At 48.1% G+C, this 115343-nt stretch carries 101 protein-coding genes and 1 tRNA gene; 47 read left to right on the top strand and 55 right to left on the bottom strand.

The window, feature by feature from the left end; all coding sequences use genetic code 11:
- Positions 1-185: 185 nt before the first annotated feature.
- Positions 186-259: transfer RNA gene (locus BGO59_RS11090), tRNA-Ala, on the bottom strand.
- Positions 260-409: 150 nt separating this feature from the next.
- On the opposite strand from BGO59_RS11090, the gene BGO59_RS11095 reads away from it, so the two are divergent.
- The gene (locus BGO59_RS11095; protein WP_020595607.1) at positions 410-664 is read left to right on the top strand and encodes a GIY-YIG nuclease family protein; all 255 of its coding nucleotides are present in this window, start codon (positions 410-412) and stop codon (positions 662-664) included.
- Positions 665-787: 123 nt separating this feature from the next.
- On the opposite strand, the gene BGO59_RS11100 is transcribed toward BGO59_RS11095, so the two are convergent.
- The 3 genes from BGO59_RS11100 to BGO59_RS11110 all read right to left on the bottom strand — a co-directional run bounded on the left by BGO59_RS11100 (position 788) and on the right by BGO59_RS11110 (position 4016).
- Complete coding sequence (locus BGO59_RS11100; protein WP_293683692.1) at positions 788-1411, bottom strand: NlpC/P60 family protein; 624 nt, start codon at positions 1409-1411, stop codon at positions 788-790.
- Between the two features lie 67 nt (positions 1412-1478).
- Positions 1479-3638, bottom strand: coding sequence for a Tex family protein (locus tag BGO59_RS11105; RefSeq protein ID WP_293683693.1), 2160 nt, complete (start codon positions 3636-3638; stop codon positions 1479-1481).
- A gap of 186 nt (positions 3639-3824) precedes the next feature.
- Positions 3825-4016, bottom strand: a complete 192-nt coding sequence (locus BGO59_RS11110) for a cold-shock protein (RefSeq protein WP_020595610.1) — start codon at positions 4014-4016, stop codon at positions 3825-3827.
- 197 nt (positions 4017-4213) lie between these two features.
- On the opposite strand from BGO59_RS11110, the gene BGO59_RS11115 reads away from it, so the two are divergent.
- Positions 4214-5005 carry a M23 family metallopeptidase gene (locus tag BGO59_RS11115; RefSeq protein WP_293683792.1) on the top strand — a complete coding sequence of 264 codons (792 nt, stop codon included), beginning with the start codon at positions 4214-4216 and terminating at the stop codon, positions 5003-5005.
- 80 nt (positions 5006-5085) lie between these two features.
- Here BGO59_RS11115 and BGO59_RS11120 read toward each other — a convergent pair whose 3' ends face one another.
- From BGO59_RS11120 to BGO59_RS11135, 4 genes are all read right to left on the bottom strand, one after another.
- Complete coding sequence (locus BGO59_RS11120; protein ID WP_293683694.1) at positions 5086-6267, bottom strand: acyltransferase; 1182 nt, start codon at positions 6265-6267, stop codon at positions 5086-5088.
- A 135-nt stretch (positions 6268-6402) separates the two neighbouring features.
- Positions 6403-6612: a hypothetical protein gene (locus BGO59_RS11125; RefSeq protein WP_020595613.1), complete on the bottom strand. Its 210-nt coding sequence runs from the start codon at positions 6610-6612 to the stop codon at positions 6403-6405.
- Positions 6613-6713: 101 nt separating this feature from the next.
- Positions 6714-8180 (bottom strand): HD domain-containing protein, encoded by a 1467-nt coding sequence (locus tag BGO59_RS11130; protein ID WP_293683695.1) that lies wholly within the window; start codon positions 8178-8180, stop codon positions 6714-6716.
- 69 nt (positions 8181-8249) lie between these two features.
- On the bottom strand, positions 8250-8813 hold the full coding sequence (locus tag BGO59_RS11135) for a Sua5/YciO/YrdC/YwlC family protein (RefSeq protein ID WP_365981899.1): 564 nt from the start codon (positions 8811-8813) through the stop codon (positions 8250-8252).
- A 170-nt stretch (positions 8814-8983) separates the two neighbouring features.
- Here BGO59_RS11135 and BGO59_RS11140 point away from each other — a divergent pair, with 170 nt between their 5' ends.
- Positions 8984-10096: an AI-2E family transporter gene (locus BGO59_RS11140; protein ID WP_293683696.1), complete on the top strand. Its 1113-nt coding sequence runs from the start codon at positions 8984-8986 to the stop codon at positions 10094-10096.
- Between the two features lie 70 nt (positions 10097-10166).
- Here BGO59_RS11140 and BGO59_RS11145 read toward each other — a convergent pair whose 3' ends face one another.
- Positions 10167-11174 (bottom strand): nitrilase-related carbon-nitrogen hydrolase, encoded by a 1008-nt coding sequence (locus BGO59_RS11145; protein WP_293683697.1) that lies wholly within the window; start codon positions 11172-11174, stop codon positions 10167-10169.
- A 165-nt stretch (positions 11175-11339) separates the two neighbouring features.
- Between BGO59_RS11145 and bshB1 the strand changes: the two genes are divergently transcribed.
- Positions 11340-12059 (top strand): bacillithiol biosynthesis deacetylase BshB1, encoded by a 720-nt coding sequence (gene bshB1, locus BGO59_RS11150; RefSeq protein ID WP_293683698.1) that lies wholly within the window; start codon positions 11340-11342, stop codon positions 12057-12059.
- Between the two features lie 13 nt (positions 12060-12072).
- On the opposite strand, the gene BGO59_RS11155 is transcribed toward bshB1, so the two are convergent.
- Complete coding sequence (locus tag BGO59_RS11155) at positions 12073-15183, bottom strand: sensor histidine kinase (protein WP_293683699.1); 3111 nt, start codon at positions 15181-15183, stop codon at positions 12073-12075.
- Between the two features lie 425 nt (positions 15184-15608).
- On the opposite strand from BGO59_RS11155, the gene BGO59_RS11160 reads away from it, so the two are divergent.
- Entirely contained in the window at positions 15609-16850 is a 1242-nt protein-coding gene (locus BGO59_RS11160; protein WP_293683700.1) for a histidine kinase, read from the top strand.
- Entirely contained in the window at positions 16847-17587 is a 741-nt protein-coding gene (locus BGO59_RS11165; RefSeq protein WP_293683701.1) for a response regulator, read from the top strand. The genes BGO59_RS11160 and BGO59_RS11165 overlap by 4 nt, the downstream gene beginning before the upstream one ends.
- A 79-nt stretch (positions 17588-17666) precedes the next feature.
- Here BGO59_RS11165 and BGO59_RS11170 read toward each other — a convergent pair whose 3' ends face one another.
- The gene (locus BGO59_RS11170) at positions 17667-20159 is read right to left on the bottom strand and encodes a prolyl oligopeptidase family serine peptidase (protein ID WP_293683702.1); all 2493 of its coding nucleotides are present in this window, start codon (positions 20157-20159) and stop codon (positions 17667-17669) included.
- A 141-nt stretch (positions 20160-20300) separates the two neighbouring features.
- Positions 20301-21020: a membrane or secreted protein gene (locus BGO59_RS11175; RefSeq protein WP_293683703.1), complete on the bottom strand. Its 720-nt coding sequence runs from the start codon at positions 21018-21020 to the stop codon at positions 20301-20303.
- A 168-nt stretch (positions 21021-21188) separates the two neighbouring features.
- Between BGO59_RS11175 and BGO59_RS11180 the strand changes: the two genes are divergently transcribed.
- Positions 21189-21749: a hypothetical protein gene (locus BGO59_RS11180; protein WP_293683704.1), complete on the top strand. Its 561-nt coding sequence runs from the start codon at positions 21189-21191 to the stop codon at positions 21747-21749.
- A 258-nt stretch (positions 21750-22007) separates the two neighbouring features.
- A complete protein-coding gene (locus BGO59_RS11185; RefSeq protein ID WP_293683705.1) occupies positions 22008-24743 on the top strand; it encodes a VWA domain-containing protein in 2736 nt (911 codons plus the stop codon).
- A gap of 244 nt (positions 24744-24987) precedes the next feature.
- Here the strand turns inward: BGO59_RS11185 and BGO59_RS11190 are convergent, their stop codons facing one another.
- The 11 genes from BGO59_RS11190 to BGO59_RS11240 all read right to left on the bottom strand — a co-directional run bounded on the left by BGO59_RS11190 (position 24988) and on the right by BGO59_RS11240 (position 35879).
- Positions 24988-26292 carry an enolase C-terminal domain-like protein gene (locus BGO59_RS11190; protein WP_293683706.1) on the bottom strand — a complete coding sequence of 435 codons (1305 nt, stop codon included), beginning with the start codon at positions 26290-26292 and terminating at the stop codon, positions 24988-24990.
- 91 nt (positions 26293-26383) lie between these two features.
- The gene (locus tag BGO59_RS11195) at positions 26384-27496 is read right to left on the bottom strand and encodes a mannonate dehydratase (protein ID WP_293683707.1); all 1113 of its coding nucleotides are present in this window, start codon (positions 27494-27496) and stop codon (positions 26384-26386) included.
- Positions 27497-27523: 27 nt separating this feature from the next.
- Positions 27524-28390, bottom strand: coding sequence for a 2-hydroxy-3-oxopropionate reductase (locus BGO59_RS11200; protein WP_293683708.1), 867 nt, complete (start codon positions 28388-28390; stop codon positions 27524-27526).
- A gap of 91 nt (positions 28391-28481) precedes the next feature.
- Positions 28482-29927, bottom strand: a complete 1446-nt coding sequence (locus BGO59_RS11205) for an SLC13 family permease (protein ID WP_293683709.1) — start codon at positions 29925-29927, stop codon at positions 28482-28484.
- A 44-nt stretch (positions 29928-29971) separates the two neighbouring features.
- Positions 29972-30745, bottom strand: coding sequence for an aldolase/citrate lyase family protein (locus tag BGO59_RS11210; RefSeq protein ID WP_293683710.1), 774 nt, complete (start codon positions 30743-30745; stop codon positions 29972-29974).
- A 143-nt stretch (positions 30746-30888) separates the two neighbouring features.
- Positions 30889-31560 (bottom strand): DUF6089 family protein, encoded by a 672-nt coding sequence (locus BGO59_RS11215; RefSeq protein ID WP_293683711.1) that lies wholly within the window; start codon positions 31558-31560, stop codon positions 30889-30891.
- A gap of 4 nt (positions 31561-31564) precedes the next feature.
- The gene (locus BGO59_RS11220; protein WP_293683712.1) at positions 31565-32551 is read right to left on the bottom strand and encodes a hypothetical protein; all 987 of its coding nucleotides are present in this window, start codon (positions 32549-32551) and stop codon (positions 31565-31567) included.
- 175 nt (positions 32552-32726) lie between these two features.
- Positions 32727-33605 carry an NAD kinase gene (locus tag BGO59_RS11225; protein WP_293683794.1) on the bottom strand — a complete coding sequence of 293 codons (879 nt, stop codon included), beginning with the start codon at positions 33603-33605 and terminating at the stop codon, positions 32727-32729.
- An 80-nt stretch (positions 33606-33685) separates the two neighbouring features.
- Entirely contained in the window at positions 33686-34354 is a 669-nt protein-coding gene (locus BGO59_RS11230) for a CBS domain-containing protein (RefSeq protein WP_293683713.1), read from the bottom strand.
- Positions 34355-34489: 135 nt separating this feature from the next.
- Positions 34490-35266 (bottom strand): alpha/beta hydrolase, encoded by a 777-nt coding sequence (locus BGO59_RS11235; protein ID WP_293683714.1) that lies wholly within the window; start codon positions 35264-35266, stop codon positions 34490-34492.
- Positions 35250-35879, bottom strand: coding sequence for an aminodeoxychorismate/anthranilate synthase component II (locus BGO59_RS11240; protein WP_293683715.1), 630 nt, complete (start codon positions 35877-35879; stop codon positions 35250-35252). Before BGO59_RS11240 ends, BGO59_RS11235 begins: the two co-directional genes overlap by 17 nt.
- Before the next feature lie 220 nt (positions 35880-36099).
- On the opposite strand from BGO59_RS11240, the gene BGO59_RS11245 reads away from it, so the two are divergent.
- Positions 36100-37395, top strand: coding sequence for an NAD(P)/FAD-dependent oxidoreductase (locus BGO59_RS11245; RefSeq protein ID WP_293683716.1), 1296 nt, complete (start codon positions 36100-36102; stop codon positions 37393-37395).
- An 80-nt stretch (positions 37396-37475) separates the two neighbouring features.
- On the opposite strand, the gene BGO59_RS11250 is transcribed toward BGO59_RS11245, so the two are convergent.
- The gene (locus tag BGO59_RS11250; RefSeq protein WP_293683717.1) at positions 37476-39107 is read right to left on the bottom strand and encodes a carboxylesterase family protein; all 1632 of its coding nucleotides are present in this window, start codon (positions 39105-39107) and stop codon (positions 37476-37478) included.
- A 148-nt stretch (positions 39108-39255) separates the two neighbouring features.
- Between BGO59_RS11250 and BGO59_RS11255 the strand changes: the two genes are divergently transcribed.
- Together BGO59_RS11255 and BGO59_RS11260 are read left to right on the top strand one after the other, a co-directional pair.
- Positions 39256-39996, top strand: coding sequence for an NUDIX domain-containing protein (locus BGO59_RS11255; protein ID WP_293683795.1), 741 nt, complete (start codon positions 39256-39258; stop codon positions 39994-39996).
- Between the two features lie 68 nt (positions 39997-40064).
- Entirely contained in the window at positions 40065-40874 is an 810-nt protein-coding gene (locus BGO59_RS11260) for a hypothetical protein (protein ID WP_293683718.1), read from the top strand.
- A gap of 12 nt (positions 40875-40886) precedes the next feature.
- On the opposite strand, the gene BGO59_RS11265 is transcribed toward BGO59_RS11260, so the two are convergent.
- Both BGO59_RS11265 and BGO59_RS11270 read right to left on the bottom strand, forming a co-directional pair.
- Complete coding sequence (locus BGO59_RS11265; RefSeq protein ID WP_293683719.1) at positions 40887-42479, bottom strand: T9SS type A sorting domain-containing protein; 1593 nt, start codon at positions 42477-42479, stop codon at positions 40887-40889.
- Positions 42480-42576: 97 nt separating this feature from the next.
- Positions 42577-43518 (bottom strand): hydrogen peroxide-inducible genes activator, encoded by a 942-nt coding sequence (locus BGO59_RS11270; protein WP_293683720.1) that lies wholly within the window; start codon positions 43516-43518, stop codon positions 42577-42579.
- A gap of 163 nt (positions 43519-43681) precedes the next feature.
- Here BGO59_RS11270 and BGO59_RS11275 point away from each other — a divergent pair, with 163 nt between their 5' ends.
- From BGO59_RS11275 to BGO59_RS11290, 4 genes are all read left to right on the top strand, one after another.
- Positions 43682-44470: a hypothetical protein gene (locus tag BGO59_RS11275; RefSeq protein ID WP_293683721.1), complete on the top strand. Its 789-nt coding sequence runs from the start codon at positions 43682-43684 to the stop codon at positions 44468-44470.
- A gap of 96 nt (positions 44471-44566) precedes the next feature.
- The gene (gene hemH / locus BGO59_RS11280) at positions 44567-45628 is read left to right on the top strand and encodes a ferrochelatase (RefSeq protein WP_293683722.1); all 1062 of its coding nucleotides are present in this window, start codon (positions 44567-44569) and stop codon (positions 45626-45628) included.
- Between the two features lie 416 nt (positions 45629-46044).
- On the top strand, positions 46045-49053 hold the full coding sequence (locus BGO59_RS11285; RefSeq protein ID WP_293683723.1) for a prolyl oligopeptidase family serine peptidase: 3009 nt from the start codon (positions 46045-46047) through the stop codon (positions 49051-49053).
- Positions 49054-49167: 114 nt separating this feature from the next.
- Positions 49168-49545, top strand: a complete 378-nt coding sequence (locus tag BGO59_RS11290; RefSeq protein WP_293683724.1) for a retropepsin-like aspartic protease — start codon at positions 49168-49170, stop codon at positions 49543-49545.
- Between the two features lie 51 nt (positions 49546-49596).
- Here the strand turns inward: BGO59_RS11290 and BGO59_RS11295 are convergent, their stop codons facing one another.
- Positions 49597-49989 carry a DUF1573 domain-containing protein gene (locus BGO59_RS11295; RefSeq protein ID WP_293683725.1) on the bottom strand — a complete coding sequence of 131 codons (393 nt, stop codon included), beginning with the start codon at positions 49987-49989 and terminating at the stop codon, positions 49597-49599.
- Between the two features lie 200 nt (positions 49990-50189).
- Here BGO59_RS11295 and BGO59_RS11300 point away from each other — a divergent pair, with 200 nt between their 5' ends.
- The 3 genes from BGO59_RS11300 (at position 50190) to BGO59_RS11310 (ending at position 53402) form a co-directional block, all read left to right on the top strand.
- Positions 50190-51512, top strand: a complete 1323-nt coding sequence (locus tag BGO59_RS11300) for a HAMP domain-containing sensor histidine kinase (RefSeq protein WP_293683726.1) — start codon at positions 50190-50192, stop codon at positions 51510-51512.
- Positions 51509-52180, top strand: coding sequence for a response regulator transcription factor (locus tag BGO59_RS11305; RefSeq protein WP_293683727.1), 672 nt, complete (start codon positions 51509-51511; stop codon positions 52178-52180). The genes BGO59_RS11300 and BGO59_RS11305 overlap by 4 nt, the downstream gene beginning before the upstream one ends.
- A gap of 109 nt (positions 52181-52289) precedes the next feature.
- The gene (locus BGO59_RS11310) at positions 52290-53402 is read left to right on the top strand and encodes a hypothetical protein (RefSeq protein ID WP_293683728.1); all 1113 of its coding nucleotides are present in this window, start codon (positions 52290-52292) and stop codon (positions 53400-53402) included.
- Between the two features lie 136 nt (positions 53403-53538).
- Here the strand turns inward: BGO59_RS11310 and BGO59_RS11315 are convergent, their stop codons facing one another.
- Positions 53539-54735 carry a prolyl oligopeptidase family serine peptidase gene (locus BGO59_RS11315; protein WP_293683729.1) on the bottom strand — a complete coding sequence of 399 codons (1197 nt, stop codon included), beginning with the start codon at positions 54733-54735 and terminating at the stop codon, positions 53539-53541.
- Between the two features lie 434 nt (positions 54736-55169).
- Between BGO59_RS11315 and BGO59_RS11320 the strand changes: the two genes are divergently transcribed.
- From BGO59_RS11320 to glgX, 5 genes are all read left to right on the top strand, one after another.
- Entirely contained in the window at positions 55170-55874 is a 705-nt protein-coding gene (locus tag BGO59_RS11320; RefSeq protein WP_293683730.1) for an OmpA family protein, read from the top strand.
- Between the two features lie 41 nt (positions 55875-55915).
- Entirely contained in the window at positions 55916-56146 is a 231-nt protein-coding gene (locus tag BGO59_RS11325) for a DUF2945 domain-containing protein (protein WP_365981887.1), read from the top strand.
- An 8-nt stretch (positions 56147-56154) separates the two neighbouring features.
- Positions 56155-56499 carry a DUF3140 domain-containing protein gene (locus BGO59_RS11330; RefSeq protein WP_293683731.1) on the top strand — a complete coding sequence of 115 codons (345 nt, stop codon included), beginning with the start codon at positions 56155-56157 and terminating at the stop codon, positions 56497-56499.
- Positions 56500-56588: 89 nt separating this feature from the next.
- Positions 56589-57044: a PA2169 family four-helix-bundle protein gene (locus tag BGO59_RS11335; protein WP_293683732.1), complete on the top strand. Its 456-nt coding sequence runs from the start codon at positions 56589-56591 to the stop codon at positions 57042-57044.
- Between the two features lie 126 nt (positions 57045-57170).
- Positions 57171-59309 carry a glycogen debranching protein GlgX gene (glgX, locus tag BGO59_RS11340; RefSeq protein ID WP_293683733.1) on the top strand — a complete coding sequence of 713 codons (2139 nt, stop codon included), beginning with the start codon at positions 57171-57173 and terminating at the stop codon, positions 59307-59309.
- Between the two features lie 93 nt (positions 59310-59402).
- Here glgX and BGO59_RS11345 read toward each other — a convergent pair whose 3' ends face one another.
- The 5 genes from BGO59_RS11345 to BGO59_RS11365 all read right to left on the bottom strand — a co-directional run bounded on the left by BGO59_RS11345 (position 59403) and on the right by BGO59_RS11365 (position 63043).
- A complete protein-coding gene (locus BGO59_RS11345) occupies positions 59403-59906 on the bottom strand; it encodes a pyridoxamine 5'-phosphate oxidase family protein (protein ID WP_293683734.1) in 504 nt (167 codons plus the stop codon).
- A 104-nt stretch (positions 59907-60010) separates the two neighbouring features.
- Complete coding sequence (locus BGO59_RS11350; protein ID WP_293683735.1) at positions 60011-60427, bottom strand: four-helix bundle copper-binding protein; 417 nt, start codon at positions 60425-60427, stop codon at positions 60011-60013.
- 40 nt (positions 60428-60467) lie between these two features.
- Entirely contained in the window at positions 60468-60677 is a 210-nt protein-coding gene (locus BGO59_RS11355) for a DUF2188 domain-containing protein (RefSeq protein WP_293683736.1), read from the bottom strand.
- A 395-nt stretch (positions 60678-61072) separates the two neighbouring features.
- Positions 61073-62551, bottom strand: coding sequence for a hybrid sensor histidine kinase/response regulator (locus tag BGO59_RS11360; RefSeq protein ID WP_293683737.1), 1479 nt, complete (start codon positions 62549-62551; stop codon positions 61073-61075).
- 72 nt (positions 62552-62623) lie between these two features.
- Positions 62624-63043 carry a response regulator gene (locus BGO59_RS11365; RefSeq protein WP_293683738.1) on the bottom strand — a complete coding sequence of 140 codons (420 nt, stop codon included), beginning with the start codon at positions 63041-63043 and terminating at the stop codon, positions 62624-62626.
- 520 nt (positions 63044-63563) lie between these two features.
- Here BGO59_RS11365 and BGO59_RS11370 point away from each other — a divergent pair.
- From BGO59_RS11370 to BGO59_RS11385, 4 genes are all read left to right on the top strand, one after another.
- The gene (locus BGO59_RS11370) at positions 63564-64208 is read left to right on the top strand and encodes a porin family protein (protein ID WP_293683739.1); all 645 of its coding nucleotides are present in this window, start codon (positions 63564-63566) and stop codon (positions 64206-64208) included.
- A gap of 127 nt (positions 64209-64335) precedes the next feature.
- On the top strand, positions 64336-65433 hold the full coding sequence (locus BGO59_RS11375) for a Nif3-like dinuclear metal center hexameric protein (RefSeq protein WP_293683740.1): 1098 nt from the start codon (positions 64336-64338) through the stop codon (positions 65431-65433).
- Between the two features lie 116 nt (positions 65434-65549).
- Positions 65550-66305, top strand: a complete 756-nt coding sequence (locus tag BGO59_RS11380) for a C4-type zinc ribbon domain-containing protein (RefSeq protein ID WP_293683741.1) — start codon at positions 65550-65552, stop codon at positions 66303-66305.
- Positions 66306-66381: 76 nt separating this feature from the next.
- Entirely contained in the window at positions 66382-67839 is a 1458-nt protein-coding gene (locus BGO59_RS11385; RefSeq protein WP_293683797.1) for a lipopolysaccharide assembly protein LapB, read from the top strand.
- A 43-nt stretch (positions 67840-67882) separates the two neighbouring features.
- Here BGO59_RS11385 and pgk read toward each other — a convergent pair whose 3' ends face one another.
- The 5 genes from pgk to BGO59_RS11410 form a co-directional block, all read right to left on the bottom strand.
- Positions 67883-69070 (bottom strand): phosphoglycerate kinase, encoded by a 1188-nt coding sequence (gene pgk, locus BGO59_RS11390; RefSeq protein WP_293683742.1) that lies wholly within the window; start codon positions 69068-69070, stop codon positions 67883-67885.
- A gap of 151 nt (positions 69071-69221) precedes the next feature.
- Positions 69222-69617, bottom strand: coding sequence for a PIN domain nuclease (locus BGO59_RS11395; protein WP_293683743.1), 396 nt, complete (start codon positions 69615-69617; stop codon positions 69222-69224).
- Positions 69614-69829, bottom strand: a complete 216-nt coding sequence (locus BGO59_RS11400) for a type II toxin-antitoxin system VapB family antitoxin (protein WP_080057347.1) — start codon at positions 69827-69829, stop codon at positions 69614-69616. The genes BGO59_RS11395 and BGO59_RS11400 overlap by 4 nt, the downstream gene beginning before the upstream one ends.
- Positions 69830-69875: 46 nt before the next feature.
- Positions 69876-71063 carry a hypothetical protein gene (locus BGO59_RS11405; RefSeq protein ID WP_293683744.1) on the bottom strand — a complete coding sequence of 396 codons (1188 nt, stop codon included), beginning with the start codon at positions 71061-71063 and terminating at the stop codon, positions 69876-69878.
- Positions 71060-72022: a DUF2157 domain-containing protein gene (locus BGO59_RS11410; RefSeq protein WP_293683745.1), complete on the bottom strand. Its 963-nt coding sequence runs from the start codon at positions 72020-72022 to the stop codon at positions 71060-71062. The genes BGO59_RS11405 and BGO59_RS11410 overlap by 4 nt, the downstream gene beginning before the upstream one ends.
- A 90-nt stretch (positions 72023-72112) precedes the next feature.
- Between BGO59_RS11410 and BGO59_RS11415 the strand changes: the two genes are divergently transcribed.
- Together BGO59_RS11415 and BGO59_RS11420 are read left to right on the top strand one after the other, a co-directional pair.
- Positions 72113-73801 (top strand): VRR-NUC domain-containing protein, encoded by a 1689-nt coding sequence (locus BGO59_RS11415; RefSeq protein WP_293683746.1) that lies wholly within the window; start codon positions 72113-72115, stop codon positions 73799-73801.
- 8 nt (positions 73802-73809) lie between these two features.
- Positions 73810-75150 carry a hypothetical protein gene (locus BGO59_RS11420; protein ID WP_293683747.1) on the top strand — a complete coding sequence of 447 codons (1341 nt, stop codon included), beginning with the start codon at positions 73810-73812 and terminating at the stop codon, positions 75148-75150.
- A 22-nt stretch (positions 75151-75172) separates the two neighbouring features.
- On the opposite strand, the gene BGO59_RS11425 is transcribed toward BGO59_RS11420, so the two are convergent.
- Positions 75173-75910 (bottom strand): class I SAM-dependent methyltransferase, encoded by a 738-nt coding sequence (locus tag BGO59_RS11425; RefSeq protein WP_293683748.1) that lies wholly within the window; start codon positions 75908-75910, stop codon positions 75173-75175.
- Between the two features lie 167 nt (positions 75911-76077).
- Here BGO59_RS11425 and BGO59_RS11430 point away from each other — a divergent pair, with 167 nt between their 5' ends.
- Positions 76078-76470, top strand: a complete 393-nt coding sequence (locus BGO59_RS11430) for a c-type cytochrome (RefSeq protein ID WP_293683749.1) — start codon at positions 76078-76080, stop codon at positions 76468-76470.
- Positions 76471-76558: 88 nt separating this feature from the next.
- On the opposite strand, the gene rlmB is transcribed toward BGO59_RS11430, so the two are convergent.
- Together rlmB and BGO59_RS11440 are read right to left on the bottom strand one after the other, a co-directional pair.
- Positions 76559-77353 (bottom strand): 23S rRNA (guanosine(2251)-2'-O)-methyltransferase RlmB, encoded by a 795-nt coding sequence (gene rlmB, locus BGO59_RS11435; RefSeq protein WP_293683750.1) that lies wholly within the window; start codon positions 77351-77353, stop codon positions 76559-76561.
- 105 nt (positions 77354-77458) lie between these two features.
- The gene (locus BGO59_RS11440) at positions 77459-78898 is read right to left on the bottom strand and encodes a GWxTD domain-containing protein (RefSeq protein WP_293683751.1); all 1440 of its coding nucleotides are present in this window, start codon (positions 78896-78898) and stop codon (positions 77459-77461) included.
- 230 nt (positions 78899-79128) lie between these two features.
- On the opposite strand from BGO59_RS11440, the gene BGO59_RS11445 reads away from it, so the two are divergent.
- Both BGO59_RS11445 and BGO59_RS11450 read left to right on the top strand, forming a co-directional pair.
- The gene (locus tag BGO59_RS11445; protein WP_293683752.1) at positions 79129-79899 is read left to right on the top strand and encodes a bifunctional 2-polyprenyl-6-hydroxyphenol methylase/3-demethylubiquinol 3-O-methyltransferase UbiG; all 771 of its coding nucleotides are present in this window, start codon (positions 79129-79131) and stop codon (positions 79897-79899) included.
- 249 nt (positions 79900-80148) lie between these two features.
- Positions 80149-80988, top strand: coding sequence for a hypothetical protein (locus tag BGO59_RS11450; protein ID WP_293683753.1), 840 nt, complete (start codon positions 80149-80151; stop codon positions 80986-80988).
- 72 nt (positions 80989-81060) lie between these two features.
- On the opposite strand, the gene BGO59_RS11455 is transcribed toward BGO59_RS11450, so the two are convergent.
- Positions 81061-82401, bottom strand: a complete 1341-nt coding sequence (locus tag BGO59_RS11455) for a DUF4249 domain-containing protein (protein WP_293683754.1) — start codon at positions 82399-82401, stop codon at positions 81061-81063.
- Positions 82402-82506: 105 nt separating this feature from the next.
- A complete protein-coding gene (locus BGO59_RS11460) occupies positions 82507-83460 on the bottom strand; it encodes a threonine/serine dehydratase (RefSeq protein WP_293683755.1) in 954 nt (317 codons plus the stop codon).
- 242 nt (positions 83461-83702) lie between these two features.
- On the opposite strand from BGO59_RS11460, the gene BGO59_RS11465 reads away from it, so the two are divergent.
- Complete coding sequence (locus BGO59_RS11465; protein WP_293683756.1) at positions 83703-84596, top strand: sterol desaturase family protein; 894 nt, start codon at positions 83703-83705, stop codon at positions 84594-84596.
- Positions 84597-84693: 97 nt separating this feature from the next.
- Here BGO59_RS11465 and BGO59_RS11470 read toward each other — a convergent pair whose 3' ends face one another.
- Positions 84694-86016: a TolC family protein gene (locus BGO59_RS11470; RefSeq protein WP_293683757.1), complete on the bottom strand. Its 1323-nt coding sequence runs from the start codon at positions 86014-86016 to the stop codon at positions 84694-84696.
- Positions 86017-86236: 220 nt separating this feature from the next.
- Between BGO59_RS11470 and BGO59_RS11475 the strand changes: the two genes are divergently transcribed.
- Together BGO59_RS11475 and BGO59_RS11480 are read left to right on the top strand one after the other, a co-directional pair.
- Positions 86237-86938 carry a hypothetical protein gene (locus tag BGO59_RS11475; RefSeq protein WP_293683758.1) on the top strand — a complete coding sequence of 234 codons (702 nt, stop codon included), beginning with the start codon at positions 86237-86239 and terminating at the stop codon, positions 86936-86938.
- On the top strand, positions 86935-87678 hold the full coding sequence (locus tag BGO59_RS11480) for a potassium channel family protein (RefSeq protein ID WP_293683759.1): 744 nt from the start codon (positions 86935-86937) through the stop codon (positions 87676-87678). The genes BGO59_RS11475 and BGO59_RS11480 overlap by 4 nt, the downstream gene beginning before the upstream one ends.
- Positions 87679-87693: 15 nt before the next feature.
- Here BGO59_RS11480 and BGO59_RS11485 read toward each other — a convergent pair whose 3' ends face one another.
- Together BGO59_RS11485 and BGO59_RS11490 are read right to left on the bottom strand one after the other, a co-directional pair.
- Positions 87694-88659: a polysaccharide deacetylase gene (locus BGO59_RS11485; RefSeq protein ID WP_293683760.1), complete on the bottom strand. Its 966-nt coding sequence runs from the start codon at positions 88657-88659 to the stop codon at positions 87694-87696.
- The gene (locus BGO59_RS11490) at positions 88659-88958 is read right to left on the bottom strand and encodes a GNAT family N-acetyltransferase (RefSeq protein ID WP_293683761.1); all 300 of its coding nucleotides are present in this window, start codon (positions 88956-88958) and stop codon (positions 88659-88661) included. Before BGO59_RS11490 ends, BGO59_RS11485 begins: the two co-directional genes overlap by 1 nt.
- A gap of 174 nt (positions 88959-89132) precedes the next feature.
- Here BGO59_RS11490 and BGO59_RS11495 point away from each other — a divergent pair, with 174 nt between their 5' ends.
- The 3 genes from BGO59_RS11495 to BGO59_RS11505 all read left to right on the top strand — a co-directional run bounded on the left by BGO59_RS11495 (position 89133) and on the right by BGO59_RS11505 (position 91353).
- The gene (locus tag BGO59_RS11495; RefSeq protein ID WP_293683762.1) at positions 89133-90092 is read left to right on the top strand and encodes a YafY family protein; all 960 of its coding nucleotides are present in this window, start codon (positions 89133-89135) and stop codon (positions 90090-90092) included.
- Between the two features lie 278 nt (positions 90093-90370).
- A complete protein-coding gene (locus BGO59_RS11500; protein WP_293683763.1) occupies positions 90371-90793 on the top strand; it encodes an EamA family transporter in 423 nt (140 codons plus the stop codon).
- Positions 90794-90921: 128 nt separating this feature from the next.
- Complete coding sequence (locus tag BGO59_RS11505) at positions 90922-91353, top strand: SRPBCC domain-containing protein (protein WP_293683764.1); 432 nt, start codon at positions 90922-90924, stop codon at positions 91351-91353.
- A gap of 32 nt (positions 91354-91385) precedes the next feature.
- On the opposite strand, the gene BGO59_RS11510 is transcribed toward BGO59_RS11505, so the two are convergent.
- From BGO59_RS11510 to BGO59_RS11525, 4 genes are all read right to left on the bottom strand, one after another.
- Positions 91386-91775, bottom strand: coding sequence for a hypothetical protein (locus tag BGO59_RS11510; RefSeq protein ID WP_293683765.1), 390 nt, complete (start codon positions 91773-91775; stop codon positions 91386-91388).
- A 4-nt stretch (positions 91776-91779) separates the two neighbouring features.
- On the bottom strand, positions 91780-93201 hold the full coding sequence (locus tag BGO59_RS11515; protein WP_293683766.1) for a vanadium-dependent haloperoxidase: 1422 nt from the start codon (positions 93199-93201) through the stop codon (positions 91780-91782).
- A gap of 343 nt (positions 93202-93544) precedes the next feature.
- Positions 93545-94084 (bottom strand): hypothetical protein, encoded by a 540-nt coding sequence (locus tag BGO59_RS11520; RefSeq protein ID WP_293683767.1) that lies wholly within the window; start codon positions 94082-94084, stop codon positions 93545-93547.
- Between the two features lie 178 nt (positions 94085-94262).
- Positions 94263-95471 (bottom strand): acyl-CoA dehydrogenase family protein, encoded by a 1209-nt coding sequence (locus BGO59_RS11525; RefSeq protein ID WP_293683768.1) that lies wholly within the window; start codon positions 95469-95471, stop codon positions 94263-94265.
- A 125-nt stretch (positions 95472-95596) separates the two neighbouring features.
- Here BGO59_RS11525 and BGO59_RS11530 point away from each other — a divergent pair, with 125 nt between their 5' ends.
- The gene (locus tag BGO59_RS11530) at positions 95597-96145 is read left to right on the top strand and encodes an adenylate kinase (RefSeq protein WP_293683769.1); all 549 of its coding nucleotides are present in this window, start codon (positions 95597-95599) and stop codon (positions 96143-96145) included.
- Between the two features lie 29 nt (positions 96146-96174).
- Positions 96175-97887, top strand: a complete 1713-nt coding sequence (locus tag BGO59_RS11535; protein WP_293683770.1) for a GMC family oxidoreductase — start codon at positions 96175-96177, stop codon at positions 97885-97887.
- 89 nt (positions 97888-97976) lie between these two features.
- Here BGO59_RS11535 and BGO59_RS11540 read toward each other — a convergent pair whose 3' ends face one another.
- Complete coding sequence (locus tag BGO59_RS11540; protein ID WP_293683771.1) at positions 97977-99941, bottom strand: DUF4350 domain-containing protein; 1965 nt, start codon at positions 99939-99941, stop codon at positions 97977-97979.
- A gap of 242 nt (positions 99942-100183) precedes the next feature.
- On the opposite strand from BGO59_RS11540, the gene BGO59_RS11545 reads away from it, so the two are divergent.
- Genes BGO59_RS11545 through BGO59_RS11555 form a run of 3 tightly spaced genes read left to right on the top strand, consistent with a single transcriptional unit; the run spans position 100184 to position 103612 of the window.
- The gene (locus BGO59_RS11545) at positions 100184-101767 is read left to right on the top strand and encodes an NAD(P)/FAD-dependent oxidoreductase (protein WP_293683772.1); all 1584 of its coding nucleotides are present in this window, start codon (positions 100184-100186) and stop codon (positions 101765-101767) included.
- 8 nt (positions 101768-101775) lie between these two features.
- Complete coding sequence (locus BGO59_RS11550; RefSeq protein ID WP_293683773.1) at positions 101776-102969, top strand: hypothetical protein; 1194 nt, start codon at positions 101776-101778, stop codon at positions 102967-102969.
- 13 nt (positions 102970-102982) lie between these two features.
- Complete coding sequence (locus BGO59_RS11555) at positions 102983-103612, top strand: CoA pyrophosphatase (RefSeq protein ID WP_293683774.1); 630 nt, start codon at positions 102983-102985, stop codon at positions 103610-103612.
- Positions 103613-103615: 3 nt separating this feature from the next.
- Here the strand turns inward: BGO59_RS11555 and BGO59_RS11560 are convergent, their stop codons facing one another.
- The 3 genes from BGO59_RS11560 to BGO59_RS11570 are packed head-to-tail and all read right to left on the bottom strand — an operon-like array spanning position 103616 to position 107423.
- Complete coding sequence (locus BGO59_RS11560) at positions 103616-105034, bottom strand: TolC family protein (protein ID WP_293683775.1); 1419 nt, start codon at positions 105032-105034, stop codon at positions 103616-103618.
- 11 nt (positions 105035-105045) lie between these two features.
- A complete protein-coding gene (locus BGO59_RS11565) occupies positions 105046-106404 on the bottom strand; it encodes an HlyD family secretion protein (protein WP_293683776.1) in 1359 nt (452 codons plus the stop codon).
- A gap of 14 nt (positions 106405-106418) precedes the next feature.
- Complete coding sequence (locus BGO59_RS11570) at positions 106419-107423, bottom strand: ABC transporter transmembrane domain-containing protein (protein WP_293683777.1); 1005 nt, start codon at positions 107421-107423, stop codon at positions 106419-106421.
- A gap of 119 nt (positions 107424-107542) precedes the next feature.
- Here BGO59_RS11570 and BGO59_RS11575 point away from each other — a divergent pair, with 119 nt between their 5' ends.
- Positions 107543-108241 carry a TetR/AcrR family transcriptional regulator gene (locus BGO59_RS11575; protein WP_293683778.1) on the top strand — a complete coding sequence of 233 codons (699 nt, stop codon included), beginning with the start codon at positions 107543-107545 and terminating at the stop codon, positions 108239-108241.
- Between the two features lie 29 nt (positions 108242-108270).
- On the opposite strand, the gene BGO59_RS11580 is transcribed toward BGO59_RS11575, so the two are convergent.
- Complete coding sequence (locus BGO59_RS11580) at positions 108271-108915, bottom strand: Uma2 family endonuclease (RefSeq protein ID WP_293683779.1); 645 nt, start codon at positions 108913-108915, stop codon at positions 108271-108273.
- Positions 108916-109573: 658 nt separating this feature from the next.
- Here BGO59_RS11580 and BGO59_RS11585 point away from each other — a divergent pair.
- From BGO59_RS11585 to BGO59_RS11595, 3 genes are all read left to right on the top strand, one after another.
- Positions 109574-110740, top strand: coding sequence for an efflux RND transporter periplasmic adaptor subunit (locus BGO59_RS11585; protein WP_293683780.1), 1167 nt, complete (start codon positions 109574-109576; stop codon positions 110738-110740).
- Between the two features lie 111 nt (positions 110741-110851).
- Positions 110852-113965: an efflux RND transporter permease subunit gene (locus BGO59_RS11590; RefSeq protein ID WP_293683781.1), complete on the top strand. Its 3114-nt coding sequence runs from the start codon at positions 110852-110854 to the stop codon at positions 113963-113965.
- A 193-nt stretch (positions 113966-114158) separates the two neighbouring features.
- Positions 114159-115340, top strand: coding sequence for a glycoside hydrolase family 88 protein (locus BGO59_RS11595; RefSeq protein ID WP_293683782.1), 1182 nt, complete (start codon positions 114159-114161; stop codon positions 115338-115340).
- The last annotated feature ends 3 nt before the right edge of the window (positions 115341-115343 follow it).

The following is a 115343-nucleotide window of genomic DNA, read 5'->3' on the forward strand; positions in this document are numbered from 1 at the left end:
AAGAAACTCTCCAAAGCAAGTAGGTTTGATGAAAGTCACAAACCTAGAAAAATACAACGCCCTCCACAAGTATTGGCCTTGATCCGACAACTCTAAGGCAACTGTTAAGCGATTTGTTAAATCGAGATGTCAAAACATAAAAAAACCTGCTTTCTGAATCAGAAAGCAGGTTTTTTTATGTTTTGTGGAGAATATCGGATTCGAACCGATGGCCTCTACAATGCCATTGTAGCGCTCTAGCCAACTGAGCTAATCCCCCGTTATGTGGGTGCAAAGATGATGAAAAAATCTACTCCTCCAACATCCAAAGCCATTTTTTTTACTCCAATCAATATACTTTCCCGCCTACACGGTTAATGTTTGTTTTCTGTTATCAAATGTGTAGCTTTGACAATAGTCTAGTAACCGTATGCATACCGTTTATATCATATACAGCCCTACCACCGACCAGTACTTTATTGGTCAGACTAAGGACCTCCGCATCACCCTGTGGCAACACAATGCCAAAACCAACCCGGCCACAGCCGATGGGAAACCTTGGGAAGTGAAGTTTACGCAACAGTTCCCAACCCGAAACGAAGCCTTGAGTCTGGAAATGAAGTTGAAGAAGAAAGATCGCGCCCACTGGGAAGAACTCATCAATAGCACCCAGCCAACCGTCTGAACTCACCCCTCATTTTATAGAAAAACCGCTCTCTGGAGCGGTTTTCGTTTTTAAAGGGCCTACTGAAACAAGATTTAGCGATTTTAATCAAAATAAGTCTTTACCTCAACAGATGCTACTTCATCAAAATGGGCGCAGAGCCTTGACAAAACGGCCTTTGAAATAATCGCTGTAGAGGTTGTCTTCACGTACGCCCCGCGAAGATGACGCATGGATGAACCGGATTTCCTGAGCGCCGTTTACCTCTGTCACAATACCTGTATGCGATACATACCCCGCCTGCCCTTTATCGGGAACGAAGAAAATAAGATCACCGGGCAGAATTTCGGCCACTTCTACTTCGTGCCCCACTTCCGACTGCTGCCACGATATCCGGGGCATTCGCAAACCAACCGTATTAAACACGGCAAAGACCAATCCAGAGCAATCGATCCCATCGGTCGTGTTGCCTCCTGAACGATACGGCGTACCTGTGTAGGTTCGGGCAATTTTCACAACCTCAGGCACGTACCGATTTTCGTATGTTCGCGAATCCACGACCCTACCCGTAGGTTTGGCCGGAACAGCGGGAGGACGAGCGGGCGTTTTACCCGTTGGCGCACGACGGGCAACAGGCTTAGCCGATGATGGACGACGACTAACAGATGGCCCCGACGACCGAAGGGCTTCGCAGGAAGAAAGCAATGAAAGCAGGCATGCGCTCAGTAGAACGGGACCGACAGTAGCCCGGAACCAGCGTTGTTGCATACAGGTTAGGTTTTGGATCATAAGTGCCTTTAAGTAACGCGAAAGCACATAGGAACAATGCAACCTATCAAAATTTCATCGATAATCCAATACGTTTACGGGCTTTATCGACTTCCATCACCTTAACTTTTACTTTCTGGTGCACCTTCACCACGGTTTTCGGGTCTGAAACAAAATGATTGGCCATCTGCGAAACGTGTACCAGACCGTCCTGCTTCACACCAATATCGACAAAAGCACCGAAGGCCGTAATGTTGGTCACGACGCCTGGCAACACCATCCCTTCGTGTAAATCATCGACCGAGCGAACGCGGGCATCGTATTCGAATACCGACAACTGCTCACGTGGATCACGGCCGGGTTTGGCAAGTTCAGCCAGAATGTCGCGCAAGGTGGGTAAACCGGCTGTATCGGTCACGTACCGTTCGGGTTTGATCTGCTGGCGTAGTTCGGGGCGACGTATTAAGTCCGTTACAGTGCTTCCCGCATCAGAAGCCATGCGTTCAACAATGGTATAGCGCTCGGGGTGAACGGCGCTGTTATCCAACGGGTTTTTAGCCCCTTCAATCCGCAAAAATCCGGCGCATTGCTCAAACACTTTCGGACCAAGACGGGCCACTTTTTTCAACTGATCGCGCGAACTGAAGGCACCATGTTCGGCTCGGTACGCAACAATGTTATTCGCTAACTGCGGCCCTAGTCCCGATACATACCGAAGCAGATAAGCACTGGCCGTATTGAGCGATACACCTACCTGGTTCACGCAGCTTTCAACAACCGTATCCAGGCTGGTTTTTAAATCCGTTTGGTCCACGTCGTGTTGGTACTGCCCAACACCGATAGATTTGGGGTCAATTTTGACCAGTTCGGCCAGTGGGTCCATCAGTCGGCGGCCAATACTGACGGCTCCACGAACCGTTACGTCGTGGTCTGGAAATTCGCTCCGGGCCACTTCCGATGCCGAATAAATAGACGCTCCCTGTTCGCTTACCATAAAGATGGGGATACGTTCGCCCGATGGCTTGGTGAGGTTCAGGCCTTGAATAAACTCCTCTGCCTCCCGTCCAGCGGTTCCGTTTCCGATCGCAACCGCATCGATCCTGTACTGGGCAACCAATTTCTGAACTACCTGCACGGCCTGTTGGCGCTGAGCTTCGGATTGGGCCAGGTATAAGACCGTATCGGTCAGCAAATTACCCTGGGCATCCAGACAAACTGTTTTGCAACCCGTCCGATACCCTGGATCGATAGCCAATACCCGCTGCTGACCAAGGGGTGGGCTTAACAGTAACTGGCGCAGATTTTCGGCAAAAATCCGAATAGCCTCAGCATCGGCCTTTTCTTTCGAACTGTTGGCAAATTCGGTTTCGAGCGATGGTTTAAGCAGTCGTTTGTAGCCATCCCGAATTGCCAGCGAAAGCTGTTCCTTACAGGCTGGCGTTCCTGATCGTTCTGCCACAAACTGTCGCTCAAGCCGTTCGATAGCCGCTTCTTCATCGGGGCCGATACTTACACTTAAATAACCTTCGGCCTCTCCCCTGCGCAGAGCCAGCAAACGATGCGATGGGACGCGCCGAAGGGGCTCGGCAAAATCGAAGTAGTCTTTAAATTTCATCCCTTCCACATCCTTACCCTTTTTTACCACCGACCGGATGATGGCTTCCCGGTCGAACAGATTCCGTATGCGTTGTCGGGCGTCGGTATCTTCACTTATGCGTTCGGCAAGAATATCACGTGCGCCCTGCAACGCATCATCCACAGTCGGCACAGCATCCGATAAATAGCGCTGGGCAATTCGTTCCAGATTCGATTCCCGCTGTGCAATCAGGACGTTGGCGAGGGGTTCCAGCCCGCGTTCAATAGCCAGTACGGCACGGGTTTTCCGCTTTTGTTTGTAGGGTAAATACAGATCTTCCAGGTCAACAAGTGAGTCAGTAGCCTCAATTTTCTTACGCAGTTCGGGGGAAAGTTTCCCCTGCTCGTCAATAGCTTTCAGGATAGTCTCCCGACGTTTGTCGAGTTCGAGCAGTTTCTGATAGGTTTCCCGGATTTGTCCAATCTGCACTTCATCGAGCGGGCCACGGTCGGGCGAGGCAGTAGCTTCTTTACGGTAGCGGGCAATAAAGGGGACGGTAGCTCCGCCGTTGAGTAATTCGATGGTAGCAGCCACCGACCGGATGTTCAGGCCGAGCCGGGCGGCTACCCGTTGGTCAATAGATAGGGTCATTAATGGTCATCAGGTTGTCATTTCATGGTCATCGATCATCATTCTTCGCTTCACAACCAATGATGATCGATGACCATGAAATGACCAATTAGTTCGGCCACAAAAATGGCGCGGGAAACTGACAGGGCAAAAAAAAACATGCCTTGGGGCATGTTTTTTTCAACGGCTTGTCTTTATATCTTACAATTAAGCTATTTCGACATTAACGGCGTTTAAGCCTTTCCGTCCACGCTCGACATTAAATTTCACTTTGTCGTTTTCGCGGATTTGGTCGATGAGGCCAGTAGCGTGTACAAAAATATCTTCGCCACCTTCATCGGGTTTAATGAAACCAAACCCTTTGGTTTCATTAAAGAATTTTACAGTTCCTGTTTGCATTGTTTGTTATAAATTTGGGCGAATAACGTGACAATAAAATTTATTTCCAAATGATTTTCAGATTTTCCGCTGTTAAAACGTTATTTTCAGAAAGCCTTTCGTTTCACTGCCATTTTATACGTCTATGACGCTTCTTTGCGTAATTTTGACGAATTAATAGAACCATTAGCGTAGTGAAGCTTGACCTAACTCTGTACATGCGGGTAGTGGGTATTGTGGGAGCGTTATTGATTGGGGGGCTGAATGCAGCCTCATCGCAAACGGTAATCAGTGATTCCGACGAACCATCCCTCTATACGTATTGCCAGCGATTTCAGACACTCTACACGCAAATCCGCGAACAAAGTATAACCCCCGACTCCGCCCGCGTGCAGTTCAGCCGTATTATGTATGGGCTACAGGAGCGATTCCATAGTCAGGAGAGTTTCCAGTTGGATTCTATCCAACGCGACAGTCTACGCCGATCTGCTCAGTACTTCAATTTTCCTATCAAAGGGTATTCACCCAGCGCCATCGGGGGTAAACATGGGGAAGGGTATAGAGGTACAGGTTTCGACCTGTTCGATTACAATGTTCGGGGAAGCCACCCAGCACAGGACATCTTCATCAGTGATCGAAATCAGGACGTTATCGACGACCGTACAGGCGCCCCCGTCGATATATTAGCCATGACGTCCGGCCTTGTCATCGGTATTGAAACGCAGTGGAAACCCGGCTCCGAATACCGGGGCGGCAACTGGATATGGGTGTACGATCCCATTCTGCATGGTCTGTTTTATTACGCACATAACAGCCAGGTCGATGTGCGACCCGGCGATTGGGTACAGGGTGGGCAAAAACTGGCCGAAATGGGCCGTACGGGTTTTAACGCCTACAAATCCCGTTCGCCAACTCACCTGCACCTGATGTATCTGCAAATTCAGCCAGATGGTCTGCCCCAGCCACTCAATACCTACTCATGGCTGGTAACGGCACGGCTGACCAAGTGATACCTTCAAATTAACTGCTTTTGCGGCCAATAAACGGCGAGCGAATCGTATTGAACCCGAGTGGATGAGCCTCGACCATTCTATAGAACCTGAGCGATCAGTGAGTTTTTCCGAAGTAGGCTAACGCTGAGCCAACTCAGGCCTAGAGCCCCTACAAATACAACCAGAAACTTTACCAAAACGGGCAGGGAAGCGCCAAGCAAACTAAATTGTAGCCACGTTACGAATGGGTAGTGTACAATGTAAATGCCATAAGCGATACCTGACAGATTCGCCCAGCCGACACTGGGTTTTCTAATAGTCTGTCGGAAGATGCTCAGACAGGCCGCCATACTTGCTAAGCAACTTGCGACAAAGGCCAGATCGTACAGAAAATAACCTTCTACGGATGAGATCATCCCCCGCTTCACCCAATTCTCGCCCAGTGCAGATACCTGTATAACCAGCCAGTAAGCGAACAAACTCACAAGTAGCCAAACCATCCAGTGGCGATTAAATAACTGGTCGTGCTGAAACAAATTCGGCTGCCAGTCGGCGCTTCCTAAGCCAACACCTACCCAAAAAAACAGCAAATAAAAGACGACCCGATTAAGCTGAAAGTCGAAAGGCCCCCAATTGCCGATCCAGGTGTATTGGCCCACCCACAAACTCAGTGGGATTAACGAAACGGCAGCACATCCGTACACAAGTAATCCGAAGTGAAAAGGCTTTCGACTGAGTTGAACCAACTTATCTCCCAGGATCGAAAAAAAGGACGGGAACAGCCAGTATACAAGCGCGGTAACGGCATCGAACGCCAACAGCAGCCAAATAAACCAGGGCGGCCCTACAGGCCATTGCTGGTTATTCAGGTAATCCTTTATAAACCCAGCCAGACTGGTCGAATGCGTGGATAGGTAAAAAGAAGGTAGATAGGCCAGCGGTATAATCAACAGCTCAGCAATGAGAAACGGAATCCCCAGCCGGACAAATCGATCCTTTAAATAGACTTGACTGCCCTTCCGGCGAAGCCCCCGGTACACAAACAATCCACTGACAAAAAACATCAGGGGCATGAAGAATACGTCATTGAACCCAATAAACCTATCCATAACCGCCCAGCGCCCACTATCGACAATGGGAGCAGTTGAATAGATGTAGTGAGTAGGGTCAAAAAAGGCAAACGTTGGGTAGGCTAATGCAGCATGGTGCCCAACAACCAGAAGGGTAATAAATGATCGAAGATAATCAACCCAAATTGCACGCGAACCGTCGATTGCCATACAAAGCCTACAAAAACACTAGTGTAGGAAAGACCGAAAAACAATCAAAACGTTGCGTGGATGCGAGACTACTCAGGTTAGCATTTTCGTCAAACCCTCCATTTGGCAGTTCATGCCCGCCGGGCGAATAAGTCGTTACGATTCCCGGACAAGATTCACACCTGTGACCAGAAATATCATGCCGACAATAAACGGTGCAGCCGATTCGGCTTTTGAAACATGCAGGCCCAAAACTGCTTTCCCTTCTGACAGAAAAGCGACCAGCGCGAATAATACGACTACGACGCCCAGGATGGTGAGTGCTGCGCCAAAAAAGCGCCGAAAGTTGGTATTGTTGTTGTCCATAAAAAAATATAATGACTAATGAGCAATGGACAATGAACAATGAGAAATGGTTGCACAAATACCTGGTAGCTCATTATCCATCAATCATTATTCATAGTCCATTATTCATTTTTAATTGTTTTAGGGGTTAAACCGCGTTTGCGGCCTTCTTCCAGTAAAAATGGGTAAGCAGCTTCGAACGTGTTGGGAACCAGACCGTCCAGAATGGCTTCCCGCAGAACGGTTTTGATATCGCCCACGATTTTTGAGGGACCCAGATCAAACGTTTCCATAATCAACTCGCCCGTAATAACCGGCTGAAAATTACGGACTTTATCTCGTTCTTCAAGGTCATGCAGTTTCCGTTCTACTTTATCGAAATTACGCAGGTGTTTCTGCACCTTCTCGTAATTCTTCGAGGTAATATCGGCCCGGCATAAGGCCATTAACCCTTCCAGATCGTCGCCCGCATCGAACAACAACCGGCGCAGGGCCGAGTCGGTGATTTGCTCTTTCGTGAGGGCAATGGGACGCAGGTGAAGCCGCACGAGCTTCTGTACAAACCGCATGTGTTCGTTCAGGGGCAGTTTCATGGTGCGAAAAATACCGGGTACCCAACGTGCTCCCATATCTTCGTGTCCGTGAAATGTCCAGCCCGCTTTCGGGTCGAACCGTTTTGTAGCGGGTTTGGCAATGTCGTGCAACAAGGCCGCCCAGCGTAGCCAGAGTTCATTCTCTCGATCGGCTGGTGTAGCATTAGGCTGGGCACGGTGTGCAATGTTGTCCAGCACCTGTAGGGTATGGTAAAAATTATCCTTATGCCCTTTTCCCTCAATGGTCTCGACTCCTTTCAGCGCCACCAGTTCGGGAAAAATCCGGTCCAGTATCCCTGCGTGATACAGCAATTTGAAGCCATACGAGGGTGTAGGCGACAAAATGATCTTGTTGAGTTCGTCGGTAACACGCTCACGGGAAAGAATAGTCACGCGCTCGTTCATCCGAACAATGGCATCGAATGTATCGGGCTCAATGTCGAAACTTAATTGTGAAGCAAACCGAATAGCCCGCATCATCCGCAGGGGATCGTCGGAAAACGTAACGTCGGGATTAAGCGGTGTACGGATGGTTTTTCGTTTGATGTCCCGTAGCCCGTTGAATGGATCGAGCAATTCGCCAAAGTCATCGGCATTCAGGCTGATGCCCATCGCGTTGATCGTAAAATCCCGGCGGTTCTGATCATCTTCCAGCGTACCGTCTTCAACAATGGGTTTGCGCGAATCGCTCCGGTACGACTCTTTCCGGGCACCGACAAACTCAACCTCCCACTCCTGATCCCCTTTTATGTCCCGTAACATGGCCGTGCCAAAGTTCGGAAATACCGAAACGTGCGTTCCAAGGGCTTTTCCTACAGCATCGGCCAAAGCAATGCCACTCCCAATACACACCACATCGATGTCTTTCGAAGGTCGATTCATCACCAGATCGCGCACAAATCCACCAATGACGTAGGCGCGTAACCCAAGCACATTAGCCTGCTGGGCAATGGTGTCAAAAATCGGGTGCTTATGAAGTGTTTCGCTAAAATTCATTCGTTTACATAGACGTTTCCGGTAGTCGGTTTAGTCGCGTCACGATAAACCGACCATCAGAAACCCGCTTTACTTTCTAATAAAACTTACCTCGCCGTTTGCTTTCAACCGCATGATACGGGGGCGTTTAGGCATGCCGGGGAGCGTACCAAAGCGTTCAGAAACCAGCGACTCGGCATCAGCCGGTATTGTCAAGGATTCCAATGGCAACGTAAGTAATCCGCGGCCAAAACTACCTATGAGCCGCTGTATGTCGGTATTCAACGTACGACGAACCGACACTTCTCCAGCCATTAGATTACCCATTTCGCCAGACGCCCCATCCTGCCAGACCAACAACGAGATATTTTTACCCTGATCGTACACTACGGTGAGTGGATTTTCGGCAAATTCAACCAGATCGAAAGCAATGTCGGGAAGTTTGAGCACGTACAGCCCTAGCTGATCCGCATGTTGAATCAAGACGGTTGGTTTCAGGCCAGCAGGTATCCGATTGGCCAGCGATAGTAGTTGGGCCACAGCTGTATCATTGACCGGATCAACGGCCAGCGACCAGCCCGTTTCATCGGCCAGGGCGATCATCTTTCCCTGCCGAAGCTGATAGGCAATATCTCGAATGGTTGGTGTCATCATGAATCCACAAAAGTACGGTAAGTTTTCATTCCGATAGGAAAGTGTCCTTAAAACAACTCAGATCTTACGCTATATTGTCAACTTCGTTGTTTTAATTAGTTCGTTCGAAGTAGGCATTCTGTAAACAAAATTCACCGGTAACGGTTGAACGCCTAAACCCTCACTACCTCATGACCGACGACTCTACCCGCCCTCACTACCACCAGTTTTCGCATTCCTTACTGGCCATGGCCATTCTGACGGCCGGCATTTATTTAGGTCAGGATATTCTGGTTCCACTAGCCCTGTCGGGCCTGATTGCTGTGTTGCTCCGCCCTATCGAGAACTGGCTTACTCGGCTTGGCATGCATAAAGTGATTGCCATCAGTCTGGCTTTATTAATCGCCATTATCCTTATTACGGGCGTAACCGTTTTGATATCCCTACAGCTATCTGACTTTACCGACGACGTTCCAAAAATTCGGGATCATATTAATGATTTTGTGCAGGATGCCAAGCGATGGGTGCGCCGTGAATATAATGTCAGCTATCGACAACAGGAGAAATACCTCCAGAAAGCCCAGGCACAAACGCTTAATACGCTACAAAGTCCCGATACGCTTGGCGTCATAACGGGCCCGCTGGGCACTATACTCTTGATGCCGATTTATGTATTTCTGTTGCTTTACTATCGCTCTATGTTACTTCATTTTATCATTGTACTATTCCCGGAAAAACATACCGAACGTGTACGGGTAGTTATGGGCGAAGTGAAAGCAGTGATCCAAAGTTATATGGTCGGCCTGCTAATCGAAACAGCCTGTGTAGCAGCACTCAATTCGATAGGATTGATGATTCTTGGCGTACAATATGCCATTCTATTGGGTGTAATGGCGGCCATCCTTAACCTGATTCCCTACATCGGCGGTCTGGTAGCAACGGGACTTACGGTTCTTGTTACCTTCAGTACCAATCCAGAAATTTCGGTTATCCTGGGTGTTGTTGGTATCTTTCTGTTTGTCCAGTTTATCGACAACAACGTACTGGTTCCGCTGATTGTAGCGTCTAAAGTTCGTATCAACGCACTGGTTTCTATCGTGGGTGTACTGATCGGTGGAGCTTTAGCGGGCGTGTCGGGCATGTTTCTTTCGATTCCGGCCATTGCCATCATGAAGGTCGTTTTCGACCGAGTCGATAGTCTCCGTGCCTGGGGTGTTCTATTGGGCGATCAAACCCCCGAAGAAGCAGGCAGCAACCTCTTCCGCTTACAACGACGACGTAAAAAAGCGAAAGAGGAAGCTTAGTGTACGGGTATTCTATTTACAGTTGGCTGACGAACCGTACACAATCAACTGTGCTTCAGCCAACTGTAAACTAGTTATACAACTTTTTAATCACCTCCTGCTGGGTACGTATAAAATGCTGACGCTCGGCGGGCTGGCTCAGGAGAGTTCCCGGCGGGTAAGCGCTGTGTTTTGCATAACTCCCAGCGTATAACTCTGTACGTTGGCGTGCCAGTAAATTACTAGCCGAAGGGCGTTGGCGGAATTCGCGCAAAGCTGCCAGGTCAATATCAGCGTTGGCCACCAGGCTTTCGCCCGAACCAGCCTTCGCCAAAATCAACCCTTTCGGGTCAATAATCGATGAACCGCCATCGATGGTGTTACCGGGTAGGGAACTGCCTACCAACCCAGCCGAATTAGCGGATACTACATAGGCCATATTTTCGATGGCCCTTGCCTGTTTAGCTATCGCTTTCGCCGTAGGTAACGGGCTGTTCAGTTCGGACGAAGAATGAATTAGTACTTCAGCCCCCTGCATGGTCAGGCAACGCGCTACTTCGGGATAAAGTATATCGTCTGATGCAATGCAGGCCAGATTACCAATATTGGTTTTGGCAACCGGAAACAACGAATCATAGCCATAGGCATCCAGGTATAATTCCCAGACATCGTGTGGTGTAGGCGTAAACAAGGTATTCAGGCGTCGGTAACGCAGCAAAACGTCGCCATTTGGCCCCATAATAAAACTGGTCTGAAAATACAGTTCCGGGAAAAACGGGTCCTGTTCGTACACGTTTCCCGAAAAATAAACCTGTTGCCGTTGTACCATCGCACTCATTGCTTCGTACAACCGACCGTCTATTTCCAGAGCTGCCTTATCGACCCACTGTTCCACCGTTTCATCTTCGGGCGGCCCGGTCAGAAAATATTCGGGCACCACCACCAGCAGGGTTTCACGACCAATCGCCGTAAGGGATGCGGCAATTTGCCGTTCGATTCGCTGAATCGTTTCCAGCATTTTGGCTTCGGCTTCTTCGCGAGTTTGGCAGGCATTAACGGTTTGGCAGGTTAGTTGAAGGGCAAGCGCTTTGTACGACATAGGTCAAGGTAGTCAGGAGTCAATGGTTAGGGCGTCAATAATACTAGGTTTACCTGAAATAATCGTCAACAGGCTTTTTAAAAGCGTATTGGAACAAATCGACGGGCAGCTTGATTGTATAGAGACAACCCTATAGAGTAATCCCCAATCAACAAAACCATTTTCATGACAGTAGATGTACTCGCCATTGCGGCCCACCCCGACGATGTTGAAATGACCTGCGCAGGCACGGTTCTTTCGTTGATTGCACAAGGTAAAACCGTAGCCGTTGTCGATCTGACACGGGGTGAACTTGGCACTCGGGGTACTCCCGAAATTCGGGCCCAGGAGGCCGCAGAAGGAGCACGCATCATGCAGTTAAGTGCCCGCGAGAATATGGGCTTTCGCGATGGTTTTTTCCGAAACGATGAAGAGCATCAACTGGCGCTCATCCCGCTGATTCGTCAGTACCGCCCTCAACTAATCCTGACCAATACCCCCGACGACCGCCACCCCGACCACGGCCGAGCGTCTGAACTGGTAGCCGATGCCTGTTTTTACTCGGGGCTCCGGCAGATAAAAACCATAGGAAAAGATGGGCAGCCGCAGGAGGCTCACCGCCCGGTTCTGGTCTATAATTTTATTCAGGACCGTTCGCTCAAGCCCGATTTTGTGGTCGACATCACGCCTTACTGGGATCAAAAGCTGGCGGCTATTCAGGCCTACAAAAGCCAATTCTTCAATCCCGACAGCGATGAGCCACAAAGCTACATTTCGGGTGAACCATTCATGAAATTCCTGGAAGCCCGCACGCGTGAGCATGGCCACATGATCGGTGCCGAATTTGGTGAAGGCTTCATCAGCCGACGGATGCTGGGCGTCAATGACTTGTTCGCACTCCGATAGCTACGAAACGGCTTTATTCAGCCTGTTGATTCAGGAACGGCAATTGAATGATGACGCGCGTACCGACAGGTTGCTGGTTTTCGTCGTATTTATCGACGATCTGAACACCCGCAGCCTGGCCGCTCCGCTGCCCAATTAACTGAAGACGGTCCTCGGTTACCCGTAAGCCAACGCTCTTGTGGCCCGATGCCTGCTTTTTGAGCACCTGCGCCTGCTGACGACCAACGCCATTATCGTCAACCGTACATTCCAAATGAGTAGGCTTAGGCTCAATAGTCACCCGGATATATCCCTTCGTCTTTTTATGAGCCATTCCGTGCAGAATCGCATTTTCTATATATGGCTGAATAATCATGGGGGAAATAGCCGTTTTGTCCAGCGATAACGACGGGTCGGCCGATACTGAAAAGTCGAACAGGTCATCGAACCGAAGTTGCTCTAGTTCCAGGTACAAGGTTAACTGTTCCAGCTCACTATCGAGCGTGACCCATTCCAGCCGGGAGTTATCCAGAATCAGCCGCATCAACCGGGCAAACTTAACCAGGTACTTATCGGCATTATCGCTGTCGTTTTGCAGAATAAACAACCGTATGGCATTCAGCGAATTATACAAAAAATGAGGATTCATTTGCGACCGAAGCGCCTTCATTTCAGAAGCGGCTATCCGTTCGCGAAGTTCACTTTTTTCCCGTTGCTGAGCGGCCAGTTGTTTTTCACGCCAGCGAGCCACAAACCCTGTTAGAGCCAATAGTGTAACCAGCGCAGTGACCCGAAACCACCAGGTTTGCCAGAAAGGGGCCTGAATGGTGATCGGAAGCCGATACCCAATCTGATTCCAGATTCCATCGTTGTTCGACGCAATCACATGCAGTACATAATCGCCGGGAGGCACGTTGGTGTAGCTGGCAAAAGCACGATTTCCCTCCCGGTTCCAGTCGGTATCGAAATTTTCCAGTTTATACGCATACTGATTATCGCCTGGGTTATCGAAACTCAGGGCTGCCATGTCGAATGTAAACATATTCTGCGTGTAGCGCAGTTGCAATCGGTCAAGGATGGCTAACTGGCCCGGTCCCCATTCCTGTGCATTTACCCGCAACGATGTAAGGCATACGGGTGGTACAAACTGATTGCGTCGCATGTGTTTCGGGTCGGTATACACCAGTCCGTGCATAGCACCGAAATAAAGCCGCCCCGACGCATCCCGAACAATAGAGCCCGACTCAAATTCAGAGGCAGAAAACACATCAGCTTCTGTGAACACGGTAAACCTGGGGTGCCGCACATCGGCCAATGCCAACCCTCGACTGGTCGTAATCCAAACGGTATCACCCTCTACAAACACAGCGGATCCATCGAAATGGGGTAACCCATGCTGGGTTGAAAATACCTGAAATTTACCTGTCTTCTGATTCAGACAGCCTATTCCATCGTCCGTACTGATCCACATCCGCCCAAACCGATCTTCAGCAAACCCCGTTGCGCCATCGTCGGGAAGGCTCTGTGGGTCGTCGCTGTGTACATATTGAGCCAGCAGTTTGAAATCAGGGCTGATTTTATAAACAGGACCCAGGCCACCTACCCATAGATTTTGATCCTTGTCCAAGTAGAGCGTGTTATAATTTTTACCAGGTAATCTGGCTATACGTGGATCGTTATACTGGTGCGAAAAGTGGCTGGTTCGAGGGTCGTAAATGGTGAGTTTTTCGTCGGTACCAATAAAGATTCGTCCATCAGGCGCTTTAATTAGTCCGAACACCTGATTACCAGCAATGGCTTCGTCTGCATTAGAAAGAGCCCCTTTTTCTGACGGTTCGGACAGGCTCGGTATGTGCACTACTTTATTAGAAATCGGGTCCAGCCAGTCCAGGCCATTTTTTGTACCAACCCATATGCGTCGGGCATGGTCGGCCAGTATGGAGAAATTGAAATTATCCCGTATGCTATTGGCGTTTGCCGGTTCGTGATGATAGAGTTGATACGCTTTATGCTGAGGATTGATATGCGCTACCCCGTCCCGCGTTGCCACCCATACGGAATTATCGGTCGGATCGATTGACAAACCGGCGGCATCAAACCCCAAGGTATTCGTCGGCTTATAATTAACTTCATCAAACAGTGAGTGAAACTTCTCGACGGTTGGATTGAACCAGCAAACACCAGCATCGTCGGTCAATACCCATATCACACCAGACCGATCTTCATATAGCGTAATAATGGAGTTGGAACTGAGGCTGCGCGGGTTATCTTCATTGTTTTGATACAGGAAGAACCTATTACTGGCCGCATCGAAGTGGTAGAGCCCTTTCCGTGTAACGCCCACCCACAAATCGCCCGTTCGGGTGAATAAGATAGACGCGATCGGCTCCAGAACGCTTAATTCCGAGACAGGCACCAACGCCCCCGTGGTCGGGTTGAGTCGCGCTAAAAGCCCCTGGTTCGTACCTACCAAAATTTCGCCGGTTCGGGGATGCCGGACCAGGGCAGAAATGTAGGTATCCGGTAGCCATGAACGAACCTGTTTTGTCCGTACATCATAGGCGTAGAGGCCTCCCTGTGTCCCGATCCAGAGCGTATGACCATCGACCAGAATCCGGCGAATCGATTTCACATCCGTGGGCGAAGCCGTACCAACTGGTAGCATTAATAAAGCCGATTTACCCGTAGCCGGATTAAAGTCAACAACCCCTCCTTTCGTAGCCAGCCACAATTGCCCACCCTGACCTTCAGCGATATAGCGAATAAAATCGCAACCAGCTCCTAAACTAGCAAATGAATGCCGCTTAAACGATTGAGTTGCCGGTTCGAATTGATTCAGGCCTTCCTGCGCCCCCACCCAAAGAGTACCATTGTGGGATGTAAATACCGTTCGCATGATGCGATGGGATAACGATCGCGAGTCGCCGGGCTGACGAGTGAATCGAAGGCAGCGTAATCCATCGAACCGGCACAGGCCATTGACGGTTGCAATCCAGATAAACCCTGCCTTATCCTGGGTAATTGCCGAGGTATAATTCGCTGGTAACCCCTGTTGCAACGTCAGTCGCTGAAATGATATAGCCGGAGTCTGCCCATAGCTCGGTCCAAACACGAGCATCAGTACAATCAGTAGACTATAATTCATACATCTGGACCAATTACCCATGCTATTCCTTATTGTGGCCGTATGGCTCATCTGAAATTAGGGCATACATTCTCAGGCACCTGCTGTCTATTCTGATGCCTCAATCGAACGAATATACTATACGTTGCGATACGAAATACGAGCTATCAGTTTCGTTTGTAATAGCTTAAGGTATACTGATGAACAAATTTCGAGCGATTGTCTTCAACAACCAGTCTTAGTCAACAATTGGTAGTATCGGACCAATAACTGGTAGCATTGTGTCAATAATAGGCTTTTAGGCGCTACAGTGCTTCCAATTGTTACCAACTATTGGAAAAGTAGACCAGTTATCGGGTCAAATCCACTTGTTGTTAGTTCGGGTTAGGTGTTTTCACATAGACAATGCTCTTTTGTTCATCGATAACTCATACTGCAAACGGATTGTGGCAAATGATAAAAAAACAGTTTCGAGGCCGGAATACCAGCTCACGTTAAAAGAGGAGCTGGAAGTAGAACGGGTCATTAACTTTTTCGCGATGTCGCTGCTGGAGCAGAGCACCGTGGATGAAGTATTATGGGACGTGGTCAGGAACTGTATTGCTCGTTTGAAGTTTGTTGACTGTGTGATTTATGAACTTGACAAAAGCCGAAACGTGCTGATTCAGAAAGCAGCTCATGGCCCCAAAGGTTCGACTGTCGGGACGATCATGCAGCCTATTGAACTAGCTGTAGGCCAGGGTATTGTAGGCACTGTCGCCAAAACCGGCAAGCCCGAACGGATCGACAATACGGCGCTCGACAAACGCTATATCGCCGACGATGCTGTTCGCCTTTCCGAAATTGCCGTACCGATCTGGCACAACGGCTGCGTTTGGGGTGTCATCGATGCCGAACATCCAAAACGAGGCTTTTTCCGCCCGCATCACCTCACCATTCTCACAAAAATTGCGGCCCTATGCGCTCAGAAAATTCGTCGGGTCGAAACGGAACAGGCCTACCAGCAGGTCCAACAGCAACTGGCAGTCAACAACCGACGAATTGCCGAGACCAAATTGCTGGCATTGCGGCTCCAGATGAACCCACATTTCATTTTCAACAGCCTGAACGCCATCAATAAATTTGTGCTGGAAAATGAGTCGGAGCAGGCATCGCTTTACCTGACCAAATTTTCGAAGCTGATGCGCCAGATTATGGCCAATACGGCCAACGAATGGGTCAGCTTGAGCAACGAACTGACAGCCCTGAAGCTGTATGTAGAACTGGAGTCACTTCGGTGCGATAATCAGTTTAATTTTCAGCTAACCGTCAGTGATTCCCTCAATCCTGATCTGGTGAGCATTCCCCCAATGGTCACTTATCCGTATATTGAAAACGCCATTCGACACGGGCTTTTGCAGCCGAATGTTCGTAAGCCAACCTTATGCATCGATTGCCGTGAACAGGATGGTTATTTAGTGATCGAAATTACGGATAATGGCATTGGTCGAGAAGCCTCTGCCAAAGCCCAACTGCGTGGACTGACGGCGCATAAAACCTACGGTCATGCCCTTACCGAAGAACGGCTACAAATTGTAAACGAAGTGTACGACGTTAATGCGGGTATCTACTTTACCGACTTGACCCGACCGACTGGCGAACCGGCTGGCACCAGCGTTATATTTACCATGAAACTCAAACAACCATGACTGCTCTACTTATTGACGATGAAAAACATTGCCGCGACGTACTGACGCTACTGCTGAAACGGTACTGTCCGTCGGTTCAGATTCTGGCTGGTTGTGCCAATGGACAGGAAGGCCTGACGGCCATCGAGTCGATGCACCCTGATCTGATTTTTCTGGACATCGAAATGCCCGGCATGAGTGGGTTCGAAATGCTGGAAGCCTGTAAATACAACGGATTTCGCGTGATTTTTACGACTGCCTTCAATGAATATGCTATTAAGGCCATTCGGCATAATGCCCTGGATTATATTCTGAAACCCGTTGATAAAGATGAACTGATACGGGCCGTTAATAAGGCCGAGCAGGAACAATCGACACAGGCCCCTACTAATGTCGATCAACTGTTAGGCTACCTGCAAAGCCAGCGTGTGGGCGATCGAATTGCGCTTCCTACGATGGAAGGTCTGCAAATTATTCATAGCGAGGAAATCTATTATTGCGAATCGGATGGTGGCTACACACGTTTTGCACTTAAAAACGGGCAGATCATCCTGATTTCTAAAACGTTGAAGGAGGTTGAAGATGTCCTGGAAACGAAAGGCTTTTGCCGGGTGCATCACAGCTACCTCATTAATCTGCGTTATGTGCAGCGTTATATTCGGGGCGATGGTGGCGAAGTGGTCATGGCCAATAACAAAGCCCTCCCCGTTTCCCGCAATAAAAAGCAGGAATTTCTGAGCCTGCTGGAGAAAATATAAGGCAAAAAAATATCGTCCAGATGAAAAGGAGTTCTTAAACCCCCTCCTTATATCTGGACGATAAATTACTTACAATCGATTACTTCTCCGATTTTCCTCCGCCTACTTTACCGGCTTTATTGGGCTGAACGGCCGTCGTTGGGTTTTTCACGTATTTGTCGAGCCAGCCATTCATTTCCCACAGCATGTGCAGCAGCGATTCTTTGGAATCGTAATGATGGCTTTCGTACGGCAGAAATACCAGTCGGGTGGTAGCGCCAAACCCTTTCAACGCATTGTAATACCGTTCCGACTGAATGGGAAATGTGCCCGTGTTATTATCAGCTTCACCGTGAATCAGTAAGAGTGGTGTTTTCATCTTGTCGGCATTCATAAACGGTGACATTTTGCTGTACACCTCGGGCGCCTGCCAATAGGTACGCTGTTCGTTCTGGAAGCCAAACGGTGTCAATGTCCGGTTATAGGCCCCACTCCGTGCAATACCGGCCTTAAACATCCGGCTGTGCGTGAGCAGATTGGCCGTCATAAACGCACCATACGAGTGCCCACCTACACCTACTTTGGTTGAATCGACCACGCCCAGCCGAACGCCTTCGTCAATAGCGGCTTTTGCGCTGGCTACCAGTTGCTCTACATAGGTATCGTTCGGTTCTTTATCACCTTCGCCCACAATCGGAATACTGGCATTATCCAGAATGGCGTAACCCATTGTCACGAATGCAGCCGCACCCCAGTAGCTAATCCGGTTGAACTGGTAGGGCGAACCCGATACCTGACCAGCCGCATCTTTGCTTTTGAATTCGGCTGGGTACGCCCACAGGAAGGTAGGCAATGGCCCCTGTTCTTTTTTATAACCAACCGGCAAATATAAGGTAGCCGTCAGATCGACACCGTCCGGGCGCTTATAGCGCAGTTGTTGCTTCTGAATCCCTTTCAGTTGTGGGTACGGATGCGGGAAGAACGTAACCTGAATGGGAGCGATCCGCGCTTTCAGATTCCGAACGAAGTAATTGGGGTTTTCGTCGGGCGATTCGCGCGTGGTCAGAATCACCTGTTTGGCAGCATCCAGCACGGCAACCGGACGTTCGAAATACGGAGCCGCCGACCGCCAGAGTTCTTTCGTCTGCTTTGTTTTCAGATTCAGAAGGCTTACAAACGGGCGGTCGCCTTCGGGCGATGAACCTTGTCCATTCAGCATCAGAATTTCGCCCGTAGGCAGAATATTCAGCACATCCCGACCGTACTGGTTCTGCTTCACATCAGGCTGACCCGGATTGGTATATCGATCTTCGTATGAGCGGTCGAACAGAACCGAGGTTTGCCAGGTAGCTGGATTCACAACTTTGGTAATGGTTTTGCGGCTCTGCCACCACCGTTCGCTGGCTAATGCCGTCGACTCGTTCCCCCAATCGAACCCACCAAACCGAAACTGAGCCGCATAGATTTCTTTAGGCTCGGCGGTAAAGGGCGCATCCAGCAAAAACACTTTATCCCGAACGTCAGCCTTTACTTTCGGATCACCATTGTCCTGCGCAACCGTATAATAGACCGAAGCCGGTACGTCCGTCCGCCAGGTGTAATCGCGTGGGCCAGTCGGAACGCCATCCCGGCTGTAGGCAACATTTTCCTGCAATGGGCCGTCGTTTAGCGTTTTCACCAGCGTTCCACCAGTGGCATAAATCTCTGTTTTTAGCGGAAACCGATAGACGGGTACGAGATAAGAGAACGGTGTATGTACCGTTTCGATCATGACATATTTTCCGTCCGGCGATGGATCGGCCGAGAGGATGATACCGGGTTGGCCAATGTTGGTCGTAGTACCGTCTACTCCTAATTTAACTACCTGCGCCGTAGTGTAATAGGCAAATTGCTTTTCGTCGGATGGGTTTTTGAGCAGGTCCTGGTAAGTTGGGGCTTGTCCGCGGGCGCCCTTTACGTTTTCCTGCGTGGTGGGTCCTACAGGCACGCGGCTTACCTCTGGTGCGGGGCCACGTCCGGCTGGAACCGCTTTTACGATCAGGCTTTTACTGTCCGACAGCCACCGATACGGCACACCCAGCGTTGCATTTAGCGCCATTGTCCCTACCTGTTTGGCCGTAGCTGTTGCCACATCAACCACATACAAATCGATACGGCTGTCGGTCGAGTTAGCAAATGCAATCTTCGAATCGTCGGGTGACCAGCTAACGTAGCTAATCATTGGCGAAGCTGGCAGACCGGCAATTGTTTTCTCCTCTTTGTCGGTCAGTTTCCGCAGTTTCAGCCCCGTAATATAGCGCGCCCGGCTGGGGCCTGTATTGGCTGGGTTCAGGCGAAGTCCGGCCAGTTTTAGTTCGGGTTGCGACAGTTCGGCAATTGTCGGCACTTCGGCCTGTTCGAGCATGATCATCCTGTCGCCTTTCCCCGACATACTCACAGTAGGAGTTGACGGCACCGTAACCAGATCGGCCAACGGTTTAGGCGGAGTTTGATACGACGCAGCATCCTGCGCATATCCGGCCAATGAGCTGGAAAGCCCTGCCAGTAGCAAAAGCCAGCGACCTGAGCGATTAATTATTCGATTAGAAATCATACATCGAGTGACGTTTTAGGTTGTATGAGGTGTAACTGAAACACGTAGTAAAGCGCAATCACGCTAAGGCAAAATTAGGCACACTTATTAATTTATAGGTTATTATTTCAACTTTTATTCATCTATCACCATAAAATTCCATTATTTTTCACGAGTCCAAATTTCATTCACAGCGCCCCCTGTTGAGCTTTGACCAGTATGATGCCATTCGTCCTGATCGATAGCGGCTTTAAACGTAAGCGACCGGCCTACGCGGCCATTGTCCCGGGAAAAGAAATCAATCGTTTCGGTGTAAATGCCTGATTTCAGCACGTAGGTACCACCCCCGGTTCCAGAAAACTGTTTCGTCTGCGGATTAATGGCTACCCACTGAAATCGGCTACCCGTCAGTAATTTTATAGTTTTACGCGGACCACGCTGCATCATCGTCATCTGTCCTGCATCGTTGGCCCGTCCTGTTATTCGCCAAAGGCCGGTAAGTGGTGTCGATAATTCACTGAGCTGAGTAAACACCCGATTGCTACCGGGGCTAGTCATCGTCAGTTGTCCTTTGCTGATCGTTATGGGATAGGTTTCGGTTTGCCCCACCCGGCTACTATCCTTCGTATCGAACTCAACCATCAGGTTTAACTGATTTCCCTCCTGACGAAAGGCTCCTCCGCGCGTACTGATAAATCGATTGGGCTCGTACGTTGTCTGAATGAGATAGTTATCAGCCATCGTAAGCATCACAATCGTACCTGAAGGTTCTGTCAGTCGCCAGGCACCCTCCAGTTTGTTCTTTTGTAGTGGTCTGAAGGCAACTATCAAACTACTAATAAGCCCAAGGAATACGATGAGTTGTTGTTTTTGCAGGTGCATAGTTTGCTGGCATTTATTGTCGATCCTCTAATAAAGTGGCCATGGCCCAATACACTACTCACGACATCTATGGTTGATTATGGCAGCAAATGGGCAGATTATTATCCTAAAGCCACTGATTATCGATTCTGGCTGGATTTCTGACCCCACTCCCTTCAATTTTGGATCATGAAAACACGAATCAGATTCAATCAGACCGTCTTGATGGTACTTCTTCAATTCGTTCTGCTATCGACAACCGCACTGGCCCATACAACGCCTAACGAATCGGCGGATGCTCGACAAGCGGTTGTCGATTTTCTACATTGGTACAAGGCCAACCTGCTATCGATCAGCAAAATTTACCTGGTCGATCAGAAGCCCGGCAAACCCTATGCTGTCAATTTTAAACATACCGAACGCTATCTCTCATCTCTGAAAAGCAGCCAGTTACTCACCGATAGCTACCTAGCCGAATGGCGAACCTACTTTAAGCAACGGCAGGAAGGGTTTCAGCTTTCGCCCCAAAACGAAGGCCCTCCAACAGGTTTCGAATATGACCTGGTGATGCTAAGCCAGGACGTTGACGCGCAAATGGACTCGTTGAAAACACTGAAAATCCGCTCTGTAAAGGTCAACGGCAATCGGGCAACGGTAAAGTTTTTCCTGCTGGAAGATTATGAGTTCCGACTCATAAAGATCAACAATCGCTGGTTGATCAACGAAATTCTCAACCTAAGCGCGGAATAAGCGGGGTTTCAGCCAGACCAGCAAAGCGACTAAAACGAACAGAAGAACATGGAACGGTTTCTATGGATAGGATACCTAGTTCCCTGGTAACGCGGGAGGAAGCCCGCGATGGCAGCCAGTTAGCGCGGGTTTCCTCCCGCGTTACTGGAACAATCCTACTTATTTAGTCCATATACTCAACGTTTTACGTTTCACACGATCAATACTGCGTACTTCGTACGTTCCCGCCAGACTGGCGTATCGGTCATCTTTTGGTTTATGCAGACCTATATTTGTTTGTTTTTCCTCTTTTCCGCTGCCTTTGCTACGGGTCAGGCCCTTCGTGAAACCCCACAGCAGGCCCTGAACCAATATGTAGCTTTTCTGAATCAGTCGGTCGATGAAGTAGCAGATCGTTTTCAGCGCATACAAGGGTATCATGCCAGCATGGATCAGCCGCATGGGTTCCCGAAAATGTCGCCCTCAGGCACGCTGGAAGCCTATTATTACAAGAAAGCCATTGCCAGCGAAGCCCTTACCGACGCAGAGAAACAACGCCTGAAGGCCAGCGCCCAGTCGCTCTGGAAACTACTGAACAAGATCGATCAGACGGCCAAAACACTGGAAACCTACGACCGACTAAAAGATTATCAGCGCGATAATTTCAGGCAAGCGCATAGCCTGATTGCCGATTTTCAGAGCCTGAATACCCAATTCAGCCAGAGTAAAGACTCGTTGTACAAACAAATTCAGCGGGTTTACCGACGCTATCAGCCCTATCGGGCTACGGATGCGTATCTGTATACCGAGAAAGAAATGGAGCAGGTGCTACTGAGCCAGCAGACGCTACTCGATACGTTATCGTATTACCTGAACGAGAAAAATCCATCGCACTGGCCCGTTGAATTGGTGCAGCAAAGCATCCTGGCCGATGAAAAGCTATTAACTGGATTAGGCGAAGCGAAGAGCCATATCGCCTATCCGGCATCCGATATGATGGGATCGTTCCAGGCAGGTCTTCGGTCGATTCAGGGCTTAAAAAAGCAGGCTGTCGATGATTATAATTTTGCGGCCCGGCAATCGGTTCGTCACGACAATGACTTTTACAAATCATACCTGAATTACTACAACAACGACCTCGTAAGCTGGTATCAGCAATTCGTCAATTATAGTAAGTCGGCCATTCATTTGCTGGATTATCCGAAATACAGTCCGGTTTTTGTGATCGATGCCCCCACCGTTGCGTCAAAACAAACGAGCGTAATACCTTTTCGGGATGTTCAGCCTCTTGCTTTTACGGTCAAACCTGCTCCTGCTCCAGCCCCTGCGGCCACGTTTGGCGCGCTGAACGCCTATGTCGACTTTATCAACGAAGGGTTACGCCAAATGAATCATATGCAGATGCTGGTTCGGAATTACCAGTCATCAGCCGAGTATTACCGCGACCCATCCCGCACTAGCCGCCGAAGTCAATTGACTTACAGGCACGACGATTTTAAAGTCCCGGTATCCGAGCATCAACTGCTCCAGATCAATAGCCCACAGATTCCCCCAACATATCGGACCTCAATCAACGGTCAGGCGGATGTGCTGCTGGCGATCCTGAACGAAATGGATGCGCTGAGTATTGACCTGATCAACTATACCAGCAATCGGCAATACGAACAGGATCATCTGAAACGATCAGACGAAATTCTGGACCGATATACCTATCTGTTCGACGTATTCGATAAGAAAAAAGAGCGACTGTATCAGGATGTTCGGCGCATTCACGAAAGTTACCCGCTGAAAAAGCCCAACGATCCCTGGAATGTATCGGGAAAGGCCATGATGCAGTTGATGGATTTGAACAAAGACGTATTATTTGGCGTCAAAGCGTACCTACAGGGCGAAACGGCTCAGCCACCTGCTACTGAAGCCGTTCAGGCCGAAGCCCGAAACCTGATTATCAATGAATTTAAGAACCTGAAAGGCTTACAACGATTAGGTCGAAATAATGGCCTGTGCCCTTACACACCCTATGAAGATCTGGCCGAGAATTCACTTAAACTGGCAGAAATGGCGCAACGGCCATCAACCAAATCGGCTTCCAACACGTACGAATCATTTTATTACTTCTACAATAACCAGTTGGTGTATGCCTATAACCAGTTTAGCGAACTGGCGAAAGTTGATGTACTGAAAACCATTAATCAACCCAACCTACTGGCCTTCCGTAGGGCAACGGCATCCGATAAGCCCGTCCCCCCCGCTGAACCAGCCCCAAAAACCGCTCTAGAAGTAACCCCAAAAGCGCCCAAAAAAGTAGTTGATCAAGTCACGACGGCGACGACTACGCCCTTGAGTAGTCCAACCGCATCCGTGGGCCAAACAGTCATCCAGCACGATACGGTTTATGTCAACACAACAAAAGTAGACACGGTTTTCGTGGATCGGTCAGGGCAGCGAAGTGTTGTCAATTCACTGGAAGGATTTGCGACAAATAATATGGTGCTGCTTGTTGATGTGTCGGGCTCGATGGATTCGCCCTATAAACTGCCTTTATTGAAAACGGCTATCAAGTCGCTCCTCAAAATTATTCGCCCCGAAGATCAGATTTCCATTGTAGTGTATTCAGGGAAGGCGCGGGTAGCGTTGAAACCGACATCGGGAGCCAATGCTGACGAAATTGCCCAAACGATTGATCAACTCCGGTCGGATGGCGATACCGACGGAAACAAAGGCATTCAGTTAGCGTATAAAGTTGCCGACAAGAATTACGTACGGGCCGGTAACAACCGCATCATTTTAGCCAACGACGGCGAATTTCCCGTTAGCGAGGAGGTCTATCAACTCGTCCGGGATGCCAGCAATCAGGACGTTTACCTAACGATCTTTACGTTTGGCAAGAATGAACTTACTGGGCAAAATCTCAAAAAATTAGCGCAGGCTGGCAAGGGTAGCTACACGCACATTACCCGCGAGAACGCGAATCTCCAGCTAATTGTCGAGGCTCAGGCAAAAAAAGCCCGCTGATAAGCGACTGATTTCAGCGATTATTTTCTTCTTAAACTTTTCTTAATTGAGCTATAACAGCAGCTTTCTGTCTTCCCGAGGCAGGAGGGATCTCCGGTAAGAGGCATACGATTCTTTACTACCAAAGATCCCTCCTGCCTCGGGAAGACAAAAGGTGCTAAAATAGTTTAAACAGGGTCCTACTACCCTTGAACTGATAGTCTGAACTCCACGCCTATTTAATTCAAATTCATACGCTCATTTATCACCACCTGACCGATTGAAATGTCCAGCCGGGTTGTACTTTCTGCATTTCCGTTTCGTCATCCCGTTTGGTCAAACCACAGGCCAGGTAATTCTGGTGCAGTTTAGCCAGTGCCGCACGGTCAAGTTCAACACCTAATCCGGGACCTTCCGGCACGGCTACACTACCTTCCTCAAACCGGATACGACCGCCCACAATTACCTCGTCCGACTGCCAGGGATAATGCGTATCAAGTGCATAAGGGACTTTGGGGATAGCCGCTCCCAGGTGAACCATAGCCGCCAGCGAAATACCGAGATGGCTATTGGAGTGCATCGACAAGCCCCGCCCGAAGGTTTCACAAATAGACGAAAGCATCATGGACGACCGAAGACCTCCCCAGAAATGATGATCGCTCAGGATGATATCCTCCGAGCCAATCGCAATACTGTTCGGAATATCCTGAAACGAGGTGGTACACATATTCGTTGCCAACGGCGTTTTCAGTGCTTTCCGCACCTCAGCCATATTGGCCTGCCCTCGCGTTGGGTCTTCCAGGTATTCCAGGATAGGCTCCATCATCCGGCCGTATTTTATGGACGTTTCAACGGTCCAGATCGCATTCGGATCGACCCGCAACGGTACATTGGGCCCGAAGGCTTCGTACAAGGCAAACATCGCATCGACCTCCTGCTGGGGTTCAAATACGCCACCTTTCAATTTGATCGACTGAAAACCAAACTCAGCACACATGGCTTTAGCCTGGGCGACAATACCCGCTGGATCAAGAGCCGCAGCCTGCCGGGCAGACGCCCACCCCTGTGCCGATGGGTCAAGCTCAAACCCGAATTCCCCCCCTGCCCCTTCATACTTGTAAAACAGATAAGCTGAAAACGGAACCCGATCCCGCAGTTTGCCACCCAGTAAATCAACCACCGGCCGACTGGTTACTTTGCCAATTATGTCGAGACAGGCTACTTCAATAGCACTAAAAATATGCACGAGTTTTCGCTGATCCCAGGGAGTTTCGCCCCGTTGCGCGGTTGTTTCGGTACCAAACCGACTGACCAGAGCCTGACGGATTTCGGCCAGTTGGAATACATCTTTACCAATCAGTAAATCGCGGGAGTCGGCCAGAGCAGCATCAATGTCCCTATTGCCCGGTATTTCGCTGATACCGGAAATACCATCGTCGGTAACCAGCTCGACAATGGTACGTAATGCATAGGGCGCGTGAAGGCCAGCGGCATTTAACAGTGGCGGATCAACAATGGCAATGGGCGTAATCTGAATGTCTTTAATTCGGGGTCCTGTTTTATAGGGCATAGAAAAAGTTGGTTTCGACAGGATGAACAGGATTATGGCATCCCTTAATTCAATCCATCCTGTTCATCCTGTCAATCCTGTCAGAAAAAAATCACACATCATCAGCTACGGTCTGAATCAATCCTTTAATGTAGCCATAACAGAAAGCAAATGCCTGTAAACTACTGGCCGGATCGGCATGGGTAGGCACATGGTCGGGCATGACCATACCCGAATATCCAACATCACGCAACGCTCTGACAACGTGCAGGAAATTCATATCGCCATTATCGGGATACACTTCCTGAAAGTTGTTCCAGCCACCTTTAATATTCCGCAAATGCACATTGAAAATCTGATTCCGCTCACCTACCCAGTTGATGATCGGGATAATCTCATTTTTCGGATCGTTCAGGCCTTCGGCAATAGACCCAATGCAGAAATTAAAGCCGTGGTATTCGCTATCGTACAATTTGGCAAACCGCTGGATACCTTCAAGTACGTTCGGGCTATTCCAGCGAGTAATGCCCCGATAGCCTGCGGGTGTAGGTGGGTCGGCAATGTGATTGGCCAGCTTTACTTTATGCTCTTTCGCAACGGGCAGAAGCCGATCCAACAAATACGTGATGCGCTCGAACATCTGTTCAATCGATACATCTCCCGCTATGGTTTTCGGGTCGTTTCGGTTGAGGGCGGCTTCGTAATTCCAGGTGCTGTACTCCGCATTACCCCGCTTCGGATCAAGGGTTTTACCCGTTCGTAATACAGGCAGGATCGTTGTATTGTAGTTCAGTACCTTGATACCCGTTTTACCGGCCACTTCAATCATCTGTTGCAAAATCTCGATTTCCCGATCTCGTTCAGGGCTTTTGCCGAGCATGATATTCGGGTATTGAGCGCGTTCGATACCCGACGATTCGAGTGGAAAATGATAAGCGTCGAGGCTAATGCCGTATTTTTCGCAGGCTTCTTTTTTCGCTAGCGAATCTGCCAGATCCCACCCTTTACCCGGAATCGTTTTGGGGGCTCCCCCATCCAGGTTATAGACCCCATGTCGGGCCTTAAATTCCAGATTCTCCTTCGTGGTGCCTCCTGATTGACAGCCCACCTTCATCAGCACCTTCTTCGGTTTTCGTAACGACTCAGCCTGTGCTGATTTAGAGACCAATGCTGCCGGGCTCACCGCTCCTACGGTCATAACCCGAATAAAATGCTGACGATTCATGGTCGATTAAGGGATGGGAAAGTAGTTCTATTCTTCAAGCAACAACAGCAACGAACTATGATCCAGCTCACCATTGCCCTGATTGACGGCGGCTTCCATCTGTTCGGCGACTAGCGCCGTTCCTTTTAGCGGCACCGAAAATTCTTCGCCCGTTTGCAAAGCGATGCCCATATCTTTTTTATGTAGCTTGACTTTAAAACCTGGCTTAAAATTCCGGTCGATCATACGTTTACCGTGCAAGTCAAGAATACGACTTTGGGCAAAGCCTCCTAAGAGCACCTCCCGCATTTTTTCGAGGTTAACACCGGCTTTCGACGCCAATGCAAACGCTTCTGCCACAGCCTGAATCGTAATACCTACAATCATCTGATTACAGGCTTTAGTGGTTTGTCCAGCGCCAGGTTCACCTATATGAACAATGTTTTTGCCCATCGCCTGAAAAAGCGGCAAGGCTCGATTAAAGGCCGTTTCACTACCACCCACCATAATAGACAGCGAAGCCGACTCTGCCCCTACCTGTCCACCCGAAACGGGCGCATCCAGAGCCTCTACCCCTTTAGCCTGCATGGATTGATAAATCCCGCGAGCGGTAGCCGGTGCAATAGTCGACATATCGATAAACAAAGCGCCCGATTGAATACCCGCCAGCACCCCCTCCGGTCCATTTACTACCTGATCGACATCGGGCGAATCGGGCAGCATCGTGATAATAACATCGGACTGCTCAGCCAATGCGTTGCTCGTTGGATACGTCTGTGCCCCAGCGGCCACCAGATCCGGGGCAGCTTTACTCTGACTCAAAACCGATACCGGATATCCGGCTTTTACTAAATTCAGGGCCATCGGTTTGCCCATAATGCCCAGTCCAATAAATCCTATTTTTTCCATATGCAAAGAGTGAAAGAGCGAAAGAGTGAATGAGCGAAAGAGCGAACTATCAACGAAAGCCCTTTCCCGCTCTTTCGCTCATTCACTCTTTCGCTCTTTATATTAGCGGAAACAGTTGTGCGGCAATCATGATGACGACGAGCCCTGTCAGACCCATGACAACCAACAGCGGTGAAATTGTTTTTAAAGCTTCCTGTTCGGAGAGGTTGCTAAGTTTGCAGACGATCCAGAACCCCGCATCGTTCATCCAGGGAACCAGTTTGGAGCCACACCCGATAGCAAGCCCCAGATAGAGTGGATGAAAGCCCAGGCTGGCATTACTGGCCATCCCCGACAGGATACCCGAAGCGGTAATTAATGCCACCGTTGCCGACCCCTGCGCCGTTCTGACAACAGCCGCAATAAAAAACGCCATCGGAATCAGCGCCATCTGATAATCTTTCGTCATGTCTGCAATGCGGGCACTGATGCCTGTTTGCTGCAACATGCCCCCGAAGGCTCCCCCGGCTGCCGTAATCAGGATAATACCTCCCCCACTCATCAGCGCTGCCTGAACAAAGGGAGTCAGTCCTTCCTTACTTCCCTTCTTTTGGCGGGCCAGTACCAACAGGGCTGCAATGCCTCCCGAAACCACAGCAATATTTTTATCGCCAAAGAATTTGATCAGGCTTATCAATTTCAGGAGAAACGGTGAATCGGTTAATGGAACTCCCGGTGTAGCCATGGCCGTGAGCGCTGTATCGGCACAGATAAAAACGAGCGGAATGAGAACGGGCAGCAACGACACCCCCAGACCAGGCAGTTGTTTATCTTCTTTGGCAGCGATGGCCTTAATGTCCTCCAGCCGGGCATCCATCGCATCACGCAGCGGAGTGGGCCATTTTTTATTTGCCCAGAGAGCAAAGAAGTAGCCGCTCGTGATGGTCATCAGGCCAACGATTGTCCCACCAATCATCATCATGCCAATTGGAATGTGCATTTCGCCGACCAGAAACAATGGACCCGGTGCTGGCGGCACCAACGAATTGGCCATCGCTGCTCCGGCCATGATACAAAGCACCAGCAGCAGATAGTTTTTACCAATTCGCAAAGTCATGGCCTTAGCCAGTGGCATCATCAGAAAGATAACTGTATCAAAAAAAACAGGGATACCGATAAAGAAACTACTAATCAGAAAGGCAATAGGTGCGCGTTCAACACCTGTGATTCGCAGCATTGACCGAATAATTCGTTCGGCGGCTCCGCTTTCGAGCATGCATTTACCAATAATAGCAGCCATGGCAATCAGGATACCGATTTTACCACAGGTAACTCCGAACTCAGTGGCTATACGTTCGCCAATATTCTTTTTGGCCAGGGCCGCAGCAGCAGCCGGAGCGGTCCCCTTGGCAATGGCAAACTGTTCAATAGCCGACGCTGGGGTCATCAGGGCAACGACAAAAGCCCCTAATAACAAGGCTAGAAAAGGATGCAGTTTCAGGCCGATGATTCCACCAACCACGATTACAACACCAACAGCTAAGATCAATAAAGGGTCTGTCATTCAGGAAGTGTTTAGGAATGGTTGGGTTTACAGCTTTCTGTAAACTATTTGTAAATCGACCGAAACGAATCCAGCTTTTTAGCCAGATTCCGGGCACCATCGGCCACAAACGTAGCATCGGCTCCGCAAGCAATCAGTCGGATACCTAAGTCATGATAGCGTTGGTAGTCGTCGGGATTAAAGAAGAGAATACCGGTGGCTTTACCCGCTTTTTGGGCGGCATCGACCGTAGCTTTGACAGCTTCCGTAAAACGAGGATGATTGAACTGACCGAAGATACCTAACTCCATCGACAGATCAGCCGGGCCAATAAACAATACATCGACACCGTCGATAGCAGCTACTTCGTCAAGGTGATTCAGTACTTCAACGGTTTCGATCTGAACGACGCCCAGAATGGTTTCCCGCGCCTGCTGGTAGTACTGGTCAAATTGTTGTGCGAATCCCGTCGCCCGAACCATTTTGGCTACTCCCCGGCTCCCGAAAGGTGGATAGTGCAAGCCGCTTACAACTTTTCGGGCATCGTCTGGATTGCCTATTTTGGGACACATAATCCCTTCGGCCCCCATGTCCAGCACCCGATGAATACGTTGACTTTCGGCGCTTTCGACACGTACAATAGCTCCTGCCGATGTATGCTCAAGTGCCTGAAGCTGATAAAGTACATCTTTTTCAGAGCCAGCGCCGTGTTCCAGATCGATCAGTACCCAGTCGAAGCCTGCCTGTCCGACTATCTCCGCAGTCAGAGAACTACCCAGATTCAACCAACATCCGTTCAGTGTTTCTCCCTGGCGAAGTCGTTTCTTCAAATCTTTCATACACACGTAAAGGCATTGGAAATGAAGCTTTACTATTCATTTCCACACATTCGTGCCAGAAGCCGATCAGAAGAAACTATCAGAATGTATTTTGTGACAAACTACCGCCCCACCATTGAGTGCAGAAAAAAATCAATAGGGCATTACGGACAAACAATTTTATAAAATGTATAGCTAACCGTTATGGCTGCATACGAGTAGCTATCGGTCAAGGACGGATTACCCTGCGTTGTTTTTGTTAATGCCTTTCCAAACGTTAAGTCCCCCAATCCATCCAGGTAATCATTCCGGGTAAATCGCGTTCCAAATTCCAGGCCGACACTCCAGGGCCGTCTAATTTCATATTTAACCCCAACCCCCAATGGATAGGTCATTACTCCTCCTACACGAATAACGTCGTTGTTAAATTTACACACACCGATTCCACCGAACACATAGGGAGTCCAGTTTTTTGCCTTAGGTGCGGGTTTATAGTTGAGAAAATTATATTCTACATCCAGAAACAATTCGTTTATGTTCGTATTAAACGAAAAATTACGCGCCTGTTGAAATGAATTATTACTGTATCGATCTTCTCCCCGAAGCTTTCCGATAGCCCCACCAAACCGCATCGAAAACGATCGGCTTACATTATACCGTAAAAAGCCGCCTATGGCCGGGCTGAAAAATCGTGGATTTAAAGCAGGAGTTACGTCACTTTTACAGAGCATCCCCCCCAGGCTTCCGCCTATTTCGAACTTCTGAGCCTGTGCAGTAAGACTGATAAAAAGCCCGACTAGTATCAGTCGGGCCGTATTGATGGCATATCGGAGCATAAATCTATTTAACCGGTGGGCACTTGATTTTACCCGGAATGACATATTGTATGGAGAAATGCGTCAGCACGTAGCCATCTCTGGGAATTTTCTTAGCTCCTCCCCCACGGGCCGAAGTTGAGAAAAGCTCAGGATTGGTCTGGCGAAGTTGTTGTAGAGCCGGGTCACGCGATTCATTGACCCGAGCCGCATCTGGTTCATTTCGTCGGTCGGCCATAATAGAGGCCAGCCCCTGTAAAGCATCAGGATTAGCGTATCCATCACCTACATCGTCCAGATAGTTGGTAAATGTCATTCGGTAGCTGATCTCTGCACCAATGTTAAAGCTTTCATTGAGTTTAAACCGAGCCCCAAACCCGACCGGAATGGCTGCGGTTACCAGAGAATAAGGCTTCTGGTAGCCAGGTTGGCCTTGCCCTTCGGTATGTAACGGCTGAAGTTTAACCCACGTGCCCGGTGTATACTGCTGGCTTGAACTATAGCTTGCTGTTGGTGTCACAGCTTCAGGGCTATGGGCTACCAATGCCAGTCCCGCAAACAAATACGGAACGATCTTTGGCCTTGCATCGGAATTACGACCTTCAGGAATCAGATTATAGATACCCGTGACCGAAAACTCTTTTACGTCATTCCGAAAGTGAAGGTTCCGCACGTATTGAAGTGCGTATTTTTCCGGGTTACTCTTGCTAAACGTATAGTCATCTCCCACCATTCGTGCCCATGTAAACATAGCGCGGGCAGCAAAACGAGGGGTAAAATAGCGCGTATAGCCTATACCAGCGTTCCAGCGAGGCAGTGTAAATAGTGATTTCCATGGAACACTGTACGGATTCAATTCTCCAAAATACGTAGACGTTCCAGCACCAAGCGAAACAGCCGAATACGGAGCAAAATGTGGATTGGGCCGTCGCTGAGCCGAAGTTTTTGTAGTAGAGCCTACCAGCAAACACACTGCCGTAACGCCTGTTACCAACTGCCTGTAGTTAATCATAAGTTTCAAAATACATGAATCAACCTCGGCTGATCCCCAAAAACCAGCCATTTCGGAAACGGCCAGCCAGATACTTTTATTGGCATTCTACCGTAAAAATTATGCCACAAATGGCAATTCAGACGGCTAAATAAAATAAAACTTGTTGTGTATCACCATTCGCCGGTTTGGTACGTTAGTTACGAATATCCCAGCCCCAGTTAAGTTTACTTCGAAGGGTATTCAGGAAATTATCATCCTTCAGTTTGACGAGTCTGGCCTTGAATGCTTCCTTCTGAAGACTAATCCGAACTGAAGTTTCTACCGTAAACGAACGCGAGTCCAGCGCAGCCAGGAAGTTTCCACTCCGGCTTTCGACCTCAAAAGCTAACTGACAGGAATCCATCACAATCATGGGCCGAACGTTCAGATTGTGGGGGCTAATGGGCGTGATAATAAGGCTATCCGTATGAGGCAGCAAAACAGGCCCTCCGCAACTCAATGAGTAGCCTGTTGATCCCGATGGCGTCGATACAATCAACCCATCGGCCCAATACGAATTCAGGAATTCACCATCCAGGTAAGTATGTACCGTAATCATCGATGATGTTTGGGTACGGGTAATCGTAAAATCATTCAGGCCAAAGGGCAAGTTCCCGAATATATCCTGACTGGACCGCACACTCACCAGTGTCCGTTCGTCGATGCTATATTGCTCATTAAACAGGGCATCGATCATCAATCGTACCGAGGCTGGAGCTACCGTAGCCAGAAATCCCAATCGGCCAATGTTGATCCCGACAATAGGTATTTGCCGGGCTCCTACATGGGTGACAGCATCCAGCAATGTCCCATCACCACCCAGGCTAAAGATGAAATCGGCATCGAGTACACCACCTTCTTCAACGGTATAGGTTTCCTGGCTGTAGTGGGCAACACCCGCATTATCCAGAAATTCACGATAGCCTCGTGAAATGATTACTTCAGCCTGACGCCGGGCCAGTTCCTCAAACATGGACTGGATATAGGGCCGAGCTGATTCGGGAAAGTTGCGCCCGTGAATGGCGATTTTCATAAAAAAGGTGGAGGGCGAGGGGCAGGAGGCCTTGGGCAACATTCTTGTTTTATGCCCTTTTCCCCTCGCCCTACGCTAATTTATGTATTTAAATAACGAAGCAACGAATCGAGACGCTCCTGATCGATGCTTTCAACCGGAGCGTTGGCAAAGGCAGCTTCGATGTGATAGCCAAAGCGTTCGAGCGTCGAAATAACGGGGGCTATGTCACGCCGATTCAGTTTCATGGTTAACCGAGAGCGATCGGGCATACCATACGCTGCACTCGAAAAATAGCTGCTGATAATCTTTACATTATTGGATTCAATCAGGCGACTTATTTCCGACATGGAATAATCCCGTTCATTAAGATTCAGGATCAATATAGCCCCCACATCCTGTACCCCTAATTCCTGCGCAAATTGCTTCAGTAATTCATTGACCGAGATTGTACCGATAAATTCCCGCCCTTCGTTCAGAACGGCAATAATTTCCATCTGATGTTGAAGCACCAGACCCAGAATTTCGAACAAATGCTGATCTTCGAGCACATACATCTGCTCAAACAGCCGCATAACTGACCCCACGGGTTGTTCGTCGTCGCCAGCATCCAATAGTAATTCTTCACTTACGATGCCTCGGTACTCCCCCTCACTGGTTAGAGCAAGTTGCCCGACGCGATGTTCCTGCATCCAGTCCAACGCCTGCGCAACCGAATCGGTCGGTTTCAGGGCCGGAAGCATTGGGTCTAATAGTTCGGCAGCCAGCATATACGTTGCGTGTAGTGTTTTTAACAGAAAACTGTTGCCAGAAAACTACAGAAAAACTTCCATAGTTCAAATTCTGATCGATTGGGGTAACCGTTAATTAGGCAATCACCTCTTTTTTGTAAACCAACCAGGTACTTATTCGACCAATTCACCAACAAAGTGCCGGGTAAGCCAGCTATCCAGCAATTCGTTAAATCGGTCGGGGCACTCCATCATGGGTGCATGGCAGCACTTGTCAATAAAGTACAATTCAGAATGCTCAATCAGTCGGTTAAATTCATGACCGACCTCCGCTGGTGTTATGGTATCATTCAGCCCCCATACCAATAACGTTGGCACCTGAATTTTGTGTAAATCTTTGCCTACATTGTTCCGCTGCGCCGATTTGGCAATGGCCACAATGCTCATACACTTGGGAATACTGCTCGTAATTTCGAAGACCTCATCGATCAACTCTTTCGATGCCACTTTGGGGTCGTAGAACGTATAGGCAACCCGTTCGGCAATGTAATCGTAACTACCCCGCTTCGGGAACGAGCCACCCATTCCATTCTCGAACAGCCCCGAACTGCCCGTCAGCACCAGTCCACGGACCTGATCAGGGTTTTTAAAGGCATATAAAATAGCCAGGTGACCTCCTAACGAATTCCCCAACAGCGTCATATTGTGGAGATCTTTCTGTGCTACGAACTTTTCGATAAAAGTAACCAGCCCTTCTAAACTAGCCTGACGAAGCGGCATCTCGTAAATAGGCAGCAAAGGAATAACGATGCGATAACGTCCCGAAAAAGTAGTAATTACACTGTCCCAGTTACTAAGAGCACCAAACAGGCCGTGCAACAGCAGCAATACGTCGCCCTCTCCTTCATCAACATATCGAAAACCGGCTTCTTCTTTAATAGTGTAGCTCATTGTACTGGCTGGTTAGGGGTGTGATAAAATCTGTTTTTCTATGGTTAACTGTTATATAGTCGGTCCAGTTTTTGATAAGTTGTAAACCATACTGGGTCAGAGCCGCTTCGGGGTGAAACTGGATTCCCCAAATGGGTAACTCATCATGTCGCATCGCCATAACCTCATCCTGGTCGGTAATAGCAGTTGTAATCAGGGCATCCGGCATATTGGTTAAGACGAGTGAGTGATACCGAGTCACATCAAACGTTTCGGGTAAATCTTGCCAAAGCACATCCTCCGTGATCGTTCGAATCGTCGATACCTTACCATGCATCGGTCGTTGGCCAGGTATTAGCTCAGCACCAAAGTACTGACCGATGGCCTGATGACCTAAACAAACCCCTAACATAGGCACACGCCGGTGATAATAATGAATAATATTCATCAACGAACCCGACTGATAGGGCGACCCCGGTCCGGGCGATAGCACGACTGCATCAACCGAACCTTCCGTCAACCGCTCCCACGATTCGTTGTTTCGTACAACGCGACATGCGGCTCCTGCCTGTTGGAGGTAATCAACCAGCATATACGTGAACGAATCGAAATTATCAACAACCAATAGATTCATGTGGTTATAACCCAAGAAGCTGCCGCAAAATTAACGTTTTCTAAAAAAAAGCAAGAACCATTAAATAATAGTATTTGATTATCAGAATGTTACCTTTTTATTAAATTTGAAATATGCAATTTTTATTAAAAAAGTACCAGAACTGACTAATACATTATCCATTAGGTATGCTCAGCCCATTAACTTTGACCGTTATTTTAGCACTAAATACGATTCTACTATGTCAATTGATTCGTCAGATACTGAATCGCCTGTTCTAATTATTGGTGCCGGTATTGCGGGACTGACCTGTGCGGTTTATTTAAAACAGGCCGGTATCCATGCACTCGTACTGGAGGCCAGTGATGGGGTTGGCGGACGCATTCGCACCGATAGGGTCGATGGGTTTCAACTGGACAGAGGATTTCAGATACTGTTAACCGCTTATCCTGAAGCGCAACGATTGCTCAATTATTCAGCGCTCAATCTTCAGCCGTTTCGTTCGGGGGCCCTTATTCAGGATCAGGGGCAGTGGCTCACGCTGATCAATCCGCTACAGGAGCCAACGGCTGTATTTCAAACGCTGGCTTCGTCTGTCGGCACAATGGGCGATAAAGTGCGTATTGCCGAACTGATGCGTCGGACACAAGGGGTATCGACGGATGAGGTATTCCAACAGAAACCCAGCACGACCCAGGCGTTTTTGCAGGAGTTTGGTTTTTCGGATCAGATCATCGAACGGTTTTTTCGGCCATTTTTTGGTGGAGTGTTCCTAGAAGACGCCCTTTCGACCTCAAGCAATTTTTTCGAGTTCTGTTTCCATATGTTTTTCAAAGGCGAAGCTGCCGTTCCAGCCAAAGGTATGGGGGCCATCACAGCCCAACTCGCCGAACGGCTGCTTCCCGGACAAATCTGGCTGAATACGGCCGTTGATCAGGTTGACGGGAATACCGTGCGGTTAGCCAATGGCAAAACGCTGACAGCTAAAGCCATTGTACTGGCTGTCGATGGCGCTCAGGCGGCAGTGCTACGCAACCAGTCGGACAGAGAGAACAGTCATCCTATCCAGCCGGGTTTCAATCAGACGATCTGTACCTATTTTTCAGCACCTAAATCGCCAGCTCCGGCAAAAGGCCAAAAACTTCTGATACTGAATACCCAACGTAAATCAGTAGTGCATCATATTGCTGTTATGAGTGATGTCGCCCCTACGTATGCGCCTGATGGGCAAAGTCTTATTTCAGTAAGCACACAAGGCGTAACCAACGCGGACCCGGTTACCTTAGCCGATCAGATTCAGCAGGAATTAGGTAGTTGGTTTGGCAATGAGGTCCAACAATGGAATCATCTACAAACCTATACAATTCCTCACGCTTTGCCGACCTATAATCCAGAACAGGCCGGAGAGAGCGCCCTTCGCCAACCCCTTCAACTGACTGACTGTGTGTATCAGTGTGGCGATCAGACAGCCTACCCATCCATCAATGCCGCCATGCAGACGGGCCGGGAAGTGGCCGAGATGATTATACGCCGATAGAAGATAGTGTGTTCTACAATAAACAGAACGCCCCGAAAACCTGGTGTTTTCGGGGCGTTCTGTTTACCGTATCTTTCGTTCTATTGCTTTGTGCTCAGTTGATCCAGTAGCACATAGCGAGCCCGATTTTTCTCGATTTCGCCCTGGGTATTCACATCAATATGCATCACCGGAACATTTTTATCGCCTGTTACGGAGCCCCATTTTGGTAAACCAGGCCCGTTTGGATTGCCGGTCTTGATGAAGTTGGCAAAGTAATTCTGCATCACTTCCGACACCTTGTAATCGTCGGGTGTCCAGGCATACACTTTGTTGCTGGCCAGATTGCCCATTGCATACTCGATTTCAGCCGAGTGAACGGCTCCACGAGCGGGAGGCATTTTCATAGCCGCAGCATCCCCGCCTTTTACAACACCACCAGCCAGACCCGGTGCGGCATCACCCATAGCTGCCGTCATGGCCGGACGTGGGCGAGCGTACATGTACCGATACACGGCTTTGCCACCACCGGTTTTAGCCTGAATGTCGGACCAGCGCCAGGTGCTGTAACCGATAAAACGATCACTAGCCAGATCGGTAGCCGCCTGTACCACCTGTTCGTCGGTGCTGGCAGGATATACCTTCAATACCTCGTCGGCTTGCTCCTTGTAGAGCTTTTTCACGGCATTCACGTAATTGTCAACCGTTGGTTTTTCCTGGCCCAACAGCGCGCGATAGTTCATTTCCTCGGAGTTCCAGCCTACCAATAGCGGTACATGAGCCTGTTCTCCAGCTGCGTACAGATCGGCTGGTGCCTTCGGGAAGAAATACCCGTCGATAGCCGATGTAAACCAGGGGACACCAGGTTTAGCCGTTGCTTCCAGCAGTTTCTCTGCCGACATTGCCCGTAACTCGGCTAGTGAGTTAGCCCCTGCACCCGTCGCGAATTTTACACCCATTTCTTCGGCCGCCGATAAGGTCGATGGCGGTAAGGTACCGAGCAGCGAGCCACTTTCGCCAATGGCACCGGCAATCAGGTTTTTCGACAGCGGAGATACCATCTGGGCACTTACAGATACCGAACCAGCCGACTCACCCGCAATGGTTACTTTCTTTGGATCGCCACCGAATGCAGCAATGTTTTGCTGTACCCAGCGCAGTGCCGCCGTCTGATCGAGGTAGCCGTAGTTGCTGGATGCGTGGTGGGGCGATTCTTTGGTCAGTTCGGGGTGGGCCATAAAACCGAAAACACCCAGTCGGTAATTTACCGTAAGGGCTACGATTCCTTTTTTAGCCATGCTTTCTCCATCATACCGGGCCTCCGAACCATCCCCAGCGACGAAGCCTCCTCCATAAAAGTACACCAGCACAGGCAGTTTTTCGTTCGATGACTTAGCGGGCGTCCATACGTTCAGATACAGACAGTCTTCGCTCATACCATCCGACCGGAAACCCATATCACCAAAAATAGCGCGTTGCATGGCCCTTGGTCCAAAATGATCGGCTTTCCGCACACCCTGCCAGTTCTTAACAGGCTGGGGTTCTTTCCAGCGCAGGTCACCAACCGGAGGTTGTGCAAATGGGACGCCTTTAAACGCCCGAATACCGCTGGCTTCGGTTACCCCCTCTACCATACCATTTGCCGTCTTGACCTGCGGGCCAGCCGTCGACTGCGCAACAGCCTGATACGCCAGTTGAGCCGTCAGGAGCGAAAGCACAAAAAAGGTTTTCATTTGAAGTTAATTAAGGATTCTTTTTATTATTGTCACAATTTGTTACAATAATAAAAACTTGCGCCGATACTACCAAAGTTTTTGTTACTTGCCCTACATCAAGAGCTGTCAGGATACTATTTTGGCAGTCGAATCCATACGAAATATGATGCGTGAGCCATTACATCCCGAAGAAATGCAGACCGATGGTACCGGCTTTTTACCAAGCCTGGCTATCGACACCGTTATCTTTGGGTTTCACGAAGGCCAGCTAAAAATCCTGCTCCTGGAATATACAAACACCAACCTGTTGGCCTTACCGGGCGGTTTCATTCAGGAAACGGAGAATTTGAACGATGCAGCCCGACGGGTACTTGCTGAACGAACCAGCCTACAGGGTATCTATCTGGAGCAGTTTTACACCTTTGGCGACCTTGACCGATACGACCCTACTCCTCTTCGGGCCATTATGTCGGCACATGGCCTCAATTACTCCGATCATCATTGGTTGCTCCGTCGCTTTGTTTCGGTTGGATACTATGCCCTGGTCGATTTCACAAAAGCCATACCCGTACCCGATTTGCTGGCCGACCGCTGCGATTGGTATGACCTGGCCAATCTGCCCCCCTTGATGCAGGATCATCAGAAAATTGTTCAGAAGGCACTGGACACTTTACGGCTCGAACTGGACCGCAAGCTGATTGGCTTCAACCTGCTTTCCGAAACGTTCACAATGGCTGATTTACAGCGGCTTTACGAAACCATATTAGATCAGAAACTACACCGCTCCGGTTTTCAGCGGAAGATGCTCAGCCTGGGAATTCTGGAGCGACTCGATAAACAATACAGTGGAGGAGCCCACAAAGCACCTTATCTTTACCGCTTCGCTTCCGATAAAAAGCCAGTTTAACCTGCTGATCGTTGAACAACGTCCAACAACGACATTTTTCAGATCGCCCCGGCCAACCGTTACCGTCCATGCCAGGAAACGCATTCGTTCGTTATGGTGTGCTTTTACTAATGGCACTGCCGATTGGTTTTTTGCTGCTCAATCCACAGCTTCTCCGCTGCATTTGGATCGAGAATTCTGGCAATTTTCAGGCGGCTAAAGGAATGACGAACGTGTACATAAGTCGGACCGCTACCCAACGCCAGCAGATCAAGTTTCGACAGCAGGTGAGTCAGGCCCGGAGCCGTATACAACGTTTTTGGGGAAGCCAGCAAGGGCGGGCCATTCTGATTTACTGCCCTACGCAGGCCGATTATGAACAATATTGCGCCGGAGGTGAAGGGGCAGGCTGCAGCATCGGTACGCCCTGGGGCAGTGCCTATTTGATTCTGGGTCCAGATGGAAACGATGTCGATGTGATTGCCCACGAACTATGTCACGACGAGTTGTTTGCCCGGTTGGGATGGTGGCAGGTCAAGCGTCAGATTCCGCAATGGTTCAACGAAGGGCTGGCGCTCATGGTCGATTATCGATACAGTCATCCGTCAGTCTGGGAGCGGCCCAATCGTCCAGCAAACGATTTTTCTGCGCCTGACAGTCTTCCTGCAAGACCCTATCCCCACCGCCCGATGCTCAAACTTTCCGAGCTTGAAACCACCCGTGATTTTTTCGGTACTGATTATATGCATACCATGTTGGCCTACCAGACAGCAGCTGAGGAAGTAGGCCGCTGGCTTAGCCGGGTAGGTCACCGAAACGTACTGGAGCTGACCAATTCCATTGCAGACGGAGAACCATTTAAAGACGCCTATCAACGCATTGAAAAACAGAACCGTTAGGCAATTCATCGCTCACAACTTTATAATTCGGCGGGTGGCTTTTCGATCACCAACTTGTACCTGTAAAATATACGTTCCGGGTGAATATCTATCGAGTGGAATGGATGCCTCTGCTTGTCGAATTTCCTGCCGATTGAGCGTATGCCCCGATAGATCGATCAATTCCAGAATGGCTGTTTGGGTAGGCGGCAAATCCCGGATGTGGACGTTTACGGCGGCTGTTACAGGAATTGGGTAGATCTCGATTGCATCGTCAAGAGCGTTGTCTTCTATAGCCAGTAACGGGTTGACGTCAACGACCACTACCCGATTGGTTACGACTCCCTCACCACACTCATTACTGACCGATGTTAGTTTATAATTCGTTGTCTGTTTGGGGCTTACCCGAAATAAATACGGATTGGCATCAGTCGTAACCGACGTACCATTCCCCAAACGCGTACCCGTACTATCGAGATAGGTAAATGTCCAGGGGGAATTTCCTGTAAAGGCGACTGACAGGCTGGCGGGCTGCCCTTCCAATAGTGTCTGGCTACCGGCGAGTGTGGCCGTAGCCAATGGTTTTATCGAAACCGTCAGGCGCGTATTTAACGATCCGTAGTTGCCGCATCCCCTGGTCGGGTCAATGGGCACCAACGCCATTTCATACGTTTGGGAAACCAGCGTATTCGTCTTTGGTATCGGTGGGGTTGTGGTTCGAGCTGTGTCGGGCAACAGTCGATAAACGACCTGGTAATTCTGCGGGGGTGCAATATGCCCATTGACATTCAGTGGATCAGCTTGACTATTCTGGCAGTAGGCAATCGTTCCGTAATAGGTTGGTGGCCAGTTTGGCGGCTCAATATCATGTGCTTTTCCATTCGTAGGAAATGGTCCCGTTGTTGGCCTGTATAAAATCCGCAAAAGTGTCTTCACTTTCTCGCTCTCGCACTCGTTGACCGATTGGGTAACGTAAAAAACAGTTTCCTTGACTGGATAGCTATAATTGGTACTACCCAGGTACGGCTTCGGAATATAAAAGGCGAGATCTTCGGTATCGTTGGTCACGTCACTCTTGCGCATAAAAACCTGATTTACATTGTAGAGCATGGCTTCAGCCCCCGAAACTACCGTTGTCGAAATAATGGAAATAAGGTCACCACTTGGCAACACGCGCTGACAATCCAGCACAAGGCTATCGACAGTTGGTGGTGCCGGGCGAGCTTTTATGGTCAACATAGTTGGGCTGGGATTTCCCGTAACTGGTGGATTCTTTGATACAACCCGAACCCGGTAGGTAGTTCCGATAGCTGTACTGGTAGGAATAATAGCCCGATACGTCACTTCATAACGCCCGGATGCCGACACCAGCGAAGCCGGAATTTCGCTGTATATAATCCCATCCGGCGAAAGTTCAACGGATAAGGTATTGCTGCCAAATGTCCGAAATGCGGTAACCTCGATTGACGCACCCGCACAGACCGACGTCACGCCCAAAGGCTGTGTATCCAGTGTTTCCTGTGCATAGACATAACTACCGACGAAAATCAGAAAGCAAAGCAGGTTGATACAAAGACACTGTCTTACCTGTACAGCGATACCATACCAACGTAAACACGGAGTCATACCAGCGGTAAGAAAAGGGTCGGGTTTTGCTCAACAACCACCTATGTGCCAATAGGTTTCTACGGCTAAGTTTAACTAAAATCAGATAAATGCTCGTTCATTTCAAGCGAACGGTTTGCCCTACTTGTACAGATCCCATCAAGGTTGCGGGCAGATGATCGAGTATTTCAGATTTAAACGCGTTGATCAGCTTTCGTTTCAAAAAACTCCGGTGCATTACCAGACTGACTTCACGAACGGGTTGGGGTGAATCGAACGGCCTTAGCCGAGCACAACGGGTAGCCTCCAGATCGAGCGTAGCCAGATAAGGTAGTAACGTAAAACCGCCCTGCTTATCAATCAGCTTAATTAGCGTTTCGAGCGAACCCGTTTCGTATCTCAGGGGCGTTCCACCTGTAGCCTGTCGGTCAGCACCACACAGATTCATTACCTGATTTCGAAAACAATGGCCTTCTGTCAATAGCCAAAGGCCGTCAGTCTGTAAATCTTCCGAGCGAATGGTCGGTCTGTCCAGTAACGGATTTGATTCAGCCGCGTACAACACGAAAGGCTCCTGAAATAATGGCATTTCGGTGATACCGTTCTCAGCCAATGGTGTAACTACTAACCCCACGTCAATCAGTCCATTACGAAGTCGTTCGATAATCTGTTCCGTTACCAGTTCCTGTATCTGTACCGATACAGCCGGGTACTTTTGAATAAAGCTTCCTATAAAGTAAGGAAGCAGATAGGGGGCCAGCGTGGGAATAATGCCGATCCGAAAATCGCCCCGAATATCATCTTTCGATTCACTCACAATTTCGGGAATCCGACGAGCGGCCCGCAGCACATCCCGCGCCTGTGCCAGAATCGCCTGCCCGGTTTCAGTTGGTACGACGGGCTGCTTCGATCGATCGAACACCAGTACCCCCAGTTCATCTTCCAGTTTCTGGATTTGCATACTCAGGGTAGGCTGCGTTACATGGCAGGCCTCGGCGGCCGTGGCAAAATGTCGGTAGGTATCAACAGCAACAATATAATCAAGTTGAGAAAGCGTCATAAGCAATGTATGATGTATGATATAGGCTATATGAGTAAAGGAAAATCATCATACTACCTACATACATCCTATAGCAAACATAAATAACAAATCTAAGGCTTCTCAAACCAAAAGAAACCGTCCTTGTTCTATTTTTGCGGGTAACATCCTCACTAACTAACCTATGAAAACACATATCCTTTGCTGCCTGTTCATCGGCTTTAGCGGTTTTATGGCTTTGGCACAATCGCAGAAGTCAATCAATCCGCCAGCTCCTGGTTTTGATCTGGCGGGCTCCGATGCTCGTGCGGTTCAAATCGCCGATGAAGTCATGGCTGCTATGGGAGGCCGACCTGCCTGGGACGATACCCAACTGATTGCCTGGAATTTTAATGGAGTCCGTAAGCTCGTTTGGGATAAATATTCCGGTAATGTCCGAATCGATAATTTACTCGACGACCAAACGGTTTTACTCAACATTAACAGTGAGAAGGGCCGCGTATATCGAAATGGCGAAGAATTAACCGAACCCGACTCTGTGATGAAATACGTTCGGCAGGGTAAACGCCATTGGCTTAATGACTCCTATTGGCTAGTCATGCCCTATAAGCTCAAAGATGCGGGAGCTACGCTTAAATACCTGGGTACTGAATCCACACAAACGGGTAAACCCGCCGATATTTTACAGCTTACCTATAAAACGAATAACCTATCTCCTGGTATACGCCATAAAATATGGATTGATAAAAAATCCCGGCTGGTAAGTCAGTGGGCACAATATGCCAAACTAACTGACAAGCAACCTCTTTTTGTAGTACCCTGGGATGATTATCAGCAACATGGCGACATTCTGCTGGCCAGCGAACGGGGCAGTCATGACATTTCCGATATTATGGTGTTTACAGGTTTACCCGGTGAAGTATTCAGCGATTTCACCCGTACCGATTTAAGTCGATATCACGAAGCGAAGTAACTTTGCCTTTCTGGTTTACATTGCTCTGCTTCATAGCCACTTCAGCAAGCGCTGAATAGTGTAAACTTACCGCTTCAAATTTCTGTTAGCCTTTGCATGAACCTTTCTGTTGACTCTTCTCCTGCTCTAATCCGAAAATCTGTGGGTAAAACGGGTGTTTTGCTGGTTAATCTGGGCACACCCGACAGCCCTTCTGTACCCGATGTCCGTAAATACTTACGCGAGTTTCTGATGGATGGTCGTGTTATCGACATTCCGTTTGCCTCCCGATTTATGCTGGTCAATGGCATTATCGCACCATTTCGAGCACCGAAGTCGGCCAAAGTGTATAAAGAACTCTGGACTGAATCGGGATCGCCCCTAAAATATTATGGTCAGATCGTTGAGCGGGAACTTCAGAAAGAACTGGGCACTGAGTATGTTGTGAAGCTGGCCATGCGTTACCAGAATCCCAGCATTGAAGCGGGTTTAAAGGAGTTTCAGCAACTGGGACTTTCCGAACTTATCGTTATTCCGTTTTTCCCTCAATACGCTTCAGCAACAACGGGTTCGATCTATGAACTGGTCATGGATTTAGTGAAGCGTTGGGAAGTGATTCCAGCGATTCGGTTCGTCAACCGATTCCTGGAGCACCCAAAATTTATTGAAGGCTTCGCGCAGATCGCCCGGAAATACATGGAAGCTTACGATTACGATTATTTTCTGTTCAGTTATCACGGCCTGCCCGAACGCCAGATTTATAAAGGTGATATTACGAAGCGAATTTGTCAGTTAGGCGAATGCTGCAATACCCTTCACGCCCTTAATCAGCACTGTTATCGGGCCCAATGCTTCGAAACAACTCGACTGATTGTAAAGGCTCTCGGTATTCCTGAAGGCCGGTATACAACCAGCTTTCAGTCGAGGCTGGGGAAAGATCCCTGGATACAGCCTTATACCGACGACATCATTAAAGGACTACCCGGTAAAGGAATCAAAAGTGTGCTGGCTTTCTCGCCCGCTTTTGTAGCCGATTGCCTGGAAACAACCATTGAGGTAGGCGTTGAGTACAAAGAGTTGTTTGAACAATCAGGGGGGCAGCACTGGCAATTGGTTGAGAGCCTGAACGATAGTCCGATCTGGATTGAGACCCTGGTAGACCTGGTCAAAACGGCCTGACAATCGAATCATTTAATCTTCATATAGCAAAAACAAGCCCGCTCTTTTTACAAGAAGCGGGCTTTTCATTACGGCAGATACAGTACTGAAATAACAAGGGGCAATTCATTGTTGCAGGTATAATAATTCTATAGAATCCTATTTACAGCAATACATTATATCCCTTATATCGACAATCAGTCCGTACATGCTTTACTATCAAACAATTTTCATTCAATAATGTTTTGACCAACCCATTATTTTTCTAGCGGTGTCAAATTTCGTATAGCCTGATAAACGCTCATAACCGCATAAAAATAACCTGGTAGTTATCAAAGTATAAACAGAACGAAACCTATAATTGATGACACTTCGGCCATTCATCCTCGCAAACTAGCAGATTTTTAGTAGTTTAGTGAGTCTTAACTTTCCTCCAAATGACACGCTTCACTCAACTTTTACTCTGTTTTTTTAGTTCGATACCTCTCTTCGCCCAAATTCAAAAACGCCCCCTTAATGCATCGGACTATGACCGATGGCAAAGCGTTCGATCTGAAAAAATATCGGCTGATGGGCGATGGATTTCCTACCAAATCGACCGCCAGGAGGGCGATGGCCGGCTGGAAGTAGCCAGCACTACCGGAGGTACACAGCCACGCTATAGCTTCGCTCGCGGGTATATGGCCCAGTTCACTCCCGATAGCAAGTACCTGATTATGCGGCTTAAAGCTCCAGCAGCCGATACCCGCAAAGCCAAGCTCAAAAAGAAAAAACCCGACGAGATGCCCAAAGACAGTCTGGTGGCATTGAATCTGGCTACGGGTAAATCGGTCCGGTTCGCCAATGTAAAATCGTATACATTTGGTAAAGATGGTGGTTCGTGGCTAGCCGTGGTTCAGGAACGCAAAGACGATCCCTCAAGACCAGCCCCTCGTGCAACAACCCAAACCCAGAAAGATACCTTACTTCCTTCGGCTCCCGTTTCAACAACGACAGTTGCTACCCGCCGAGGACCATCAAAACGGCCCAAAGGTGATGATCTGACACTTCTGAATCTGGCTGACGGCTCCCGCAAAACCTTCCGATACGTATCGAACGTGGCCATTTCGGACAACGGCCAGAAAGTGTTTTACAGCAAAGAGTCAGCCATCGATACCCTGAAAGCAAGTGATAATGCGGTGCCGGGTGTGTTCCTGTTCAATACGGCCAGCGGACAAACTATGCTGGTGGACACTAGCTCGAAACGCAAGATTTACAAAGGATTGGCGATCGACAAAACCGGCGATCAGGTCGCGTGGATGGCCTCGGCCGATAGTGCAGGTGCCGATGTAAAAGTATTTACGCTCTATTACAAAAGCATGGCCGCACCCATCGTATCAAAAGGAAAGAAAAGCAAATCAGCTGAGCCTGAAGCACCTTACCGGATTTTGGCCGATACAACCCAGAAAGCTCTGCCCAAAGGCTGGTCGGTCAACGAATTTCGGGAACCCAAATTTGCCGAAGATGGCAAGCGCCTTTATTTCTCCACGTCGCCCATTCCTCCCAAACCAACTAAAGACACGCTGACTCCAGACGAGGAAAAAGTAAAAATGGACATCTGGACCTGGACAGATACGCGCCTGCAACCGATGCAGCAACGTCGGCTTAAGGAAGAAAAAGAACGCGGTTTTCTGACGCTGGCCGATCTAACCACCGGAAAAGTTACGATGCTGGCCAACCGTGAGATACCTACTGTTGCGTTTGACCCTAAAGTCAACTCGCGGTACCTTCTTGGACTAAGTGATTTACCGTATCAGGTACAATCCTCCTGGGACCCTGGCCATACCGACCTGTATCTGATTGATAGCCAGACGGGCGAGAAAAAACGGATAGGCAACGATGTGATGGCATCGCAGCCCAAATTATCGCCCGGTGGTCAGTACGCTTACTGGTTCGACGAACGGGATTCGCTCTGGCGGGCATGGTCCATTGCTGAAAACAAACGCATCGATCTGACACGCGGTTTGCCCAGCAAGTTTTTCGATGAGGAACACGACACGCCTAACCTACCGGGTGCCTATGGATCGGCTGGCTGGACCACAGGCGACCGCTACCTGTGGCTCTATGACCGCTACGACATCTGGCAGGTCGATCCGACGGGTCGCGAAAAGCCGACCAATCTGACTGCAGGCTGGGGCCGAAAAAATGGCGTTCGACTCCGGTATGCCGATATGGGCGAAGACGACACCCCAGGACCCGGATTTGGTCGATCGACACCCGATAAACCCATTGACCCCAAGGCTGAAGTATTTTTCACAGGGATCTGGGAAAGCGATAAGTCGACGGGAATTTTAAAGAGTAAGAATGGCCTCTCAGCGTTGGAACCCACAACCCTGAAGCGTAGCAATCACCGATATTTTGGCCTGAACAAAGCCAAAAATGCCTCGACGATGACCTTCTATCGAGGGAATTTTCAGGAACCGATCAATCTTTTCCAGACAGATAGCACGCTAGCTAATGCCGTTCAACTTACCCGCGTCAACCCGCAGCAGGACAGCATTCGTTGGGGGAGTGTTGAACTGGTAAGCTGGCTGGGTACCAACGGCGTCAAACTGGAAGGGCTATTGTATAAACCGGAAGGATTCGACCCGAAAAAGAAGTACCCCATGCTTACGTACTTCTACGAGCGGAATGCCGAAACCCTGAATGATTACAAAGCTCCAGCGCCGAGCCGTTCGACTATCAATGTAGCTTACTGTGTCTCGAATGGGTATCTGGTTTTCATCCCGGACATTGTGTACACCACAGGTCAGCCAGGGCCGAATGCCTACGATTGTATTGTGCCGGGTGTACTGAGCCTGATCGACAAAGGTTTCGTGGATCGGGATCGACTCGGCATTCAGGGACAAAGCTGGGGCGGCTATCAGACGGCCTATATCATTACTCGTACCAATCTATTTCGGGCGGCCGAAGCGGGCGCTCCTGTGGCCAACATGACCTCAGCATATGGAGGTATTCGCTGGGAAACAGGCATTGTCCGTCAGTTTCAGTATGAGAAAACGCAGAGCCGAATCGGCGGAACGCTGTGGGATAAACCGATGAATTACATTGAAAACTCACCCCTTTTCTTCGCCAATCGTATTCAGACCCCACTCATGATGACGCACAACGATGCCGATGGGGCTGTACCTTGGTATCAGGGCATTGAGTTTTACTCAGCCCTCCGCCGGTTGAACAAGCCCGTCTGGATGCTGGTCTACAACGGCGAAGGGCATAACCTTACTCAACGCCACAACGCTAAAGATCTGAGTATACGCCTGTATCAGTTCTTTGATTATTACCTCAAAGATGCGCCTATGCCACTCTGGATGAAAGAAGGACGCACAGCTGTGGAGAAAGACCGGGGTGAAATGAAGTATGGTTTAGCCGTGGAGCCACAGCAGATTTCGAGTGGTGGATCGAATTAAGAATGGATAATGCACAATGAATAATGAAAGCACTTGATCAGTAACTCTCATTGTCCATTATTCATTGTGCATTATCCATTTCTATATGTAACTTCGAGCAAACAAATTGCCGACATGTCCATAATCAAGAAACCCTTACTTTATGCAGGCTCCCAGGGGGAGAAACACATCTATACCCTCTTCGACAGCGGAGCTAATCTTTCATGTATCAGCCCTGAGTATGTAGCTGATCTAGAAATACCAGTTAGCCTGGGGAGAATTAGACGTATTGCTACAGCAGCGGAAGGCCACTATATCGAAGTTAAACACGTTGTTCGTCTAGATTTCTACATCGATGATGTTCTACTCTCCGATGAATTTCTGGTAGTACCAGGCCTGAGTGAAGAAGCAATTATTGGAGCGGCTACCATGCAGAAGTGGCGCATAAAGCTTGATTTTGAGCATGACCTGGTTCACGTTGATCCCAAAGTAGCTAAGATGCAATTGATTTAAACCACAAGAGCCGGACGTCAATCCGGCTCTTGTGGTTTACTGCGTTGAGTTTTACTGAGCCGCCCCAGCTTCTTTCACTACTTCGCCTTTGAAAGATAGGACAACTGTTCCACCCTCGGCATTCGACTCTACCGTTACCGACTTGTTGAACGCGCCTATCGCAGCCGCATTATAGGTCGCTTTAATCGTACCGGCCTGTCCGGGCATCACCGGCGCTTTCGGATAGTCGACCCCTGTGCAGCCACAGGAGCCTTGCGCCCGGTTGATCACGAGTGGTAGTTCGCCCTTGTTGGTAAAAGCAAATTCAACCGTAACAGGCTTTCCCTGCGAAATACGACCAAAATCGTGGGTAGCGTTCTTCCAGTTGAACAACGCAGTCGGTACCGTCATGGCAATAGAGGCTGTCAATACGAAAAGAGAGCCGATAAACAGAAGACGTTTCATAGAAAATTGGTTTGATAGGATTTGTTATGTACTGCCCACTCAGGCGACTATGCAAACCTACCTCCTGCTTCTGTACAACTCTGTTAAGCAGTCGCTAACGTTTGTTAACGAGTTGTTAATGGAGCACAAATTGACGAATGAGCGATTGAGTGATTCAGCGAATAGTCCGTACTTTACATGCACTCAATCACTCATTGAATATGTCTCGACTGCGGCTACTGGTTCTTCTTTCGGTACTTTCCATTATCGGTATCCTCGCAGTACAGGTAGTGTGGGTACGAAACGCCTATGCACTGCGCGAAAGGCAGTTTCGCCAGTCGGCATTCATTGCCTTGCAGGATGTAGCGGATGAGGTAGCCCGGCTAAACCATTTTACACTGAATCGCTACGCTGTTACCCAGCTCTCCGACGATTATTTTATTGTCAACACAGATGCGCCCATCGACCCGGCAGCCCTTGAAACCTTTATCCAGGGTTCTCTTCAGGCCCATAATCTGATTACAGACTACGAATACGGCATTTACAACTGCGAAACCGACCGGATGGTCTATGGTGCTTACGTAGGCACAAGTGCCCTGACAAAAGGCAGGCTCCAGAGTATCCGAAATCTGCCCAAATTCCCTCGATACACCTACTATTTCGGTATCCGTTTTCCGAACCAGGCTGGGTTCGTCGCCGGGCAGTTGACCGGATGGGTATGGTCAACCGTAGCTGTGCTATTAGTCGTACTATTTTTCGGGTATACACTCAGCGTTGTTTTAAAACAACGTCGGCTTACCGAAGTACAGCGGGATTTTATCAATAACATCACTCATGAGCTACAAACGCCCATTTCAACGATTCGGGTAGCAGCCGATGTTCTGCAAACCGATGGAATAACCCAACAACCGAACCGACTCAAACAATACGCACGGGTATTAGGTGAAGAAAGCCAACGGCTGCAAAAACAAATCAATAGCATTTTACAACTGGCGAAATCCGAACGAACCGGCTTTTCGCTCGAACGGGCCGAGGTTAACCTACACGACTTAATGACCGAAGCGGTCCACCAGTTTGCTCCCCACATAACCCTTAACCTGACCGCAACCGACGCTAGCCTGTATGCCGATCGGTATCATCTTGAAACCACGCTGAATAACCTGATCGATAACGCCCTGAAATACTGCAACAAATCGCCACGTATTGTATTGCATACCCGACAGGAACACGGCAAGCTAATCTGGTCGGTCAGTGACAATGGCATCGGAATTGCTCCTGAGCATCAAAAAGCCATTTTCCAGCAATTTTTTCGGGTTGGTTCGGGGCATACCCACAACGTAAAAGGTTTTGGGCTCGGCCTGTATTACGTCCGGCAGGTTATTCGGGCACACGGCTGGCGCCTAACACTTGCCAGCGAACCCGGCACAGGAAGCACATTCACCATACTAACTAAAAGCGAAAGAGTGAATGAGCGAACGAGTGATCCGTTTAGCCTAAGCTTTTCACTCGTTCGCTCATTCACCCTTTCGCTCTTTAAGCCTTGACACCCGCTCGCATTTTATTCGTTGAAGATGACGTAAACCTGGGATTTGTTATTCGAGACACACTCGAAAATGTCCCCTTTCGGGTAACTCATTGTACCACTGGCCCAGAAGCCTGGGAGGCTTTTCAGGCTGGCTCGTTCGATGTGTGTTTACTGGATGTCATGTTGCCTCAGAGTGATGGCTTTACGCTTGCCCGCCAAATTCGCTCAGTCAATACCCTGATTCCCATTCTGTTTCTGAGTGCTTTAGCTAATAAAGAGGATCGCCTGCAGGGCTTGAGACTGGGAGCCGACGATTACCTGACCAAGCCGTTTAGCATCGAAGAGCTGATTCTGAAAATCAACGTATTCCTCCGCCGTACAGTCATTCAACAACCCCAACTACCAACAACGGACTTTGCCCTTCATCGGCAAAATCTTACGCTGACAATCAATAGTCAGGTTCAGCATTTGACACACCGTGAAGTCGCTGTGCTGGCCTATTTGCTGGATCGTCCTAATACGCTGGTTCGACGCGATGAGTTGTTACGGGCCGTTTGGGGCGATGATGATTATTTCATGGGCCGTAGTCTGGATGTATTCATTTCCAGGCTCCGCAAACGATTAACGCAGATACCAGCTATCCGAATCGACAATGTGCATGGCGTCGGCTTTATTTTGCGCCGTTAATGAACTCCGTTTGCAGCCTATCTTTTCTGCTTCGTAGTTTGCATTCTGAAATTTGCGCTGACTACCCAAATGTACAGTAATCAGCAACTCTCAAACCAAAAACTATCTGATGAATTACAAATTACCTGCCCTTGTAATCGTGGCTGGACTGTTTTCGTACGGTTGTAAAACAGCGAAACTTCCTCATCAATCACTTCCTACCACCGCCAGTATTGCGCAGGAAGGGTTTCTGACCTGCTTTGCACCAGGGACCTCGCTCAACGGTCAACCCGTCTGGTGTGAAGCGTCGGCGGTCTTGTTTGATGGAAAACATATTTTGTTTGCCAACGACAAAGATATGCCTGCCGGTCAGAGCCCGGTTTTTATGAAAACACTCGATGATCTGGCCGACTCCACCAGTTCACCCACCTACCTCACACGCCCCATCTACTGCTCAACCCGAAAATATGAAGATTTCGCTCAAACGCCTGACCGGCGTTTCGTACTGCTCACAACAGCATTCGACCGGGTAAAGTCGGGAAGTCATGACTGGGATAGTTACAACACCATTCTCTACTGGCGCAGTGGCGACGAACAACATCCACACGTACTTGCCCCCGATGATACCAGCCGAACATCAATAGCCTACCGCCAACGCATTGCCCAGTTATTGGCTACTTCAGAATTTCCGGGCGCGATTCCATACGTCAAGATCGAAGGGCTAGCCGCAACGGATAAACAGCTCCTGTTCGGGATTCGGGAGGAAGGCAAATCGTACGAAAGCTTTACCTACCAGGCCAAAATCATCAGCGTATCGTACCAGATCGAGAAAAAAGGCGATATGGAGCGTATCCGACTGGCCGATGACTGGAAAATTATTAACAACTTCAATATTGCCGCTGCTGAGCCCTCGCTACCTAAACCGCTGGCTTTATCCAGTCTGGAGTACGATCCATACCGAGGGTGCTTCTGGCTATTGACCTCAATGGAAGCGAATGGCCAACTGGATGCCTATCTCTGGGCTATTAGCCCAACTGACTTATACGCAGGCAAACCATTCTCATTGATACGCAATGCCCAGGGCCAGCCGATTCATACGCCTGGCCACAAAGCCGAAGACCTGACCCTACTCGACCGGAACCAACTGCTGCTCATTAGCGATGACGATCGCGCCCGAACCACCATCGGTACTACAACCCGACAACCTAATCAGGCAGCCTATACCATTCTCAAAGTAAACTAAGCTGATGTCTCTAAATAAAACTGCCCGAAATCGTTACGTTTTCGGGCAGTTTTATTTAGAGACATCAGCAATTGTATCGTAGCTAAATGAGAGTCGCGTCTGTGAAACGGGCTAAAGCAATATCCAAGAGCCGATTTTATTGAATTGAACCAAAGAACGAGTACGTGCCTGTAATGAAGGGAACAACGCCCGTGGCATGGGTTGCACCCGGCATAGTGATCAGCTCTACATTCGTGGCGCCACGCTTCTGCATGGCCTCGTAGGCATTTTTCGAATTCAGGTAAAAGACAATTTCGTCTGCATCACCATGATAAAGCTGGGTGCGGGTTCGGGGTTTCCAGTCATGAATATCATTATCCTGCACAGCCGCCAGAAATCCCTTATCCGTTCCATCGTTGACAGCCTGTTTGAAGCTATCTGTAAAGGCCTGATTCAGGCTAACGCTGATGGATGCATCTTTTCCTGATGCGGCCACCTGCGATGCATACGGTTCTTTAAAGTAATAGCTCATGGGCCGATTCAGGCCATAAATTCGGTCGTAGGTAAGAAGCACCCATATATACAACCGATTGATACTGGCGTCTCCCCCCGTTTTTTGATTCAGAATATAGCTCATAAACGCTGGCTTATCGTAGGCACCGGCCCCACAACTCGATGCGACCAGATTGAACTCATTGCCAGCCTCTTCTTCTATTTTTTTCTGTAGCGCCATTGTTGCATAGCCCCCTTCTGAGTAGCCAGCCAGAAATAGGCGAGTGTCCCAGTTTAGGCGTTGACTCGTCAGAAACTCACGCGTGGCGCGCAGCATATCGAGTGATGCCGTCGCCAAACCATTACGGTGTTCGTAGCTGTGAGGTAAATCTTTCGAAGCCCCGTAACCGATGTAGTCAGGTGCTGCGATAATATACCCTTGAGAGGCAAATACTGACCCAAATGTATAGGCTTCACTACTGGGACCGAAATTTGAAGGCGCATCAGAGTCACTAGTGATTGTGCCGTGCTGCATACTTAACAACGGTATGGCCGCCGTTGTGGTCGGGATCAGTAAAGCACCAGACGCTTTCACCGATTTCCCATCCGTATTGGTCGTCATGTATTCCAGTCGGTAGGCTTTAATGCCATACCGAATAAATACCTGTAAAAGCGAATTTGCCCCCGTAAATCGACTCCGCAGCTGATCTGTTGAATACTCTCCGATCAACGAACTGTTTACTAAAACGGCTGGCTGTGTAGGTGTTACGGTGTTATCACTATCGACCGTTTTGCAGGCTGTTGGCGCGAAAAGCAGTAGGCTCCCTAAAAAAAGAGCTAGTAAAGATTTGTTCAATGACATGGAGTAAAACCGAATTGAAAGGCCATAAGATTAACGCTTTTTCGGTCACTTTCGTTTGCACGTAACAGTTTAAAATAAACCAGCATCCACCTAAACCCACTTCACTATCAACAACTTAAAACTATACCATTTAAAAGGCTCGAATTACTTCATAAAGGGATCAGCCTAATCGGAAAGCAACCCGGTTCAAAAACGATTTACAGACATCAATTTTGTGGAACCCTTTCCACAACTATATGCATCTTACTGCCCGGTTACTCTATCAAACTACTTCGTTATATTGGTATTTGATTACTATTTTTACCCTCCCTGACCCAATACAACTCATTATATGTCAGACTATTAACAAGATAAATATCAAAAACGCCCCGTTGTGGCGATTAAACTGGTACAGGGTTTGGACATCTATAAGCAATACCAATATTCACAACGCTATGAATTATGAACTAAAATCTGTTGCAACAAAAGCGTTAGCTATTCCACTAGCATTTTCACTACTGACTGGAAATATAGCTTGCGCCCAACAGAAAAAACTGAACAAGACCCAGAAAGGTGCTATAGTTGGAGCCAGTGGTGGCGCTGTTATCGGCGGCATGATTGGTAAAGCTACAGGCAAAACCGCTATGGGAGCTATTCTGGGCGCTACTGTTGGCGGAGCAGCTGGTGCTGTTATCGGCCGACGGATGGATAAACGTGCCGAAGAAATACAACGTCAGTTACCCAACGCTCAGGTCGATCGGGTGGGTGAAGGCATCAAAGTTTCACTCGGTTCAGACATCTTATTTGACGTTGACTCGTATGCTTTGAAGTCCTCAACCAAACAACAACTGGTTGAATTTGCCCAAACGCTCAATAAGGAAGAAGATACGGATATTCTAGTAGAGGGTCATGCTGATGCTACCGGTTCGGCCGATCACAACCTTAAACTGTCCCAACAACGGGCAAATGCTGTTGCCAACTTTTTGGAGACTCAGGGGGTAAAAACATCCCGTGTTGATGAAAAAGGCTATGGCGAGTCGCAGCCCGTTGCTGACAATGCAACCGCATCGGGTCGTCAGAAAAACCGACGCGTCGACATTGCCATTTTCGCTAACAAGAAAATGCAACGTGATGCCAAAAATGGCAAACTTGGAGAATAACCTAATCGTAGGGTTAGAAGGCTCTTCTAACCCTACGCTATTTGACCTACGTAAAGCTGATGGATAAGCCCAAAAAAGGAGACAAAGTGAGTTGGAAATACGGGAAAGGCAAGGCAGAAGGCACCATAGCAGAAGTCCATACAAACGATGTGGAACGTACCGTTCAGGGCGCTACGATCAAACGAAAAGGTTCGGTTGACGAACCAGCCCTGGTCATCAAACAAGACCATAAGCGAATTATCAAGTCAGCCAGCGAAGTAACAAAATTGTAAACTGAGTTATGACAGCAACGCTCGATGAACAGGAGAAAAAGGAAATTCGGCAAGTGTTTGACAAGGCGGTCAATATGTCGGCTCCTACGCTAACAAAATGGTTGCAAACTGAAGAATCCAAATCAGTTGGTCAAACAAAAGAAGGAAGCAAAGAGTCTATAGGTCATCAGTCGGGAAAACGTATTATCGATATTCTACAAAAGAAGGTCGGAGAATTAACGGAAAGCGATTATGAGCATATGCAGAAAGTAGTTGGTTATGTAAAACGACATAGCGCTCAGCGTCCTGAGCATGTAGCTAACTCCGACTGGGCTTATTCACTTAAAAACTGGGGGCATGACCCTGAGAAATAAAAGCTGCTACTCAGACGGCTTAACTTTCTGATTTACTCAACTAGAAACGTTACGAAATTTTTCTTATTCAGTACAACATACACAACGTTATGAATGTGAAAGTAACCCGGGGTGAAATCCTCGATCAACTCAGTCGATTATTAACGCTTAATCGTGATGCCGAGAAAGGGTATCAGGAAGCGTCAGAACATGTCGACAGCCAGGAATTAAAAACGCTACTACTTACCCAATCGCGCCAACGAGCTGAGTTTGCTCTTGAACTGGATCGCGAAATACGAACACTGGGCGGTGAACCCGACGACAGCACAAGCCTGGTTGCCGATCTGCACCGTGCCTGGATTAATATAAAATCAGCATTTGCCACCAATGATGATAAAGCCGTTGTACAGGAATGCCACCGGGGCGATCAGGAAGCCCTAAACAATTATAATTCTGTACTTCAGGAAACTGACTTAGTAGCCAGTACCCGAGAGTTGCTGCTTCGCCAGAAACAGAGTATCGATTCGGCCAATGCAACAATGGCCCGTCTGGCCTTGGTAGTGTAGTGAATGGTGGGATTGGAAAGCCTGCTCCCTTTGGGGGTAGGCTTTTTTGTGTTTATACATTCGATTAAACATTCCCCTTTCACGCTCAGTTAAGCAACAAAACCATTATTCTCTACAAAGAACGTTATGAGTAAAGCATCTAAAGTAAATCCTGTAGAAGCTACGTTTACAACCAAACCAGGTAAGCCCTATCCACTAGGCGCTTCCTATGATGGCGAAGGAGTCAACTTTGCCCTGTTCAGTGAAAATGCAACCGCCGTTACACTTTGTTTGTACGACGCAGCGAATCCCGCTGAAGAAACAGCACACATCCCGCTTATTGAACGAACTGATCTGGTCTGGCACATCTATTTGGATGGCTTAAAGCCAGGTCAATTGTACGGCTTCCGGGTCGACGGACCTTATGATCCGGCTTCAGGCCATTACTTCAATCCGGCTAAGCTCCTGCTCGATCCGTATGCGCGTGCCATCCACGCACCTATTAATCATGACGATGCCTGGCTGGGCTACGACTATGGTGAACTGGCTACTGATAATGTTGGTGTTGAACCCCATCAGACGACCCTGATTCGAAGCGAAAAAGACAGTGGTCCTTCTATGCCAAAAAGCATTGTTATCGACCCGGCTTTCGATTGGGATGACGATACGGCTCCGGCTATTCCCTTACATCGGTCAATCATTTATGAAGTCCATGTAAAGGGATTTACTCATCTGCATCCAACCATCGACGAATCGATCCGGGGCACCTATGCAGGGCTGGGTTCGCCCGAAAGTGTCGATTATCTGAGTAAATTAGGGATTACGGCCGTCGAATTACTGCCTGTTCATCAGTTTACTGACGAAAGCTATTGGGGCTACAACAGCATTGGCTTTTTCGCTCCGCAAAACACGTATTCGTCGGCTGGCATGATGGGCCAACAGGTGACCGAGTTTAAGCAGATGGTCAAAAATCTGCATAAAGCGGGAATCGAAGTCATTCTTGATGTGGTCTATAACCACACTGCCGAAGGCAATCAGATGGGTCCTACCCTATCCTTCAAAGGCATCGACAACCGGGTATATTACCATCAGGTGGGCGATAATCCAGAGTATTATATGGATTATACGGGAACAGGCAACACCTTCAATTTGAGCCATCCGCGCGTGTTACAGCTTGTGATGGACAGCCTGCGTTATTGGGTGACCGATATGCACGTAGACGGGTTCCGCTTCGATCTGGCGTCGGCGCTAATTCGGACTGACGAAGAATTTGGTAGTGTTTCTGCCTTTCTGGATACAGTTGCTCAAGACCCAATTCTGGCCCAGGTAAAACTGATTGCCGAACCCTGGGATATCCAATCGTATCATGTGGGTGGTTTCCCGGTTCGATGGTCGGAGTGGAACGGCAAATACCGCGATACCCTCCGGGCGTTTTGGAAAGGCGATCAGGGCAAAGCCGCCGAAACGGCTACCCGAATCCTCGGTAGTCCTGATTTATATGCTGAAGATGGACGCTCCCCAGCTAATAGTATTAATCTCATCACCGCTCATGACGGCTTCACCCTCAATGACCTTGTTACGTATAACGACAAGCACAACGAAGCGAACGGCGAAGATAATCGTGATGGTTCAAACGATAATTTAAGCTGGAACTGCGGAGTCGAAGGCCCTACCGACGATCCGTCTGTAAACGAACTTCGCGAGCGGCAGAAACGGAATTTCCTGACAACCATGTTGCTTAGTCAGGGAACGCCTATGATTGTTATGGGCGATGAGTATGGTCGTACACAGCATGGTAATAACAACGGCTATAATCAGGACAGTGAAATTAGCTGGATGGATTGGCACTGGACTGAACAACAACAGGCCCTTTTTGAATTTACCAGCCAGCTTACAGCCTTACGCCAGGCCACTCCCCTACTGAGCCGACGACGCTTTTTTGGTACTGAACAAATAGCCTATGTACGCCCTGATGGTCTGGAAATGACGGGTGATGATTTCAATAACCCTAACACGCTTTGTCTGGCCTTATTTATCGATGGTCTTCGGGTAAACGAACAAACCGAAGATGGTCAGGATGTGGGTGATGAGCAGCTACTCTGGATTCTGAACGCCTATTGGGAAGATATTCCGTTTAAGCTTCCGAAAATAGACCGAAAACGTGCATCCTGGGAAGTTATTGTCGATACCACTAGCGGGCAGGTTCACCCGAAAGGTGAGCCTGTTAAAGGTGGAAGCACCATAACCGTTGGAGGTCGCTCGTCAATGCTCCTGAGGCTGGCATAAAAGAAAGGAAAAAAGGAGGAAGGGACGAAAGGTGCAAAGAAGCCAATTATTGATTCCTTTGCACCTTTCGTCCCTTCCTCCTTTTTTCCTTTCCTAATTATAGACTTTTTCATTCTCACCCATATCGGGTGGTGTCCCGGTAACCAAAGCGGCCGCCTGCTGAAACAAGCGAACCATGCGACTATCACTGGCGCTCCAGTACTCCGCCATATCGATATGCACCTTCAGCAAGATCAATTCAGGATCATCTTTGCCTTTTGGAAACCATGCTTTAGCAAGTGGATTCCATAGCTCATCTACTTTGGCCCGATCATCCAGTTCTTCGGCACGACCACATACTGATACATAATCAGCGTTGCCAACGTCGGCAAACGAAAGGTTGACGCGATGATCATTGTGATCAATCTGATCAACTTTGGGTGATGTCCGGTTCGTAAAAAACCAGATCGTCCCCTCTTCGTCAACTTGTAAGGCAGCCATTGGTCGACTTACCAGGTTTCCCTCCTGATCAATGGTTGTCATCATGGTTATCCGAATGTCCTCGATCAAATCACGGACTTTCTCTAACTGTTTGTTAATCTGAGGCTTTGTCTCCATAACGTTTCAAAAAAAACGTCAGCCAGTAGTCGCCAGCCGATAGAGAAAATATCCCTAGCTGCGCCGGTTAACTATCGACTGACAATTGATAATTATTGACTAAATTAATTGTATAACGTTTGGCGCAGGTCGATACCGTAAAACAAAGATGCTGGAGTGGTCACTGGATTTTGTGCTTCCAGATCGGTTTGGTATCCCATATCAATAATGTTTACACAACAGCATATGGTTTGCTGACACATTGCATAAACCTGGCTGGCACGCTCTGTATTGTACTGACTCACTTCCTGCGCGCATTTCTCACAAACCTCTATACAGGCCTTCGCCAACAGGCGAGCGTTTTCAGAACCCCGCACATACAGTGTAGCCAGATTCCGGCACATGTCAGCACAATCGAGATTGAGGAATATGCCACGATACCAGTTTTCGATGTCCTCAGCATTTGAACACTCCGTGGCCAACTGGTTGCAGAGAGCGGAGCAGCTAATTAAAGAATCGTAAATATTTTTTTTCCAGATCATTGTCAATAGGTAGTTAAGTAGTGTTTCGTAGGACGTGTACTTATGCGTAGAGCTGATCATTTTTGATGGTCCACTCGTTCGACCGTTCAAGGCGAGCCCATCGGCGGGCTTCATCAACACTGATCATGATAATACGCTGCTGATCTAACTGCCCTTGTTCCTGCAGTTGATTTGCAATTTCAATCGCTTTTGCCCGTGTTCTTGGGCTTAGTGACCGCATGGCCGCTGGAAAATGAGTGATAGACCACATAGTTTCGATTAGTAGGTTATCTATTACTATGCTTTTTCTATGCCATATATATCAGCAACTTAACATACTTCTATAAAAGCAAAACCAAATACCTATCTATCAGATGTTTAGTATTCTTCACATGCTTTTTTTTTATATTTCTTCTCGACTCTTGTTCACTCTGTCTACAGTTCATTTGTGGAAGTTTGTGTAAAATTTTACTCAATTAATTCCACAAAAAAACCAGCTTTTGTAGAAAGCTGGTTTTTTCTTTCGGTGAACCTCTTTTACCTTTCGTTTATTCGGCCTGAAGTTGTCTGCTCTCAGGGAATGTAAAGGAGCAATCAAGCCAGAAAATTATAGGTCAAACAGATTCAATAGATACGAAACGATCAATATCTCTGTAGATACCAATTTTATTTGGGGAAATAGAGCCGAAAGGTCGTGCCTTTGCCCTCCTGACTTTCGACCTCGATTGATCCTTTATGGCTATTGATAATGTTTTGAGTAGCCGTTAAGCCCAGGCCCATTCCTCCCGATTTTCCGGTAAAAAACGGATCAAATAACCGCTGCCGCACTGATTCACTGATTCCCTCTCCGTTGTCGCTCACTTCTACATATACCCGACTATTATCGGTACAGCCAGTCCTGACGACCAAAACACCTTTCCCTTCTTCCATGGCTTCCACCGCGTTAACCAGAATATTGAGGAGCGCTGTTTTTACCTGATCCCTATCGAGCAAGGCCGAGCAATCGTCGGTCGAAAAATGAGTTTCGAGCCGCATACGTTTCAACTTGATGCGGTCGCTAATCAGTTGAATGGTTTCCCGAACGACCGGATTGAAATCCTGCTTTTTACGATCCAGGTCACGCGGTTTAGATGAATTAAGCATTTCTGTAATAAGCTGCCCAATTCGGTCGACATTACGCTCGATAATATCAGTGAACATGGTGATAAACTCACTATCCGTATCCAGTTCATCTTTGAGTTGCTCCAGAGCCAGACTCAGATTCGTCAGCGGATTACGAACTTCATGCGCAATACTTCGGGCGATTTTGCCGGTCATACTCAACTTTTCAGCCAGAATAAGATCCTGTTGAGCGCGTTTCTGATCGGTGATGTCTCGTACAATCCCCTGATACCATTCAGGATGCCCAATCACATCTTCAACGGCCCAGACCGAAATCTGGCAAATTCGCTTGCGGCCATTTCGGTGAATAAGCGTGGTTTCGAAGTCTTTGATCTGTCCATGCTCGCGTACGTTAAAACGTAGATTACGGAGTTGGTTAAGATCGGCAAAAAGGCGGGCTGGATTTAGATGAATAAGTTCATCACGGCTATAGCCTAACAGGCGCTCGACGGATGAATTGGCATCCTGAAAGCGCATTTCATCATTTGCCACAAAGATGGCGTCGATCGATCGCTCAAACAGGGTCCGATACTTATTTTCCTTTTGAACCAGTTCGGCCAGAACACTAGCCTGCCGGAGGGCATACCGAATGCTTCGCCCTAACAGTTGAGCGTCGATACGACCTTTTACCAGATAATCGGCAGCTCCCAGTTCTAAAGCCGACTGGTCGACTGTAAGATCGTCCTGACCAGTCAGCAGAATCATAGGAGCGCGACATCCCATCTGAAACGCTTCCTGAATCAAATCGATACCCGTATAATGGCCCAGCCGATAATCGACCAGATACACATCATGCTGGTCATTATCAATAGCAGCCAGCGCCCTATCGTAACTATCGACCCAATCAAGCTTAATCGATGCATTTTCCTTGGCCGAAACCAGGGCTTTTGTCAACAGGTAATCATCTTCGTCGTCTTCAATCAGAAGCACGCGAATGATTTCTTTTTTCTCATTAACATTGAGCGTGGCTGGCGCAGTAATCATAACAAATACAGAAAATTGTAAGCAACAAACAGTTAAGAACCAGACGCCAGGACACGTCCTGTTTTCAACCAGTTATGGCAATTTGACGGTATCCATCCAATACGTTTTCAAAGCCCCTACCATTTCAACCAATCGATTAAAATTGAATGGCTTTGTCACAAACGAATTCACTCCCAGATTATACGTTTTAAGTACATCCTCGTCGGCAGTTGATGTGGTCATCACAACAACGGGCAATCGGCGAAGTTTAGGATCATCTTTTATCTCACTCAAGGCCTGAAAACCATTTTTACGGGGCATATTCAGGTCAAGAATTAGCAAATTGGGCCAGGGAGCATTTTTTTCGTTGTATCGCCCTTCCCGACGCAGATATTCCATCAATTCTTCTCCATCTTCAACGAACTGAATAGTATGCACATAACCACTCTGACGAAGCGCCTTATCCATAAACAGGCGATCGTCTGTGTCGTCATCAGCTATCAAAATCGTCATGGATGTAGGTTTACGGTGCATATAGATCTTAAAAGTTACGGCTGTTAATGCTGATAGGTTTAGTCGGAGCTAAAATTACCAGGAAAGGCGTTCGCTAAATTTTATAAATAACGTGGTTTTGTTATTTTCCAGAAGCTAACCCTACATTCAAAATTACTCAAAAACATCAACTTTTTTAGTAGCACCGGATCATAAAATCGAATATACTTATTTTGGTTACGAATAAACCTATTAAATAATCATATTTAAAATTATTAACTGTTTCTTTCATCAACATTGCATAAAACAACGTCTGTTTCCTTGTATTTAATTTGAATGGGGGATTCTACAGCTTGGGGAAATATTTCCCCAAGTTCTTCTATAAATGGCTAGATAGCCCTACCAGAACGTTAGTAATAACTATTTCATTTTTAATAAGATACCCCTGTTTCGGGCAGCTAATTCTATTTTGGCACGAATTTGCGTCCCTGTGCGGCATAGATCAGGACCAATCATACCCTGTTCTGCCCACAAAATCGTTATGAAAAAGTCAGTAAAAATTCTTCTCGCCACCGCCATTCTGACGGGAAGCTTCTCTATGTTACAATCAAACCATGCTGCTGCACAAGGAATTACCCGTGTTGGTTTGAAAGGAGGCTTAAATGCTAGTTCACTATTTTACGACAGTCAGGGAGTAAGCGACAAAAACGAGCGTATAGGCTTCCATGTCGGTGTATTCGCTCAAGCTCCAGTTGGTGAGTTTTTTGCCATCCAGCCCGAATTATTGTATATGACAAAGGGAGCTTCGGCAACTTATAATGTATTAGGCTTCACAGGAAAAAACACCTTCAAACTAAATTACGCTGAACTGCCCGTTTTGGCGACATTTAAATTAGGCCAAGCTGTTGAACTGCAGGCTGGTCCTTATGTGTCGTATTTGCTTAATTCAAACATTAACTCAAACGGCGATTTCGGAACTGGGTCAAGTGCCATCAACCGCGACAATTTCAACAAAGTTGATTATGGCATTGCTGGCGGGCTCAATATTTACTTTGGCAAAGCCTTCATTGGCGCCCGGTATGAACAGGGCTTACAACAAATTGCCAACAGTGGTGCGGCCAAAACCGTGTTGGGTAATGCCAAAAACGGTGTAGGTCTACTCTCTATTGGCTTTAGTGTAAATTAAAGAGCGAAAGAGTGAATGAGTGAAAGAGCGAAAAATGGCTGACGTCAGCTTTTCGCTCTTTCACTCATTCACTCTTTCGCTCTTTACCCATATCTTGCTGTCATCTTATCAATTTTCCCCATCGGATATGACGCAGATACGGCAGTTGACGGCTTATCTTGAATCGTTTGCCCCGTTAGCCTATCAGGAATCTTACGACAATGCGGGTCTTATCGTAGGCGACCCTGGCACTGACATTACAGGCGTTCTGGTTACTCTGGATGTAACTGAAGCGGTTGTGGATGAAGCGATTGCTAAAGGTTGTAACCTGATTGTTGCTCACCATCCTATCGTTTTTAAAGGCTTAAAAAAGCTGAACGGCAAAACGTACGTAGAACGAACGGTTATCAAAGCCATCAAATACGACGTAGCCATCTACGCAGCCCATACCAACTTAGACAATGTGGTGGGCGGAGTTAATTTCAAAATTGCGGAAAAACTACAGCTTACTAATGTTCACATTCTGGCCCCTAAAACACAGGTGCTGAGTAAACTTGTAACATTTGTTCCTCCAACAGATACCCAGCGAGTACTGGATGCGTTGTATGCCGCTGGGGCTGGACAAATTGGGGAATACAAAAACTGTAGTTTTCGCACGGAGGGTACAGGAACCTACCAACCTGGCGAAAGAGCAACTCCCACCATTGGCGAAATAGGCAAATACCACGAAGAAACAGAACATCGAATTGAGGTCATCATACCAACCCACCAGCAGGGTCAGGTACTAAACGCCCTTCGACAGGTGCATCCGTACGAAGAAGTAGCGTATTATCTGACCACGCTCGATAATCAGCATCAGGAGGTGGGTTCTGGCGCTGTAGGCGAACTAGCGGAGCCTTTATCTGGTGAAGCGTGGCTTTCGTATTTGAAAAAGAATATGCAGCTTAACCTCATCCGGTACACTCCTCTACCCAGCTGGCCTATCCGGCGTATTGCGGTTTGCGGAGGTGTCGGTAGCTTTTTATTACCCGATGCCATACGGGCTGGAGCCGATATTTTTGTAACAGCCGACTACAAGTATCACGAATTTTTTGATGCCGACAACCGCATTGGCATCTGCGATATTGGTCATTATGAAAGTGAGGTTTTTACGAAAGAGTTGATTAGCGGGCATTTGGCAAAAAAATTCACTACTTTTGCGGTAATTTTATCTGAAACGGATACCAATCCGGTTCGATATTTTTAATGAATAGTGTATAATGAATAATGTAAAGTCCACAAGCTATTGAAAGTCAGTGGATTATAACATAGGTCATTATACATTAAACATTATTCATTATACATTAAAAACCAATTTTCCGAATGGAACTGACGATTGCGCAAAAATTAGACGCTCTCCTTAAACTACAATCGCTTGACTCTCAACTAGATGAACTAATCAAAATTCGGGGTGGGCTTCCCGAAGAAGTTCGTGACCTGGAAGATGATATCGCTGGCTTCGAAACCCGTATTGGCAAGTTTCAGGCAGAAATCAAAGCATTGGAAGAAGATATTGAGCGCAATCGCGTTGCGAAGAAAGATGCCGAAAAGCTGATTAATAAGTACAAAGATCAGCAAATGAACGTCCGTAACAACCGCGAATTCGACGCGATTTCGAAAGAAATCGAATTGCAGTCGCTCGAAATTGAACTGGTTGAAAAGCGTGCTAATGAAGCTCAGTTTCGGGTACGCGGCAAAGAAGAGGAAATCAAAACAACTCAGGCAGCTCTCGATGAGCGCCGGGAAGATTTGAAGGCCAAAAAGCAGGAACTGGATCAGATCACTTCCGAAAGCCAGGAAGAAGAGAAGGAAATCATCAAGCAACGTGAATTACAGGCAACTACGATCGAGACTCGTTTGCTAAACTCGTATAACAAAATTCGTGGCAATGCTCTTAATGGCTTAGCCGTTGTTATAGTCAAACGTGGTGCCTGTGGGGGCTGTTTTAACGTCGTTCCGCCCCAGCGGCAGGCCGACATCAAAGACAAAAAGAAAATTATTGTCTGCGAACACTGTGGCCGTATCCTGGCCGATGTAGAAGGTGTTCCCGAACCAGCCCCTGTTGGCCGTGGTCGGTAAGTGTCTATCTCCAAAAGCTGGTAATCAACCCGGTCTTGGGAATTATTTTTTATCAGGAGCACCGGGTCTACACCCGGTGTTTTTGTTTCTATTTCTTTCCCTCCCAGCTAGTCTTTATGCTCAGGGTTTTACCTGGACTCCAGGTCTGCTGCGAGCCTATACCGATCTGCAAAAACTAAAGGTGCAATCGGCTCAGCAAATATTAGTCCGAGAAGCCCCCTCAAATGGCATCCGTATATTTCTGGACGATTATGCGGATATGCTCGTACTGGTCACCACCGACGATGATAAAGCGTTTGCCCGATTAAGTGATCGGGAAGATGATCGGCTCGATGAACTAAACGATCTGGACAAAAATTCTCCCTGGCAACGAGTTACGCTGGCCGAGGTACGGCTGCACTGGGCTTTTGCCAAGCTCAAATTCGGCAAAGAGATCAGTGCCAGTTGGGATGTAATTAAGGCGTATAAACTTCTGGTCGAAAATCAGAAGCTGTTTCCCGACTTTTTGCCCACCTACAAATCATTAGGGACACTGCATATCATGATTGGGTCGGTACCTGACAATTACGCCTGGGTGGCCCATTTGTTAGGGTTGCGGGGCACCATCAGGCAAGGTCAACAGGAATTGGTACGGGCTCAGCAAGACTCTATCTTTCGACTGGAGACACGCCTGATCGACCTTATGGTACGCGCCTATGTCCTGAAATTCACCGATTCCGAAAGCCAGGTAGTGCAACAACTCGTCAATGAACATGCAGACAATCTGCTTCTTCATTTTTTTGGGGCTACCATTGAGCAGAAGGCAGGTCATAGTGAACAGGCTCTTAGCTATTTACTGAAACGCCCTACAGGCTCCGCCTATCAATCGCTGCCCATTATCGATAACATTTTGGGAGATATTTACCTGCAAAAAGGTGAATACGGTATAGCAAACGATCATTTTCAGCGCTTTCTTACTAGTTATAGAGGCCAAAATTTCCTGAAAGATTCGTATTACAAACTATTTCTAAGTCACTGGCTTGCCGACGAACCAGACGCCCAAAGCCGACCATTTCTCCAAAAAGTACTCACCACTGGTCGAACAACCGTCGAATCCGATAAGGCTGCCCAGAAGTTTGCCGAAACGTACGTTAAAAAAGGAGCCTCAGCAAATCAGAAAGTGTTGATGCGAGCCCGCCTGGCTTCCGATGGCGGGTTTACCGATAGTGCACTGGCTTATCTACGTCCGTATACCGAAGCCAAATTTACTTCCGCAGCCGAAAAAGCAGAATATAATTACCGAATGGGGCGCATCTATCAACGACGCAATGAGCCTGATGCCGCTATACCTTATCACAACCAAGCCCTGACACTCAGCGAGCCGGAAGGCTTGTCGTTTGGAGCAACAGCCGCTTTGCAACTAGGTTATATTTACCAACAAAAAAACGACCGGAAACGCGCCCGATCGTTTTTTCAGAAAGCCCTTAGCTTCAAGCGTCATGAATACAAAAATAGCATCGACAACAAAGCCAGAGCGGGATTAAGTCAGTTGTAGCGTTGTTAATCTTAACTGGCTTACTTCAAAGCGAGCTTTATACCTATTCCAAGGCTGCAACACCTGGCAGCGTTTTCCCTTCCATATATTCGAGCAAGGCACCACCTCCCGTCGAAACATAGCTTACCCGATCTCCGTAGCCAGCCTGGTTGACAGCCGATGCCGAATCGCCACCACCAATGAGGGAGAATGCGCCATTCTCTTCGGTAGCTTTTACAACGGCCTCAGCGATAGCGTTTGTGCCATGCGCAAAATTCTCAAATTCAAACACACCCATTGGACCATTCCAGAGGATCGTTTTCGAGCTCAGTACGATGTCGGTGAATAGCTTGATCGTTTCAGGACCAATGTCAAGACCCTCCCAACCATCAGGAATCTCGCCTGTAGCTACTACCTGGCGGTTGGCATCGTTCGAAAAATTATCGGCACACAGGTTATCGAGGGGCATATAGATTTTTACGCCTTTTTCCTCGGCTTTTTTCAGTAGTTCGAGCGCCAGTTCCTGTTTATCAGCTTCAAGTAGCGACTTACCAATCTGTCCACCCTGTGCTTTTGTAAAGGTGTAGGTCATACCGCCACCAATGATGAGGTTATCGACCTTATCCAGTAATTTCTCGATAATCAGGATTTTATCGGAGATTTTAGCCCCACCCATAATGGCTGTAAAGGGCCGCTCAGCATTATCCAGTACCTTTTTGGCATTATCAAGCTCAGCCTGCATGACATAACCGGCAACACGGTCCGTAAAAAACTGCCCCATTACGGCCGTACTGGCATGGGCACGGTGTGCCGTACCAAAGGCATCATTTACCCAAACATCGCCCAGTTTGGCCAGTTTTTCGGCAAAAGCCACATCACCTTTTTCCTCTTCTTTGTAAAAACGCAGGTTTTCGAGCAGCAGAATCTCACCCGGTTGCAGGCTGGCAGCCAGATCGGTAGCCGACTGACCGATGCAATCGTCAGCAAACTTTACTTCGCGGCCAAAGGCTTCGTTCAGCGCTGGAATTATGTGTTTTAATGAATATTTCTCTTCGGGACCACCCTTCGGCCGACCCAGATGCGACATCAGAATGGCAGCACCACCATCGTTAACGATTTTCATCACCGTCGGGATAGTCGCTTTGATGCGCGTATCGTCGGTAATATGATACTCTTTGTCGAGGGGCACATTGAAGTCAACCCGGACCAGGGCTTTCTTCCCGGCAAAATTGTAGGAATCTACGGTTTTCATGCGACTGCGTATGGTCGTTGGTTTGCGAGGCCAAACTTAGCAGTTTTTCAGCAGACACAAACAGGAAGTTCATGCTTATGTTCGAAAGAAAGAGGACCATGTCGGGCGTAAGCATGCAACTACTAGTTGTCAATGGCTAGCCATAAACTGTTCAGACTTGAGCAATTCGTAGGGAGGTAAAGCGGGCAATCTGATCAAAATCGGCGTCGTTATGCAGGATTGGGATGTCGTAGAAAATAGCATAATGGGCAATCAGACAATCGTTCGGTTTACGAATCGTCACGCCTTTTTTGCGCAGAAATCGATAAATAGTTGCAGCCTCAACAGCCGCTTCAATGGGGTCTATTTGCAATACAGGATGAGCTAGCAAACTTCTTTTTATTCGTTTAAACTGATTGTCAACATGTATTCCCTGAAGAACTTCCTGTAAAATAGTAGGCGTTATATATAGTAAGCCATTTTGAAGGATGAGTTCTGCTACCTGATCGGTCCTGGCATCCCGAACATCCCGTAAAAAATCAATCCAAACCGACGTATCGACAATCATTTATCCCAGTCGTTTGGAGTTAGGTCAGTGCGCATTTGTTCTAAATCGCCATCCCACTGCACCTTTCCACGTAAAGACAACAAATCTCTACGATGCATCATTTTTATATATTCTTGAAGCGCTAATTCAATGATCGCTTTTTTTGTCTTAGAACGGCTCAGTTCCATTGCTTCTTGAAGCAAATCATCGTTTATATCAATATTTGTCCGCATAACTTTTCAGTATTTCCATACACAAAATTAAAGAATTTTATACACATCAATAGTTTCCTTCACTTCCTCCACCGCCGAAATTACCTCCCCCAAAACGAAGATCGCTTTTGGGCTGATGGGCTGCCCCCGCTGCTTGAACAGCCGATGCGGTTGCGGCATTCAGGAAAAACTCATCGGGCGAATCGTCATCCGGGGCATCGGTGAAGCCATATTTTGGTGTACTTATATAGCGAATACAACCCACGGCAATCCCGATTAAAAGGAAGCCTCCAATAGTAAGAGCCACATTGAGCGGCACCAATGCCGTGTAGTCATGAAGGGTTATAACAGCCGCAATGATCCCAAGAACGCCCAGAATCAGGAGCATTCGATTTCGTCGTCGTAATCCCTGCCACAAATAGATCCCCGGAATCAAAAACGTTAAGATCCAGAATAACCATGCCAACGAAATCTGGGGCGCTTCTGACTGATGCAGGCTGACCGGACTAGCCCGAAGTAGCAACCCATTCAATTCACGGACCACAAAGTAGTTACCGCTGGCAGCCAATACGATGAGCGAAACCCATTGAGCCAGATTGAGCGGATCGGTATAATATACCTCTCTGGGGTTCCGTATATTAACTTGCCTGACTGTCAGATAGATCAGTATCGAAACTCCCATCATAATAAACGGCAAGGCATCTTTTCCCCAGCTATAGGTTAGCAATCCATCGAAAATGCCCGTATACAATGTACCAAGGGTAAACAACGCCAGTAGGGTGTCGCCATAATAGCCCAGAACGAGCAGTAGCAAGGGCAGCGTCAGAAAGCAGTGTTCGGCTGTCGATAACCCATTAGGCAGTAATTGATTAAAGCCAAATGCCAGAAATCCGGTCGTAGTGACCACAAACGCATTATCGATCCCATTCCGGTACAGCAGTTTCTTATTGATAAGCAACTGCCCGACTACCCCTATTCCGATTCCCGATATGATGTTGAAGATGGCATAGGTCGTTGACATGGAAAAGATCGAAAACATGCTGGCTGGCAACAAGTAACACGCCAGAATAGCTACCGTCGTGAACAAAAACAGCCCGATTTCGAGAAAGCCGTTCGTCTGTCGAAATTCGACCGGATAGGTATTTCGCACCGCTTCCATCTGGCTCTCCGATAGCAATTGCTGTCGATACCAGCGCTCGGCCTGCGCAAGTATCTCCCGGTTATAAATCCACTGTTCATTATAGGCTTTTATCATTTCGCATTGCGTTTAGGCAACTGACTCATCAGGTAATACACCAGGGCAATACCAGTCAGAATAAAATACCAGTAATAGGCTTCGTCGTCCAGATGCAGATAGTAAAAAAACAGGTAGGTAGCCCCAATGTAGCCATACACTACGCTCATCAGCAGGAAGAGAAACGATTGCTCCTGGCGGGCAAACCGATCCAATACCACACAAGCCGCAGCCAGGCCAACCGCAAATCCAATGCGCAGTTCCTCAAAGTTGAACAATCCACCCAGCAGAGCCACCATCAGCAGGTTACCGGCCATGGTCAGATAGGTGTAGGTAAAGTGCGCTTTGATCTTTCTGCGCTGTAGCACAAAGGCTAAGGCAATCAATACCAGCGAGAGACCGATGGCTGAAAAGACGGTAGGCCGATCAAAAAAGTTCGTTTTAAAATACAGTTCCAAAGGTCGAACGGTGACCCCTACCCACGAAATCAACGCCGTTAGAGCCATTCCTAAAATACCTCGATGATCAAACCGATAGGCAATTGGTAGAAACAGTAAAGCGGGTAAGAGTGTCACCAGACCATACCGTCCCCCAAACACGTTGTATGCGTACTGGGCATAGCCTTCGAGGGTAAGAAACAGCAGACAAGCCAGAATCAGGGCATAATCGCCAAATGTAGACCGACTTTTGGTTTCGCTGAGCGTCCAGTCAGGTCGGTATCGCCAGGCAAAGAAAAAGCTCCCGAAGCAGGCTATTGCAATGGCGGCCAGTAGTGCTCCGTGCCCGATTTGATCGAAGTTATCATACACCAGCAACCCCAAACCCGAACTGAGCAGCAAAATACCGATATATAGCATGGAGCGCAGTTCCCAGTGAACAGAAAATGGCTTTTTCTGCTCAATTTCGGCCATCTTCGCCTGTTGTTCCGTCGGTAAAATACCTTGCTTATTCAGCGCGGCAAGTATGTCGGAAGGGGACATAAATACTTATTTTTTTGTTATATTGAGAGGGTGTAAACCCGCTCCGTGATTGCGGAATTTCATCCATATGCCGCATCACTGCCTTACCACATGATTGGACGACAAAAAGTTATACTAACCCCTCGTTATTACCTCGACAATTTCCGGTATGTGCTGGACTTTGTCAAACGACTCTACGGTGGTTTATTAAACGAAGCTGAATGGAATTTTGTGCATCAGTTTGAAGCGCTCAGCCAGGATGCACAGTGTCTATATGTACGATTCAGCAATCGCAAAGGACTCTTTTTTCGCGTTAACAAACTACAATATACCGAAATAACTGACCTACCGGCCGCTACCAGCGAGCTCCTTAACACTGGTTTTATTGAACAACTAGCCGCCAGTCATACCCATTTAGGTGAAGAGGCCCTGGGCGTTTTTACCAAACCGGAGCTTCTGGAACTTCTGCCACTCGAACCGGAAGAGCTCAGACCATTGGCGAAAGAAAAGAAGGAGGCTGTCATTCGGTATGCCCTGCAAGAACTGGATTTTGGCGAAATAGTTACGAGCCTGACCACCCACGAAACTGTGGTCAAGATGAACTTTGAGGCCGAAGGCATGATGATCAAATACCTGTTTTTCGGCAATCGAAGTGGTAACATGACTGAATTTGTCGTGCGCGATCTGGGTATGGTCAACTTTGAGCGATATGATGAAAGTAAACTAACGGCGCGCTTCCGAACCCGCAAAGAAGTAGAAGATAAGCTGCTTATTTCGCTCACTAACGAAGAATTCCACGATCTGAAAGAAGCTGAGACGCCAGCCGACGACATTTACAACTGGTTTCTGAACTGGAATGAAACTCGCCCGGAGCTGACCGAAATCGCCATTCCGGGTTATCAGAAACTGGTGTGTCGGGTAGGCGCATTTCTGGAACGACAAAAATTACCGGAACAGGCTCTGTCGGTTTACGAACTTTCGGACCGCGTACCGGCCCGCGAACGGCGCGTACGGCTGTTGTTTCGAAATGGTTCTGTCGATGAAGCCCTGGCACTCTGCGACGAAATTGCCCTGAATCCCCTAAATGCGGAGGAACGCTATTTTGCCAACGACTTCCGGGATAAAATTCTGAGTGTGGGCGAAAAGAAACGGCCTCGCAAAGCCACCACTCGCTTTCTGCTCGATGCCGAGAATGTCAGTATTCCAGTGGCCTATCGGCATCATGTCGAAGCAGGGGTAATGAATTATTATCTGGAACAGGAATTCGATGCAGCCTTTACCGAAAATTATCCCTGGCGCGGCCTGTTCGGGCTGGTTTTCTGGGACATCATTTACGATGCCAATGTGTCGGCTATTCACCATCCGCTCCAACGTGCCCCGTCGGATTTCTACCTGCCCGACTTCTATCTGAAACGCGAGGACTTACTCAAAAAACGACTGGCGGAACTAACTACTCACGACGACTGGCGACGGCACACTGGCCGAATGTTCAATGCGAAATATGGCATCACAAACGTACTGGTCGATTGGTCGGATGAGTTGCTGACACTGGTCCAGCGTATTATCGATCTCCTTTCTGTTGAACAATTACGACTCATTCTGCTCGAAATGGCCCGCAACGTCCGTGAGCATACACGCGGTTTCCCTGACTTATTGATCTGGAACGAACAGGGTGCATACGAGTTTGTAGAAGTAAAATCACCCACTGACCATCTTGGTCCTCAACAACTTCACTGGTTAGAATTTTTTCAGACCATTGGGGTCTATGGAAAGGTACTCCGAGTAATCTGGGAAGCCTGATAGCCAGCTTGATTGATCATTATCAATCAGGCTGGCTTTTCTACACGTATGTTAAAATAGAGCTATCTTGCCAGACTTATTACTTTTCACGCCTTTTCATGAATTTACGTTTCTGGTCATGGCTATGGGTATTCGCAGTTTTACTAAGCCATTTGCCAACTGTCAATGCCCAAATCACAATTACGTCGGCACCTAGTACTGCTTGTTTATTTTCGCCTATCAGCATCGCATATAACAGTGTCCAGGCTGGTACCCTATATGTCTATCTGTATAACTCAGGTACCGCTGATTATGGTTCTCCCAAACAAATGCAGACTATTTCTACGGGTAGCAGTCTGACTGTCACTATTCCTGGCAGTCAAATAGCAGGTCAGTCTATTATCAGGTTAACCAATAGTACTACCGGACATACCGTTACTGCTCCGATCATAATAAATGCAATTCCCGTACCTCCAATAATTGCCAATGTATTCGCTTATTGTCAAGGGACTGTTGCTTCTCCTCTTGTTGCCATAGCTAGTAATGGAGGTACATTAAATTGGTACGGAACTAGTGCCGTTGGGGGAGAATCTTCATCAGTTTCACCAACTCCACAAACATCGATTGCGGGCTCGACCACCTATTATGTTAGCCAAATTGCTAATGGTTGTGAAAGTCCCAAAGCCTCTATTTCAGTCGTCGTTAGGCCTACACCCAGCTCCCCATTAACTAGCTCTGTAACGTATTGTCAGGGTAACCCGGCAAACACATTAACCGCAACAGGAAGCAATTTAGTATGGTATACATCTCCAATAGGGGGAACGGGAAGTTCCGCGGCCATTACTCCCAGAACAAACACTGCTGGCATCTATAGCTATTATGTTAGCCAGAGTATTAATGGATGCGAAAGTCCACGAGCCGCTGCTAATGTGACTATCCATCCTATACCCTCACTAACTATCACCCCATCAGATCCTATAGTAACACCTACACAAACTAGTTTAACCCTTTCAGCCATTGCTTCCACATCGGCCTTAACCTGGTCAACTACTGAAACAGTATCCAGCATTATGGTCAGTACGGCCGGACCGTATTCTGTAACAGCCCTATCAAACAACGGTTGTCGTGCCGAAGCTAGTACGTATGTTACTCAGCTTGCACCGGGAGAAATTTACACGACAAAAACAGGAGACTGGAGCGAGCCGTCGGTTTGGTCTTCAAACCAAATTCCTGGCAATACTGATCCCGTACGGATACGGCATTCGATTAACTTACCTACAGGTTTTCAAGGCCATACCGGATTATTGACTTATGCTGTGGGTGGACAACTAATAATGCAGACTAGCAGCGGTTTAAAAATGGGGCTTTAACGTAATCCATTGGCTATACCACTCAGACCTTTCCCACCCGCAGGAAAATCGGAAACCGGACCTCCCGTTCCTCAGGTCCCCAAGTTTGTTTCAACTGCTCTCCTAAATCGGTAACCGGGTCTGATTCGTTTTCATATATATACTGTCGAACTGCCGACCACGTTCGCAGGTAATTCAGAAACCGCTCCAACGACCAGGTTCGGGTTGCTGTAAACTGTTCCCTTTTGGCATCTGCAAAGGGGAACGGTAAACTCTCGTAGGCATGATCAATGTGCTTACGCTGAGGGTCCCAGTAAGGGCCTATCCGGTTTCGGTAGAAATCAATCAAAATTGGGGCCAGGTCGGAGCCAGGTTGTACCAGCCCATACCCCCATTCTGCAAGAACAGCACCTGGCTTAGCTACGCGCCGAACCTCCTGATGAAACGCCTGGATGTCGAACCAGTGAATCGCCTGTGCGACTGTAATTAAGTCAAACGTATGATCCGCAAAGGGAGTATGTTCAGCCGTTGAGAGCTGATAGTGGATATTCGGTTTCTGCACCGCTTCGGCCAGTTGCTTTTCACTAATATCGGTGGCTTCAACTTGCGTAAAGAGGTCGGCCAACGCGCCCGCTACTTGCCCATTTCCCGTTGCACAATCCCAGGCTATATGACGATTATTGACATACTGGAGTATAAAATCATACAAATCAGCGGGGTAATCAATTCGGTATTGGGCGTACAGATCGGCGTGGCCAGAGAAACGGTCGAGCGGTTGCATACATTTTATTTTGGCAAATATTAAACGTTTTGTCAGAATAATAGTCTAAGACTTATAGGAAAAACCGTAGCCAAAATTGGGTTATCATTCGAAACCATCTATTTTTGCGCGTCTGACCTTGTAACGTAATAAAATTCGTTTTTTCCATTTATCGCTTACCGATTCTTATGAAAAAATTCTTTGGCCTTCTTATCGCTTCGGCTTCGCTGGCCGTAGCGTCCTTCGATGCTAACGCTCAGGCGCCAGCCGATATTCCGGCAGATATGAACGCCCTGATGACAAAATACACCTGTATTGCCTGCCACCGTCCTAACCAAAAACTGGTCGGTCCAGCCTATGCTGATGTAGCAAAGAAGAACTATTCGAACGAGGAAATTGTGAAGCTGATTTATACCCCTGTTCCATCGCACTGGCCAGGTTATCCGCCAATGGCTCCGATGACGCAGGTTCCGAAGGAAGATGCCATGAAACTGGCCGTCTGGATTAACTCGCTTGATGGTGGTCCTAAAACCACGACAAAGAAAACCACGACAACCAAAAAGACAACGAAGAAGTCGTAGTCGTGTAACATCCAATTCGTTCATAAAAAAGTCGTTCCTGAGCTCAGGAACGACTTTTTTATGACTCAGACTTTCACTAATTCAATTACTAAACCGATACCTTTAAACTCCGCTGGCGCACAGCTTCGTATAAAATTACCCCTGTAGCTACTGATACATTGAGCGACCCAACCGCACCAAGGAGTGGAATCTTCACATGAGCGTCGGCCATTCGAAGTAGTTCGGGCGATATACCATCTTCTTCGGAACCCATGATTACGGCAATCGGCCCGGTCAGATCGGTAGTGCGCTCGTAGAGGTCACGACTCGACTTTTCCGTACAAGCCACAACCGTAATGCCACTTTCCTGAAGGTATTTTACGGTTTCGGTCAGTTCGGGTTCCCGGCACACCGAAATATGGTTCAAAGCGCCCGATGAGGTTTTCATGGCATCGGAATTAATGGCTGCCGCACCACGCCCCGGAATAACAATACACTGTACGCCAGTACACTCGGCCGTACGGGCAATGGCTCCAAAATTTCGCACGTCAGTGATTCGGTCCAGCAATAAGATAAACGGCTGTTCCCCCCGCTCATAGACATCGGCAATCACGTTCGACAGCTTAACATACTGAACCTGAGCAACCAGACATATTACGCCCTGATGGTTTTTGCGGGTCATTCGATCCAGCTTCTCGACCGGTACGCGCTGAATAGTTACCCGATTCTGAAAGGCCAGGTTTTGGATATCAGGATTGCTCAACCCCTTTTCCATGTAGAGTTTATCAATCTGCTGATCGGAACGCAATGTTTCGATAACGGATTGAATACCAAACACCATTTCGTCGGGCTGTGGACGAAATTGAGGACGAGGGCGAAAATTACGCTTGAATTGCTGGGGCATTTGTTTTCATGAAATGAATAATGGATAATGAGCAATGAATAACGGAGTTAAAGTGACTATCACCTGCATTATTCATTGTTCATTATCCATTATTCATTAAAAAGTTTAATCGCGGATGGTGCCGGTTCGCCATGCTTCGACAATCGGATACCAGATCGGCTGATACTCGATATAGCGGACCAACTCATAATGATCTTCTACGAACTGGTTGGGCTTTTTGGTGAAGGTAAAATTCACCTCCGAAACATTGGCCCGGCGATTATAAACCCATACTTCGCGCTCTCGGTTCCGTTGTACCCGATCAGGCGGCCCCAGTACGATGTAAATCATACCTTTATCGGTCTTCCAGCCTTCCTTATAGGTGGTAAACAGGCGGTTTGCTTCTTCAACCCGGTCGAAATAAGCTTTTAAAGTCCGTTTGGCCACCTCTTCATTGCCCGCCATCAGGCTCAACCAATATTTATCGAACGCTTTTTTAGTATCCTGCGCCTGATTCAATTCACTGATTTCGGTACTGGTACTCATGTACAGTACAGGCTTGATCAATTTTTCGGGACGGGTCAGTTTCGGGAAGCGCTTGTCAGCAACTACCAGCCCGATTCCTGAGGCATCCGTAGTATCTTCTACAAAGTAATACAAGCCTTCATGCGGTAACACAAACGGCTGATTTGTAGTAATTTTCAGCGTTGAATCGATGTTCAGCGATTTAGCTGTCGGCTTGGGAGATGTGTTCATGGGCGACGAAGCCGCATCAAAATCATGCCGATACCGGACGCCATATAGTGGCTTATTGGCCCCACTAACATCCCGAAGAATAATGGTGTCGCCTACGTTTGCGAAGTTTTTCAACTGGGGTTGAGACCCGTGTCTATCGAAGAGGGTGACCCGATCACTCAGTTTGGTTCCGGTAAACCGTAGCGACAGGTCGTTACGAGCCTTCGTACCGTTCATCGTTTCGGTAATTTCCGTCAATAAGACAGCATTGGCCACGCCTTTCGGTCGTTTTACATCAAAGGTTAATGTGAGGTGGTCAGAAGCAGCACCTACGTTCTGTGTCGATAAGGACACCGTTGAATAGCCCAATCGCTCACGGTTGTTGTAGTCGGGATACATGACGTAGGCGATCTGAAAATGCTCAACAAAATCGCTGGGTTTCAGAACGGCCTCTCCCATTGGGTTTTTAGCCGTGAGATCCATATAGACCCGTACCGTCGACGAGTCGACAAACAGAAACTTACCTTTTATGGACGTAACGACCCACTCCCCGCCTTTCATCGACATAGCCGGACCTGTTCCTATCGCTGGGCCATCGGCAGCCTTCACCGGAGCAGGTGTTTGTACCGTTGCCGGACGAGAATCGGCAGGTTGAGCCGCTCCTTCAGCCCGCTGCGGTTCACCAACACGAACCGTTGGTTTGCTGGGTTGATTTCGCTGTGCTTCGGTGCGGGCATCGTAGGCCGCATTGACGCGTGCCTGTTCCTTTTTTTTGTTGCTGGCACAGCCGAACAACAGACCAAGTAGAAGTAAAAAAGACAGAATTCGCATAAACAAACGTGGATGTCGGACGAAAAAGTCAGACGAAAGTTGGCAATGTTTTGTTCCGCAAATGCGTTCCAGATTCGTGTCTGGGATTATAGTTTACTAATAACGAAAAAACAGGGGTGTTCGACTTATATACCCTATCATTTTTCTTTCGGTTTACAAAAGAGTAATTTTGTCGATTCAATTGCAATAGCCGACGGGCTATAGGTTCAGGCCCGCGTCCCTACTAGATCATGTACAAAACTACAGAAATAACCTCCGCCGAAATAGCTTCCGATAATCCCGTTCATCAACGCCTGCTGTTTCCGTATGTTGAAGCGGCTCAGATGGTCAGCGGTAATGTACTCGAAATCGGTTGCGGCTGGGGCCGGGGACTCGAATTACTCACCAAAGCGGCCAATCATTATACGGGTATCGACAAGAATCAGGACCTGATCAACGCCCTACAAGCCGAATACCCTCAGTCGACATTTATTTCGGCAAACATTCCTCCATTGCGTACCCTTGCTGACAATACGTTCGATTACATTGTAACGTTTCAGGTGATCGAACATATTGAGAACGATGATTTGTTTGTGAAAGAAGCCTATCGCGTACTTAAACCCGGCGGCAAACTACTCCTCACAACGGTCAACAAAAGTTTCTCCCTCACCCGCAACCCCTGGCACGTACGGGAGTATTACGCCGATGGCCTGAAAGCCTTAATCACCAAATACTTCCCTACGATCGAGACGAAGGGTATACATGGCAACGAAAAGGTGATGACCTACTATGAGCAGAATAAAGAGTCGGTTAAAAAACTAACCCGATTCGACATTTTTAACCTGCAATACCGGCTCCCTCGCCGACTTCTGCAAGTTCCTTACGATCTGATGAATCGTCTGAACCGAAATCGGCTCCTCCAGGCCGATGGACTAGCCGCTCAAATAAATTACACCGATTATCAGGTTAGTCAGGACCCGGCCGGAAGCCTCGATTTCTTTTACATCGCCACAAAAAAATAAGCTGTTCTTAAGCACATCGCCTACGTTTCTATTTCATAGATTCATTTTTTCGATTTTGTTAACCAACTTACCTATGCAAGCCTTGTAAAACATCATTTACAAGGCTTGTTCTTTTATTTTCTATGCCTATTCCCGAAATTTATCGTTGCTTTTCCGGATAGGTTCAGTTAATTGATAATGTAGGTTACCAGAAAACGTTTCCGCTCGGGTACTGCAATACCTTTTCTATCAAAAAAGCCGCTGACGTAGATGCAAACGATTTTCAAAACGGTTGTCCGATTATTGGTATTAACCCTCCTGTATATTGGAGGCATCCGTTGCAGTAAGACTGACCAGGTAGAGCCCGTAAGGCTACGATTAAAACAGGTCGATGGTGTTCTCGCCGACTCTCCATTCCGTATTCACACAATTTACACCTATGATAGTCTGAATCGGCTTAGCACGATTGCCCGAGCCGACAGCAGTTTCACGACCATTTCGTATAGCAACCCTGACAAACAATACATTTTTTATGTTGATTACAGTAGCAATGATCGAACGCGAGGAGCCCTGACCCTCATTGATCCGTACAAGTTGGACCAAAACACGATCCGAGGGTTACAATACTACTTTGGTGGAAAATTTAACCCGGAAGCCACCACAACCAGTCTTTACAACGGAACGGGTATTGCGTTGAAAACGCATTTTAACGACTTTATCTATTCGCTGGATACCAGTAAGCATTTGATTCAGTATAGTTCATTTATACCTCCTCGCCACGATATATACTCCCAATCGGATTACGTATATACAAAGGACAATATCACGTTGGCTACGAATACCTATTTTGTCGTCTATACCAACCAGGTTCGCTCCAAGAACGAAATCTCTTATGTGTATGACACGAATACCAATCCTTTATCTGGGCTGTTCGATCTCAGTATAGACCCTGAATTTCGTTTCAGCCAGAATAATGTGATTAAAAAATCGCAGAACAACCTCATTTCTAATTACACCTATGTGTATAACCAGCAAGGTTTACCCGTTAAACGCACTGAGTCCCGAAATGGGAATACCTATGTGATGAACTACACTTACGAAGAATACTAAACAAACGGTTAATAATCAGACGCTTATCAACCATTCAGTCTTCGTAAAAATAGCTTTTGTGGCTTTCAGCACTTAATCCCGCCAGCCTTCCGGTTTGAAAGGAGTTTGATGATCGGATTGTAAACAAGGTGCTAAAGGTGGGCGGTCAGCATTAGGCCAAAGCCGAACCTTGGCTTTATCCCGATCTTTAAGGTACGGTGGTGATGGCTCAGGATTAGGCTGACGACCATTAATGGCGAAAAAAAGGCCATCGCCAGTAGGTGTGTAGGCACCAGGGCGTCGAGTGGTATCAAAAGGAGCTGTGGCTCCATAAGCCAGTACCCCCTGCGTATCTTTTCGATCCAGCCAGTAATGAACCAGTGAAACTGCCGACGCCGAGAAATACCCGACAACGCCCACCTGCGGACGGCCTACCTGATGAACATTACCCACCAAAGCCGTTGGGGGCGTGTCGGCCAACCCGCCCGTATGCTGAGTCTGTTCCTGAAAGCGCTTATAATATTGGTAAGCATCCGCAGTTAATGAATACTGGCGGATATCGACCAGACCAGGCGCATAATCATAAAAAGGTACCTGGGCCACCCGCTGCTGACTGATCAGAGCCCCATCACTAAATTTATCATCGAGCACAACGATGTCGTAGCCGTAGACGATTTGCCAGCAGGGTGTACGACAACCATAATCATAGATCCAGTCCTCATTAGGCACTTCCGGGGCTTCTTCACCTGCCTTCCCGGCTCGGGGGCTGAAACAATCTTCATACAACTCAGTGCCTGTTACAAAGTAGTCGCGATCTTTATACACGTTTGGCAACACTTTGTAAACGGCATAAACCCCTTGCCGACAGCTATGACACCAATTTTGGCGCTCCCATAGTTTCCACTCCCAGCGGTAATAGTTATGCTCAGTAACGGGGTCCTGGGTATCGATAACGATGTCGTGTGCCGCTGTGTAGCCCTTTAGCTGAGTTGGCGATAAACTGTTCTGATTAAATGCCACATGCACATCCGAAATAGGCGCAACAGCCGACATTATCTGTTGAGTGGACTGATACTGGCTTCCGTCCGTAAGGGTGAACTGGAGTTGGTAAGCATGGCCAATCTGTCCTTTAAAATCACTGGGAAGCTGGTAACTACCATCAATCGTTTCATGACATTCGATGGTTTGAACGGAGTCGACTACCACGGAAACTATAGCATGGGGCACCGGAACGGTACTGTATTGGCCAGTTAGCCGATCAGCTTGTGCCCGCTTTAGTGTAATTATCTGCGGTTCGGCCCGATTGGTAATTGTTCCATCGACGATCAGAATGGTCGCCGTACCGTATTGAGCTAATTCTTCCGGGTAAATACAGGCGAAAGGTAAAATCAGGGCAAAGCTATAAACCACTAAAAAGCGAAACGTTGAGCGCATGGCTGGAGGTTAATCCATTCTAAAACTACGCTGAACTTGTATTCTACTTTCAGAATCAATCCAACATGTTCAACTTTTCATGAAAACAACGAAATACGCTGCCAGTCAAAATGGTAACTTCCCTAAATCAACATTGCCCCCTGTCAGGATAATGCCAATTTTTTGCCCCGCAAACTGATCTTTGTGCTTCAGTACAGCAGCTAACGGCACTGCACTCGATGGCTCGATTACAATTTTCATCCGTTCCCAAACCAATCGCATGGCGGCACTAATTTCGGCATCCGAAACGGTCAAAATATCCGCAACGTGTGCCCGAATAATGGCCAGTGTTCGTTCGCTCAACGTAGTCATCAGGCCATCGGCAATGGTATTGATATAGGGTGCTTTTTCAACCCGGCCGCTTCTGAACGACACTATGGCATCGGCCGCGCCTTCGGGTTCTCCGGCAATAACCCGTGTAGTAGGCGAAAGATAATGAGTTGCCAGGGCCGTCCCACTCAACAAACCTCCCCCACCAACGGGTGCCAGAATGGTATCGAAAGGTACATTCTGGCGGTCAGCTGCATCTTCGATCAGTTCTTTTGTGGCAGTGGCTTGCCCGGCAATAACCCGATCATCATCGAAGGGATGAACCAATACGGCTCCGGTTCGTTCCATCACCTCCCGCACACCAGCCTCCCGGGCATCGAGCGTTGGTTCGCATTCTATTACTTCGGCACCATACCCTAGCACAGCCTCTTTTTTAACCTTAGGGGCCGTTCGGGGCATAACGATATAAGCCGGAAGCCCAACCTGTCGGGCGGCAAACGCAACTGCCTGGGCGTGGTTGCCCGATGAATGTGTTGTAATCGCTTTCCCTTCCTGATGCTGAACGACCTGCAATATGGCATTCAGGCCACCCCGCGCTTTAAACGCCCCTATCTTCTGAAAATTCTCGCACTTAAAAAACAGATTGGCGCCTGCCTGCTCATCGATAGTTTGATTGGTCAATACGGGAGTGCGATGAATATAAGGCCGGATGCGGTCGTGAGCCGCGAGGATGGTATCGAATGAAATCATGGAAATGACAGCTACTAAAGCGTCCAAATTACGAAGAAAACGGGGTAATCGTTTGTTGAGTAAATCTATTTACACTGTTTTGTCCAGTTAGAGTGGGGGCAGATTTAAGAACCTGCCCCCACGAACGCAAACAACTTCTAAGTCCTTACTACCCGTCCACCGTAACGGAAAGTCAGAAACCCCATTCTGGCTGTTGACAACCACATGCCAAGGCCGTAACTTGCATGAAAGTAAGATTAAATATGAGAGATTTAATTCAACTTGCCATTCCTGGATTTGTGATTCTGCTGGTTGCCGAGGTAGTCGTGACGGTCAAGCAGCAGAAAGATTATTACATGACTAAGGACACGGCCAGCAGTTTGTCGATGGGAATCGGCAATGTCATCATCAGTGCGTTGATTGGGAAAGCTATGGTGTTTGGCTCGTTTACGCTAGTCTATCAATTTCGGCTGTTTACGATTGATATGACCAACTGGTGGGCCTGGGTGATTTTGTTCTTTGCCGAAGATTTCAGCTACTACTGGTTTCATCGAATCAGTCATAGTAGCCGATATTTCTGGGCATCGCACGTTGTGCATCACTCTTCCATGAAATACAATCTGGGGACAGCACTTCGCCAAACCTGGACGGGTAATCTGTCGGGGGCTTTCATTTTCTGGCTGTGGTTACCTTTACTTGGCTTTCCGCCTATTGCGATCATGACTATGCAGTCGATTAGTTTGTTGTATCAGTTCTGGATTCATACCGAACTCATTAATAAGTTTCCAGCCCCAATTGAAGCCATTTTCAATACGCCTTCGCACCACCGCGTACACCACGGTTCCGACCTGGATTACCTCGACAAAAACCACGCGGGTATTCTGATCATTTGGGATCGGCTGTTCGGTACCTTTCAGGAGGAGCGTCATCGTCCTACCTACGGGCTGACGACAAATATTGATACCCATAATCCGGTCAGAATCGCGTTTCATGAGTGGGTATCGATCGGACAGGATTTGCGTCGGTCGCGATCGGTCCGGGATGCGTTAGGCTATCTTTTTGGTCCTCCCGGCTGGAGTCACGATGGTTCACGAAAAACAACGAAGCAATTACGGGCACAACAAAACGCTAAGGTTAGATCGAAGGTTGAAGCCTAACACGTGCCATATGGGTGCCCGGCCACTGGTCGTTCCGCCGTCGTGAATACGTCTGGATGCCTGGTTACCACCCCCGACTACTATTGTCAATTTTCCACTAGAAGAATTTCGTATTGGTTACGTAATTGACCAACTGCTGCGACTGAAAGAGGTTGTTCATCAGGTCAATGTTATTGAGCTGAGCCTGTTGGTACGTCTTTATTTTATCCAGATAATCGAGCAGACCAATCATACGCGCGTTATACGCTTTTGTGGCTTCAACCGAAATATTCCGAATCCGGTCCAGGTAGCCATCGGGCCGTTCGTTGAGTTGGGCATAATAGGTATTCAGCTTGTCGTAGGCATTCAGGACATCGCTTTGAACCACAACCTGCTGATTGTCTAAACCACTCGTTACCGCCTTCAGATTCGTTTCGGCCGACCGGATTGCTCCCTGATTCCGATTGTGAACAGGCAAATCCATCGACGCCTGAAAGCCCAGAAAATTCACATAGGCATTCCCGTATTTCTCAAACAGCAAACCCGTTGTCAGATCGGGAGTGCGACGCGCTTTTTCCAAAGTCAGGCTACGCTGAGCATTGTTGATCTGTTCCTGCGTAATGGCAATATCCGGCCGATGGGCCTGAGCGGAGTCTAACGCTGTTGCCAGGGGCGGAGCAGTCCTCTGAAGTGTCGGTAATTCGGAAGGCAGGATGAACGTTTGGGCAGGCTGACGCAGCAACACCCGCAATGTTGCCTGCTCATCGGCAATCTGAGTACGGTAATTAGCCTCATTCGCCTGAAGGTCACGAAGGGCTACTTCCAGCCGGGTAACTTCGTAAGGAGCCACCCCACCCGACTGAAGTGCAATCCGATACGATTCGAGCAGCCGTTGTTGTCGCGCCAGTTCGTCTTCAAACAAACGCAGTGCCTGCAAATCATAATACAGGTTGGCGTAAGTCGAATACAACTGGTAGTGTAGTGTGCGCATCAGGTCGCGAAAGGCCAGTTGAGCCAGCGATTTATTACTTTCGGCCAGAGCAACCAGTTTGCTACGCTTACCCGCCAGTTGAATTACCTGTTGCAGTTGTACGGCATAATACCCACTGTTGTAAATCCCGGCATCCATATCAGCCTGCGATGGACGACCAAACGGAAGGACTTTATGGGTCTGCGGGTTATATAGGTTACCCTGAAACCATAGATTCGGGTTTGGTCGCAGACCAGCCTGGGTAATGGCAGCATCAGCCATATCGATCTGGTAACGTTGGGCAAGTAGCTGAAAATTTCGCTCCAGAAACAATTGCTCTAGCTGGGGCAAGCTTTGTCGAATCGTATCGGCTGGTGTTGCAGCTGTTTGTGCGAGCAATGGTGAACCTACGCCCAAACCCAGCAGGAAAGCACTAAGAAAACAGGCGTAATAGAATCGAAAACGGAACATACTGGGAAAGCGGATTAATTTTACCCGACTGATTAGGGTAGCAAATACCACTCTGCCCGTTAAGGAGCTGTTAAAGCCTGATTAATTCTTGCTTAAAAAGAAAATCTGGCCTAGGAGTTAACACTTATGATATACATGGTAAAAACGCTTATGTACGCATCAGCGCCATTAACCCGTAATTTGTGTAACTACAGGCAGCATTTTTAAGTTAGAACACATTATGATTGCAGCGTTTCTGGTAGCCTGTTCGTTATGCCTTCCTCCGACCGATTCATCGGCAACGGCTGATACCTTACAGCCACGACGGCCACGTATCCGCCCAGCCTTCAATGTCGATTTTCGCGATTCGTTTCTGGAAAAACAGCATGTGAATGTATGGGGTGTCAATGCGGGTATCGAGTATGGGAAGAAACGCCACCAAATCACACTAGGCTATTACTGGATCAGCTATGCCTCTTACCTGAGCCTGATCGACTGGCGACGGAATGCCGCCCGGCGCATTAATCTGGCTTATTACACCCGTACGGATATGTGGTTTATCAGCATGATGTACTGGTTCAATATCACCAAAAACAAGCAATGGACCGTCAGTATCCCCATCGAATTGGGTGGAGGTGTGGCCTATGCACTTCCGCTCGATCTGACTAAAGAAACCCCTATCGACCGAACCAAACGGGACTTTCTGGTTCCACTCCAGGCGGGTTTGTATGGGCAATGGAAAGCCACTCGCTGGTTTGGTTTGAGCGCACAGATTGGCTACCGGGTTTCGGTATTTCAAACCGCCATCAACCAGAATTTCAACGGGAGTTATTACAGTATTGGGCTTAATATTTATCCAGCTATTGCAACGGATGTTTGGCGATGGATCAGGAAGAAAGAGCGAATTTCGCCTTTTCATCCCCCATTGCCCCCAAAATCATGAAAGAGGTTCCCAGACCGCCTTTGTCGAAAGTACGTCTGCACCAGATCATCATGCTGGTGCTATCGGTATATGTTGTCTTAGCCCTGCTCGTTCGGGAACTGATTCCGATTCGTAAGACTACCGGAGAATTGCTCGATCAGGTCGATACGGGTATCTGTCTGTACTTTTTATATGACTTCTTTTTACGGCTCTATCTGGCCCCCAACAAATGGGAATTTTTACGCTGGGGCTGGATCGATTTGCTGTCAAGTATTCCAGCTTTCGATTGGGGGCGACTAGGCCAGTTAGTGCGAATCATTCGGATTCTGCGCATGGTTCGCGCTTTTCGATCCATTCGGGACTTTCTGAATTTCTTCTTCCGGGACCGCGCCAATGGAACCCTGGCCGTAGTATTGCTCAGCTCCTTGTTACTTATGATTTTCGGGGCCATCGCTATTCTGTACGTCGAACGGGTTCCCGATGCCAATATCAAGACGCCATCCGATGCCTTGTGGTGGGCCTTCGTTACGATTACCACCGTTGGCTACGGCGACCGATTTCCCATTACCAGCGCCGGTCGACTGATCGCAGCTGTCCTCATGATTGCGGGTGTTGGTCTCTTCGGTACGTTTACAGGCTACGTCGCTAATTTCTTTGTCGAGGATGAGCAGGAGCAAACAGACAATGACATTCAAAAGTTGATCAGCGAGGTCAGGCAATTACGAGAGAAAATAGAAGAGATGGAGAAGCGAATGCCATAAGCAGTTGCCAGCCCCTTACTTCTCCTTCGCCACGCTGGCGGGTAAGTCATACAACAGCCAGCTCTTGTTCTCAATAGAAGCCGATTTTTTCCGGATCAGATTAATAAAATCGGTGATACCAAGAGGTTCGTTGCCATTCGCGTGGATGAGAACCAGGCTCCCTTGTTTGGGTTGCTGATTTTTAGCCAGCCAGGCGTCGCTGCCAATGGGTAATAGACCAAATGCGAGAATTCGATCAAAAACAGCTTTGTCGGACACAAGCCCCGGAAACCGAAAGAAGATGGAGGGTGTCAACCCATTCTGCAACATGGCCTGTTCATTCGACAGCACTTCTGCATTGAGATCGGTTGATGCTTCGAGCAGGAAATTGGCTTGAAGGGGTAAGCGCGGATTGTACCGATGATGGTACGAATGGTTGACCCAGGTAATAGCCAGTTCACCTCGACTCACCAGATTTTTGAGATAAGCTAAATCCTGCTGGTGATTCGCCATCCAGAGTCCGGTAATGGTAACCGTAATGGGAATGGGCTTTTCTTCCGGCTCAAATGCACGGATAAGTTGTTCAAAAACCGACCGGGTCAATGGTTTGGTCGATGGGCACAGATCAATGGTAAGGCTAAACCCCCGCTCGGTTGTGTCGGTTCGTTCAATACCAGCATCCTGCAAGTTTATGTCCCGCTTTTGCTCAATCTGCATCGCTTTGCCATAGGCGGTCTGGCGTACCTGTTGCATAACCGACGCCCAGGGTAATTCTCTGATTCCATCGGGCAGTAGTGCCACGACCGATGTTTGAAGCGTCTGCGGATTAAGGACCAGATAACGGGTTTGGAAATCCTGTTTCCAGCGCCGAAGCACGACCTGCTCTGGCTTACGGGTAGTAAGTCCTACCCACATGCGATAGTCTGTAAGCTGGCCAAGCGCAGACCAGCTTACAGAAACGAACAAAATCCCAGTCAATACCAGGCAACGTGTCGGAATCATTAAAAGCCGGTAGCGGTAAAAGAGGTTGATACGACCCGGTTCCAATCGGGATGGCGTTTCAGGTACGCGCTCACAAATGGGCAGAGCGGTACAATTTTCAAATTATGCTGCTCAACGTACTCTAAAACACCCTCTACTAATTTTGAACCAATCCCATGCCCTTCCAGGCTAGGATCGACCTCGGTATGAACGAGCGCCAGTGTTTCACCATCTACTTTCTGGTATTCAACGATAGATAACTTACCATCCGTTTCCAGTTCGAAACGATGGCGATGGGTATTGTTGTGGATGCTACTCATGCACTTGGGTTCTGTTATGTAGTTGTTTACCCGGAGCGTGAAGACTTGATTGCCCTACCTTCCGGTTTGTAGCTGCAAAAGAACCAAAAGAAACAATAGAATCCTCAGAATAGGCAGAAACACTATTTAACTCATCCGTTGTAATTTGCGCCGGTCATTCCAACTATTGCTTTTATGAACCGCCTTGACCGACTGACTGCCATTCTGATTCATCTGCAAACCAAACGGGTTGTGCGCGCTCAGGAGCTTGCCGACCGCTTTGGCATTAGCCTCCGCACGGTGTATCGGGATGTACGATCGCTGGAAGAAGCAGGCGTTCCGATTGGGGCCGAAGCCGGTGTCGGCTATTTTCTGACCGATTATCACTTGCCGCCAGTTATGTTTACCAGTGCCGAAGCCAGTGCATTGCTCATGGGCAGTAAACTGATTGAAAAGTGGGCTGATGCCTCCATCCGCACTGAGTTTGAATCAGCTTTGTACAAAATCAAATCCGTTCTGAAACGCACCGATCAGGAGCGACTGGACGATCTGGATGCGCATATCGCTGTAGCCAAACCAAGGCATCGCCAGCCCTATTCGGATGGTTTATTGACCCATATTCAGCATGCTATTGCGCAGAACAATGTATTGTTGCTCCGGTATCATTCACAATACAACGATGCTGAAACGGAACGGGAAGTAGAACCTGTCGGACTTCATCATTACCGGATGAGCTGGCACCTGATCGCCTTTTGTCGAACCCGTCAGGACTATCGTGATTTCCGAGTCGATCGGATTCGCGAACTGACCAACACAGGCCAGCGATTTGCCCGACCCGAACGCTTATCGTTGCAGGACTATCTTAATCGAATGGGTAAAGACTGGGAAATTTTTGAGGCTACGGTTGTCTTTCCCAAATCCATGATCCGCTTCATGCTGGAAGAACGGTACGCCTACGGCTTCCAGCACGAAGAAGACCTTGGCGATCAGGTTCGTATGGTTTTTCAAACACCTTACCTGGAGGGATTGGCCCGTTGGCTACTCATGTATGGCAATGCGGTAACGATTGAACAGTCGGAATCGCTTCGGGCACTGGTTCAAAAACAGGTCGATGAACTCCAGGCGCATTATTCTGCGCATCCGGTTTTGGGGTGAGTTGAATATACACCCGTAAACCAAACCATTGACTTTACGGATCAGGCAACTAAAAAACTCTTTCATTGATCGTTCAGTGCAATAGTTGAACGATGAAATTTACCGCATTATGGTCCATTCAATTTGTAGGTACTGCCATAATGCGCTAGTAGAATTGATAGACGAACCTCATCGACTGAAAGCGTTTCTGCACCAAGCATTGCAGAACGACACCCAACTGATTCTGTAAAATCCGCAAACCAACCAACTGATCCACAAAATCTAATCGTTCTAAAACTATGGAAAAATGGGTTGTTTATGCTATCATCTCGATGGTATTTGCCGGTCTCACGTCAGTCATCGCTAAATTTGGATTGAAGAACGTTAGTGGGGATACGGGACTGGCAGTTCGCACAGTTGTCGTGTTTTTGCTGGTCTGGGGCAATATCTTTTTCCTGCAAGGAACCAAACAGTTCCGTGCTCTAGATCGGGGGGCCATCCTTTTTCTGACTATTTCCGGGGTTACTACTTCACTATCCTGGATTTTTTATTACCGGGCAATCAAAATGGGGCCTGTTTCTCAGGTAGCCCTAATCGACAAAGGAAGTATTGTCATTGCTCTGCTCCTATCTGTATGGATACTTAAAGAGCCCATCACCCTAAAAACGACTGCTGGAGCCTTGCTGATTCTGCTGGGTCTTGGAGTCATTGCCTGGAAATAATTTCAATCTATTTTTTAGTTTATGCATTCTTGCCTGTAACAACTTTTGAAAGATGCTTTACCTGAAACCTACTGACATAGGGTTGTCAGCCAGTTGATGGAAATTTGGCGTAAATCAATTGAAAAGCCATGCGACAAGACCTGACTGTTTCTAAATCCATCGACATTAACGCTAGCCCAGCCCGAGTTTGGGAAGTATTAACCAACCCAGCACTTATTCAGGAATACCTGTTTGGTACCCAAACGCTTACCAACTGGGCCATCGGCAGCGAGATTATTTTCCAGGGGGAATACGAAAATCAACACTATCGCGACAAGGGTACTATTCTGAAAAATGTACCCAACCAATTACTCAGCTATAGCTACTGGAGCGGCTTTTCAGGCCTGGACGAAAGACCCGAAAACTACGCTACAGTCACCTACCAAATTGCAGAGAAAGGCACAAACCTTGCTGAGTTCACCTGGACTCAGCAAGGTTTTTCATCAGAAGCAGGGTATAACCACTCGCTCAACGGTATGGATGATTTTCTTAAGCAGATCAAGGCGATTGCTGAGCGGTAGTTTGTATGGTCATTGAGTGAAGAGGGCTTCACTCAATGACAAATCGTTTGTAAAACCTTTTCTACAGCATCGTCAAGCTGTTGACGTTCATCGGGTTGATGATAAGTCGCCGTATAGAGACTATCCATCGTTTTCGTGATTTTCTCAGCCAATTGCCCCGTACGCAGTGTATAGTTCGCTTTAACGGAATCGATCTGGGCACTTTGAGCAGACGTAAGTCGTATGCTGTGTTTTGCCAACGAATCTTCCATAAAACGAATATCATTGGCCGCCTTAAATCGTTCATTTTTCAATTGACGGGCCTCACATTCCAGCGTTGCCATCAGTTGGGCATCGCGGGTTAACTGAGATTGCTGAATTTTCTGGCAGTTGCCAACCGCGAAGCCTATGAGTACAAATCCAAGAGCCGTATTCCTGTTCATTGTGTTATTTTATCGTTTGTGGCCACTGAATCGACTTTATAACATTGTCGCCAATACCGCGTCCCATCAACAAACCGTTCAGGTTATCCATATCGTAGTGAATACCACCATATAGCCGGGAATTAGCACATTCCTGAGCCATGGCCGAAAAGTTGGTAAACTTCCTAGGCTGAAACCCATGCTGTACTTGTGAGCGGTCGGTAAACGCATAGTTCCCATCGCCATTCGTAAATAGTTTTATAAAGATTCGTTCACCCACACCGATTTCCGTAGCGTGTCCTGATGTATAGGCTGGAAACGCTGGTGTACCGATCACAGTCTGAAAATTTGGATCTATGTACTTCTGGATGTACGACACCGGCCGGATCAATGAGTAATCGTATTTCGCTTTCCAACAGGCGATAAATGCATCGATCTCCGCAATACCTAACATAGCATAACCGACTACTGCTTTTTCAAGCGTAGCATTGGTTTCTTCCAGCAACTGCGTCATAATGTTAAACGTGTGGCCGGTAGGTGTGCAAGTGGCAAACGGATCGTCGGCCCAAAATTTGGCGATCTCAACCTGCTCAGCAGTATTGCCTTTAACCTGATTGTAAACAGCTAGTGCCTGTTTATAGAAATTCGATGTTTTATCGGTTGAGAAGGCAATTGGCTTTACCGGATTGCCAAACGTCATGTTGGAGGCAACAATAGGACGGCATTTTGCCCAGTAAGGACTTAGGGGTGTGAGATTTTTGGCATCGGTCGGCACCCATTTATCCACGCCCGTAACTGGCGTAAACGGTTTTGAAAACGGATTCAAATAAGAATCGTGCCCGCCGTCGGTCTTAGAATATTCGTAAATCGCCTGCGATATAGCCTTTCCATGTTGCTCAGAAAGATCAGCCAGGGGCTTGTTAATCGTAGCTGTGAAATTGGCCAGATTTTGGGCTTCCAGATCGTTTATTTTTTTCAGGTTGGCTTCACTTAAGTTCTTGCCGAACATATTCCGCATCATGTCCGCTACTGCGGCATTGACCACAATGCCCCAATGGTACCGTATATAATCTGGTGATGCTTTGGGCATACTGGCAGGCACGAGCTGATTGATTTGTCCGGCAAGGGGGCTTGCATTCGGAATCCCACTATACACCGACTCGTAGGCGGCTATACCTACATACCCAAATGCCCGGGAAGCCTGCGGAGGTAAAAAACCCGCCGTTTCTTTTACAATTCGACATTCGAGCGAAAACCACTCACGTAGAAAATCAGCGGAATAATTAGAAACTGTGTTCGGCTTGACTGGCTCTACATCAATCGTAGAGGTACACCCTGCTATAAGTAGTCCTAAAATCGCTACATAAAGGAAACGAACTCGAATAAACCCTCTCAAATTCAACAAATTACCTAATTTCAATTGTAGTATGTAGTACACTATTTTCATGATCAGTGAAAGTTATGGTGAAGTCACGGTGTATTTACTTTGGTACCACCTCTGACGGTTAATACCGTGTAAAGCCACCGCCAACAGATCTTACGAGACATTAAACCCCAAACAAATGAATGCCCCAGCGATACAGCTTAACTACCCCAAGCGAACGTAGAGCCTGGATAGTGGTTTACTCGAACAAATCGGGCCAGCACCAGCCCTATGCCTGTAAGCCTTCTTTATTCGGTGTGCATTTTCGGGAAACAGATGAATCGCCGATGTACGCATAGCGTGGCAACCTCAGTCTTTCAGTCGACAACTGGAGACAGAGGATGGGGCAACGCTGTAGATAATCACTTCAGCACTCGGGAGGGGGCGAATGAATAGGCAGAGATCGCGCCAGAAACACAAATGACAGATCAGGAATGCGAATGGTCTTTCGCCAATGCGGGGTAAGAAAATAAAAAACCACTCGTGGAGTGGGCGAATACTCTTTCAGTAAGAACTTAAGAAAGCGATTAGCTTTTCGTTGTGATTCACTAGCTTCGCTAATATGGTCATTCAGAAAAGAGAGTAAATCATGCTGCCAAACCGAATGACTTTCCATTTCAAGGCCAGCAATATAAAGAATGGCCTCTCTTACTTCCATACTAACAACTGAGTAATAGTGGCCGCGATATGTAAAGCCATCAGATGTTGTATGGGTAATATCGTTGAGTTCAAATTTATTTTTTAGCGGAATTTGAAACTCGACAAGACTATCTACCGATCGATATACTAAAAGGCGCTCCGATAAATCGTGTTCAGCCTGCCACCAGCTAGCTATCGCCACTAGCATATAAGCCAGCGTATGATATACGATCAATATAAAAAAGCCGATGGATAGAACTTTCTTCACGTAAAGAGGTTTGGCAACGTAACATCAACGAATGCCAAGCCATCTACAAAACTTATGCCAGTCTTCTAATTCACTTTTCTATTGAAAATGATGGTAGAGCGGCTATTTGGTTATTTCTACTGCTTTGAAATAACCAAATAGCCGCCCCGTTTTAAGGTAATCTGATTCGTTCATCAACCTATTTAAAGGCAGGAATGCCGGTAATTTCTGCCCCCAGAATAAGCAGTTGAATATCGTGTGTGCCTTCGTAAGTACTAACCGATTCAAGGTTCATGAGATGCCGCATAATCGGGTATTCGCCTGAAATACCCATAGCGCCCAAAATCTGGCGAGCCTCGCGGGCAGTTCTTAAAGCCATTTCGACATTGTTACGTTTGGCTAGTGAGATCTGCGCTACGGAAGCCCGATCTTCATTTTTGAGCATCCCCAACCGCCAGCAAAGTAGTTGAGCCTGCGTTATGTCGGTCAGCATCTCGGCCAGTTTCTTCTGTACAAGCTGAAAACTGGCGATGGGTTTATTAAACTGAATCCGTTCGAGTGCATATCGCCGGGCCACTTCGTAGCACTCCATAGCAGCTCCAACCGCACCCCAGCAAATGCCGTAACGAGCCTGTTCCAGGCATTTCAAGGCACTTTTTAATCCGTATGCTTCGGGCAGAATGTTCTCTTTCGGCACCTGTACATCCCGAAACACCAGTTCACCCGTACTACTGGCCCTGAGCGACCATTTATTTTTGATTTCGGCGGTCGTAAACCCTTCCATGCCACGCTCCAGAATCAGACCGCGAACTTTTCCCTGGTCGTTTCTGGCCCACACAATGGCAATATCAGCAATGTTGGCGTTGGTAATCCAGAGTTTAGAGCCATTGAGCAGGTAGTAATCGCTGCGCTCGATAAAGTTCGATTCCATACCACCGGGATCTGACCCATGATTAGGCTCTGTAAGGCCAAAGCAACCCAGCATTTCGCCCTTTGCCAGTTTAGGCAGGTACTTTTTCTTCTGCTTTTCCGAACCAAATGTCAGGATAGGATACATGACCAGGGAGTTTTGAACGGATACGCATGAACGCATACCCGAATCCCCCCGTTCGATTTCCTGTGTCATGAGGCCATACGAAATCTGATCCAGCCCACCGCCCCCATATTCGGTTGGGATGGTAGCTCCAAACACACCAATCTGGCCAAACTTACGAACCAGATGCTGGGGGAATTCGGCCCGTTGGGCATACTCTTCAGCAATGGGTGTTATTTCGCGCTTTACAAAATCGCGCACAGCCGACCGAACCAGCTTATGTTCGGCCGTAAAGAGGTCGTCGAGGTTATAGAAATCAGGCGATTCGAACGTATCGACCTTGTTTCTGGGCGGAGTTATCGATTGGGATTGCATAGTGGGTTAACCGAAAAAAACGGGGCTTGTTGTAGGAATAGGCTATTTTTCGCCAATTTACGAGAAGAAATGTGTATCCGTTCAGACTGGCATTTTCTGGTTGAACGACAGGCCAAATCAATTTCATGAAAATCCACATTTTTGGTGCATCTGGCTCGGGGGTTACTACGCTGGGCAACGCCTTATCTGCCCAAACTGGCATTCCTTATTTCGATACGGATGCGTATTACTGGATACCTTCAAACCCGCCCTATCTTTTCAGAAGAGAACCGACTGAACGTATTGCTTTACTGACCAGCGACATAAGCTATTCCACAAACTGGATTATTGGAGGATCGCTTCTTAACTGGGGCGACCAATGGCTTTCTGCGTTCGATCTGGCCGTTTTCCTCTGGGTCCCTCCTGACTTACGACTGGAACGGTTGCGCAAACGAGAGTTTGAGCGGTATGGCGATATCATTTTTACGGACAAAGATCGCCATCAACAATCCGAAGAATTCATTGACTGGGCATCGGGCTATGACACCAACGTAGCCCATGGGCGGACATTACAGGCGCATGAAAACTGGATGAAGAAACTTACCTGCCCCCTCATCGAACTTCGGGGCAACCATACTGTTGCCGAGCGGTTAGCCATGGTTACCCACCAACTGACCCTTCAAAACCATAGGTAAGAATCCAAATTCGTTCACTTTACTAAAACATGGCAAACTTCCTCATCGATAGCCGCAAGGCGCAAACCTACGATGCCATTGTTGTGGGGTCTGGTATCAGTGGCGGCTGGGCGGCCAAAGAACTTACGCAACAGGGTCTTCGAACGTTGCTGCTGGAACGTGGGCGTCCCGTCAATCACGTTACCGATTATCCGACGGCCATGCTGAATCCCTGGCAACTGGAGCATCGGGGGCAGGTGCCACTGGCCATTCGAAACGAGTATTCAATAGCCAGCCGGAATTATGCCTTCCATGAGGATACCATGCACTTTTTTGCCAAAGACAGTGAGCAGCCTTACGTGCAGGAAAAGCCCTACGACTGGATACATGGCTATCAGGTTGGTGGACGTTCGCTAACCTGGGGGCGGCAAACCCAACGCTGGAGCGATTTCGATTTTGAAGGCCCCGCCCGTGATGGTTATGCCGTAGACTGGCCCATTCGGTATGCCGATATAGCGCCCTGGTACAGCCATGTAGAACGATTTGTTGGCATAACCGGCCACAAAGATGGGCTGGCTACCCTGCCCGATGGCGAGTTTTTACCCCCACACGAGATGTCCTGTGTGGAACGTTATTTTAAACAACAGGTATCGGCTCGCCATTCGGACCGGCATGTGATTATCGGCCGGGCTGCCCATATTACAGAGCCGAAGCCTATTCATACACAACAGGGCCGGGCACGTTGCCAGCATCGAACCCTTTGCGAACGGGGCTGTCCATACGGCGGGTATTTTAGCAGTAATGCCTCCACCATACCCTGGGCCATGCGTACCGGCAAACTTACCCTACGCCCCTATTCGGTAGTGCATTCCATCATCTATGATGAGCAAAAACAGCGGGCAACGGGCGTTCGTGTGATCGACACCCAGACGCATCAAATGACGGAATACTACGCCCGGATTATTTTTGCCAACGCGTCGGCGCTCCATACAAACCTGATCCTACTGAATTCCACCTCCCATCGTTTTCCGAATGGGCTGGGCAACGATTCAGGGTTACTGGGAACGCATATGGCTTTTCATAGCTATCGGGGCCGGGTTACGGCCACTTACGATGGCTTGCTGGATTCCACCACCGACGGGCGACGGCCCAACAGCAGCTATATTCCTCGCTTTCGGAACGTTTTTAAGCAGGAAACCGACTTCCTGCGTGGTTATGCTGCTACCTTTTATTCATCTCGAAATCCTGTTGACAATCAGGAAGGTGTCGGTGCGGCTTTAAAACAGAACCTGATCAATCCTGGTCTGGGCGAATGGCAGGTCGGATCGGCCATGATGGCTGAAACCATACCGAAAGCGCATAGTACCGTTCGGCTCGATCCGGCTCTTAAAGATAATTTTGGGATTCCGCAGCTACGCGTATCGGTTGACTATGATGAGAATGACCGGAAGATTCTGAACGATTTCTTTGAGCAGTTTAGCGAAATGTTTACCCAGGCGGGTTTTAAAAACATTCGGACGATTGATACAGGGCGATTACCTGGCAGCGAAAACCATGAGATGGGTGGTGTCCGCATGGGCCGTGATCCTAAAACGTCGCTGCTCAACCGCTGGAATCAACTCCACCACTGTTCAAATGTATTCGTTACCGACGGCGCCTGCATGACTTCTACCAGCACCCAAAATCCGTCGCTGACCTACATGGCCCTTACGGCCCGAGCCGCCAATTACGCAGTCAGGCAGATGAAGAGATCAGCGCTTTAACTTTGTCATTCTGAGGAACTAAGAATCTCAAAATTCCCTAATAGGATGCATTAAGATTCTTCGTTCCTCAGAATGACAAAAAAGTAAAGCTACCGCTTGCTGGTTGCCGAACCGGGAGCAGCAGAGCCTCCCTGCTTCAACAACCAGCTTGCCAATTCTTTAGCTGCCTTAAAATTCTCATACTGAGCCGGAATTTTCCGCCCGTCTACATACTCATTATACAACCAGGGATCGCCAACCGCAAACACGGTTCCTTTGCCTACTTTGGCAACACCCATAATCACATCACCGGCATCCGTAACCATCGCTTTAGCCGGAGCTTTCACGCTCAATGGCGACAGTTCCTTGATGTATACCGTTCTGGTTGTTGGGAATACCGCATTACCAGCCGGGATACTGATTTTTCCCTGCTCAAATTTGTCGCCCTGCACCATGTTCCGATTTTTGGGCAGGAACTGCATACCGAATCGGGCAGCTAGCTGGTTGAAATGCTTGTGTTCGCAGTTCGATGTATCGTTGGCCATCAGTACCAGCGTACCACCTGCCTCAACCCAACTGGCAATGGCATTGATGTCGCTTTCGCTCACGTAATTAGGTTTAGGCGTTTCCTTTGGTGTGTCGGGATCAACAATAATGTACACATCAACCCCTTTCAGCGACGCGGCTGTCGGAGCGCCTGTAACAGTGGTTGTTTTAGCACCCAGTTTGCGAAAAATACTCCCCCACCAGAAAAATCCCGAATGCTGCTGATCGTCCCAGGTGTAATGAAACGGCTCCTGTTCACCCGTATAGCCTTTTCGGAATTCGTGGTTGAAATAATTATCGACGGCAACAGTTTTGCCTTTTCCGAGACCATCTTCGGCAGCGATCTCCATCTCGACACTCGCCATGATAAACGGCCCCACGCCTTTCAGGTCATCCTGCCGAATCGGTTCGCTGAGGTAGTATTCGTAACTGCCATCGCGATAGGGTGTTCCTCCCAGCCCCCCTACTACTACCGTTTTTTCGAGGTGAATGAGTCCTTTATCGTCGGTCGTGATAAACTGTTTCAGGATACCTTGATAGCCTTTCCGCGCAGGTGTCATCATTGATGCCGGAAGATAGCCCATGCGTACACCTTTGACCAGGGCATACACAAACATGCAGGAACCCGATGCTTCGAGGTAATTTCCTTTGTCGCCCATGCGGTCGGTTACCTGCCACCAGCACCCTGATTTGGGGTCCTGAAATTTCACCAGCGACGGCATGAACCGATTCAGAATAGCAATCAGTTCACCACGACGAGGGTGATTTTTGGGAATATAATCCAGTACATCGACCAGTGCCATTGCATACCAGCCCATAGCCCGACTCCAGAAATTGGGCGAATTACCTGTTTCTTTGTTGGCCCATTTCTGTTCACGACTTTCGTCCCAACCGTGGTAAATCAGCCCGGTTTTAGGATCGCGGGCGTGTTTCTCCATCCAGACGAACTCATTGATTATATCGTCGTAGTGTTTGGCATCGCCAAATAAGGCAGTGTACTCCGCATAGAACGGCTCAGCCATGTAGAGTCCATCGAGCCACATCTGATAAGGGTACCGTTTCTTGTGCCAGTAGCCGCCCTCTTTTGTACGTGGTTGCTCAGCCAGTTGTTTTCGAAGCAGGTCTGCTGCTTTCCGGTATTTTTCTTTACCCGGTAATGTCTGCTGATACAGTAGGAGCAACGACCGGCCGGGTGTAATAAAATCCAGATTATAATCGTCGAGCTTATAGGTACGGATATCGCCATCAGCTTTTACATACCGATCCATATTTTTCTGGATGTAATTGAAATAGCGATCGTCGGCGGTGCGGTACCAAACCTGTTTTACACCTTCCAGCAAAACGCCCGTTTCGTATTCCCAATGGGCAATCCCCTTAGTGCCGTCCTGGCGTTTATACGAAATGGAATCAGGGTTACTGGCTATAATAGAGGTTACCATACGCTGCGACCACGGGAGGGTTGCGCCAGACTGGGCCAATACGACCTGACTTACTACCATCAAACAACTGAAAAGGCGAAACTTCATCATTTTTTATGGGCTACCCTCAACTAGCCAATTTGGACTAAATTTTTGTCTTATCAATCTCTATAATCTGCGTAAATCATACAGATCGTGATTGATCGCTGAATAAGAATATAGTCATAAATTCGGCCCACATACTCTCTGACTGGCATAAAAAATGTTACTTGACAGGCAATCGAACCCAAACCCAGGGCTGCCTGTTACCTAACAAATAGTCCTTTGCCAGATAAACACTGGCCGTTTTCACGATGATTCACCAACTTTCGTTAACGCTTGCGCCCGAACTGGCTTTCGATGATGAGGCATTTCGAATGCATGTACTCACTCATCTTTCACTACCTGATACCGCTGAGGTACTTGTCCGTAAAAAACGACAATCCATCGACGCACGCAATCGTCAGGTGCGGGTACAGGTTGAGGCCGATGTTTTTGTAGGCCAGACTCCTCCCCCACTGATCCAATACCAAAAACCACAGACCGATGTCAGCAAAGCCCCGCAGGCTATTGTGGTGGGCGCAGGACCAGCCGGATTGTTTGCCGCTCTACGGCTTATAGAACTGGGCATCAAGCCGGTCGTTGTAGAGCGCGGTAGCGATGTACGCACCCGCCGACGCGATCTGGCAGCTATCAACAAAGATCATATCGTCAATCCTGAATCAAACTATTGTTTTGGCGAAGGCGGAGCCGGTACGTACTCCGATGGTAAACTGTACACACGGTCTACCAAACGTGGAGATGTCCGACGCATTCTGGAGATTTTTGTTGCTCACGGCGCTACCGAGCAAATTCTGGTGGATGCTCACCCCCACATTGGCACCAACAAACTTCCGAACGTAGTGGCCGACCTTCGGACCAGTATTCTGAATGCTGGGGGCGACGTTCGATTCGACACCAAAGTAACCGATCTCTTACTCGACGGGAATGAGCTGAACGGTGTGGTGTTGGCCAACGGCGAAACGATAACTGGTATTGGGGTCATTCTGGCAACAGGCCACTCTGCCCGCGACATTTTTTACCTGCTCCACAACCGAAAGGTTCGGATTGAAGCCAAGCCATTTGCGATGGGCGTTCGGATTGAGCACCAGCAACGACTGATCGACCAATTTCAGTATCACCGCCCGAACCGCGGAGATTATTTACCTGCTGCATCTTACAGTTTAGTTGCCCAAACACGTTATCAGGGGGTAGAACGTGGCGTTTTTTCGTTTTGTATGTGTCCAGGTGGGTTTATTGTTCCGGCAGCTACTGCCCCGGGCGAACTGGTCGTCAATGGCATGTCGCCTTCCCGTCGGGATTCGCAGTATGCCAATTCGGGGCTGGTTGTGGCCATTACCGATGTCGACTTACGGCCCTACGCTGACGAAGGCCCACTGGCCGGATTAGCCTTGCAGCAGGAACTTGAACGCTGGGCATGCCGGATGGGTGCAACTCAGGCAGATCGACCTTCACAAACGGCTCCTGCACAGCTAATTGCCGATTTTGTGGATGGCCGTATCTCTAATGATCTGCTGCCAACGTCCTACCAGCCAGGCCTGGCTTCGGTCGATATGACGGAGGTGTTACCCGATCATATTGCCCAGCCATTACGCCAGGGGTTGCGGGATTTTGGTCGAAAAATGCGGGGCTACGTAAGCAATGAAGGGCAATTGATTGGTGCTGAGAGCCGAACCTCATCGCCTGTACGCATACCCCGTCACCGCGACACCTGTGAGCATGTCGACATTCAACGGCTGTTTCCCTGTGGCGAAGGGGCTGGTTATGCGGGAGGTATTGTTTCAGCAGCCATGGATGGTGAACGTTGTGCGGAAGAATTAGTTAAGTTGTACAGGTAGTTTTCAGTATGAAATATCCACTCTATATTGTTCTTATAGTTTTAGGCTTAACTCCTTCTCACCTAAAGGCACAAGCTCGTATCAGTGCCTATTGGGGATTTTCGTTGCCTGTTGCCAAAAAGCATGGCTTGAAAGGCAATGTTAAAACAATTACTCAGACGCAGTCCCCTGTCACGAATAAACCCACCGATTGGCTCGACGGCTATTCAGGTCAAAACTATTCAGAAGAATACAACAAGCAGGGTTATCTGGAAAAACGTACTTCCTTCGACGATTATAATAAACCACAGGTAGCTACTCATTACGCCTATAGATCCATCGGAGAAATTAGCGCCATTTGGGACGAAATTTTAGCCCAAAAATCGAGAATGCCTCTTTCCGAAGGCCGTATTAGCTATGAATTCAATCCAACCAGCAAGCTATATATTATTCAGGATAAGCGAATTATTGGAGGGGTTCCCCGGAATACTCGGACGGAGATGCAGATGGATTCCGCAAACCGGGTTGCCATAAAACGTACGTATAAACAGGATACACTGCTGATAGAAGATGAACGTTATACCTGGGATAAGCCGGGATATTTGACGGAGCATATCATACGCAGGCGGAAGCAAGTTAACGAAATGCCCAAACTCGGTCAGGCAGAGCTTGACGCATTCATGGATGAAATAACCAGTAATCTTTCCGAGGACGAAAAAGCAGCCTTCAAAGCAGAAGCAGCCAAGGAAAAAGTCCAATTGAAAAATCGGGAAGATAGTCTTAAACGTGTAGAAGATAGTTTATATGCCCTTCAGCCAGAATGGTCTGTCGATACAACGGCATATCGAAATCAATACGATAATCAATCCAGACTACTTAGGCAAGCATCTTATAAACAGAATCGATTAACAGAGGTATTTAGTTTTAGTTACACCCCAGAAGCTACTCATAGGGTAGTTCAATATTATGATCGATCTGGCAATTTAATTAACGAAACCAAGAGTCGTCAGCATCCTGTAGAGGGCTACATATTATCTGACGTTTCGCGAAATAATCATGCCGGAAAATGGGAGGAACGTGTATTTGACTATACCAACATAACCAAACCGATTTACCAGTACCAATACGATACACATAGCAACTGGATCGAACGAAGACAGGTTGATGCTACTGGTAAACAAATTGGCAGCGCCTTAGTCCGTAAGATCGAGTATTATCCATAAAAATTCCGTCCGAATGTTACAAACCTCGTTCAACGCTTTTACCGAAAACCTCCGGCAACGGTTACAGAAACCGTTGCCCGGTGAGGCTGCGCACCAGAAAATGGCGTCGGCAGCGCGGTATCGGCTGGGTATCAAACCCAACGAGCGGACACGTCGGAGTGCGGTCCTGATTTGTTTCTATCCCTTTCAGAACTCCATTTATTTACCGCTTATTCTTCGCCCTCAGTACGATGGCGTCCATGCCGGGCAAATGGCCTTTCCGGGTGGTCGCATGGAGCGATTCGATGAGAATCTGACCCGTACCGCCTTACGTGAATCGCAGGAAGAGGTTGGTATTCGGGTGTCGGATGTGAAGGTACTCGGCCTGCTCACGGAGCTATTCATCCCACCCAGCAATTTTTACGTACAGCCTGTGGTGGGTGTACTCCCCTACCGCCCTGACTTCTACCCCGACCCTCGTGAGGTAGAAGCCATTGTTGAAGTTGATCTGGAAACCTTGCTCGACGAAACCATCGTAGGCGATAGCCAGATCGAAGTACGGGGGGTACTGGTCGACGCACCATTCTACCAGATTCAGGGGCACCGGGTATGGGGGGCTACCGCCATGATGATTAGCGAATTGCTGATGCTACTGGATGCTTAAAACCTACTGACTGGTACCAGCTACATAATACAACTCCGCAATCGCTTTCTGGTATTTCGTTTTCAGTTCTTCTCCTTTTATCCGTAAATCAATCAGCTTGGTTTCTCGGGAATTAACCAGAAACAGAGAACTTTCCCCTATGTCGAATTTTTGCTGTTCGGCCTGGAGCAGTCGTTGCTGGTTCTGGATAGCCTGTTGCTGTACAATCACCTGTCGAGCCAGTGCCTGAAGCTGGTTATAAGCCGCCTGAACGGTATTGGTAATATCCCGATTAGTCTGTTGCCGTTCTAAAGCCACCTGCTGATTTTTCACCTGAACTTCCCTCAGCTTCCCCCGTTCTTTCCGAAGAAATAAAGGAAATACTACGTCCAGCCCAATTTTATGATTCTGCGGACGGAACGAATAATAATCGCTCCAATCGTAGGGAACATCGACCGTAGGCGTCTGACTCAACAGACTGGCACTGACCGTGATCTGTGGCTGCACCATCGCTCGCCTAAACTGCTCTTCGATCGTAAGCTGCTGGGCCTTTGCCTCCAGCTTCAGCAATTCAGGGTGCTGCTGAGTGGCCCGATTTAGGAGTGCCTGAAGCGTATCGGCCGAGTAGGTTGTTAGCGGAGCCTGCTGTGGTATAGCTGAGGCAGGTAACTCGGTCGGCTGCCCCCGTTCGTTCCATAAAAAAGTGCTCACCCTGAGCCGGGCGTTTTGCTCCTCAAGGTCTGCCTGCTGGCGCTGTACCAGTCGATCCTGTGCCGTTATCAGGGCTTCTGTCGTATCAATTATGGCGGCATCGCCTATCAAAGCTCGCTCGCGTAAGGCCCGAAAACGTAAATCGGCCAGTTCATACCCTTCTACCAGTAACCTACGCTGTTGATACGCCAAAAACCACTCCCAGTATGATTTGGCCGCATCGAAAAGCGTTTTGTTAACAAGTTTCAGCCGGTCAGCTTCAGCCAGATTTACGGCCAGACGAGCCTGCCTCACCGCCGATCGTCGGGCATCAATACTAATCGTTCTACCGATTGGCAAACTTACACCGATTCCAGCAAGGCCAGATGACGGGGTTCGTTCGGCCGGATTGATATATTGACCCGCATTCTGGTCATACGAAGCATTCAAATCAATTCCTGCCCACCATAACGGCACAACCAGCTTATTTTGCCAGTGGTTGTAGTATAAGGTGTTGCCAAACTCTTTCCGGTCGTAGCTCGAAGCTAGTTTCGGGTCGAATGCCCCCCGTGCCTGCATTACGACCTGCTTAGCTTCTTCGCCAAATAATCCGGCCTGTTTGATGATTGGATGGTTGGACCGGATCAACTCGAAGAATAGTTCAGCCGTAAAAACGGTGGTATCTGTCGGGCTAGTCAATGACTGAGCTGATACCCTACCCATAAAAATGCCTAATCCGAAAAGGAATAACATTGTCAACCGCTTCATTTCTTCGCTCCTTTTTCGTCCTTAGGTTCTTCTTTCAAACTGGGCGGAAAGCCATTGAGCTGGCGCCAGAGTTCATACCAGACGGGTACATCGTCGAGCATAACCCAACCGTATACACCTGACCCGACCCGCAACTGAGAGGGCCAGGGCTGATCGCCCTTTTCCTGTATCGGCTGGACCAGTAGCCGGTATTTACCCCCTACACTGCTTACCGCATCGATTACCGCGACACGCCCGCCAAACGTACCGACCGATACAGACGGCCAGCCCGAGAATTGAATAGCTGGCCAGCCATCGAACTGCAACCGAACGGTTCGCCCGCGTTGAATCAGGGGAACATCCATGGCACGCACATACAACTCAACGGCAAGCTGGGGATTGGCAGGCTGAAGTGTAGCAATCGGCTCCCCTTCTTTAATGGTTTCGCCAATACCAGCTTTCGATGGGCGAACAACGTATCCTGCCTGCGGTGCCCGAACCACGTAGAGGCCACGTCGAACATCCACACTAGTCATCTTATTTCGAAGCTTGGAAATCTCCCCGTTGATATCAGCCAGATACGAAACGGCTGAACTTCGGTCCGACTGCGCTTTGGCCAGTTTTTCCTGAAAATCAGCCCGAAGAGTACCTAATTCTAGTTTGGCGTTCACCAATTCCTGCCGCGACACATTGACTTTATTCTCCTGCGAAATCACTTTGGCGTTATCTTCCTGCACTTTGAGCCGTCTGGTTTCCAGATCAGTGAGTGAAAATAACCCATTTGTGTAGCCTTTTTCGTAGCGAGCCAATCGGTCGAGCGCAATCTGGTAGTTCTTCCGAATAGCAGCCAGATCAGCTTCGTCGGCTGATAGCTTGTATTCGCTTTGCCGAACTTTGTTCCGCGCAGCTTCGAGTTTTACCGTAATGCCCGTCTGTAAGGCCGTAATTTGCCCATCCAGTGCCTTTATTTTGGCGTCGGTAGCCTGTAAACTGCCTTGTTTAGCAGCCAGTTGTTCATCCAGCCGCAGGGGTAGGTTGGGATCAAAATATTCGTCTTTTATGTCGGAGATTACCAGTAAGGTGTCTCCTTTTTTTACGTAGTCGCCATCTTTAACCGACCAGCGTTCGATACGACCGGCAATAGCGTTCTGGATCGTCTGAGGGCGGTCCTGGGGTGTCAGGGCTGTAAGCGTTCCTTCGCCGTTGATATTCTGCTGCCAGGGCAAAAACATGATCAGAACACCGACTATCAGAAAGAAAAGCATCCAGCGCCCCAGCCTTCGTCCTCCATCCGACTGCGGAAGTGCGTGAAGCGTTTTAAGAGGGTACTTGGCCAATAACTCTTCATTGACCCGCTGATTGGATATATTAAGCATTGTTCTTTCAAGATTCAGGATAATGGTTGATCGATCAGGGGCATGTCCGTTACGGTTCCAATTTTCTCGACAGCCGTAACCAGATCAAAGACCGTATCGATACCCGAAATAAGCTTATCGACCGAGCCCGTAATTAATACAATGACCAGCTCGGCAGCGACAAACTGGCCCAGCGACATTTCCCGGCCAACCACCAGTGTCGTTCCCAGGATCAATAGACCACCTGTTACAATCGTTTTGAAGGCCACGCCACCATAGAAAAACTGGCGAAGTACTTTAAAGTGCTCGTTACGGTACTTTACATAGTTGGCGACCAGCTCATCCATTTTGTCCATGGGCTCATGATCAGTCGCTTTCGGCTGATTACGAAACGTTGATAAATTACTTGCTATCTCTTCGAGCCAGGCCACCACTTTGTATTTATATTTTGACTCGTTCAGACTTGTCCGTACACCACTCGGCCCATATAACCGACTCAAGAGCCAGATCATAAACACTGTGAAAAGCCCGAATCCGACAAAAATCGGGTGATAGGCCGACAGAAGAATTAGCCCGAAAATGATCTGAACCGTTGCGGCTGTCAGATCGATCAATAATTTAGGCAACCCTTTTTGAATGGTCAGTACATCAAAAAAGCGGTTCATCAACTCAGGTGGATAATAGCCTTCCAGGGCTTCAGGCTCAATCCGGGGCAATCGGTAGGTAAATTCAAAAGCTGCCTTGGCAAAAATACGTTGCTGCAACACTTCAACCAGAGCCATCTGCCCTACCAGTAACAAACCGGCCGCCAGTACACCAAAAATCACTACCCCGATCAGGACATACACCGAGCTAAAAACCAGCCCTCCAGAAACCAGGTTAAAAACGGCCTGAATACCTAATGGCAGGGAAAGGCTAATAATCCCGGTCACCAGTGCATACAGATAGATGTAGCCTATGTCTTTTTTCTCATTGACCAGAAGCCGCATCAATCGCTGCCAGGGCGAGGGGGGTATATCGATAGGCCTTACAACACTCATGATAGTTTTATAATATTATATGATAGTTTTACTAATTTTAATGCAAATATAACTTTCTGTACTGATCGTTTGTTTAATTTGCGTCCCCTGTTTCGACAATTGGTTATAAATCAGGATAAATGGAGTATTCTGTACATGTCCGCATGAACGAGCACCTGTTTCTGCGTGACCCTGAAAGCTCAGAACTAGGCCGGCGTATTGTTCGGCAAGGCATTTTACTGGTCAATGAGATTGGCTTTGAAGACACTACCTTTCGGAAATTAGCCGACCGGATGGGAACAAAAGAAGCTAGTATTTACCGCTACTTCGAGAACAAGCATCGGTTGTTGGTGTATCTGGTAGCCTGGTACTGGCAATGGCTCGAATTTCAACTGGTTTTCCAAACAAATAACCTAACCGACCCCCGTCAGAAACTGGAGAGGCTGATTCGTTTGCTTCTGTTCGTTGATCTGGACGAATCGCACAGCAAGGATATTGATTTGCGGGCACTTCACAACATTGTGGTACATGAGTCCAGCAAAGCGTATTTTACCCATCATGTGACTGAAGATAATCGACAGCAGTTGTTCAAACCGTATAAAGACCTCTGCCACCGCATTGCCGATATCATTCTGGCCTACAATCCTACCTATCCCTATGCCCGATCGCTGGCCAGTTCACTCGTCGAAACAGCCCATTATCAGGCTTTTTTCATGGAGAACCTGCCAACTCTTACTGATTTTGGCTCGAAGGATATTACTAGGCAGTCGGAAGCCATGCATAAACTTCTGGGTTTTGTGCATCACCTACTGTTTGCCTCACTCGATGCCAACATTTAAGTATTGATTTCTGGCAAATGCTAAATGCCTTACTCCTGTTGAGCGTTCTTATACAGAGTTGCCAGATTAAAGGTCATACCTTCGGTAACGGTCACATCATGGTCCCAGCCGTCCCGAATTAAAATAGCATCAGCCGATTCAGACTCCCAGATGACAGGAATAGTTTCGGTAAAAATCCAGATCACTTTTTTAACCCCAAACTCGTGTAGCTGGCGCGTTTTTTTCACAAAATACTCATGCTGATAATGGTACTTACTCAGATCCGCTTTAGTATCAATTTCGATGACGTAATCGGGGGCAATAGGCATGTATTTGTTCGTCAGAGGAATACCCTTGAGTCGTGCTTTATCGTATAGAGCAATGTCACACGAACGCCATTTTTTTTTGTCGATCTGAACACCTAATTCGCTGGCTAAGATGCGGAAGCGTTGCCGCAACGGATGCATAAACAGAAATTCCTGTAAAATTTCCACTAAATAACTCTGTAAGTAGCTTGCTCCCATAATCGCTTCTGGCTCAAGAAGGCCCTTTAATACATCCCGGTAGCCAGCATAATAAATGGGCTTATCGTCCATTTCGTAGACGAGCTGACGTAACAAAAGTTGCCTTTGCCGACGTTGCTCAGGCGTTGGGACTATTTTCTGGGGTTTGCTTTTCTCCTCAACCGGTATCATAGCTCAATCCGTTTGCTGCAATATAGAGATAAACCTCTAACCTTAGGGCATTGGCCTTAACCCTTCCCATTTAAACTGCTAAGTGCCATTTTGTGAAAATCTGGATTCGGTTTTCTTTTACAACGATCCATACTACGCCTATCGCCCAGCCCACGCCTGACAAGAAAACAGCCTATGGTCATGAAAAGTCGATTGAGCATACATATTTAGGAAGAACAGTGGAAACAGTGGAAGGATACTCATCCAATTAGTGGCCCAATTTAGCGTTTGAGCCCCTTTAATGCTGACGAATGGATTATGATCGTAAAAAATATTATTTTTTTTCAGTTCATTATGTCAAACAAACATTAAGTACTTCCTGAAAACGCAGTAAATACAATTTTTTGATAGCTTATAGTATATATTAGTAGTCAGCTTATTCATTTCTTGAGGCATATAGGCCGATTAACCAAAAAATAATAAGCTAATATGCAGTCATCAATAAGCATTTCTACGGATGGAACAGTTCATATTTCATCGTGGATTGCGTAACAAAAAACATTCAGGGTCAGGCAACTACCGATTGTTATAGTCGCCAAGGTTAATAGCTTTGCAAATTGTAACAAATTCGGACTCTGAACCGTTAAAATCTTCGTTCTTTCTTGCAAATTATTACTCTGTGAAAAGGTGGATTGCTATCGGCCTCGTCGTTCTGGTTCTCGGCGGGATTATTGTGTATAATAAGATATTACATCCGGCTCCGGGAGCCGCTGGCGGTGGACCCGGTGGTGGAGGGGGCGGTGGTGGCCGAGGAGCCGCTGAAGGCGGAAAAGGCGGTGGCCCCGGCGGAAAAGGCGGCCCAGGTGGTGGCGGCCCGGCCAGTGTCCAGGGCTTTGTTGTCGTTTCCCAACGGCTGCAAGAAGATGTCGTTTCCAGTGGCTCGCTGCTGGCAGCCGAGCAAGTCGATATCTACCCTGAAATTTCAGCTCGAATCACACAACTGAACATTCGGGAAGGCCAACCTGTAACAAAAGGAGCTTTGCTGGTCAAACTTTTCGACGCTGACCTGAAAGCGCAGCTTCAAAAATTACAGGCTCAGGCCGAAAACGCCCGTCGTACTGAAGAGCGTAATAAACAACTGCTGTCGCGGGGGGGGATTAGTCAGCAGGAATACGATATTGCCACGACAAACCTTCAGTCTTCCATAGCCGACATTGAACTGGTAAAGGCCAATTTGCAGCGTACCGAAATTCGGGCTCCTTTTTCGGGTATCATTGGGCTTCGGAATGTAAGTGCTGGTGCTGTTGTTTCGCCAAACACGCTCATTGCTCGTTTGCAACAAGTGTCGTCGCTGAAACTCGATTTTTCAATTCCTGAAAAATACGGTCCTTATGTGCATAATGGCAGTACGATTTCGTTTCTAGTAGACGGTGCTGCCAAACCCAGCGAAGGTGTTGTGTATGCCATCGAGCCGGGTGTGGAAGAGCAAACCCGTAACCTCCGCATTCGAGCTCGGGTCAACAACTCATCAGCCCGATTCCGACCTGGCACCTTTGCCCGTGTAACACTGACCGTACAGAATGAACAGAGCCTTGTTGTGCCAACGCAGGCTGTAATCCCGCAAACGCGCACCAATCAGGTGATTGTGGTAAAAAATGGAAAGGCTGTTTTCAAAGATGTAAAAACCGGCTTACGAACAGCAGGGGTTATTCAGATCTTATCGGGACTGGCGGCAGGCGATACAGTGGCAACAACGGGTTTATTGTTCCTCAAACCTGATGCGCCTGTAAAAGTCGGCAAAGTAATTGGCGTACAGGGGAATGGCCCCAAAGTAGCGAGTAATTAATGGTTCATCGTATTCGGTTTATGGGTTCAGTTCACGGTGGATAGTCCATCGTCATTTACTGAACTAAAAATTGACTACTGAACCCCGTAAACTTTACAACTTCATACAGCAATGAGTCTCCCCGAACTAAGCTTAAATCGGCCCGTTTTCGCGATGGTGATGTCCATCGTGATCGTGCTGTTTGGTGTTATCGGCTTTACGTTCCTTGGTGTACGGGAGTATCCGGCTATTGATCCACCCGTTATTTCGGTTCGGACCAATTACACCGGTGCTAACCCTGAAATCATTGAGTCGCAGATTACAGAACCCATCGAAAAATCGCTGAATAGTATCGAAGGCATTCGGACAATTTCATCGATCAGCGCCTTAGGTGCCAGTACGATTACGGTTGAGTTTAACCTCGACGCCAACCTCGAACAGGCAGCTAATGATGTACGCGATAAGGTAGCCCAAGCCCAACGTCAACTCCCGCAGGATATTGATGCTCCGCCGGTAGTTACAAAAGCCGATGCGAACTCAGATCCCATCATTTTTATGAATGTCCAGAGTACGACACGCAGCGCTACGCAACTGTCGGACTATGCGGAGAACGTACTTCAGGAACGGCTGCAAACGATTCCAGGGGTTAGCCAGGCCAATATTTTCGGGCTGAAACGTCAGGCGATGCGCCTTTGGATCGATCCGATCAAACTATCGGCCTATCGCTTGACTTCGCAGGATATTCAAGCCGCCCTGACCGCCCAGAACGTAGAGCTACCAGGTGGTAAAGTGTACGGAAATAATACGGAGTTGACCGTAAAAGCTGTTGGTCGACTGACCAGCGAAGACGATTTCAATAACCTGATTCTGCGCCAGACCAGTAACCAGATTATACGTTTCAAAGATGTAGGTTATGCGACGCTGGGTGCCGAAAACGAAGAAACCTCCTCAAAGCAAAACGGAACGGTAGGTGTCATTCTGGCCCTGATTCCTCAGCCAGGAGCCAACTACGTTAACATTGCAGACGAGTTCTATAAACGATTCGATCAGCTCAAAAAGGACTTACCCCCCGATATTATCGTTTATGTCGGAACCGACCGCAGTATCTTCATCCGTCGGGCTATTGAGGAAGTAGGCGAAACACTGCTGATCTCCTTTATACTGGTTGTACTGGTTATTTATCTCTTCTTCCGCGACTGGCTTATTGCCTTCCGTCCCCTGATCGATATTCCCGTATCGTTGATTGGCGCGTTCTTTATTATGTACGTGGCCGATTTCAGTATCAACGTATTGACACTGCTGGGTATCGTGCTTGCAACGGGCCTTGTGGTAGATGATGGTATCGTGGTTACGGAAAACATCTTTAAAAAGGTTGAAGATGGCATGGATACCGAGATGGCTGCCAAGGAAGGCTCGAACGAAATCTTCTTTGCGGTTATCTCCACATCCATCACCCTCGCTATTGTATTCCTGCCGATTATCTTTCTGCAAGGATTCGTCGGTCGTCTGTTCCGTGAGTTTGGTATCGTGGTGGCTGGTGCCGTATTAATCTCGGCCTTTGTTTCGCTGACACTGACGCCCGTATTGAGTGTAAAACTGACGAGTAAAAATCACGGCCGCTCCTGGTTCTACCGAAAGACGGAGCCATTTTTTGAATGGCTCGACGAATCCTACCGCGATTCGCTCAATGGGTTTATGAAGAAGCGAGGCTGGGCGTTTGCCATGATTGGGGTGTGTCTGCTCCTGATCTTTGGCGTTGGTTCCCAACTCAAATCAGAGTTAGCTCCGTTGGAAGACCGAGGCCGTACCCGGATTGCCATTACCTCACCAGAAGGAACCAGTTTCGAAGTGCAGTCGGCCATTACAGATAAGGTACTACAATTCGTACTGGATTCGATTCCTGAAAACAAGCTGGCATTTAGTGTAGTAGCACCGGGTTTCTCAGGCGCGGGGGCGGTGAACTCGTCGTTCGTGATGGTTAACATGGTCGATGCCGCCGATCGGAAGCGTTCGCAACAGGACATTGTCGATTACCTAACGAAAAACCTTCGGAAATTTAGCGAAGCCCGTATGTTTGCCACCCAGGATCAGACGATTCAGGTAGGTCGTCAGGGCGGTGGATTACCAGTTCAGTTCGTGATCCAGAATCTGAACTTTGAGAAGTTACGGGAAAAAATGCCTGCCTTCCTCGAAGAAGTGCAGAAAGACCCAACCTTCCTCAACTCAGATGTTGACCTGAAATTCAACAAACCCGAATTGAACATCACCATCGAACGGGAGAAAGCAACGAACCTTGGCGTGTCGGTACAGGATGTAGCACAAACACTGCAACTTGCTCTCAGTAACCGTCGTCTGGCGTACTTCCTGATGAATGGAAAACAGTATCAGGTAATTGGGCAAGTTGATCGGCACGACCGCGATGAACCCGTCGATCTGGCGTCGTTCTACGTCCGCTCGAATCAGGGGCAGTTGATTCAGTTAGACAACCTCGTGAAGTTCCAGGAAGTAAGTAGCCCTCCGCAGGTATACCATTACAATCGCTTTAAGTCGGCGACGGTATCGGCAGGTCTGGCTCCTGGCAAAACAATTGGCGATGGCGTTGAAGCCATGCGTGCCATTGCAGCCCGCACTCTCGACGATACGTTCCAGACTGCCCTTTCCGGTCCCTCTCGCGATTACGCCGAAAGCTCATCCAATACCCTGTTTGCTTTCGGTCTGGCGCTGGTGCTGATTTACCTAGTCCTGGCGGCTCAGTTCGACTCGTTCATCGACCCATTCATCATCATGATGACCGTACCGCTGGCCTTGGCTGGGGCCGTCTTCTCGCTCTGGATGTTTAACCAGACGCTGAATATTTTCAGCCAGATCGGGATTATCATGCTGGTGGGTCTTGTTACGAAAAACGGAATTCTGATTGTGGAATTTGCCAATGAACAGCGGCTATTGGGCAAAAATAAATTTGAAGCGGCTGCGGAGTCGGCAGCCTTGCGCCTTCGTCCGATTCTGATGACGACCCTTGTAGCTGCCTTTGGCGCACTGCCGCTGGCAATGGCGTTGGGTTCAGCCTCAAAAAGCCGCGTACCACTGGGGATTGTGATTGTGGGAGGTTTACTTTTCTCGCTGGTTCTTACCTTGTATGTAGTACCAGTTATTTACACCTACATGACCCGGCGGAAAGATGTGAAACCCGTTGAACCGCAAGCTGGGGAAACGCCAAAACCAGCTCAGCAGAAAGTACACGCATAACAGAAAAGAGCCTCCAGGCTAACTAACCATAGACGTGTTCAGGGGGAGAATCTGAGTTAATCAGGTTCTCCCCCTGACTGTTTTTATAGATTATCCGATCAATTCAGCATCCGAAAGGTTATAAACAGCTGCATTTATACTTCTTTCTTTTTAGGCCATCCTTCACCAACCCTGGCCTCCTCGGATAAAACGAATGAAATCGCTCCTACCCTTTTTGCTGGTGATGCTGGTCAGTACAGCATTTGCGCAATCGTCCATTAATGTTGATAAAGAGTTTACGTTTGCCGCCCAGCAATATCAGGGCATGCTGAAAAGCCATCCCGACACGACTAAATTCCCCCAGTCGACCAAGCCTGATGGATCGCCCGATGATCGGAAATCAGACTGGTGGTGCAGTGGCTTCTTTGGCGGCTCGCTCTGGCATATCTACGAACGGACGAAGGCGCCCATGTGGAAGGAAGCCGCCAATAAATGGACTATGGCTGTGGCAAAGGAACAATACAATACAGGGACACACGACCTGGGTTTTATGATCTACTGCCCGTTTGGGAATGGCTATCGCCTGACTAAGAACGAGACCTACCCACCCATCATGCTCACAGGTGCTAAATCGCTATCGACTCGGTTCAATCCTAAAGTGGGTGTAATTAAGTCGTGGAATAAATTTCAGAATTATGACTACCCGGTTATCATTGACAACATGATGAATCTGGAGTTTTTATTCTGGGCGGCCAAACGGTCGGGCAATAAGGAGTTTTATAACATCTGCGTTACCCATGCCGATAATACCATCAAGAACCATTATCGTCCTGATTACAGCAGCTACCACGTCGTTTGTTACAACCCCGATGGAACGGTAGCAGCGAAGAAAACGGCGCAAGGTTATGCCGATAATTCGGCCTGGGCACGTGGGCAAGCCTGGGGGTTATACGGCTTTACGGTCATGTATCGCGAAACGAAAGATAAAAAGTACCTCGACTTTGCCCGACATATTGCTGACTTCTACCTGAATCATCCGAACCTACCTGCCGATAAGATTCCGTATTGGGATTTCAATGCCCCCAATATTCCGAATGAAGAGCGGGATGCTTCGGCCGGAGCCATTACGGCTTCTGCTCTGCTTGAACTGTGCACATACGGCGGCCCTTCGGCCAAAACATATTATCAGGCAGCGGTGAAAATGTTGGAAAGCCTGTCGAGCCCGGCCTATAAAGCCAATTTGGGAGAGAACAATCACTTCATCCTGAAACACAGCGTTGGTCACAAACCAGCCAAGAGTGAAGTAGATACCCCAATTATTTATGCAGACTATTACTATCTGGAAGCGTTACTCCGTTACGATGCGTTGTCTAAAAAGCCCGGATTTAAACTCTAATTT

The organism is Spirosoma sp. 48-14, assembly GCF_001898575.1.
In the GTDB taxonomy this organism is placed as follows: Bacteria; Bacteroidota; Bacteroidia; order Cytophagales; family Spirosomataceae; genus Spirosoma.

Coding starts and splice junctions, on each gene's coding strand:
- BGO59_RS11575 (WP_293683778.1), top strand. CDS start 107,543: ATGGAGTATTCTGTACATGTCCGCATGAACGAGCACCTGTTTCTGCGT.
- pgk (WP_293683742.1), bottom strand. CDS start 69,070: ATGAAAACCGTAGATTCCTACAATTTTGCCGGGAAGAAAGCCCTGGTC.
- BGO59_RS11175 (WP_293683703.1), bottom strand. CDS start 21,020: ATGCACCTGCAAAAACAACAACTCATCGTATTCCTTGGGCTTATTAGT.
- BGO59_RS11370 (WP_293683739.1), top strand. CDS start 63,564: ATGAAAAAGTCAGTAAAAATTCTTCTCGCCACCGCCATTCTGACGGGA.
- BGO59_RS11535 (WP_293683770.1), top strand. CDS start 96,175: ATGGCAAACTTCCTCATCGATAGCCGCAAGGCGCAAACCTACGATGCC.
- BGO59_RS11560 (WP_293683775.1), bottom strand. CDS start 105,034: ATGTTATTCCTTTTCGGATTAGGCATTTTTATGGGTAGGGTATCAGCT.
- BGO59_RS11450 (WP_293683753.1), top strand. CDS start 80,149: ATGCAAACGATTTTCAAAACGGTTGTCCGATTATTGGTATTAACCCTC.
- bshB1 (WP_293683698.1), top strand. CDS start 11,340: ATGACAGTAGATGTACTCGCCATTGCGGCCCACCCCGACGATGTTGAA.
- BGO59_RS11415 (WP_293683746.1), top strand. CDS start 72,113: ATGATTGGACGACAAAAAGTTATACTAACCCCTCGTTATTACCTCGAC.
- BGO59_RS11270 (WP_293683720.1), bottom strand. CDS start 43,518: ATGACGCTTTCTCAACTTGATTATATTGTTGCTGTTGATACCTACCGA.
- hemH (WP_293683722.1), top strand. CDS start 44,567: ATGAACCTTTCTGTTGACTCTTCTCCTGCTCTAATCCGAAAATCTGTG.
- BGO59_RS11525 (WP_293683768.1), bottom strand. CDS start 95,471: ATGCAATCCCAATCGATAACTCCGCCCAGAAACAAGGTCGATACGTTC.
- BGO59_RS11220 (WP_293683712.1), bottom strand. CDS start 32,551: ATGATTAACTACAGGCAGTTGGTAACAGGCGTTACGGCAGTGTGTTTG.
- BGO59_RS11465 (WP_293683756.1), top strand. CDS start 83,703: ATGAGAGATTTAATTCAACTTGCCATTCCTGGATTTGTGATTCTGCTG.
- BGO59_RS11125 (WP_020595613.1), bottom strand. CDS start 6,612: ATGGACAACAACAATACCAACTTTCGGCGCTTTTTTGGCGCAGCACTC.
- BGO59_RS11110 (WP_020595610.1), bottom strand. CDS start 4,016: ATGCAAACAGGAACTGTAAAATTCTTTAATGAAACCAAAGGGTTTGGT.
- BGO59_RS11445 (WP_293683752.1), top strand. CDS start 79,129: ATGTACAAAACTACAGAAATAACCTCCGCCGAAATAGCTTCCGATAAT.
- BGO59_RS11555 (WP_293683774.1), top strand. CDS start 102,983: ATGTTACAAACCTCGTTCAACGCTTTTACCGAAAACCTCCGGCAACGG.
- BGO59_RS11375 (WP_293683740.1), top strand. CDS start 64,336: ATGACGCAGATACGGCAGTTGACGGCTTATCTTGAATCGTTTGCCCCG.
- BGO59_RS11195 (WP_293683707.1), bottom strand. CDS start 27,496: ATGAATCGTCAGCATTTTATTCGGGTTATGACCGTAGGAGCGGTGAGC.
- BGO59_RS11480 (WP_293683759.1), top strand. CDS start 86,935: ATGAAAGAGGTTCCCAGACCGCCTTTGTCGAAAGTACGTCTGCACCAG.
- BGO59_RS11190 (WP_293683706.1), bottom strand. CDS start 26,292: ATGCCCTATAAAACAGGACCCCGAATTAAAGACATTCAGATTACGCCC.
- BGO59_RS11530 (WP_293683769.1), top strand. CDS start 95,597: ATGAAAATCCACATTTTTGGTGCATCTGGCTCGGGGGTTACTACGCTG.
- BGO59_RS11345 (WP_293683734.1), bottom strand. CDS start 59,906: ATGGAGACAAAGCCTCAGATTAACAAACAGTTAGAGAAAGTCCGTGAT.
- glgX (WP_293683733.1), top strand. CDS start 57,171: ATGAGTAAAGCATCTAAAGTAAATCCTGTAGAAGCTACGTTTACAACC.
- BGO59_RS11285 (WP_293683723.1), top strand. CDS start 46,045: ATGACACGCTTCACTCAACTTTTACTCTGTTTTTTTAGTTCGATACCT.
- BGO59_RS11300 (WP_293683726.1), top strand. CDS start 50,190: ATGTCTCGACTGCGGCTACTGGTTCTTCTTTCGGTACTTTCCATTATC.
- BGO59_RS11475 (WP_293683758.1), top strand. CDS start 86,237: ATGATTGCAGCGTTTCTGGTAGCCTGTTCGTTATGCCTTCCTCCGACC.
- BGO59_RS11510 (WP_293683765.1), bottom strand. CDS start 91,775: ATGAACAGGAATACGGCTCTTGGATTTGTACTCATAGGCTTCGCGGTT.
- BGO59_RS11295 (WP_293683725.1), bottom strand. CDS start 49,989: ATGAAACGTCTTCTGTTTATCGGCTCTCTTTTCGTATTGACAGCCTCT.
- BGO59_RS11430 (WP_293683749.1), top strand. CDS start 76,078: ATGAAAAAATTCTTTGGCCTTCTTATCGCTTCGGCTTCGCTGGCCGTA.
- BGO59_RS11360 (WP_293683737.1), bottom strand. CDS start 62,551: ATGATTACTGCGCCAGCCACGCTCAATGTTAATGAGAAAAAAGAAATC.
- BGO59_RS11095 (WP_020595607.1), top strand. CDS start 410: ATGCATACCGTTTATATCATATACAGCCCTACCACCGACCAGTACTTT.
- rlmB (WP_293683750.1), bottom strand. CDS start 77,353: ATGCCCCAGCAATTCAAGCGTAATTTTCGCCCTCGTCCTCAATTTCGT.
- BGO59_RS11100 (WP_293683692.1), bottom strand. CDS start 1,411: ATGCAACAACGCTGGTTCCGGGCTACTGTCGGTCCCGTTCTACTGAGC.
- BGO59_RS11135 (WP_365981899.1), bottom strand. CDS start 8,813: ATGATGACACCAACCATTCGAGATATTGCCTATCAGCTTCGGCAGGGA.
- BGO59_RS11310 (WP_293683728.1), top strand. CDS start 52,290: ATGAATTACAAATTACCTGCCCTTGTAATCGTGGCTGGACTGTTTTCG.
- BGO59_RS11120 (WP_293683694.1), bottom strand. CDS start 6,267: ATGGCAATCGACGGTTCGCGTGCAATTTGGGTTGATTATCTTCGATCA.
- BGO59_RS11405 (WP_293683744.1), bottom strand. CDS start 71,063: ATGATAAAAGCCTATAATGAACAGTGGATTTATAACCGGGAGATACTT.
- BGO59_RS11380 (WP_293683741.1), top strand. CDS start 65,550: ATGGAACTGACGATTGCGCAAAAATTAGACGCTCTCCTTAAACTACAA.
- BGO59_RS11290 (WP_293683724.1), top strand. CDS start 49,168: ATGTCCATAATCAAGAAACCCTTACTTTATGCAGGCTCCCAGGGGGAG.
- BGO59_RS11275 (WP_293683721.1), top strand. CDS start 43,682: ATGAAAACACATATCCTTTGCTGCCTGTTCATCGGCTTTAGCGGTTTT.
- BGO59_RS11425 (WP_293683748.1), bottom strand. CDS start 75,910: ATGCAACCGCTCGACCGTTTCTCTGGCCACGCCGATCTGTACGCCCAA.
- BGO59_RS11515 (WP_293683766.1), bottom strand. CDS start 93,201: ATGAAAATAGTGTACTACATACTACAATTGAAATTAGGTAATTTGTTG.
- BGO59_RS11335 (WP_293683732.1), top strand. CDS start 56,589: ATGAATGTGAAAGTAACCCGGGGTGAAATCCTCGATCAACTCAGTCGA.
- BGO59_RS11210 (WP_293683710.1), bottom strand. CDS start 30,745: ATGAAAGATTTGAAGAAACGACTTCGCCAGGGAGAAACACTGAACGGA.
- BGO59_RS11130 (WP_293683695.1), bottom strand. CDS start 8,180: ATGAATTTTAGCGAAACACTTCATAAGCACCCGATTTTTGACACCATT.
- BGO59_RS11215 (WP_293683711.1), bottom strand. CDS start 31,560: ATGCTCCGATATGCCATCAATACGGCCCGACTGATACTAGTCGGGCTT.
- BGO59_RS11235 (WP_293683714.1), bottom strand. CDS start 35,266: ATGAGCTACACTATTAAAGAAGAAGCCGGTTTTCGATATGTTGATGAA.
- BGO59_RS11410 (WP_293683745.1), bottom strand. CDS start 72,022: ATGTCCCCTTCCGACATACTTGCCGCGCTGAATAAGCAAGGTATTTTA.
- BGO59_RS11255 (WP_293683795.1), top strand. CDS start 39,256: ATGCGTGAGCCATTACATCCCGAAGAAATGCAGACCGATGGTACCGGC.
- BGO59_RS11320 (WP_293683730.1), top strand. CDS start 55,170: ATGAATTATGAACTAAAATCTGTTGCAACAAAAGCGTTAGCTATTCCA.
- BGO59_RS11490 (WP_293683761.1), bottom strand. CDS start 88,958: ATGAGTAGCATCCACAACAATACCCATCGCCATCGTTTCGAACTGGAA.
- BGO59_RS11105 (WP_293683693.1), bottom strand. CDS start 3,638: ATGACCCTATCTATTGACCAACGGGTAGCCGCCCGGCTCGGCCTGAAC.
- BGO59_RS11170 (WP_293683702.1), bottom strand. CDS start 20,159: ATGATTTCTAATCGAATAATTAATCGCTCAGGTCGCTGGCTTTTGCTA.
- BGO59_RS11505 (WP_293683764.1), top strand. CDS start 90,922: ATGCGACAAGACCTGACTGTTTCTAAATCCATCGACATTAACGCTAGC.
- BGO59_RS11400 (WP_080057347.1), bottom strand. CDS start 69,829: ATGCGGACAAATATTGATATAAACGATGATTTGCTTCAAGAAGCAATG.
- BGO59_RS11315 (WP_293683729.1), bottom strand. CDS start 54,735: ATGTCATTGAACAAATCTTTACTAGCTCTTTTTTTAGGGAGCCTACTG.
- BGO59_RS11225 (WP_293683794.1), bottom strand. CDS start 33,605: ATGAAAATCGCCATTCACGGGCGCAACTTTCCCGAATCAGCTCGGCCC.
- BGO59_RS11440 (WP_293683751.1), bottom strand. CDS start 78,898: ATGCGAATTCTGTCTTTTTTACTTCTACTTGGTCTGTTGTTCGGCTGT.
- BGO59_RS11250 (WP_293683717.1), bottom strand. CDS start 39,107: ATGAAAACCTTTTTTGTGCTTTCGCTCCTGACGGCTCAACTGGCGTAT.
- BGO59_RS11260 (WP_293683718.1), top strand. CDS start 40,065: ATGCCAGGAAACGCATTCGTTCGTTATGGTGTGCTTTTACTAATGGCA.
- BGO59_RS11365 (WP_293683738.1), bottom strand. CDS start 63,043: ATGACGATTTTGATAGCTGATGACGACACAGACGATCGCCTGTTTATG.
- BGO59_RS11330 (WP_293683731.1), top strand. CDS start 56,155: ATGACAGCAACGCTCGATGAACAGGAGAAAAAGGAAATTCGGCAAGTG.
- BGO59_RS11115 (WP_293683792.1), top strand. CDS start 4,214: ATGCGGGTAGTGGGTATTGTGGGAGCGTTATTGATTGGGGGGCTGAAT.
- BGO59_RS11145 (WP_293683697.1), bottom strand. CDS start 11,174: ATGTCGTACAAAGCGCTTGCCCTTCAACTAACCTGCCAAACCGTTAAT.
- BGO59_RS11495 (WP_293683762.1), top strand. CDS start 89,133: ATGAACCGCCTTGACCGACTGACTGCCATTCTGATTCATCTGCAAACC.
- BGO59_RS11570 (WP_293683777.1), bottom strand. CDS start 107,423: ATGAGTGTTGTAAGGCCTATCGATATACCCCCCTCGCCCTGGCAGCGA.
- BGO59_RS11185 (WP_293683705.1), top strand. CDS start 22,008: ATGCAGACCTATATTTGTTTGTTTTTCCTCTTTTCCGCTGCCTTTGCT.
- BGO59_RS11455 (WP_293683754.1), bottom strand. CDS start 82,401: ATGCGCTCAACGTTTCGCTTTTTAGTGGTTTATAGCTTTGCCCTGATT.
- BGO59_RS11355 (WP_293683736.1), bottom strand. CDS start 60,677: ATGTGGTCTATCACTCATTTTCCAGCGGCCATGCGGTCACTAAGCCCA.
- BGO59_RS11485 (WP_293683760.1), bottom strand. CDS start 88,659: ATGATTCCGACACGTTGCCTGGTATTGACTGGGATTTTGTTCGTTTCT.
- BGO59_RS11265 (WP_293683719.1), bottom strand. CDS start 42,479: ATGACTCCGTGTTTACGTTGGTATGGTATCGCTGTACAGGTAAGACAG.
- BGO59_RS11140 (WP_293683696.1), top strand. CDS start 8,984: ATGACCGACGACTCTACCCGCCCTCACTACCACCAGTTTTCGCATTCC.
- BGO59_RS11540 (WP_293683771.1), bottom strand. CDS start 99,941: ATGATGAAGTTTCGCCTTTTCAGTTGTTTGATGGTAGTAAGTCAGGTC.
- BGO59_RS11595 (WP_293683782.1), top strand. CDS start 114,159: ATGAAATCGCTCCTACCCTTTTTGCTGGTGATGCTGGTCAGTACAGCA.
- BGO59_RS11205 (WP_293683709.1), bottom strand. CDS start 29,927: ATGACAGACCCTTTATTGATCTTAGCTGTTGGTGTTGTAATCGTGGTT.
- BGO59_RS11180 (WP_293683704.1), top strand. CDS start 21,189: ATGAAAACACGAATCAGATTCAATCAGACCGTCTTGATGGTACTTCTT.
- BGO59_RS11350 (WP_293683735.1), bottom strand. CDS start 60,427: ATGATCTGGAAAAAAAATATTTACGATTCTTTAATTAGCTGCTCCGCT.
- BGO59_RS11470 (WP_293683757.1), bottom strand. CDS start 86,016: ATGTTCCGTTTTCGATTCTATTACGCCTGTTTTCTTAGTGCTTTCCTG.
- BGO59_RS11500 (WP_293683763.1), top strand. CDS start 90,371: ATGGAAAAATGGGTTGTTTATGCTATCATCTCGATGGTATTTGCCGGT.
- BGO59_RS11240 (WP_293683715.1), bottom strand. CDS start 35,879: ATGAATCTATTGGTTGTTGATAATTTCGATTCGTTCACGTATATGCTG.
- BGO59_RS11460 (WP_293683755.1), bottom strand. CDS start 83,460: ATGATTTCATTCGATACCATCCTCGCGGCTCACGACCGCATCCGGCCT.
- BGO59_RS11565 (WP_293683776.1), bottom strand. CDS start 106,404: ATGCTTAATATATCCAATCAGCGGGTCAATGAAGAGTTATTGGCCAAG.
- BGO59_RS11550 (WP_293683773.1), top strand. CDS start 101,776: ATGAAATATCCACTCTATATTGTTCTTATAGTTTTAGGCTTAACTCCT.
- BGO59_RS11395 (WP_293683743.1), bottom strand. CDS start 69,617: ATGATTGTCGATACGTCGGTTTGGATTGATTTTTTACGGGATGTTCGG.
- BGO59_RS11230 (WP_293683713.1), bottom strand. CDS start 34,354: ATGCTGGCTGCCGAACTATTAGACCCAATGCTTCCGGCCCTGAAACCG.
- BGO59_RS11165 (WP_293683701.1), top strand. CDS start 16,847: ATGACTGCTCTACTTATTGACGATGAAAAACATTGCCGCGACGTACTG.
- BGO59_RS11245 (WP_293683716.1), top strand. CDS start 36,100: ATGTCAATTGATTCGTCAGATACTGAATCGCCTGTTCTAATTATTGGT.
- BGO59_RS11580 (WP_293683779.1), bottom strand. CDS start 108,915: ATGATACCGGTTGAGGAGAAAAGCAAACCCCAGAAAATAGTCCCAACG.
- BGO59_RS11590 (WP_293683781.1), top strand. CDS start 110,852: ATGAGTCTCCCCGAACTAAGCTTAAATCGGCCCGTTTTCGCGATGGTG.
- BGO59_RS11155 (WP_293683699.1), bottom strand. CDS start 15,183: ATGAATTATAGTCTACTGATTGTACTGATGCTCGTGTTTGGACCGAGC.
- BGO59_RS11545 (WP_293683772.1), top strand. CDS start 100,184: ATGATTCACCAACTTTCGTTAACGCTTGCGCCCGAACTGGCTTTCGAT.